This is a genomic window from Dyadobacter sp. HNCC25DJ186 (genome assembly GCF_056895235.1).
In genome coordinates, this window is the sequence record NZ_JBXHAS010000003.1 from 749,729 (window position 1) to 865,071 (window position 115,343).

Sequence of the window (115,343 nt, forward strand, 5' to 3'; positions counted from 1 at the left end):
TTCTTTAACAGCAACAGAACTTCAACTTTATAATTTATTAGCCATGAAAAATTCATTCAAAACCATTCTCAGCGTATTTGTATTAGCTTCCGTTATTTCTTTCTCAACATTTGCCAACGATAAAGAAATCAAAAAAGTTACCGGGTTTAACTCGGGAATTTATGCTTCCAAGGACGGCAAGATCAAAGTGAATATTGATAAGTATAACAGGGCAAGCACCTCAATACTTTTTCAGGATGCGAAGGGAAAAGTGATCTACAAAGAAGTTGCAGGAAGAGGCGACAAAAAATTGAGACGTGAAATTGATACCAATGATCTGGCCGCGGGAAAATATACTTTGGAAATATCCAGCCAGGGAGAAAAACAAACAAGAGAATTCCAGTTGGAAGAAAAAGTAACAGAACGTTCAGTTAAAATTGATTAACGAACAGGAGAAAATAAAGGCCGGCATGAAGTTCATGCCGGCCTTTATTTTTATATAACTACGTTCACTATACGTTTAGGAACAACGATGACTTTTTTAGGAGGATTTCCTTCAAGCCATTTGATTACGACCTCGTTCGCCAGCACTTCTTTTTCAATTTCTGCCGGTGCGGTATCCAATGCGAAAGGAAGCGTTACGCGAACTTTCCCGTTGATCTGGATCGGATATTCAAAAATGGCGTCCACAACATACTGCTGCTCCCACTTTGGGAATGGTGCTTTCGAAACAGTTCCTTTTTCATTGCCCAGGGCATCCCACAATTCTTCACTCAAATGCGGGGCATAAGGAGAAATCAAAACAACAAGCTCCTGTAACACTGAACGTTTGTTGCATTTCAAACTTCCGAGTTCGTTCACACACATCATAAATGCGCTTACGCCGGTATTGAATGAAAAGTTTTCAATATCTTCTTCAATCTTTTTGATCGTCTTATGCAAAACGCGTAATTCCTCGGGTTTCGCAGCTTCGTCTTTTACCAGCCATTGTCCCTGGTCGTTATAAAACAAACGCCAGAATTTACGGATAAAACGATACGTTCCGTCAATACCATTGGTGTTCCACGGTTTTGCCTGCTCCAAAGGTCCCAGGAACATTTCATACAAACGCAAAGTATCAGCACCATATTTGGTTACGATATCATCCGGGTTCACTACGTTAAATTTGGATTTCGACATTTTCTCTACTTCCACGCCGCAATGATATTTCCCATCTTCGAGAATAAACTCAGCATTTTCGCCTGCGATATCACGACGCGTTGCTCTGAATTTTTCAATATCCAGAATATCGTTTTCTACAATATTAACGTCCACGTGCAAAGCAGAAACCTCGTATTGAGATTTTAGCCCTTCGCTGACAAATACAGGTTTGCTGTAATCTTCACTTTTTACACGATAAACAAAACTGCTTCGCCCCTGGATCATTCCCTGGTTAATCAGTTTTTTGAAAGGCTCTTCCTCCTGCACAAAACCTCTGTCTTTCAAAAATTTATTCCAGAAACGACTATACAAAAGATGGCCGGTTGCATGTTCAGTCCCGCCGATATACAAATCAACATTCCGCCAGTAATCGATCGCTTCTTTTGATGCAAACTCCGTTTCGTTTTTGGCATCCATATAACGATACCAGTACCAGCTGCTTCCAGCCCAACCCGGCATCGTGCTCAATTCATATCCATTTCCACTGCCGTGCCCCCAGCCTTCTGCTCGTCCCAATGGCGGTTCGCCGTGTTCTGTTGGCAAATATTTATCAATCGCCGGCAAATTTAACGGCAATTCTTCCTCTTTCAATAAATATGGCAAAGGCTGTCCCGTGCTATCATTTTTGTAATAAACCGGCACCGGCTCACCCCAATAACGCTGGCGACTGAAAACGGCATCGCGCAAACGATAATTGATTTTCCCCTTACCAACACCTTTTTCTTCCAGCCACTGAATTAATACTTTATTTGCCTCATGAAATGTCAACCCGTTGATCATTCCCGAGTTGATATATTTACCCTCTTTGGTATTATCCGCCTGGACATCCACTTCTTTCTGCGAATCCAGGATCGGAATGATCGGCAGATCAAAATGTTTTGCAAAGTTCCAGTCGCGCTGATCACCTGACGGAACGGCCATAACCGCACCCGTTCCATATCCTGCCAAAACATAGTCGGCAATGTAAACCGGTATTTTTTCGTCGTTAAAAGGATTGATTGCGTAAGCGCCCGTAAAGGCTCCTGAAACCGTTTTCACATCACTTGTCCGGTCACGTTCAGAGCGTTTTTTGGTCAGATCGATATAAGCGTCAATCTCCGCCCTTTGTTCTGGTGTCGTGATCACGTCAACAAGCTCGTGTTCCGGTGCGATCACCATAAACGATACGCCGTAAATTGTATCAACACGCGTTGTGAATACCGTAATGGTTTCCGAACCGGCCTCTCCTGTTCTGGAAGTTGCCACAGGAAATTTCACCAGAGCACCCACCGAGCGGCCGATCCAGTTACGCTGCTGCTCTTTCAAAGATTCGGTCCAGTCTACATGATCCAGACCGTCCAAAAGACGTTGGGAATAGGCAGTAATCCGCATCATCCACTGACGCATTAATTTCTGGATCACCGGAAATCCGCCGCGTTCAGAAACGCCGTCTTTCACCTCGTCGTTAGACAAAACCGACCCCAGGCCAGGGCACCAGTTTACGGTCGCATCAGCAACATACGTGATGCGGTATTTTAATGTGATCTTATATTTATCTTCCTCAGCATATGATTTCCACTCCTCAGCCGTAAATGAAGGTGTATCCTCGTCACAGGCAGCTTTTACAAACTGGTTACCATTTTCCTCAAATTTGGCGATCAGCGTTTCAATTCTTTCGGCCTTATCTGTTTCGTTATTATACCAGCTCTCAAAAAGCTCCGTAAAAATCCACTGTGTCCATTTATAATAGGAAGGATCGGAGGTACGAACTTCGCGGCTCCAGTCATAACTGAAACCGAGATTTTTTAATTGTTCAATATATCGGGTAATATTTTGCTCCGTCGTAATGGCCGGGTGCTGGCCGGTCTGAATCGCATACTGCTCCGCAGGAAGACCAAAACTGTCAAATCCCATCGGATGCAGAACGTTGAAACCTTTCAGGCGTTTGTACCTTGAGTAAATATCAGAAGCAATATATCCAAGTGGATGGCCTACGTGCAAGCCGGCACCGGAAGGATACGGAAACATATCCAAAACATAATATTTTGGAAGATCAGACTTGTTCTCAACCTGAAAAGTCTCATTTTGCTCCCAAAAATTCTGCCATTTTTTCTCTATATCCCGGGGACTATATTCACTCATTCTTTCTCAACAATTTAGTCTAAAATTAACTTTGGTCTTTTACAGACCGCAAAAATAGCGTTTTTTGATCGTAATAAGCCTTCTTTTCACACTAAATCGTGTCAATAAATGGTTGAAGAAGTTGTTTAGATTTTTATGATTATTAACGGATTACGCTACGGAAGTATTTAGCAGCGTTAATCCCGCCAGTTACTTCTCTTTGTAATCGACGTATAACTTCCGACTGTGACTTAAATACACAAATTTTAAAAAAATTTAAAAACCATCGGAGGTTGTGGAAACAAATGCTCACAATTTCAGTATTTAAAGTTGTTATGGCAACGGCATATATTTTATACATTCTCTGCGACGATCAATTTAATCGACGACAAAAACCATAAGTAATTCAAAAAATCATTAAAATTAAAAGGGAATATGAAAAAGTTATTATTAATAGCTCTTTGTGCGGTAGGAATAAACTTCTCAGCATCAGCACAATATGATCCAGCAGTTCGGTTTGGTGTTAAGGCAGGTGCAAATTTATCAAATATTGCAGGAAACGATTTGTCCCTGGGATCAGGAGGAAATGCTTTCGATTTCAAAGACAATTCCGATCGTACGTTAGGATTTGTGGGTGGTGTATTTTTCCGTTTTGGACGTAATTTCTACGTTCAGCCAGAATTTTTACTTTCTCAAAAAGGCGCTAAATTCAACTTTGATAACTCAATAAACGATGACAAGGTGGACGTAAGATTCTCTAACCTTGACGTTCCTGTGCTTTTCGGTGTGCGTATTGCTAAGTTTTTCAGAATTAACGTGGGGCCTATGGCATCCTATCGTTTGTCGAGCAACGGTAAATTAGGTGATTCATTTGATGAAGCTACAAATACAGATTCGAGAGCGGAATTTAATAACCGTCTTGCATTTGGATACCAGGCTGGTGTAGGTGTTGACTTTGGACGTTTAAGTCTTGATGTTCGTTATGAAGGTAATTTCAACGATATCGTGAAAGTTAACTACGATAATGCAACAACTGCTGCACAATTTGGCAAAAAAAGTAATTTGTTCCAGGCAACTTTGGGTTTCTCAATTTTCTAAGATACCCATTACCTGAAATAAAAGTAAAGGAGAATCATTCGCAGAATGGTTCTCCTTTACTTTTAGGGGTATAAGATTTTTCAACAAACCCGATCAGGAATAATTGGGAAGTTAGGGATTTGAAGTATATAGACTAATTTTGCAAATCGTTTCAATTGATACAAAGATATTCAGGATCTGTTTCTGAAATTTTCAGTTTTAAGCTATCCAAAATATCTAACATTTTACCTTCTTTATTGTGGCTTTAAATACTGACAACGTACGACTGGTTTTTGGACTAAAATTAAAACAGCTCCGACTCGATAAAGGTCTGTCGCTGAGCGAACTTTCCCAAAAATCGGGCTTGTCAATTTCCTATATCAATGAAATTGAAAAAGGGAAAAAGTATCCGAAGTCTGATAAAATAATTGCACTTGCTGGGGCAATGGAAGTGGATTATGATACGCTGGTGTCGCTAAAACTCAGCAAAAGGCTGGAACCAATTTCTGAACTTTTAAGCTCAAATATCCTTACAGAACTTCCGTTAGAGCTTTTTGGTATTGATCCTGCCAGTTTGCTGGAACTGCTTTCCGACGCTCCTACCAAAATCAGCGCTTTCGTTGGGACGCTGATCGAGATTGCGAGAAATTACAATATGTCTGTTGAAAAATTTTATTTCTCGGCATTGCGTACCTATCAGGAAATGCACGACAATTGTTTTGAGGATATTGAAGAAGAAGCTGAACGTTTCATGCTGGAAAGAGAGATTCCCGCAGAAAAACTTTTGGATGAGAATTATCTCGCAGATGTGCTCCGGTCGGAATATAATTACAAGATTGAAAATATCAACGAAAAGGCAAATCCTGAATTCGCGAGTGTGCGTTCGCTGACCATTACCCGGCCGCAAGGCAACAGACTCCTGATCAATACGCACCTTTCCTCTGTCCAGCGTGCGTTTATTTATGGAAGGGAAATCGGTTATGTTTATTTGAAACTAAAAAACAGGTTACATACCACGGCCCTTGTGGAAGCGGAATCGTTTGAACAATTGTTGAACAACTTTAAGGCATCCTATTTTGCCAGTGCGATTATTATCAAACGTAGTATACTAGTCCCCAGATTAAGAGAATTCTTCGAACTAAAAACCTGGCAGCCTGAAAAACTGGTGGCTATGGTGGCGGAATTTAACACTACGCCTGAGTCTTTTTGTTATCGTATGAGCAACGTTTTACCAACACATTTTGGCATCAAACAGATTTTCTTTTCGCGTTTCAATAATTTCGCCGGGCAGAATTTATTTGAGATGACGAAGGAAATGCACATTTCAAGAAAGCACAATCCGCATACGGTCAAAGATGAACATTATTGCAGGCGATGGATTGCACTGACCGTACTGAACGATCTTGCCGAATCGGTTAAAAATAAAACGTATACCAACACCATTTGTGCGGCGCAGAAATCCAGATACATCGATACGCAGGACAACTATCTGATCGTCAGTTTTGCCCAGCCGACGGCCACAACACCGAATCTAAACGTGAGTGTTTCCATGGGTGTTTATCTGGATGAACACACCAGCAAAACGATAAAATTTCTGGATGATCCTGAAATACCTTCACGTGATGTGAATGAAACTTGCGAACGATGTTCACTTTTCGATTGTAAGGAGCGGATTGCGGCACCAGTCATTTTACAGAAAAAACACAAAAACGAAGAACTTAGAAAAGCACTCAGGAGGTTGATTAATTAAATCGAATGCATGAGGGTAAAGATCCGGATGATTGTCTCGGTACTATGAGCCTAGAAACAATTATTTTGAGAAGCGGAAAACCATATTAGAATATTCTTAAAAAACAGAATTAGTATCTTTGGGTTTACCAACCGTTCTATCTTTGTTAAATTTTTTGCAGACGTCACTATGCCCGGCACTTACGAATTTGAGGATTTTCTATTAAAACTGTCTACACCGTTTTATATATCCTTGATTTGCCTTGAAATATTTATAACCTATCGGTCGCACAAGGTCTCTTATACTGTTAAAGATACTTTCACAAATGCGGCCCTGATGTTGCTTAATGGCAGCGTTGATTTGCTCTTTCGTGCTGCGTATATAGGAGTTTTGATCTGGTTTTATAATTACAAAATTATTGAGCCGATTGAAAATCCATACATTTACTGGGGAGTACTTTTCCTGCTTGAAGACCTGGCATTTTACGCACTTCATTATGTCGATCACCATAGCCGTTTATTCTGGGCAGTCCATGTGACACATCACTCTTCAGAACATTTTAATCTTACCACAGGATTCCGTTCGTCTGTTTTTCAGCCATTATATCGTTTTTTATATTTTATTCCTTTGGTATTGATCGGCTTTAATCCGGCCGACATCGTGATTATGTACTCGCTGACGCAGATCTATGGTATTATCGTTCACACAGAATACGTCGGAAAACTTGGCTGGCTTGAATATGTTTTCGTTACACCCTCGCACCACCGAGTACACCACGCCAGCAACATTGAATATCTGGACAAAAATATGGGTATGTGCCTGATTATCTGGGACAGAATATTTGGTACTTTTCAGGAAGAGTTACCTGCTGTTCCTGCCCGTTATGGACTAACAAAACAAACTGAAACGAATAGTCTAACAGAGACGGTTTTTCATGAATGGAAAGAAATAAAAAAGGATTTTGAGCAGCCTATCGATATTAAAACCAAACTTAAATACTTGATAAAAGCTCCTGGCTGGTCGCCTGACGGATTAAGGCAGACGAGCAAGGAGCTTCAAAAAGAGATTTTAAACAAAAAAGTTTAACTTATTTGAACGCCGGATTTCCCGTTATTTCTGCTCCTAAAATCAGTAAATGAATATCGTGCGTTCCCTCGTATGTCATCACCGATTCGAGGTTCATCATGTGGCGCATAATTGGGAATGAATCAGTGATACCCATCGCACCAAGTATCTGGCGGGATTCTCTGGCCACCTGCAAAGCCATTTCCACATTGTTCCTTTTTGCCATGGAAATCTGACTTGTCGTAGCGCGGGCGTCGTTCATCAACGTTCCCAAACGCCAGGATAATAGTTGTGCTTTTGTAATTTCGGTGAGCATTTCTGCCAGTTTTTTCTGAACCAACTGAAAGGAGCTGATCGGTTTATTAAACTGGAATCTTTCTCCTGAATATTTAAGTGCCGTTTCATAACAATCCAGAGCAACGCCAATGGCACCCCAGGCCACACCAAAACGTGCATGATCCAGACATTGCAAAGCTGCTTTAAGACCAACTGCATCCGGTAAAATATTTTCTTTTGGGATGAGTACTTTATCAAAAATCAATTCTCCGGTAGCACTCGCACGAAGTGACCATTTTCCGTGAATTGTTGCCGTTGTAAAACCCGGCATTCCTCTTTCTACAATAACACCCTGCACACGGCCATCTTCATTCCGCGCCCAGACAACTGCGATATCAGCAAAGGGGGCGTTTGAAATCCACATTTTCGAACCATTCAGCAAATAACCTCCCTGAGTTTTTGATATGGTTGTTTTTAAACCTCCCGGATCTGAGCCATGATCCGGCTCCGTCAGACCGAAGCAGCCCAGAATCTCTCCTGTACCAAGTCCCGGCAAGTATTTTTGCTTCTGCTCCTCAGACCCAAACTGATAAATTGGCCACATGACCAGTGAACTCTGGACAGAAACCGTTGAACGCATGGATGAGTCGCCGCGCTCAATTTCCTGGCACATCAATCCATAACTGACATAATCCAGTCCTCCGCCGCCATAATCCCTAGGAATCGTGGGACCAAAAACGCCAAGCTCACCAAATTTTCGCACGAATTGCAGCGGAAATTCTGCCCTTTGCGCATATCCTTCAATGACTGGTTTTATTTCAATATCACAAAATTCCTTTACGACCTGGGTGATCAAGCGCTGCTCTGGCGTCAGCAACTCTTCTACTTTAAAAAAATCAGTGGTTAGCATGGCGTGGTTCGTTTGATGAGGATTTCAAAAGTTACAACTTTAAAACACAAAAAACCTTACCATCAGGTCCAAAAATCAATATTGTTGTAATTTAAATATTCAAAATTTGATTAAAATACTGTAAAATCATGTCAGTTGTTTTTATTCTGGTTTGTTATATTTACCGCAATTATAATTAGAAGTATGCCCTGAATTTAAAGCTGAGTCAGTCACCCAATCCCTGGATTTTTGAATTCAAATGACTTTACGCCATAACAATCATGAGACCTGTTATTCCACAAGAACACCTTGACAAACTGAGAAATACCGAAAATCAAAAGTCCGGGATATCCAAGAACCAAAAATGGTCTTTTGTATTTTTCATGTTAAATTCAAGTGCATTATATCAGATTGGTATTATGTATGTTGAGTATTATATAAACAACTTACGCCTTCCTTTAAGTTACCATTTCTTAGTCGGGATTGCAACCACGATTTTGGCACTGATTATTGAATATTTTGTAAAAGACAAATCGCATAAATTTAAAAAGGTGTTGACAGTACTTATCATGTTGTCGATGGTGATTTGCGCTTTATTGATTCCAAGGCCTCTATTGGATTACATAAACTAGTGGACTTATTCCCTCGCAGAAATCGCCAGCATATACCAGGCCGCGTGTGGAAGCCATTGTTCGGCCCAGCGCCAGTCATTGTCTTTACCTGTTTTTGCGTAAGACAGATTAAAATCAATATCATCTTCGTTTTCCAGTCCGGAAGTAATTCCATTAGCGATTCCGCCTGGCGCATTTGTATATTCGAAAGTCCCGAAGAATCCATAAGCAGGATTGTTATGACCCGAACCGTGCAGCATACTCGCGTCATAGGGATTTAGACCTAAAATCCAGTTAAGCTGATTCAGCGCAAATTTTTCCAGATTTTCTTTGAATACCTTCTCATCAGCGAAAAGCGGCGCAACCAGCCTGGCCGCGGCAGCCATCGACGCAATCCGGGCATTTTCTCCCTGCCACCAGGGCGATGCGTCACTTCCATGAGGAAAGAAAAAAGTCGTCTTCCTGTGTCCCAGCGTATCCTGCACAAACTGCCTGCTATATCCAAACGGATTATTGACTTCACTGGTAATTTTAAGCTCGTGAGCCAGCGATCTTTTAATTATTTCTCTGATTTTTTTCTGTTCCTGTTCAGAAGCGAATGGGAAATAATAAGTCAGACTTGTGATAGGAAAACCCGCATCGGAAGGATGAAAAAACGGGCGATCTTTATCATCGGCCCGCCAATAGTCGGTTTGGTTATCTCCGGAAATTAATCTGGTCAAAAGCTGATTCGCTCGTTTGGCCGCGGCTTTCGCATATATTTCTTTCCCTGTTGCCTTCAATAATTCGGTTGCGGCACTCAAAGCACAATAGTCGTCCACGATATTTTCTTTGCCATCGTTGGTCATTTGCACATTATTTTTTTCAAGAAAATCGAACGCCCGTTCCGCAGCAATCAAATATTCTTTATTAGAAAACTCACCCGAAGTATCATATGCTGACGCCATCGCCAGTGCGGCAATGCTCACGCCGCCACCCGACCGATAGCTAACCTGATAACTTTTCCAATCATTGGATTTATCACTGTCGTTAAACGATTGGTCCTTATTTTGTTTGATCCGGTAACTCTGGTCTTCCGCTCTGATCACCCGGTCTTTTGCCAGTTTTCCTGGTCCGGGTGCCGAAACGGATCGATAAAACGAGCCATTTTCAACTTGCATCCGTACTAAATAATCCGCTCCATACATGGCTTCATCCAGTAACCTTCGATTATACTGACGAAAATCAGTACCTGTTTTTTTGGTTAACAAAGCATAGGTTTTGAATAAACTCCATGCCGTTAATGAAATCTGCTGCGGATTGAAATAGGATGAAAAAGTAAGATGTGACAAATGTTTGCCATAATCTCCTGAAGCGTCATACCAACCGCCATGGGCATCGATCGTATCTTTTGTTTGACCAGAAAGAACCAAGTGATGATCAGCCGCGTCCAGCAATCCGGAACTTCGCTGGCCTTTGAAGTAGTAAATTACATTTGAAAGCGTTGATTGTTCGAGCACATTTTTCCCGATCACAAACGGATAAGACGCGGCTAATTTATCAGCGCTCTGAGCCTGAATAATATAGGAACCGTTTCCATTGAAGGCGCTGAAATCAATTGTCCAGAAAAGCCAGTTTCTCCATTTTCCAACCTGCCCGCTGAAAACCGGCTTTCCTGAAAAAACAACTTTTCCGGTCTCTGATTCAACTAATTTAAAAGATGGAATATCTATCTTTTTTTCACTTATAATAATGGCTTGTTTAGCCTGAGTACTTTCGTAACCTACATGATTAGTCAGCACTTTAATACTTTGTGCTTTAAGCAAAACAGGAAAAAAAACGAGTATCCAGAGGATTCGATTCACAAGAGGCGTATGTTAAGGTTTAGGATTTTTGTTCCGCAATATTGGGACAAAATTTTACGTTCCAAAAAATCCTTATTTAAAATTCACTCTTCACTGGTAGTAAGCAACTTAAATTTCAATTAACCAGGGATTTTTTTGTAAATTCAAACATTTTATTCACCTTTAATATACTTATCTGCTACTCACGTAAACCTGACAAAATCATGAAAAAAAGTTATTACTATACTACGCTTCTTTTCGTTACGGTTTGCTTTTTATCATGTAACAACGATAAAGATTCTCCTTCCCCTTACACCAACGTTGAGAACCCGTTAAAGGCTGGCGAAATTTCAATTCCTGTCAAGGCAGACCCTTCTTTTGCCTGGGCGCCGGCGGCAGGTTCCGTGAATTTGGGCGATTTGAAAAGTGCCAATGGGCTTGAACCTTTTATGATCGCGATCGGCGACGGCAATGCTGCCGGCTACCGCGACGGAGGGTTATATCGTCAGGGGCAACTTACCTCCTACCCTAATCTCGTTGCCAGACAAATGGGATTAACAAATTTTAACCAGGCGCTATTTGAAACAGAGAATGGAAACGGGACGGGTTATCTGGTCAGAGAAAAATCTTCTGCCATGCCATTTTTCCAGGAAGTAATAAATAATACCGCACGGACAGAGAAAGGTTCTGTTTATATGAAAACTTACAATGGAAAACCAGTAAACAATTTTGCTATCCCTGGAAGCGGAAACAATATATTTTATCTCAATCCCAAACAGGAACTGGACCATTATGTTGATTTTTATAAGAACAATCCGATGCCAGCCAACCTTTCAAATATCAATTATTTATGGGATCATAAGCGTCTGAATGCTTCATTGGTCGGCAGGTTTGTGGGCGAGGAATATGAATCCCTGGGTGAATATACTAAAACAATAAAACCTGATCTTGCTTTGGTAGAAAGCGGTCTTGATGTTTTGATTTCTATGAATATCAATGGAGGAAATGGGTCTCCCTATGGCGGAAGTGAATTCACTTGGGAACAAACTATCCGAAATTATTTAAAGGAAAAAGGGTCAAGGTATGTCTACGCAACCGTTCCGGATGTAGTTGAATTTCCCTACTTTCACTGGTTTTCGTATGAGTCGTTGATGAAGAAAAATGGAAAAGTCATTGGTGTCCAAGCCGACTATACCGATCATCCCATGGCCGTTAACGCTGAATCAATTTTTTTGCCAACGGCAACTGTAGTTAACTTTTACGATGGGTCAAACAAAAACTCGAATCTGACAGATATTGATGTTATAAGGAAAGCGGAAATAGCCCGACCGAATCTTTATAATGATCTTTTGGTAAGATGGTCGAAGGAATATAATTACGGCGTTGTTGATTTTTATGCTGTTTACAAAAAAATAATGGCTGGAAATTACATTTCTGAGGACGGTTTCAAAATTGATCCTTCGTATCCAAATGGTAACTTTTTCTCAGCTGACGGCATTTACCCAACTGCTATTGGACAGGCTGTGCTGGCCAATGAAGTAATCAAAGTTTTAAATTCAACTTATCGGGCACAAATTCCATTGATTAATATTGGCAAGTATGCCAGCGAAATGGAAAAGGTGAAGTAAATTCATCAGAACATCGCAAGCAAAAATTTCTTAACTTTGCATTATTAAAGGATAAATCCCTTTCAGATCAATGCAGCAGACATTCCAACTTACACTTTCACCAGAGATCGCTCTGGACGATGACGCCTTTCGTCAGTTTATCAATAAAAAACTTCGTTTACGGCCTGATGACAAACCATTTATCCGAAAAACCCGGCAGTCCATCGATGCGCGGAGCAGACAGGTGAAGGTCAATGTGCAGGCAGAAGTTTATATAAATGAATTACCGCCTTCACTCATCCAGACGCCTTTACATTACCCGGACGTAACCAGCCGACCGAAAGCGCTTATCGTTGGATGCGGACCTGCGGGTATGTTCGCAGCCTTACGTTTAATCGAATTAGGAATAAAACCGATCCTCTTCGAACGTGGTAAAGATGTGCGGGCGAGACGCCGTGATTTGGCAGCCATTAATAAGGAGCACATCGTTAATCCAGAATCTAATTATTGTTTCGGAGAAGGCGGTGCAGGAACCTATTCCGACGGAAAACTCTATACCCGCTCAAACAAGCGGGGAGATATACGCCGGGTACTCGAAATATTTGTTGGCCATGGTGCCAATGAGCAAATTCTTATTGATACCCATCCGCATATCGGTACCAATAAATTGCCGATGGTTGTCGCCGAAATGCGTAAAAGTATTCTGGAAGCAGGTGGAGAAATTCATTTCGATACCAAGGTTACAGACCTTATATTGGAGGGAAATATCCTGAAAGGCGTTATTACAGATGATAATACGGAACACACCGGGATTGGTGTAATTCTTGCAACAGGCCATTCCGCCAGAGATATTTATGAATTACTGGATAACCGGAAAATTCTTATTGAAAGTAAATCTTTCGCCATGGGTGTGCGGATCGAACATCCGCAAAATGTAATTGACAAAATTCAATATCATTGCGAAACTGATCGTGGGCCGTATCTGCCTGCTGCTTCATACAGTCTCGTTACCCAAACCCGATATCAGGGCGTTCAGCGCGGCGTTTTTTCTTTTTGTATGTGTCCGGGTGGCTTTATTGTCCCGGCAGCAACAGCTTCGGGCGAGGTTGTGGTGAACGGAATGTCTCCCTCCCGTCGTGATTCCCCGTTTGCAAATTCCGGGATCGTAGTTTCGGTTGAAGATATTGACCTTGCACCTTACCGTGCGTTTGGCGCCCTGGCTGGATTACAGTTTCAAAAGGAAATTGAACAAGCTGCCTGTAACTTAGCAGGTGCTACGCAAACTGCGCCTGCACAGCTGGCTACGGATTTTGTCAACAGAAAAATGTCGGGCCAGCTTCGTGAAACTTCTTACCAGCCTGGATTAACACCTGTCGATCTTTATGAAGTACTTCCGCCAAACATGGCCTTCCCGCTGCGTGATGCCTTAACTGATTTTGGAAGAAAAATGAAAGGATATTTATCCGGAGATGCGCAACTGATCGGTGTCGAAAGCCGTACTTCCTCACCGGTAAGAATCCCGAGAGAACGCGAAACTTGCGAACATCCTGTTGTAAAAGGACTTTTTCCGTGCGGAGAAGGCGCAGGTTATGCCGGTGGAATTATGTCTGCAGCCATGGACGGACAGCGTTGCGCAGAGCAGCTCGTTGGCCTGTATGCTTAGGTTTAAATTTATCATTTGGCTTACAGAAAAATAATTAGTAACATTGTTAAACGCACAAAATCAGCCGGAGAATCAATAAGTAACCGTTATTCAATTAACCGGTTTACTTCGTGGAACCTAATAAATTCCCGTGAAACTCTAAGCTGATTTGTTATGTTACCTGAATACTGACACTCAATAAAATTAATTTTAATCGCCTCTATGGCCCAGGGATCTTTCTCGCTTTTTACGAATGAATTGCTTAAAAAATTAGAAGATCCACTTCCCGGTGAATCCGCTCACCAGTTCATGCAGTCCAGTTCCAAGCTTCGGCTTACGGTCAAGCCGAATGAACGGACACGTAAAAGTGCTGTGCTTATTCTTTTTTATCCCTACAAAGGGGAGATTTATTTCCCATTGATACTGCGTCCGGCTTACGATGGCGTGCATTCCGGGCAGGTCGCTTTTCCTGGCGGACGTTATGAAAGAACAGATGAAAACCTGATAAGAACTGCATTACGCGAAGCTCAGGAAGAAATAGGACTGCGGCTGAACGATGTTAAAGTCCTGGGTATTTTGACGGAGTTGTTTATTCCACCCAGCAACTTTTATGTTTTACCGGTAGTAGCCGCTATGCCCTATCGCCCTGATTTTTTTCCGGATCCGAGAGAAGTTGAAGATATATTTGAGATCAAATTAAATCACATTTCGGATGTTTCAATCATAGGATCCAGCGAGATCCAGGTTCGGGGCGTCAATATCACCGCACCACATTATGAGGTGAACGGATATAAAATCTGGGGAGCCACGGCCATGATGATCAGTGAATTGCTCACTGTGTTAAAGGCGGTGGATTCTGATGCCTGAAACTGGGGAATAATGTCTTTTTTTCGTATATTAGCGAGTATTTTAGTCCTGGCCTCCCGGCAATCTTCGTGCATTTTAATCCTTCAAAAATCGATTATCCATGTACGGAAAACCGATAAGCAGACGATTTTATAAAAATTTTACAGCATTTAAACCCTTAGTTTCCGCCTCAATTTATGGACGAAAACGGAGCTACGCCTAACGTAGAAGATAGCGAATTACACAGTCAATTACCCGTATCGGGCCTTTACGAAAGTTGGTTTCTTGATTATGCCTCTTATGTAATTTTGGAACGTGCCGTGCCAGCCATTGAAGACGGCTTAAAACCTGTTCAGCGCCGGATTTTGCACGCACTGAATGAAATGGACGATGGTCGTTTCAATAAAGTTGCAAACGTAATCGGATCAACGATGCAGTATCACCCACACGGGGATGCTTCAATTAATGATGCGATTGTTAACCTTGGCCAAAAAGAACTGCTTTTTGATACACAGGGAAACTGGGGAGACTTGCGTACGGGCGACCGTGCTGCTGCTGCCCGGTATATCGAGGTACGCCTTTCAAGATTTTCAAAAGAAATCGTTTTCAACAACGATACCACCGAATGGCAACTATCCTATGATGGACGGAAGCGTGAGCCGGTTACTTTGCCGGTCAAATTTCCGCTTTTGTTATCGTTGGGTGTTGAAGGTATTGCCGTTGGCCTTTCCACGAAAATATTACCGCACAATTTCTGCGAACTGATCGAGGCTTCGATCAATATTTTACAGGGAAAAGAAGTAATCATCTATCCTGATTTTTTAACCGGCGGACAGGTTGATGTATCCAACTACGGCGACGGTCACCGTAGCGGAAAAGTACGCGTACGAGCCAGGATTGAGGAAGAAGATAAGAAAATGCTGGTGATCCGGGATATTCCATTCGGGACTACAACGTCTTCGTTAATCGATTCCATTATCAAAGCGAATGATGGGGGTAAAATAAAAATTAAAAAAGTAGTTGATAATACGGCTGCCGATGTAGAAATCCAGGTGCATCTTGCTCCCGGCGTTTCTCCTGATATTACTATTGACGCACTTTACGCATTTACGGAATGTGAGGTTTCCATTTCTCCGAATGCCTGCGTTATTATTGACAACAAGCCTCATTTTGTTGGTGTAACCGACATTCTCAGATACAATACCCAGCAGACGGTTCATTTGCTGAAACGCGAGCTTGAAATCAGAAGACTTGCACTTCTGGAAAAAATCCTGTACGGTTCTCTTGAAAAAATATTTATAGAAAACAGGATTTATCGTGATATAGAAGAATGTGAAACTTTTGAAGCGGTCATCAGAACGATTGACAAAGGTCTTGAACCCTATAAACCGCAGTTTTACAGAGAGATCACAGACGATGATATTACAGAATTAACTGAGATCAGAATCAAACGTATATCCAAATATGATGGGTATAAAGCGGACGAACTGATGCGTAAGTGGCAGGATGAATTGACCGAAACGGATGATAACCTGGCCAATATCACGCGTTTTGCTGTTGATTATTTCCGTGATCTTTTGAAGAAGTACGGAAAAGGGAGAGAAAGAAGGACGAAGATCATGGCCTTCAATCAAATCTCTGCGAACATTGTTGCTGCCAACAACCAGAAACTTTATGTTAACCGCGCCGAAGGTTTCATCGGGTATGGGTTAAAAAAAGACGAGTACGTCATGGACTGCTCGGATATCGATGATATTATCGTTTTCAGAGGTGATGGGAAATGTCTGGTAACGAAAGTGCAGGACAAAGTTTTTGTAGGAAAAGATATTATTCACTGCGCTGTCTTTGTCAAAAATGACGAGCGAAAAGTGTATAACGTTGTTTATCTGGAAGGGAAAACGGGGGTTTCCTATATCAAAAGATTCCAGGTTACTGCCGTTACCCGCGACAGGGAATACGATCTGACGCAGGGTACGCCAAAATCTAAAATCACTTATTTCACTTCAAATGAAAATGGAGAAGCGGAAATCATTACGGTAAGTCTGACCGCTCAAAGTAAGGCCAAAGTAAAACAGTTTGACTTCAATTTTGCCGATCTGCTCATTAAGAACAGAAGTGCCATGGGCAATATTCTTACCAAATATACGGTTCGAAAAATTGTAATGAAGCAGGCTGGCCGCTCAACGCTTGGTGGTGTGGATATGTGGTTTGATCCAATTATCGGACGCTTGAACCGTGACGAACGTGGTGAATATCTAGGCAATTTCGGATCTGCAGATAATATTCTGGTCATTTATAAAGACGGCTCTTACGAGCTTACCAACTTTGACCTTACGAATCATTATGTCTCAAATGAGGTCTTACTTGTAAAGAAGTTTGATAGCAAGCTGCCAATTACCGCCCTATATTACGACGGTGGCCAGAAACAGCATTTTATCAAACGTTTCACAATAGAAACTTCTTCGCTGGATAAGAAATTTGTTTTTATCAGCGACGCAAAAAATAGTAAATTGATATTGGCTTCAACGGACAAACGGCCACGTTTTGAAATTGTTCATGCCAAAAATGAAAAAAGAGATCAGTTGCACGAAGAATTTGTTGTAGAAGAATTGATCGATATCCGTGGCTGGAAAGCTATGGGTTATAAATTGTCGATTGACAAATTCAAAGAGATTCGTTGGTTGGAACCATTGGCTGATCCGGAGCCGATCGAGGAACCTAAATCTGAGGAAATAGAAGATGCAGCCGAAGAGATCGAAGATCAGAAAGAAGGTGAAGATCAGGATACTGCAACGGAACGCGAAGAACCTGAAATTCAGGATATAACTGAACCAGAGCAGATTCGAACTGAGGAGGAAAACCCGGAGGTTAATGAAACTGAAAGCAAAAAAGAGGTAAAATCCAAAAAAGCTCCTAAAAAGGATAAAGACCCTGATTCGGAAAAGTCACAGCTTGGTTTATTTGAATAGAAGGTATCCGTACTTTCTATTCAAACCTATTTTTCGATGTAAGCAACAAAATATATCGGTTTGCGCGTATTGAAAAGCAGAAACTAATTGTTATGCTTGTAATGACCCTCAATATATCTAACAACTTAGAGGTTAACTTTAAGGAGGCACGTGAAAAAATTGATCAAAATAGGTATTGCCCTTCTCTTTGCCAGCCTGGTGTTTATCCTGCTGTGCAATTTCTGGGTGGTTTACTGTACCAAACAGTATAACTATTTTTCAATTCAAAATCTTCCGTCAAATGATGTTGCGCTGGTTTTAGGAACAAGCAGAAAAACGGAAAGAGGTAAAGAAAATCTTTTTTTTAAATATCGGATGGAGGCAACAGCCCGGCTTTTTAAAGAAGGAAAAATTAAGTACATTATACTCAGCGGAAATAATGATTCTGAGTATTACAACGAGCCGCTGGATATGCAACGTGCTTTATTAAATCTGGGAATACCTGAGAATGTGATGACGCTGGATTATGCCGGGTTCCGGACATTTGATTCAGTGGTTAGATGTAAGGAAGTCTTCAACCAGGACAACTTCACTGTTATTTCACAAAACTTTCATAATGCGCGAGCGCTATATATTGCACGCAATGAAGGTATTAATGCGATCTCATTTGCGGCACAGGATGTGCCTGATGGTTATTCTATCAGGACTTTGATACGGGAGTATCTGGCAAGGCCAAAAGCAGTTTTAGATGTACATGTTTTGAGACCAAATGCAGATCTTACGTCTAATGTGGAGATAAAAAAGAAAAAAGATACTGAATTAGCAAAATAGATTTTACTCACGGAGCCTGGGAATCTTAATATGAAGATAATTAAACTATTATTTGTTTTTCTGGCGGTAGCTGTCCCAACCTTCGCACAAACGACTTATACGATCAAAGGACGAATTACAGATGCTACGACCGGAGATCCCGTTCCCTTTGCAAACGTCGCCATTAAAGCTTCCATATCCGGAGGAACTACTAATTTTGATGGTTTTTACTCGATTATTTATACCCCTCCTGCGGATTCCCTGCTTATTACTTATGTGGGTTATGGAACAAAAAGTAAAGCCATAACACCAAATTTACAAGAACAAACAATTGACGTCCAGCTAACTCCGGGAGCATTACAATTGAGGGAAGTCCGAATTTTTGCCGGGGAAAATCCTGCCTGGCGGATCATGCGCAAGATTGTGGAAAATAGAAAGGCAAATAATTCAGAAAATCTGGAAGCTTATGAATACGAAAGTTACAACAAGATCCAGATTGATATCGACAACCTTTCCGAGAAATTCAGGAACCGGCGAACCGTTAAAAAAATGACGCACATCGTTGATAAATACGACGAAGTCAAAGGCGAAGACGGAGAGACAATCATTCCTATCTTCATATCCGAGTCTGTTTCAAATGTTTATTTCCGAAAAGATCCGAAAAAGAAAAAGGAGATTATTAATAAAACAAAAGTTTCAGGCGTTGGTCTGACGGATGGAAGTTTTGTATCGCAAATCGTTGGCTCCTCTTTTCAACAATACAATTTTTACAACAACTGGCTGAATGTCCTGGAAAAGGACTTTATCTCTCCTATTTCTGACAGTTGGAAATTATATTATGATTATTATCTGGCAGATAGTATTAAAAATGGGGAGACTTATGACTATAAGATCGATTTCGAACCACGACAGGAGCAGGATCTTGCGTTCAGCGGATCTTTCTGGATTGACGGTGACAATTATGCGCTTACCCAGATGGACGCGAATGTTGGGAAACGCGCCAACCTGAACTTTATCGAAAAAATTAAAATCCAGACTTCTTATGACCTTTTTGAAGATGATAAAACCTGGGTCCCGACTAAGACCCGTGTGTTGATCGATGTTGATGAACCGACAAAACAGACGGCTGGTTTGCTGCTTAAATTTTATTCTTCTAATACCCATTATAAAATTAATACTCCCCGTGGGCCTAAATTTTTCGATACAGCCATTGAGTTGAAAGAAGATTATATGGTTCATGATTCTGCATTCTGGCAAAAAAGCCGACCAGAATCTTTGACCAAATCTGAGATTTTAAGTTTTCAGCTTGTCGATTCGCTCAAAGTGTTACCTGCTGTCAAAACCTACACAGAAATATTAAACATATTTGTGAATGGTTACAAAAGGATCGATAAATGGAATATTGACATTGGCCCCTATCTGTTTTTGTATGCCAATAATAATGTGGAAGGGCATCGGTTACGGCTTGGATTTAAGACAGATCCCGGGTTTAGCAGGAAGGTAATCCTGAGTGGTTACGGGGCTTACGGTTTTAGCGATCACGCTTTTAAGTATGGTGCGGGTGTTGACTATATTTTCTCCCGAAAACCGTGGACCATGGCGGGCATTTCTTATTCCAAAGATCTGGAACGGCTGGGAGTTTCGGCTGAGAACATTGGGACAAACACGATTTTTGGCGCGTTTTCAAGATTTGGACAATTCAGAAGACCTTATTGGCAGGAAGATATTTCGGCTTATGCAAAAAGGGAAATTGTAAAAGGGTTCACGACCAGCGTTCAGCTTCGTCACCGGAATTTCCGTCCTCTTTTTGATTTTGCCTATCGAAGCAAACCGGAAATGGGTTTCGAATCTCCCCTCCGGAGTACTTATGAAATCACAGAACTGAACGTTGAAACCCGACTTGCAGGAAATGAAACTTTTCTTCAAAATGACAATGAACGAATCAGTATGGGAACAGGCAATTCGCCGGCGTTTACTTTCAGATATACACTTGGCATGAAAAACTTTCTACTGGGTGATTTTCACTATAATAAATTTGCTGCGAATGTTAAACAAACTTTCCGGGCAGGTGTTTTCGGGCGGACTTATTATAACCTGACACTTGGTTATATTCCGTCAACAATTCCTTATACACTACTTTACAATCCGTTAGGTAACGAATCGTTATTTTATGTTGACAACGCTTTTAATTTGATGAAATACTTTGAATTTATTGCAGACCGGTACGTGACGCTCCGTGTTGAACATAATGACGAAGGATTTATTCTAAACAGAATCCCGGCAGTTCGTAAACTGAAATGGAGATTACTCGCGACCGGGAAATTATTTTACGGGCAGGTTAGTGCGAAAAATATGGAGCTCGCGTCAACGGTTGACGCTGAGGGAAATCCAATCCAGACTTTTAATAAATTGGGAAACACACCTTACCTGGAATTAGGTTATGGCGTTGATAATATTTTTAAGTTTGGTCGTGTGGATGCAATCCACCGCCTTACCTACAAGGACAACCCAAATGTTACGCCCTTTGCCGTGAAGATTTCCTTCTGGTTCAGCTTGTAGGTCCCAAAATATTATATCGACATCACATCTTTTTCAGCATAAGTGAGATAAACCTGATCTCCAATTTCGACGTCTTTTCTGTTGCGATAAAAGACAAGTAAACCTGTTTCATTCACACACCGAATTTCCCAATGGTTTCCATGAAAACGAATCGCTTCAACTTCACCTGTCCATTTGCTTTTTTCCTGATATTTTGTTCGTTTTATTTTTTCAGGGCGAATAAAAGATTTTTGTGTATCAGATCCGGAATGAAGCCAGTTGATATCGCCAGTTAATTCTGCCACATAACTGCTTACCGGCTTGTTGTAAACTTCCTGAGGCGTTCCGATCTGAATAATTTCTCCATTTCTCAATACCGCTATCCGGTCCGACCAGGCAAGTGCATCTTCGGATTCATGCGTGACAAATATGCAGGCCATTTGCTGTTCAGAGCGTAATTTTTCAATTGCCTCGGCCAAAATACGGCGGTTCCTATTGTCAAGATGTGCAAAAGGCTCATCCAGTAATAATACATCCGGCTGCTCCGCGAGCGACCTGGCAATGGCTGTCCGCTGTTTTTCTCCTCCTGACAAAAGTTTAGCTTTTTGATTGCGGATGGATGATAATCCCGTGATCGTTAGCAGTTCTTCCACCTTGTTTTTACGATAAGCTGGTTCGTAGAAACGCAAAGCATAGGATATATTTTCTTCAACCGTCTGATTTGGAAAAAGCTCAAACTCCTGATGAATTAATTTAATGGCGTTATGTCCGGGAATAAGTTCACCACGAACGGCAGGCACAAGCGATTCCCGGAAATAAACATCTCCCTTATCCGAATCCACAAAACGCCCTAAAATGCGCAGTAAAGTACTTTTTCCAGACCCGCTTTCTCCTAATATCCCAAGCCACTCACCGGGATTTAATTCGAGGGAAATTTCTTGTAAAACTGTTTTATTATCAAAATTTTTCGAAACGGATTCGGCACGAAGGACGGTCATTGGGTTTAATTGAAATGGGGAATATTGAAATTTTGCTTTCGGCTTTCGGCGGTCGGTCTTAAAAAAAACAATTAATACAATTATCCAAACGCTGACTGCCGAAAGTCAATGAGAAGCTAATCTATCCAGGTTACTTTTTCTTCAATTGGCGTACGACGTGCAGGCGTGTCTCCCAGATTATGATAACCCATATAAAAAAATCCAATGCAGTTTTGATTTTCTTTCAAATCCAGGAACTGACGCAGTGATTCGGTGACAGACGGGCTGCTCCAATACGCTCCGATATTGTTGGCTGTAGCTGTCAGCCACATGTTTTGTACTGCACAGGCAACGGATGCAACTTCCTCCCATTCAGGAATTTTCTCAGGATGCAGCTCTACGATAATCGCGATAACGGCTGCGGATTTCAACGCTTTTGATCTCGTCCCTTCATACTTTGCTGGCGAAAACGTTTCCGATGTGGTATTTGCCCGGTAAGCTTCTGCCATATAATCAGCCAGTTTTACACGCCCGTCACCAGTAAAAACTGTAAAACGCCATGGTTCTGTCAGCTTATGCGTTGGCGCGAAATTGGCATTTTCAAGAATGGAATTAATTACGTCGCGAGGAATTTCCTTTTCGATATAACTAGGTGGAAAGATACTCCGACGCGTGCGGATCACTTCGTTTATAGATTTTATTGTACTGCTCATGAAATAGTTAATTTAATTTTCCGCTCAAAAAGTCAGAAAGCAGACTAAATATCTGATTGACCGTTAAAATAGTAAATATTGTGTCCAGACACGAAAATACTGTAAATTGTGTGCTATAACGTTAATAAACTTCTTAACCTTACAAAATATCGCAACATTTATATGCTGGTTACAACTACTCCAAACATCGAAGGCAAAAAAATTATCAAATACATTGGATTGGTCAATGGCGAAGCCATTATCGGCGCCAATGTGGTTAAAGACTTTCTGGGAAGTATAAGGGACGTGGTTGGCGGACGCTCTGGATCATATGAACAAGCACTTCGGGAAGCCAAAAGTATTGCGCTGCGGGAGATGATGGAACAGGCGCAGCGCCTGGGGGCACATGCAATTATCGGTGTGGATCTGGATTTTGAGACCATTGGCGGAAACGGATCAATGCTGATGGTTAGCGCCAATGGTACTGCGGTTTGTCTGGAATAATCAGAAAACCTTGCTGGCTATTTGTGCAACGTTATCCGATTTTCCCATCGTATAAAAGTGTAAAACAGGAGCTCCGTAGGCAATCAATTCTTTACATTGCTGAATGCTCCATTCAACGCCAAGCTGACGAACTTCCTTATCGCTGGCACATTTCTCGGCTTCCTTAACAAGATCCTGAGGAAATTCCAGATGGAAAATTTCAGGTAAAATCGTCAACTGTCTTTTAGTTGCCAGTGGCTTTAAACCTGGAATGATCGGAACTGTAATACCTTCTGCACGGCATCTGTCGACAAACCTGAAATATTTCTGATTATCAAAAAACATTTGCGTAACAATGTAATTGGCTCCTAATGCAATTTTATTTTTCAAATGTTCAAAATCAGTGTCCAGACTTTCCGCGTCAAGATGTTTTTCAGGATATCCTGCAATGCCGATACAGAAATTGGTATGTGCAGCTTCCGTTTCGGCATGCATCAAAATACCGTTGTTCATATTGACAACTTGTGTAACCAGCTCTGAGGCATAACTGTGTCCGCCAAGTTTTGCTTTAAACACGCCTGCCGATTTTTCAGGATCGCCGCGTAAAACAAGTACATTGTCTATACCTAAATAATGAAGATCAAATAAAACGTCTTCCGTTTCATCTTTGGTAAAACCACCGCAGATAACATGTGGAACTGCATCGACCTTGAACCGCTCCATCAATCTTGCGCAAATACCAACCGTACCCGGACGTTTTCGAATGGGGATTCTTTCGATAAGTCCGCTTTGTCCTTTAACATCTATCAGCTCCTCACGATGGTAAGTAACATCGACAAATGGTGGCTTGAACTCCATCAGGGGCTCAATTCCGTTTAATAATTCGTTGATATTTTGTCCCTTAACGGGCGGGATGATTTCGATTGAGAATAGTGTTTTGCCCTGAGCCTGTCTAATAAAGTCGGTAACTTTGGTCATGTATAGTATTTCTTTATTTACATAAAAGTTTACAAAAGAACACCAATTATACAACCAAAGCAATCTATAAGGCACAAAAAAATGGCCTACCGCATTACAGTAGGCCATTCCACGTAAACCCTCCTCTATCAGTGTTCGTCAAAACTACAGTGTTATATTGACAGGCGTCAATTACATGCAGTAGTTTGCTTGACTGACTTCTAACTATTAAATATTCGTGCCAAAACCTCAGTCTTAGAACTATTAAGAATAATATTTCTGCAAATAAGCTTAATTTGATTCATTTGGGTCGTTTTGTCGCATTGATCTTACTTGACTGCCCCAGAAACTAAAAAGCTGTATCTCTAAGACACCTTGCAAAGGATATCCATTTTGGTGAATTATTCTACATATTGAATATTAATATCCTAAAATTCCCCAACAGACGAAAAACGAGTCATTTCGATGTGGTCGATTCCATCTTCATCATATACTTCACTGCTTTGCTCAAATCCAAATGACTCATAAAAAGCTTTCAAATAAAGCTGGGCGCCTATCCTGATTGCGGATAAACCGTATAAGTCTTCAAGAATTTGAATTGACTTACGCATCAACGCATTCCCGTAAGATTTTCCACGTCCGGCGCGAGAGACAACAACTCTTCCTATGGATGGATAGTCATAAGACAATCCCGGGGGAACAATCCGGGTATAGGCGATCAACAGTCCGTTATCCATTCCCAGCAAATGGTGGCAATTTTGATCCTTATTATCCTGATCCAGAAAAATACACTTTTGCTCTACTACAAATACTTCATTTCTTAGACGCAGCAATTCATATAGTTCATAATTGGTCAGGTCTTCAAAGCTTTTAATGCTCCATTGCAATTTTAGATTCATTTTTTGATAAAAAGAGATTGAAAGGTTCTTATTTTTGTCCGAGTTTATAAGTCTTTTGTAAATTTACCAATTATTTAAATCTGTCATTGACTATCCAAAATGAGTCAGTTGTGAATTTCGACCTCATAAATCTCAGGACGGACAACTTTATACGAATATTAATTTAATAAAACCTTAGTAAGAATACGCATGGGAAGAGCCTATGAATATAGAAAAGCGCGGATGTTTAAGCGTTGGGATAAAATGGCAAAAACATTTACCCGGATTGGAAAAGATATAGTTCTTGCAGTTAAAAGTGGAACGGCTGATCCTGCCACCAACGCACGTCTCAGAGTATTGCTTCAAAATGCGAGAGCTGCGAACATGCCTAAAGAAACGGTGGAACGTGCCATTAAACGCGCGACTTCAAAAGATCAGGAAGATTACAAAGAAATGGTCTATGAAGGTTACGGACCACATGGCGTCGCTATTCTTGTTGAGAGTACCACAGACAATCCCGTTCGTACAGTAGCAAACGTCCGCAGTTACTTTAATAAACTTGGCGGGAGTTTAGGAACAATGGGTATGCTGGATTTCATTTTTGACCGAAAATGTATTTTCAAAATTAAAAATGATGGTACCCGTGATATGGAAGAACTGGAATTTGAACTGATCGATGTTGGCGGAGAAGAAGTTTTCCTTGACGAAGAAACAAACCAGATTAATATTTACGGCGAATTCACTTCATTCGGAGCTTTGCAGCATTACCTGGAAGAAAACGGCTTTGAAATCGTTGAGGCTGATTTTGAACGTATTCCGAGTGATACAAAAAAATTAACAGAGGAAGAGATCGCCGAAGTGGAAAAATTAATTGAGAAAATCGAAGACGACGACGACGTTCAGCGTGTTTACCACAATATGGGTTAAAGAGCTATCGGCAGTCGGCTATTGGCAGTCAGTTTCAGACAGGAATTAATTTTTGTCAAATACTGACAGCCGATAGCTGACCGCCCTCAGCTGCTTAATAAATTGCAGTGATCTTATGCGGTTTGTTCAAAAACTGAAATGTGCCTCCCACTTTTTTCCCAAGAAACGATAAACCAACGGGAGAAGATGACGATACTGCTAATACGGTTTGATTATTAAACTTTACAGCACCCAGACTAACAGAAATAAAAAACCATCCGGCAGTCGTTTCCATAAGTGCACCCACGGCTCCACGAGACAATTTTTCGGCCTCGCTGATTCGCTCCAATATTACTCTTTCCTGCCTGACCTGTTCATACTGTCTTGCATGCATGTTACGATCAAGCTGCCCCATGGAACGTGCCGTTTCATATTTATCACCAGCAGAACTTTTACTTTGATCATTTGCTGAATCCTGAGCTGCTTCCATAGCTTCCCACGCAACTTGCATCCGCTCGTTGAGAAGACTTTTCATATACTCGACCAATTCCTGTTTGTTCATTTATTCTTAATCTTAATTTCTCCCTTTTGCATAATTAAACAAAATAGTGAGAACATCAGGATTTATTTAGGTAAGCTTTAAAACAGAAGCCGTGTTACTAAACCAATAAATTGATCCGGCAACACGACTTGCAAGATTTTTCTGAGATTATAACTTCACCATCTTTTTACGGATCGTGCGACCATTCTGCGTTTTTGCCTGCAGAATATAATTGCCTTTCATCAATCCGGAAACATCAATTTGCTTTGGCGATTTTTCAGATAGAACAACTTGTCCTGTTCCATCAAAAATGATAACCTCAGTAACGGATGAACCTTCCGCAGCTACTTCAACGGTGCTTCCAGTTGGGTTAGGATAAATATAGTCCGAGTTCTTCTGCTCGGCTTTCATGATGGCAATAATTCTTGAAAATGCCGTTGTACCGTCAAAATCAACTTGTTTTAAGCGGTAATATACGATGTCATCAAAAGGCTTTTCATCTGTATAACTATACTCGACCAAGCTTTTTGTTGTTCCTTCTCCGGCCCTTATCCCAATGGTTTCGAAGTCGACAGCATCCTGACTTCGCTCGATCTCAAAGTGGTCATTGTTCGTTTCAGAAGTCGTTGACCATTCCAATAAGTTTTTCCCGCCTTCAATTGATTTCCCCTGAAACTTCACGAGCGTCACAGGCAACGGCGTCGGCAGATCAGGCGTTTTAGCAAGCAAAGGCTTACTATTTGAAAGAAAATTATTCGCTAAAATAGCATTGGACCACTCGTCTGCAGCAGCTCCCTGGCCGACCGTATTAAAATGCACTTTGTCGTCATTTCTTCCCCAGTTTCCAACATTGTTCAAATTAGCACCCTGCCATACTTCCGCTGTGCTTAGAATGACTGATCTCTGTGCATTTTCGAGATAATCAATCCTACCGTCCGCCCAACCCGAAATCGCAACCATCCAGGGCAAATCGTTATAGCCAGATTCTGAGCGGGTCTTTTTGATCACATTGATAGTATTGTTACGAAAACTCGTTTCTGCGTTCGTTACAAACCTGTCGTTTACGCCATGTCCGGACAAAACTGCACGCAGACCGGTCTGAGGTACATATTTTTGTAAACCCGTTCTAATATTAACATAAGGCATTCTAATACTATAATTAACGAAGGAATGCGTGAACGGTATATCGTAAGCTGCCATGTAAGTTTGCTCCATATTAGTTCCGCCAAAAGCCGCACTGTAAAAAAGCACAGGAACGTTCAAGCTTCTTACCAGATTATCTCCTACCCTGCCCCAAAACCATGAGATATCTTTTAATCCAGGCGCCATACCACAGTTCCCGCATAACTGAGTAAATTTCAGAGGTGGCAAAAGGTCCGGATTACCGGTATTGAAATACTGGTCATATTGTCCGGGATCATTTTGCATTGGATCAATTGAACTTACCATATCGCTGGAAGCTCCGAGACTTGGACTTGACCCACCAGCGGCATTAGAATGACCAACAATAAAAAACACTTCACCAACGCCTACCTTTTCAACAACAACAGTACTTCCTACCTGAGAACCTCCATTCATCGCACGAACTTCCAAATCATAACGTCCGCCTTTCCCCGTTAAACTTCCGCGAAAAGATCCTCCATTGGGATTGTTACTGATCGTGGTCCAGCCAACTGCTGTTCCGCCTTCTCCCGGCCGGGTTTTCAATTGCGCCTCGATACGTGTAACTGCCGGCGTGAAAGTACCTGTTATGTTCACTTTCGCCTCGTTATTAACATTGTCTCGCTGCAACACGATACGGGATACCGGGAAGACAACTTTTAATGGTTGGGCAAAAACAGATGATGCGAAAAGCATCAGAAAGAATGCCTGCGTGTAAAATTTAAATTTCATAATTAGTGGTTATTAAGATGGAAATCCATCGTCAGTTACAATTTTTGTTGTGAGGTTGGGCACAAGGTTATCCTCATGGATAAAAATCATCCATTTAAAGAAATTGACGTGAAGTGCCCGATAGGATTAAGTATCGTCAGGAACTAAAAACAGGGAATATATCATCAAACCCATTCGGCGATAGTCGAATTAAAACTTATGTCATTCCCGTCTGGAAATGAACCCAAAAAATTTCATTGATGATAATTAAGAGGAGGTATGCAAGTAAACGTGATGTAATCCATTTACAGAACCAAAACTAACACTAGAATTTATTCTAAACAAATTACCAGAGAACTATTTAATTCTATTATTCCAAATATCAAAATTATTCTACAATTAAATATGATTAATTTAAAAAAAAGGTGATTTTATCTTTAGTAAATAACTAAGTGGTATCTGCACAGAACAATGGATCAAAGTTTTCTCACAATTCCAATTTGCGGTTGGGCGCTTCCTTGTTATCTTTGCAAAACTTTCTTATCCTGACGCAATGACAAAACTTTCGGTTCGGCACTTACTTGGAATTAAAAACCTGAACGAGAATGACATTCATACCATTTTAGATACTGCTACCCAATTTAAGGAAGTAATTAACCGGCCCATCAAGAAAGTCCCGTCGCTTCGCGACATCACTATAGCGAATGTTTTTTTCGAAAATTCCACCCGTACAAGGCTTTCTTTCGAACTGGCAGAGAAAAGACTTTCGGCTGATGTAGTCAACTTTTCCGCTTCCGGCAGTTCTGTAAAAAAGGGTGAAACGTTGCTGGACACAGTAAATAATATCCTGGCGATGAAAGTGGATATGATCGTCATGCGGCATAGCAGCCCGGGTGCTCCACATTATCTTTCAAGCAGAATCCCCGCCAATGTGATTAACGCGGGTGATGGAACGCACGAACATCCGACGCAAGCTTTGTTGGATGCTTTTTCAATGAAGGAAAAACTGGGAGATCTGGCGGGTAAAAAAATAGCAATCATTGGTGACATTCTTCATTCACGTGTAGCATTATCAAATATATTTTGCCTTCAAAAACTCGGTGCTGAGGTAATGGTTTGCGGCCCTTCAACACTGATCCCGAAATACCTTGCCGACCTGGGTGTAAAAATCGGGCATGATGTGAGAGAAGCACTGCAATGGTGTGATGTTGCCAACGTCCTTCGAATTCAGCTTGAAAGGCAGCAAATAAAGTACTTCCCTTCTCTTAGAGAATATTCGCTATATTTTGGTATAACAAAAGCAATGCTCGACGAACTGGATAAGGAAATTATACTCATGCATCCCGGACCTATAAATCGTGGCGTAGAGCTTTCTTCCGACGCTGCGGATTCGTCACATTCTATTATTTTAAATCAGGTAGAAAATGGCGTGGCTGTGAGGATGGCAGCACTTTATTTGTTGGCGCAGCAATAAGTCACCTGATCAAAATGGACAATGCGTCAGCAGACCGGTAGAATTTTGGAGGATATTGATACGTTTGGGGTCGGATGAAGATTTAGAGATATTGTTGTGTTGATAAGGTTATGTGTTGCTCATCATTTTTTCGATATAAAATAATCATAATCTTGATTACGGTGCTCTGCACCTTTCGAGACTCTGCCCTAAATCTGTGTGCTACATATATTTGGGTGCTCTGCACCTGCCCTTAAAGCCACAACCGAAAATTTTAGGGCAAATATTGGATTATGCTGTACCTGATGTGAAGAACGTAACCGGATATCTTTTGCTAGAAATATCACCATGCTCTACACTGCGTATGCAAATTGAACCGGATTTTTATTACAAATATTACGGCACCCTGCACGTCCGATCCAAGGTGCAGAGCACCGCGATACTTGTAGAAAAATGAAAGACCAATCCTGGATAAGGTGCAGCGCACCGTAATTAGTTTAAGCTTATTGTAACGAAACGAATTTAGATGTGGCCGACAGAATTCACTTCGGGGATGCCTTATGTTATCCTGATCATTTCTAAAAGCATTTCTTTTTAATTCTCAGTGGTTATCAAAATCCTTTAACTGGTATTCAAAAAAACATGTCGACAAAATTCTATTTTTAGCAAAAAAATTTCATGAAATAATATAATTAATAAAAGTAAATAATACCTTTGTAATAGTATGCATGCATACTATTACACATCATCAACAAATTATTCTGATCTCCTAAGGATATATTTATATCATCTTTAACAAAATCAGGAAAACGTTCAACTATCTTAAAATCACACTCATGTCATATAAAGAAGGAATGCTCCGTGATGGTTCTCTTGATAATAAAACGATAATCGTCACCGGTGGCGGTACTGGTCTGGGAAAATCGATGGCGACCTATTTCCTTAAATTGGGAGCCAACGTCGTTATTTGCAGCCGTCGTTTGGAAGTTATAGAAACTACTGCCAAAGAGTTGGAAGAGTCAACCGGCGGTAAAATTCTGGCCGTTGCTTGTGACGTTCGCAAGACTGACGAAATTGAAAACGTCATCGCCAGATCCATCGAACATTTCGGACAAGTTGATGTATTGGTAAATAATTCAGCAGGAAATTTTATCAGCCCGACCGAACGTCTGTCATACAAGGCAGTAGACACGGTTGTCGATATTGTTTTGCGCGGAACCTATTACTTCACGCTGGCGCTGGGCAAATACTGGATTGATAACAACATAAAAGGAACAGTCTTAAATATATCAACAACGTATGCCTGGACGGGTTCGGGTTGGGTCGTGCCTTCCGCGATGGCGAAAGCAGGCGTTTTGGCCATGACAAAATCATTGGCTTTTGAGTGGGCCGACCATGGAATCAGATTGAATGCCATTGCTCCCGGACCGTTTCCTACAAAGGGTGCCTGGGATCGTCTTTTTCCGGAGGAATTGTCGAAAAAATTTTCTTTTGAAAAAAGAATTCCTTTACAAAGAGTTGGTGATCATCAGGAACTTGCCAATCTTGCAGCATATCTTGTTTCCGATTTTTCCTCCTATATTACTGGTGAGGTAATCACACTTGACGGAGGAGAAGTTTTGTCGGGCGGACAATTCAATTTTCTCAAAGAAGTCAGTGATGAACAGTGGGACGCCATTGAAAATCAAATAAAAAGTGCCAATAACACACCCAAGAAATCAGAATAATAATTTTCTTCCATTTTTATTGGGTAAATTTGGTGCTTCGTTCGTTATTTGACAAATGAAGATATCTGGTATATGAAAACAACTTTTAGAATTTACCTTTCTCTGCTGTCAGCACTGTTCGTTGTGGGATGTTCGTCCTCAAATAAAACAATGAAAAAAATCCCTGAGGCGGAAGTTCGTATGTCGAACCCGGAAACAATTTCAGCGCCTGAGGAATTGTCGCTTGTGGCTATCCAAAGTAAATATTTAATCAAGGACACGACACAAACACGTGTTTTCTTATACGTGGATGCCCTGAAAGGCAAGAGTTCTATCTCGGTCAGTGATTTCATACGGCTATATAATCTGAATTATGTTATCTATTCCGATTATGGAACGAGAGAACGTTTAGGATACGGTAATATAAAACTCGATTCCACGAGCGTGACAAAACTGGGCGATAAAATTGTAATCGGTTTTGATATTAAAAGTCCGAATAAAGAAACGGGCGTTTTGTTAAGTGAAATCAGTCAGACAGGAACTCTGAAGAAAGTTTTGAATGACCTCACCATTCGGTTTAAAAAACAATCGGCCAGTGAATTGTATGGTATTTATACGGATGCAAGTGCTGAACCTTTGCAAAAACACTATATTAACACAAACACACCTTTTACGGTTAAGCGATTAACAAAAGAACCAGGAACACTTCACGTATTTTATTACGGACATAGCTTTGAACCGGCCAGTTCTCCAATGAACACGGCTCCGAAAAGCGGAATTTCTAAATCATTGACGATTGATAGTACTTTCACTATTAATACAAATGAAAAAATTCAATTTGCAAAAGAGGGTCTATACAATATTTTCGCAGATACTACGCAGTCGGAAGGATTGGGATTGTTAGTCGTAAATGAAAGATTCCCAAAGCTGACAAAACCGGAATTGCTGCTTGAACCGCTTGTTTATATGAGCACGAACACGGAAATTAACGAAATCAAAAAAACAGAAGAGTTTAAAAAATCCCTCGATAAATACTGGCTGACGCTGATGAATGGAAATGCTCCCCTGGCTCAGCAGTCCATCCGGTCATTTTACAATCGTGTTGAAGAAGCAAATCAATTATTTACCAGTTACAAAGAAGGCTGGAAAACAGATAAAGGAATGATCTTTATTGTCCTTGGCCCACCGGATAAAGTGCAGAGAAGCAAAGACCGGGAAGTATGGACTTATGATCAACGTGCTAATGCACAGAATGTTAATTTTACTTTTAATCGCAGAACAAATCAATTCGTAGATGACCATTATGAGCTCGTTCGCTATGCCGAATATCAGCCCATTTGGTACCCTATTGTAGAAGCATGGAGAAACGGAACTATACGCTAAGAAAGCCCGCCCCTCGTCCGTCACAAGCCGACATGGTTTTTGGTACACAATCTGTACTGGAAACATTACGTTCAGGCAAAGAGATCGAACGTTTATTTATTCAAAGAGAATTAGGTCTTAATGAAATTGAAAAGACCGCTAAGGAGCTTGGAATTCCTTATCAGCGTGTTCCGGTAGAAAAACTGAACAGAGTTACCAGAAAAAATCATCAGGGTGTAATCGCCTTTGTATCTCCGATCCAGTATATGCCTTTGCACAATGTGCTGACGCAGGTATACGAAGAAGGAAAAACGCCGTTATTATTATTGCTTGACCGCGTAACCGATGTTCGTAACTTTGGCGCCATCGCCCGTACGGCAGAATGCGCAGGTGTTCAGGCATTGATCGTACCAACAAAAGGTGGTGCGCAGATTAATGCAGATGCCATGAAAACATCTTCAGGAGCATTGAACTTCCTTCCGGTGTGCCGGGAGCCAAATTTGTATGAAACATTATTGTATCTGCGCAACAGCGGATTACAAATCATAGCAAGTACCGAAAAAACAGATAAATCACTTTACGATATTGATTTTTCTATTCCTACGGTGATCATCATGGGTTCAGAAGAGGATGGGATTTCAAAAGAGTTTCTTCTTCTGGCAGATAGCGGAGCGAAAATCCCGTTGAATGGACAAGTGGAGTCGTTAAATGTTTCAGTGGCGAGCTCGGTTATCTTATATGAAGCTGTAAGACAACGTGTTGTAGCAAAAGTTTCATGATCCCGATTATAGAATTTTGGATTAAAAAGCAGATGAGTCAACTTTTTAGAAGTTGACTCATTTGCTTTTTTAATGACTTTCCGGCTCAATGCAAGCCGAAATTATTTTAAAATATTTCTTTATCCTGACGGAAGTTCTTCATAATCCAGCCACCTCCTACTACGTCATCACCTTCGTAAAAAACAGCAGCTTGTCCAGGCGCGATTCCATTGACGCCATCGTGGAAATGGACTTTGATTTTTCCTGGTTCATCAGGAATTAACAATGCTGGTGTTCCGTCGTGTTTGTAGCGAACCTTTGTTACAGTCTCCAACGGTTCGGTAATGCCATCATATTTTTGCCAGTTCAATTTACTTACATACATTCCATCACGGAACAGGTCAGGTAAATCGCCCAAGACAACTTCATTCGTATCTTTTCTAACTTCAGTTACAAAAACAGGCCTGCCCAGTGCAATACCTAAACCTTTGCGTTGGCCAACAGTATAAAATGGATATCCCTCATGTTTTCCAACCACTGTTCCGTCTTCATAGACAAAGTTACCTCCCGCCACTTCCGCTTCCAAACCCGGGATTCGGCGTTTTAAAAATCCACGATAATCATTATCAGGGACGAAACAAATCTCATAACTTTCTGCTTTATTAACCAGGTCAATAAAATTACGCTCACGCGCCATTTCACGAATTTCTGATTTATGCAGATAACCCAATGGTAATTTGGTCCGGCTCAGACTTTCCTGAGACACGCCCCAAAGTACATAACTCTGGTCTTTCCAGCTATCTATTCCTTTCGAAACATAATGACGGCCATCGTTAAACTGCATATTTGCATAGTGCCCAGTAGCAATAAACTCACAATCCAGGCGGTCGGCACGTTTTAAAAGCGCATCCCATTTTATGTGCGTATTACATAAAACGCAAGGATTTGGCGTGCGTCCCTCAAGATATTCTCCGGTAAAATGGTCGATCACATAATCGCCGAATTCCTCCCGGATATCCAATATATAATGGGGAAAACCTAATTCGACGGCAATACTTCTTGCGTCGTTAATGGAGTCAAGAGAACAGCAGCCTGTTTCCTTTTTTGAGCCGCCGCTACTGGCATAATCCCAGGTTTTCATGGTCATGCCTATGACTTCGTATCCTTGCTCGTGTAACATAACAGCTGCAAGCGAGCTGTCGATACCGCCACTCATGGCGACTAAAATTCGTCCGTGTTTACTCATTGCGGGAATCTGCGAAGGTTGAACGCCTTCCGATTTTGATTAGTTTGAAAAATTCAAACAGAGAAAATTATCTGATTGGTTCCGCAAAGGTAGTGATTTTAATGGTTAAGGATTAATTGTTAAGGGTTAATGCGTTTGAATTGGAGTGGATCTAAACTAAGACTCACGCATTGTTCCCCTATGTAATCATGAAAACTACAAATGTATTTTGAGACACAGACGTCAAATTTTCCAGCATTAACAATTAACCCTTAACAATTAACCATTATAACCGTACTTGCCGGATTACATTTTTAACATTCAGCTCGATAATATCCGTCATTGTCAGACATTTATAATAATCTGAGTTGTTGTGGTATTGAGCAAGTCCGGCGCGTAATTCGAGTATTTTATCGGATGTAGAAATATTGTCTTTCTTGGAAACATCACGTAAGGCAGCGAGCCGGTGGCGCTCACTTCTTACCTGATGAACGATAGAAGATTGTTCTTCCTGCTGATATTGGAGAACGGTTTTGTCTGTCAAATGTTCCATTGCCAGTTTTACATAAGGAAGATTTTCCTTGAAATATTGAGGCATATAAACTTTCAGATTCCCTTCATAAAATTGCTGGTCAAAATCTATCGCTCGTAAACGGAACTGGAAATCGTCAAAATCCGGTGTGATTTGCATAACAAAATTATATGCCCGCATATCACCCAAAAGTGTGATCATACACCTTTCATTAAATTTAACAAACTCTTTCGCAATACGTTTTGGATTGTAATCGGTATGATCTAAACGTGTTTTAGAAAAAACGTCGCCTGGAATTCCAGCAATGTGTTCTTCAATTAAAGAATTGCCGTCAACCAGATAATTGACTTGATTTGGCGAAAAAATTTCTTCTAACTCCAAACCGTAGATCCGGGATGCATCCGCTCTTTTTACATAAAAATAATCGTAAATATCATTCAGTCGGTTGACGATCTTGATACGAAAAGGATTTGAGTTTCCGAATGTACAGTATTCGATTTTATCGATATACTTATGCTCAACGATTCTAAGGTTTCCGGAAGCTTTTAACATCGCATAAGCCCTTTTCAAGCCATTATGTAATCTTTCGATATCATGTGGTGGATAGAGCGGACTTTGCCAAAGTGTATCTTTACCATTTTTATCAATCACAGGAAAAGACTCATAAAAATTCAAGAGGTCGTTATAACCAACCGGAAGCCGGGCTTCGCGTTGATATGATCGCAAATATTTCCGCAACTCAACACTCACCGGATAAATCGGTTTTTTCCTAGAAATCTTTACATCGCTCTTTTCCATACATGCAATTTAGAAAATATCGACTGCTTTTTAGAATAAAGCTTAAACAAGAAAAGCTTCCGCAGCGGAAGCTTTTCTTGTTTACTTATGTCAATAACTATCAATTCATGATCATCCCATGCGGGTCAATCACAAATTTCTTTGCCGCGCCTTTATCAAAATCACGATAACCTCTTGGCGCGTCCTGTAAACTGATCACTTCCACATTGACAGCTTTTGCAATTTTTATTTTATCAAACAAGATAGCATTCATAAGCTGTCTGTGATATTTCATAACAGGGCATTGGCCTGTATAAAACGAGTGCGATTTTGCCCAGCCCAAACCGATACGTATACTAAGACTTCCTTCCTGCGCTGCCTTATCTTTTGCGCCTGGATCGCCCGTCACGTACAAACCCGGAATACCGATCGCACCGCCAGCTCTTGTAATAGCCATTGCAGTATTCAATACAGTGGCGGGTAATTCTTCGGCAGCATGAGATCCATGGCCTTTGGCTTCAAAACCCACGCAATCGACAAAACAATCCACTTCCGGTACGCCGACGATTGCCTCAATCGCTTGTTCCAGTGGCGTATCTTTCGAGAGATCAATAATCTCACATCCAAAACTTTTCGCCTGATCCAGTCTTTCCTGAATCATATCACCTACAATAACAACTGCAGCGCCGAGCAGATGACATGAAGCTGCACAAGCCAGTCCAACAGGCCCTGCACCGGCGACATAAACAATAGATCCGGGACCAACGCCGGCAGTCACAGCACCGTGAAATCCGGTTGGGAAAATATCCGATAGCAGCGTCAAATCTTTTATATAAGCCATTCCCTGATCTTTATCCGGGAATTTCAATAAATTAAAATCTGCGTAAGGCACCATCACATATTCGGCTTGTCCGCCGACCCATCCACCCATATCTACATATCCATAGGCAGCACCGGGGCGGGACGGATTAACGTTGAGGCAAATACCCGTTTGTCCCACTTTACAGTTTCGACATCTTCCGCAAGCGATATTAAAAGGTACTGAAACCAGATCCCCAACTTTTATAAATTCGACATCGCGACCTGCTTCAAGTACTATACCTGTGATTTCGTGACCCAGTACCAAGCCTGCCGGAGCAGTCGTTCGGCCCCGGACCATGTGTTGATCGCTGCCACAAATATTGGTTGAAACAATTTTAAGAATTACCCCATGTTCACATTTCCTGTCGCCTATAGCAAGTTTCGGATATTCAATTTCCTGAACTTCGACTTCGCCTGGTTTCACGTAAGCCACTCCATGATTTTGACACATAAGAATCGGTTTAAGGGTTTAAGAATTTATTTTATTTTACCGCATCCGCTCCGCTTTGGGCAACAGTGTGATCATTTTCAACCGTGCTGCCTGAAACACCGATAGCACCGATAATTTTCCCGCTACCATCTTTTATACAAACTCCACCCGGAAATGTAATTAACCCGCCATTGGAATGTTCAATATTATACAATGGACTTCCCGGCTGCGATAACTTCCCGATCTCACCGGAATCCATATTAAAAAATCTTGCTGTTTTTGCTTTCTTCTGTGCTATATCAATGGATCCAATCCAGGCATCATCCATATGCGCGAAGGCAATCAGATTAGCTCCTGCATCTACCACAGCGATATTCATTAACGTATCAATCTCCTTCGCTTTTGTTTTCGCAGCCTGGATGGCCATTTCTGCCTGTTCGAGTGTAATGTTCATAATCTTCGTTATTTATAAAGTTATCTAATAATTATTAAATCCCGCAAATCCCCGACGTATTATTATTTGATTATTTTTTTATAAAATATAATTAAACAATAATTACTTTAAAAAGTCATGCCCGTGGCATATCGTTAGTATGGCTTAATCTGTTAACTATATAATAATCTGCAAATGAGGTAACTTTTCAATTTGCAGCACTTTCACTCCTGTAAATAATTGAATGAAACATGAAGAAGGAACTGTATGGACTTGTTGTATGCGGCGGCAAAAGCACACGCATGGGAACAGACAAAAGCCTGATCAACTACCATGGTAAACCCCAGCGTTATTATGTTTATGAAATGTTGGAATGGGTCTGCGACAAAGTTTTTATCTCTTGTAATCGCGCGCAGGCGACGAAAATAATTGCTCCCTATCAAATCATGGCAGATCTGCCCAATCTGGAAAATGTCGGACCGATGGCTGCATTGCTCACTGCTTTTTCGACATATCCGGATAAAGACTTTTTAGTTGTCGGTTGTGATTATCCATTTATTACCACCAGGGATTTAAAGGAATTTGAGAAAGTGTTAGATCGCGAGCAAATTGCATCTGCATTTTATAATGAAGAAAACGATATTTACGAACCATTGCTGGCCTATTATTCAGAAAGATCCGGAAATGAAATTCAGCGTATGTATACCGGCAATCAGTATTCCTTGCAGCATTTTTTAAAAGAACACGGTGCCGAAAAGTATAATCCTGTCAGACCAAAACGCATGATCAGTATTGATACACCGGAGGATTTTCAGGCTGCGAAAGAGAAAATAGCTTTAAAAATTAATTTATAATGGAATTCATTTCATGCAAAAAAGTGCAGTAAGAGATATTAGAATAAAGAAAGTCAGTAAGGAAAGTTACGCCGAAGAAAATGACCTGATCGCAGTTGAAGAGCCTTTGGAAATTCAGGTCGAATATCAATCTGATGGGCAATTGGTCCGGAAAAGTATCTCAGTTACGATGAGAACGCCAGGTAACGACGACGAACTGGCGACAGGTTTTCTATTTACAGAAGGTATTCTTCATAACCTTAACCAGATCAGCCAAGTTAGTACTGATATATGGGACGAAAATAGAGTTCTGATCACGTTTGCTGAAAAAGAATCTCCGCGTCTTCAAACTGCTGAGCGAAATTTTTATACAACATCCAGTTGTGGAGTTTGTGGAAAATCCAGCATTGACGCTATTAAAACGGTATCTTCATTTATAGATCAATCCGATGATCTTTCTGTGTCAGCCGATTTATTTTATAACTTACAAAATGCTTTAAAAAAGCAGCAGGAGGTCTTTCAGAATACAGGTGGCCTTCATGCTTCTGGCTTATTCGATCTTGAAGGCAACCTGATGATGCTAAGAGAAGATGTAGGCCGGCACAACGCACTGGACAAAATCATCGGCGCTTCTTTTTTGCAAGACAAGTTACCTTTGAACCAGAACATTTTGCTGTTAAGCGGGAGAGCAAGCTTTGAGCTGATCCAGAAAGCGAGTATGGCGGGAATTAAAATTGTGGCAGCAATCGGTGCGCCATCGAGTTTGGCCTTACAATTGGCCGAGGAATTTGGTATGACCCTGATCGGTTTTTTGGGTAAGGACAGATTTAATATTTATTCGGGAAGCAACCGGATCAGAATTTAATAAACTATGAAAATACGCGTTCAGGGAAATTCCATTCGTATCAGGCTTTCAAAATCTGAGGTGAGCCAATTGGTAAACGAAGGTATTGTTGAAGAAAAAACATCGTTTCTCAATTCCTCTTTTGGATATTGTCTGAAAAGTGTTGCCGGCATCAAGGAATTGTCGGCATCCTACGAAGATAATCAAATCTTCATGTTCGTTCCTGAATCGTTACTGGAGAACTGGCCAACCAATAACATCGTCGGTTTTGAAGCAAATATGCCGGTCAGTGAGACTGATTCCTTATACCTTTTGCTGGAAAAAGATTTCAAATGTCTGGACAATACTTCGGAAGACCAGTCGGATAATTTCGAAAATCCGAATAAAAACTGTTAGTTATGAGCAAAGAGAATTCATCAACGCCGGGAGCGGAAAATCCGGAAAAATTTACCGGATTAAAAAGAGGAGAAATTAAAACCATAGCAGCAGGAATTCCGGCGGTCGTTTCCAGCATGGAGAAAGTTGTTGCCGAAGCAGGTTTTGCAAGAGGTATGAAAGCGCTATGGAGCCTGAACAAAAAAGGAGGATTCGATTGTCCGAGCTGCGCCTGGCCGGATCCTGACGATGAGCGCTCCGGCGTAGCAGAATATTGCGAAAATGGTGCCAGGGCTGTGGCAGAGGAAGCAACAGCGAAAAAGTTAACACCAGCTTTTTTCTCGCAAAACGCTGTCCAGGACCTGGCTAAACTTTCAGATTATGAGATTGGTAGTAAAGGACGGGTCGCTCAGCCGATGTATCTGCCGAAAGGAGCCACGCACTATCAGCCTATTTCCTGGGATCATGCTTTTGAAAAAATAGCATCTTCGCTGAAAAATCTATCCTCTCCTGACGAAGCGATTTTTTACACCTCCGGCCGAACCAGTAACGAAGCTGCCTTTTTATATCAACTTCTGGTACGACAATACGGAACAAATAATCTCCCCGATTGCAGCAATATGTGCCACGAAAGCAGTGGCGTTGCATTAGGTGAATCATTGGGAATTGGTAAAGGTTCTGTAAAACTTGCTGATTTCTACGAAGCCGAAGTAATTATCATTTTAGGGCAAAATCCTGGCACGAATCATCCAAGAATGCTTACCGCACTGCAAAAAGCGAAAAAGAATGGTGCGAAAATAATTTCAGCAAATCCATTACCAGAAACCGGATTAATGGGTTTCAGTAATCCGCAAACCGTTAAAGGAGTTCTTGATATTGATACTGATCTGACTGATCTTTTTTTGCATATCAAGCTCAACGGCGATATGGCTTTGTTGAAAGCAATCCAGATCTTACTGATTCAGGAAGATGAGAAAAATCCGGGATCGGTGCTCGATTTAGATTTTATTGAAAAAAATACGCTCGGTGTTGCTGAATTTAAACAGCATTTAAAACAACAGAACCTGGATGAACTGATCAAAATTTCAGGCATTCCATTGGAACAGATTCAGAAAACGGTTGAGATTTTAAAACATAAAAACAAGATTATTGTCTGCTGGGCAATGGGGCTGACCCAACATAAAAATTCAGTTGATACGATCAAGGAAGTTGTAAACCTGCTGTTGTTAAAGGGCAGTATTGGAAAACCCGGTGCCGGCACTTGCCCGGTCAGAGGGCATAGTAACGTCCAGGGCGACAGAACTATGGGGATTTTCGAAAAACCGCCTGTTGCTTTACTTGAAAAAATAGAAGAGAATTTTAAATTTACTCCGCCCAAAGAACATGGACTGGACGTGGTGAATAGTATCAAAGCCATGCACGCCGGCAAAGCAAAAGTTTTTTTCGCCATGGGAGGTAATTTCCTGTCTGCTACGCCTGATACTAATTTTACGGCCGACGCTTTGAGGCAATGCAGGTTAACCGTGCATGTTTCAACAAAATTAAACCGCAGCCATTTGGTTCATGGTGAGGAAGCGATCATACTTCCATGTTTGGGAAGAAGTGATAAGGATCTGGTTAATGGCGAAAATCAGTTTGTTTCCTGCGAAAATTCAATGGGTGTTATCCAGTCTTCGAAAGGCGTTTTAGAGCCAATTTCTGATGATTTATTAAGTGAACCGCTGATTGTATGTAAATTGGCAAAAGCACTTTTCGGTGATAATAGTGTTGTTGATTGGAACAAATTCACTGAACATTACGATGTCATTCGTGATGCAATTGAAAAGACGATACCCGGTTTCGAAGATTATAATACCAGGGTAAGGATACCCGGCGGTTTTTATCTGCCTAACTGTAATCGCGAAGGCACCTTTAACACACAATCTAAAAAAGCGCATTTTAACGTCGCAGAAGTTACAACATTACCAATGGAAAGTGACGAGTTGATGATGATGACGATTCGCAGCCATGACCAGTTTAATACAACCGTATATGGTTTGAACGACCGGTATCGGGGAATATACAATGAAAGACGGGTGATATTAATGAATGAAAAAGACATAAACGATCGCGGGCTGCAAGATGGCGATGTTGTCGATCTGGTCAATAATCATGACGGAACTGAACGTGTTGCCAATAACTTCATTGTTGTAAAATATCCAATCCCGGAAGGATGCACCGCGACTTATTTTCCGGAAACGAATGTTCTGGTTCCTGTCACCAGTGTTGCCGACAAGAGTAATACGCCTACGTCTAAGCAGGTTATTCTAAAAGTCAAAAAGCATGTGGAGGAAATGTCAGTGAGTAATGGCTAAAACTGGAAGAGTGGTCAGGTCTATGCTACCCAAGGCTAAAGTCTTGGGTTAATGCGATCCGGTGCTGACACTAAAATTTCAACGTTGTGAAATAACTCCAGGGTTTCAACCCACGGAAATATCGCGCCCAACTAACCCAAGGTTTCAACCTTGGGTTGTTTGACAGCCAGGAACCTGCCGGGCTTTAGCCATTGCAAGACCCACTACAACTTTTTCGCAAAATTTCTTAATATCTACCTAACACCTCCCGACTTTATATAGTGTATTTTCGCGACCTTGTAGTAAATTAAAATTTAATAAAATGAAAAAAAACATTCTGGCATTTGCCATTTCCTTGTTTTGCCTGATCTCTATTGAAGGTATGTCTCAAAATAAATCAAAAGTTATCGCCCACAGAGGCGCCTGGAAAAATACTGGTGCTACGGAGAATTCAATCGCAGCATTGGAGCACGCCATTAAGCTGGGTTGTTATGGAAGTGAGTTTGACGTACACATGTCTGCTGATTCGGTGCTTTTCGTGAATCACGATCATACCATCAAAGGAACAGATATTGAGAAATCGACTTCTCAGGAATTATCTCAGATTAAACTGGCAAATGGAGAAACCTTACCTACGCTTGAAGCTTATCTGAAAGTAGGTAAAAACCAAAAAAATACTCGTCTGATTCTCGAAATCAAAACCTCTCGTATCAGCAAAGAACGCTCACTGTCTCTTGCAACAAAATGTGTTGAAATGGTAAAGTACCTGAAAGTTGAAAAAATTACTGATTATATCGCATTTGATTTTGACGTTTGTTTAAAGGTAAAAGAACTTGCGCCAAAGGCACACGTGGAATATCTGAACGGAGATAAAACGCCTGCCGAAATTCTTGCAGCGGGTTTATCAGGTATCGATTATCATTACGCTGTCTACAAAAAGAATGAGACTTACATTGATGATATGCACAAGGAAAAACTGACCACCAATGTTTGGACTGTTAATGATAAAGCCACCATGCAGTGGTTCATTGATAAAAAAGTTGATTTTATCACGACCAATGAACCTGAACAATTGTTTGAGCTCTTAAAGTAATTATTATCAGTCTTATATTGATTTGCATAGGTATATTAAACACTTCTAATGAAGGGGGAAATATTTGCAAATGTGAGAATCCGGAAGACAACAAAACACAAAGAGACCTGTGAGATATTAATGACGAATTTCTAGCAGGCCTCTTTGTATAGTAACTCTATAGGTTCATCCCACCCGATGCTTCGATACGCTGAGCTGTTATCCAGCCAGCTTCTTTACTGCACAAAAATGTTACGATTCCACCAATATCTTCTGGCAAACCAACGCGGCCCAAGGCTGTGATAGAATTTATATATCCTTCCATTCCTTCATGAGAAGCGAATGCTTTCTTTGTAAAATCCGTATGGATAATGCCCGGCGCAAGCACATTTGCTGTGATTCCACGACCACCAAGTTCTTTGGCCAGATATTTTGTAAAAACTTCTATGGCACCTTTCATGGAAGCGTACGCCGCATATCCAGGTGTTGAAAAACGGGCAAGGCCAGTGGAAAGATTTACAATTCTTCCACCGTCTGCAAGAAGTGGAAGCGCTTTTTGTGTCAGGAAATAGACGCCTTTGAAGTGGGTGTTGAACAACTCGTCAAAATCTTCTTCCGTGGTGTCTTTGAATGCGGAATTCCTGTCGATTCCTGCATTATTTACAAGAAAATCGAATGTATCGCGATTCCATTTTTCTTTTAATAAGGAAGAAATTGTTTCAAAGAACTGACCGAAACTCTTTGTGTCTGCAACATCCAGCTGTATCGCTACTGCTTTCTGACCTAATCTTTCAATTTCTGAAACGACTTCATTTGCTTCGCTTTCATTGCTGCGGTATACAACAATCACGTCATTCCCTTTTTGCGCCAGGCTGAGTGCCATATTTCTACCCAGACCTCGGCTTCCTCCTGTTACTAATGCTATTTTATGCGTCGATTCCATTTGTTTTTATTTTTTGTTTGATAGAACAAAGGTATCATCAGCAGTCATCAGCTCTTTGCGGAATTCAAATCAGGAATTGCAAATTTCAAATCAAGGCTCTGAACGATTTTGGAGTAAAGCTTGTATGCTTTTTGAAAAGGTTATTAAAATGCGCAGCTTCCTCAAATCCGAGACAGTAAGCAATTTCCGAGATATTCCAGTCTGTATGTTTAAGAAGTATTTTGGCTTCCTGCACAATCCTTTCCAGGATAAGTGCCGTTGTAGTTTTGCCCGTCATTTCTTTCAGAACTTTATTGAGATAATTCACATGGATCGATAGCTGATCCGCATAATTTTTCGCTGAGCGTAATCTCAATTTCTGGTGCGGTGGTTCCAAAGGAAATTGCCTTTCCAGCAATTCCATAAATAGAGAAGAAACGCGTCGGGTCGCGTTTGTCTCGACGTGAAGCCCCGAAACAGGCTGTAATTTTTGACCGGTATGGACCAGCTCTAAGATGTAATTTCGAATCAGATCATACTTAAAAGCATAGTCAGACGCCAATTCATTCATCATTTTGCCAAATATTATTTTTACTTCTTCGATCTTTTCGGGACTGAGAAAAAAGATAGGATTGCCTCCGGGCTGGAAAACGGGGAAATCTGAAATGGGCGAACCAGCATAATTTAGCCTGAAAAAATCTTCCGAGAAAATGCAGAAGATCCCGGCCTGTTTGTCTGTCAGCGGATGATAATTGTAGGGAATTTGAGGCGTAGCAAACAATAATGCATTATCTTCAATTTCAATGATCTTATCAGCATATTCCGCAGTGCTTTTACCGATAATCAAACTGATCTTATAGTATGATCTCCGGTTGTAGGGCATTTTACCCTTGGAAGTTTCGATTAACTCCTCGGTTCTGAAAACATTAAAATGCCCAATTTCTTTCTGTATTCTCTCAGGAATCAGTAAAGAAGCATCTCTATAAAAATCCTGAACGGTGATGATTTCTGCCATAACATAAAGTTACAAAATTCAATTTTCAGGACGGCGAAGGATTGCATTTATTTCCTAACTTTATCTAAAAAAACTGGATGTTTTTGGAAAAATAAGTCAGATTTTCCAGCAGTATTTTCTTCAATAAAAAATCCTTTTGAAAAAGAGTCTAACTTCAATCCGGCTTGGGTTGCGTAACCAATGCCAAGATGATCCGCCTCGTTTTCTTCCTTGTTGTCATACTTCAGGGTAATGAAATCTGACAAATATTTCGAAATTAATCCTGGTGGAAACTCGCTGACTAAAACAGTATCCATGTCAAATATTCCTTTAAAAACGCTGCTTTTAAACAACTTCTCAGAAGCATGTCGTCCAATAACATGTCCGATCTGGTGACTTAAAATTGCGGCGATCTCGTCATTTGTTTTAAGTTTTTTATACAAACCCAATGTTAAAAATATTTGTCCGCCGGGAAGTGCGAAAGCATCTATGGTATGAGAATCAGCCAAAACGTGAAAATCAAACTGGTATGGAGATCTGGCGATATCAGAAGATGAAACCAGTTTCCTGCCTATTGTTTTGACTTTTTTATCCGCATCGCCGTGCTGATATATCCCACCAAATTGGATCGCCAGCTGCGGTGCCGACTCAATCCCTAACGTCACTTCCTGATCTGGTGTTAGGGTAATGTGCTGCTTTTCGCCGGTGACCGGATTGATCTGCGCTTTTCCTGACAAGAGAAAAAACGTCACCACTGCAATAATCGATACTGCAATGACAATCAAGATTTTGTGGCTGCGTTTGAAAGGCATTTTAAAGTAGCTTTTTATAAAAATTATTGTCAGCTCTAAGATCACTTATGTGCGGCAATTCATTTTGATCATAAAAGTAAAAAGTCCTGCGTGATCAAACACAGGACTTTTCAAAAGTTCAAATATAAAGAGCTAGCCGATTTTAGCAATCTGCAATTGTCCATTCGTTTCCTGCCAGGCGCGGATCACCTGTGTCAGCTGTTTGTATTCGATCAGAAATCCATCGTGACCATATAACGAATCAATTTCCTGAAAAACTGCGTCAGGGATATGTCTTGCCAGAAACTGCTGTTCGGTTAGCGGAAACAATAAGTCAGACTTTATGCCCAGGACCAGCGTTTTCGCTTTTACCAAACCAAGCGCATGCACAATTCCTCCCCGGTTTCTTCCGACATTATGAGAATCCATAATTTTGGAAAGAATCCAGTAAGAATAGGCGTTAAATCTTTTCACAAATTTATCACCCTGATATTGCTGATAAGATGATGCACGGAAATCATCGATCTGGTCAGGATTGTCGCGGGCCTGGGTGAAATTGTAGGTATCGTAATTTCGGTAAGAAAGCAGAGCCATCGAACGTGCCGCACGCATCCCCATTTTACCCGAATCTTCGGTATTATCATGCCAGGTCTGATCTGCCTCGATTGCCATCCGCTGTGATTCATTGAAAGCTACGCCCCATGGAGAATGCAACGCATTGGATGCGATCAGAATAAGTTCCTCGAACAGATCCGGTACTTCAACAGCCCATTCCAGAGCTTGCTGTCCGCCCAAAGATCCGCCGATGCACATCTTTATCTTATTGATATTCAGTTCCTGACGAAGAATTTCCAATGTTCCGACAACGTCTTTTACAGTAATTGTTGGAAAGTCTCGAAAATAAGGTTTTTGTGTTATTGGATTAATGGAAAGCGGTCCTGTTGAACCATACGCCGACCCAAGGACATTCACACAGATAATAAAATCCTTTTCTGAATTGAAATATTTACCTTCTCCAACCAAGCCATCCCACCATTCAGCGGCATTGGAGTTTCCGGTTAATGCATGACATATCCAGACAATATTATCATCTTCCGGATTTCGGGTACCGTAGGTGGTGTACGATAATTCAAAACCAGGCAGTTCACGTCCCAACTCTAATGGATAAGCGTAGGGATATCTAAAAATCTTTTGTTCCGCTTGCATACGTGCCAGAGCACAAAGTTTAAATTCTACAACTATTTAAAAGTTGTGAAGTGAATTTCAACCATTCACTTCATAACAAATTCACTACTTCACAGCCTCGAAAGCCTGCTGAAGATCTGCTTTTATATCATCGATATGTTCAATTCCAACGGACAACCGGAGTAATCCCGGAGCAACACCTGCACTTACCTGCGCCGTCTCGGAAAGCTGCGAGTGGGTAGTACTTGCCGGATGAATGATCAAAGTTTTCGAGTCGCCAACGTTAGCCAGATGGCTCGTCAGTTTCACGGAGTTCACAAAACGATCTGCTGCTTCTTTTCCTGCTTTTAGTTTAAAAGACAGAACAGAACCGGCACCTCTTGTCAAATATTTGTCAGCAAGCGCCTTGTATTTGTTGCTTGCCAGACCAGGATAATTTACATATTCCACATCATCGTGTGCTTCCAGCCAGCTCGCGACGGCCAGTGCGTTTTCGCTCTGACGCTCGACACGCAAAGTCAATGTTTCCAATCCCTGTAATAACAGGAATGAGTTGAACGGACTTTGAGACGGACCCCAGTCACGCAAACCTTCAACACGTGCGCGGATGATAAACTGAATATTCCCAAACGGACCATTTTTACCAAAAACATCATTAAAAACTAATCCGTGATAACTTCCCGATGGTTCTGTAAACTGAGGATATTTTCCATTTCCCCAGTCAAAAGTTCCGGCATCGACGATAACGCCGCCCATAGTCGTACCATGTCCGCCGATCCATTTTGTAGCCGATTCCACAACAATATGAGCGCCCCATTTGATAGGCTGGCAAATTGCTCCGCCCGCACCAAAAGTATTGTCCACAATAATTGGCAGGTCATATTTTGCCGCCAGTGCAGAAAAAGCTTCAAAATCCGGAATGCTGTAACTTGGGTTACCAATCGTTTCCAGATAAATCGCTTTTGTTTTGTCGTCAATCAATTTTTCAAAACTTGAAACATCATCGCCGTCAGCAAAACGCGCCTCAACACCGATGCCTTTGAACGAATTTTTAAATTGGTTGTAACTTCCTCCATACAAAAACGAAGTCGTTACGAAATTGTCACCGACTGTTGTAATATTATTGATGGCAAGAAATTGTGCTGCATGACCGGATGCAACACCCAAAGCTCCCACGCCACCTTCCAGCGCTGCAAGTCTTTTTTCAAAAACATCGGTCGTCGGATTCATGATCCGGGTATAGATATTACCAAATTCCTTCAGCGCAAAAAGATTCGCCCCATGCTCAGAGCTATCGAAAGTATACGAAGTCGTTTGATAAATAGGAACAGCACGTGAATGTGTTACCGGATCAGGCTCCTGACCTGCATGAAGTTGTAATGTTTCGAACTGATAAGCTGTGTTTGACATAACTGTTTGTAAGGATTATTTGTGCGGCAAATATTTCGTAATGGCAAAATTCAGTAGAAACCGACATCGTTCTGATGGTAAAACGGCATACGGAAATCGTGTTGAAAAGCATTTGCTGATCAAAACCAGATATGAGGATAAAGCCCTCCGGCTAGCGGAATTTTCTTGTAATAAGTTCATGCGCGTTTGATTTTATATCTCCTAAAACAGCTTAGGTGGGAATTAGCACCTTTCTCCGACGCAGGAGTAGGTTGCCAGAGGTTCGTAGAGCCCATTCTCTCGCCTCTTCTTTATAAATCAACCGCTGAAAAGTGAAAGCGAATTGACTTGATGTTGCAATAATAAGCCCGGAAGCGCGGAAAAACAAATATCCCGCAGAAAATTTGATGTAAACGAAAATTCAAAATTTCGTTATGCCCAAGTTTTAAGTGTTTCAAAAACTTTAACTTCCGACGTTCGTCGCTTTATTATATCTTTGTCCAAAGTATCTGTTTATGGCCATACATTATCGTTTCGACAAAGAAAAATCTTCCAGAAAACCTGGGATTACTCCGCTGAAAGAAGCGATTGATCAAATGCTTGACCGTTACAAGCTCAGAAGCAGGTTTGACCAGTCTTATGTTGTGGCACATTGGGATAAAATCATGGGATCGGCCATCGCTTCCAGAACAAAGAATATTTACATTAAAGACCGGATCCTCTTTCTTCAGATCGAATCTGCGCCTTTACGAAACGAACTTGTTCGTGCAAAATCCAAGATCATCGAACTGATTAACCGGGAAATGAAATCGGACCTTGTCGAAGATGTTGTGTTCATCTAATATCAAACCAGCAAATCTGCTAACAGCCCATCGTCACTGCCTAATTATTTTATGTCCACCATCCAAATTCCGCCGTTTTTACAACCAGGTGATAAAATAGGGATTGTTGCACCCGCCAGTTGTATCCGCTATGAAGATTTACTGCCGGGAATCAGTCTTCTCGAAGATCAATGGAAATTAAAAGTTGTTGAAGGAAAAACTTTAAAATCTTCCTTCAATCAGTTTTCCGCCAGTGACGCAGACCGGCTCGAAGACTTGCAAATGATGCTTGACGATCCATCCATCAAAGCAGTTATTGCAGCACGTGGCGGATATGGTTGTTCTCGGATTATTGATAAAATTGATTTTGCCAATTTCCTGAAGTCTCCAAAATGGATTGTCGGTTTTAGTGATCTCACCGTCGTACTTTCTCAGTTATATCAGTTGGGTTATGCCGGAATTCATGCGCCTATGGTAAAATCCATGACATTGGAAGGTGCCGAAAAAGCCGCGGAATCTTTGCGGCAAATATTATTCGGCGAACTTCCGGGATATTCTGTCACACCTCATGCCTTTAATACAACGGGCAGTGCTGTGGCCGAAATGGTTGGTGGCAATCTTTGTTTGCTTGCGCACATGATCGGCTCGGAAATAGAAATTGATACCGAAGGAAAGATTCTGTTTATTGAAGATGTAAACGAATATCTCTACAATCTTGACCGTTTGATGATCCAGATGAAAAGGGCTGGGAAGTTAAGTCATCTGGCAGGTTTGATCGTTGGACAATTTACTGACATGCGCGACAATTCAAATCCTTCGTTCGGAAAAACTGCCTACGAGATTATCAAGGAGCATATTGCAGAATTCGAATATCCGGTTTCCTTCGATTTTCCTGTTGGCCATATAGCCGATAACCGGGCGATTGGAGTCGGACTGAATGCTTATCTGGATGTGAATAAAGATGGCGTGGAGCTGCACTTTTTATCTTCCGCGCCTACGATTATATAAAACAGAAACTAATAAAATGGACACTTTCCAAAATAAAGTAGTTTGGATAACCGGAGCATCATCAGGAATCGGAGAAGCGATTGCCATGGCATTTGCCAAAGAAGGAGCAAAACTGGTTTTGACAGCAAGAAGAAAAGAAGAACTGGAACGTGTTAAAGTTAGGACAGGTTTGCCAGATTCATCGGTTATGATTCTTCCTCTGGATGTAACAGAATTTGAGAGAGCAAATGAAGCTGCGGGACAAATTATTGCAAAATTTCAGCGTATTGATATCATGGTTCACAACGCGGGTGTGAGTCAGCGCTCTTATATCAAGGATACTGATCTGGAAGTTTATAAAAAGCTGATGGATGTCAATTTTTACAGTACCGTTGCTTTAACAAAGGCCGTTCTTCCGCATATGATCAAACAGCAGAGCGGCCATTTTATTATTATCAGCAGCGTAGCGGGCAAAATAGGAACCATTATGCGCTCTGGTTATAACGCGTCAAAACACGCTTTGCATGGTTTCTACGACTCTCTGCGTGCGGAAAGCTATAATGACAACATAAAGGTAACGACTGTTTGTCCCGGTTATATCAAGACAAATGTTTCCGTAAACGCGTTGGATGAGACAGGCGGGAAATTCGGAAAAATGGACAGCAATCAGGAAAACGGTATCGCCCCGGAAGAATGCGCCAGACAGATTCTGAATGCTGTGAAAAAAGATAAGAAGGAAATTTATATTGGTGGTTTTAAAGAAGTTGCAGCGATTTATTTGAAGCGTTTTTTGCCGGATTTGTTGTTTGATCAGGTGAGGAAGAATGTGCCGGAATGAGTTTTAATGGTTAATGATTAAGGGTTAATGGTTAAGGATGTGGCACGTTCCGTACTTGTTTGCGTCTTCGCGAAAATTAGCAAATAATATTTTTAAAATATTATAGCCCGTCAATTAACCATTATTCTTGCTTTTTTTGATGATTGATGTTAGCAGTTTAATTATTTCGACTGAGTCAGCGTTGATGCTTTCGAATTGCTCCTTTGTCAGATATTCAGTTTCGAGCAATAATTTTAACCAATAAATTGTCTCGTTGATTTCTTTTTGCGCAATTCCCATTTTGTGGCGAAAATCGGGTTTGGTCTCAGCATGTTCAGCCTCCCTAACCATTGCACCAACGCTTGTCCCGCTTCTTAATAATTGCTTTGATAAAACATACTCCTTTTTATGAAAGGACAGGTACTGATAAAGTCTGACAATTCGAACAGCAAGGGCAAAGCTCTTTTCTTTTACAATGTTTTCTCTCATTTTAGTGTGTGCAAGGTGTAGTGTACTCGTGAAATAGAAGTGACCAACAATTTCTCCTATTCCACTAACCTAGGTGCATTATGGCTTCCAAATTAACAAAATCATTAACAATTAACCCTTAACAATTAACCATTAAAATCACTTCTTCTCCATATAATCAACCGCCAACCTACTCAGCGAACGAACGCCCAATACCATTCCACTGTCATCAATAAAAAAATCAGGGGTATGGTGAGCGGCGGCAGTTAGTGGATCTTTCCCTTTTGGCATTCCACCGAGGAAGAAGAAAAAACCTGGTACTTTTTGCTGGTAGTATGAAAAATCCTCGGCACCGGTTACGGCTGGTATTAATTTTACATTTTCTTTTCCCGCCACATTTTGCAGTGTTCCGATCATTTTTTCGGTTAAAGGGACATCATTAAAAGTTACCGGATAAAGTGTGTTGATATCAACATCCGCTTTTGCTCCGGCACTTTCGGCAATATTCGTAGCAATTTCGGTTACACGCTTATGCACTTGTGCATGCATATCCTCGTCGAAGGTGCGGATCGTCCCGATCATCTTCACTTGTTCCGGAATAATATTCTGACGGATTCCGCCATTGATTGCGCCAATCGTTACCACAGCAGGTGCTTTTGTAATGTCAAGATTCCGGCTGACGATGGTTTGTAACCCCATCACAATTTGTGAAGAAGTTACAATTGGGTCAACGCCTGACCATGGATACGCACCATGCGTTTGTTTTCCTTTTACATCAATAGTAAAAAAGTCGACCGCGGCCATGGTAGCTCCCGGTTTGTAAGATATTTTCCCAACTTCTGTTTGCGAATTAATATGCAAACCAAAAATCGCATCTACTTTCGGGTTTTCCAATACGCCTTCTTCCACCATCAATTTAGCCCCGCCTTCTTCACCTTCCGGCGCTCCTTCTTCTGCCGGCTGAAAAATAAACTTCACAGTTCCTTTCAAATCACCCTTTATCGAAGACAAAACTTCTGCAACACCCATCAAAATTGCGATATGCGTATCGTGGCCGCAGGCGTGCATAACGCCCACTTTTTGTCCGTTATAGTCCGTTGTTACCGTTGACTTGAATGACAGATCTCCACGTTCCGTAACCGGCAAACCATCCATATCTGCACGAAGCGCGACGACAGGGCCGGGTTTCCCACCTTTTAATAAACCAACCACACCCGTTTTGGCAACGCCTGTTTGTACCTCAATACCCAGACTTTTCAAATGATTCGCAATTTTTTCAGCCGTTTTGAACTCCCGGTTACCAAGCTCAGGGTTCTGATGAAAATCCCGTCTCCATTCGACAATTTTAGTTTCAAGTGACTGCGCTTTTTGATCTATTTTGGCAGAAAGAGCGGATTGCGCAAAAACGAAAGCAGGAGAAAATCCAAGCGATAGTATCAGGAAAAGTCGTTTTTTCATAAAGTGATTGGCGTAAGGTTTTAAAAGACTTTACCAAAATAGTGAAATAAACCACTGGTTGGCTATTAGTTTTCAAGTCTTCGTATAATTTACCACAACAAAAAAAGAGGCAGCATCTTGCGATGTGCCCCCTTTTAGAATTATTCAAATATTTAATAAGCCTTTGACATTGTCAACAACAATCAATGCTCATCTTCACGGAAACCTGTACGGCGATAACCGCTTAATGTATAAGGCCCGTCCAATTCGATCGCTGTGCCTGTTAATTTCCAAACCACTGTTGTATCCGCTACGCCATCGACTGTCGTGATTTTGTATTCACTCGCCTGGTATGTATCAGCGACATATTTTCCAGTGATCTGCAAAAACATACTATCTGTTTTTGCTTTCGAAGGTGCGATAAATGCGTCTTTCAATACTTTACCATTTGCAATTGTAATGGTTTGCGGCACACCAGAAACTACTTTTTTTACAGTACCTATCGCGACAACCGGATAATCGTCCGGGGCATCAGCACGTGCATAATCGATGTTTGGACCGTCTGTCGAAGTAAAAGTAAGAGCATTTGGATCAACTGTTAACTTTGTTTGCGTACCGAAAAAACTATGATCTACAAACCAAAGTTCAGAGGCAACATTCGCAGCAGTATTGGACGTTGTTACCAGACCGTAAGGAACGACGATCTCATTTGCCTCGTCTCTTAACTGCAAAAACCACTCACCAGCTATTTTTTGCGTTGCCGTTCCTCCGATACTTGGCTCGTTCCCTGCGTCACAGGAAACCAGACCTAGCGCAACAAAGAAAATTCCTGCATATATTATTTTTTTCATGATCTGTCTTAGTTACTGTTTAATAAATGTACGAACGGCAGTACCGTAACCTGGGTTGATGACCACCCAGCTATACTGAGTGCCTTCAACGATAGTTCCATTCGTTGCCGAGAAGGAATTACCGGGCGTTAATTGAAAAGGAACGCCCAATTTTCCTTTGGCATAGTGATAAAAATAAACCCCCAGGCCTGAATTGGTCGTAGCGACACCACCAATATTATCAGTATAATAAAGATTACCGGAAATTTTCGACACATTTGAAATACCATTCTCTCCGGCATTTCTTCTGTATGCCCCGGAAATGTCAGTGCCTGCAACAGCCGGATCGATAACGCCGACATAGCGGTATTCTGTTGACGCAAAGCCGTCCTTATTTACAGCATCATACTGAATTACATATACACCTGCTTTCGTTTCGTCGACAGTTCCTGTAATTTTCGTAGTGATTACCTCACCGTTTTCCTTCGACTCCACGCCGGGATCCGTATATTTTGTACCAACCGGCACTTCGGCCCACTGATCGCCTTTCAGGGTGATGATAGGGAAAAATGTAATATCTGAAATCCCTTCGGTAACCTTCTCTGGTTCGCAAGCGAATAACAAGCCGGAAAGGACTGTTATGGCTATATATTTTATACCTTTTATCATGATCGTTTTTAGAATTAAAATGGTTACTTCATCCACCAGATTTTGTCAGTAACTTTTGCCGGTGCCGGCGTGTTTCCCGGATTCACATCACGTGAGGCAGCCGTATAAAGTATTCTTTTCGGGAATACTTTTCCTGTAACACCATTGATCGCATAAGTCCATTGTCCTGGTACATAACCTTCGTCTGTTGTAGCAACTGGCGAAATCTCAGGATATCCTGTACGCGCCTGATCCCAGAACGATTCATAACCTTGTTTGTACATCGCAACCCACTTCTGAATCATAATTGCTTTCAATTTTGCCTCGGTTGTACCGGTTGTCGGGAAAGCATAAACGCCGCCGGCAGCGATTTTAGAAGCATCAAAAGTTACGTTGAACTTTGCATAAGCATCAGCAACTCCTTTATCATAAAAAGCTTTTGCCTGTGCATCGTTACCTGAACGCAAATGCGCTTCGGCAAGCATGAAATCAACTTCATCAAGACTGAAAAAGAAGAAAGGATCTGTGGCAGACAACTTCGTAACACTTGGGACATTAGGACCGACAACGGTAGTACTTACATCATAATTTCCCTGCGCAAGTCCAAATTGTCCGGAGCTTCCGGGAGTAAAATAAGCATTCAATCGAGCCTGATCATTGTTTGCTTCCAGATACGACTGCAAAGTTTTACTTAAACGAAGATTCGTCCCGGTGTTCAGCTGACGTACATTACTTTCATAAAGCGGGTTACTACGGCTTGGTTCATCTACAAATGATGTTACCGAAGCAGCCGTTGTCAGAAATTCTGTATTGGCAGCTAACATCGCTTTAATTGCAGCCAGAGCAGCAGCTGAATTCGGACTGCTTGTCTGGCGCAGGTACATTTTTAATTTTAGCGTGTTGGCAAAACGTTTCCACTGAGCAATCTGCTCCGCTCCGCTCAATTTACCAAAAACCAGATCTGAAGAAACCTGCGTTGAAGTTCCGTTATTAAAATCAAGTACCAGAGCAGCATCCAGTCTTTTAATAAGTTCTGCATAAACCGCAGGACCATCATCATATTTTGGTGTTTTGGTCACTTCGATCTGTAACGCTTCACTCAAAGGAATTTTATCAAACCAGTCGGCCAGCATTTGGTAGCCATACGTTTGTCCTGCCACAGCCTGAAGAACCATATTATTGTTCCCCGCTGCTGCTGCTTTAAGTTTTACATCTTCAAAGTCATTCAAACCGCCGGCATACATTTCCGTCCAGGCATTGTTATAATCCGCTGGCTGCAAATCATAGGAATCGATCGTTTTGTACTGCGTACTTACGTTTGCCTGCGTCCAGTGCTGGGACCACATACCGCCAATAATCGCAAAACTTCCACCCGTAACCGCCATGACCGATGCCTGAGCAACTGGCAATACATATTGAGGGGCAACATTGGTTGGGTTATTCGGGTCCTCATTCACATCCAGCCAGTTCTCGCAGGAACCGAGCGAAAGCGCACCGAGAAGTAATAAACTGTTTTTTAATATACTTTTCATTTTGGATCTAATTAGAATGATAAGTTTAACTGAACACCGTAGCTGGCTGTTGACGGACCGGCAGCAAATTCACCATAAAGGTTTTTAAGGTCTGTTCCGAATGTATTTGCCTCAGGATCCACGTAATGGTTTTTCTTAGGCGTCCACATCACCAGGTTACGACCGAATATCCCAAGAGAAGCCACGCGGATTGGCATTTTTGCCAGGAAGCTTTTAGGTACAGTATAGTTCAGCGCTACATTTCTCAGTTTGAAGAAAGTTTTAGGCAATACATGGTTGTATTGGTAAGCATTGTTTACACCATAATAAGTTGCCATGTCAGATCTTGAAATCGGCGTAGTGTTTTCTACTAGACTTCCGTCAGACGCTTGTACCACAGATCCGGGAATTATGAATGGCTCTCTGTCATTGTACTGTGATTCATAAGCGTTACCATTGAAGTAATTCAAACGCGCAGTGTAAGAATAGAACACACCACCTTTCCGATAATCCGCATTTGCGCTTAATCTGAATCCTTTGTATGTAACATAGGTACCGATACCCATTGTAAAGTCAGGATTGATCGATCCTCTGTAATGTTCATTCGGATCAACAAGAGGCAAGCCTGTTTCAGGATTTACAATGGTTGCCCCCGTTGCTTCGTCACGCAAAACATCAGGAGAATAAATGGCACCAAGCGGTTTCCCTACAACAGCTCTCAATTTCACATCGTAACTATTATTCAACAAAATGTTCGTACTGTCTGAAAGACCCAGTGCTTCTACCTTGTTGTTAATTTTATTGTAGTTGAATGTTACCCCCCACTCTACCTTATCCGTACGAACAGGAACAAGTGTTAACATCGCCTCAATACCTTTATTTCTAACCTGACCTAAGTTGACAGTCTGGTTTTGGTAACCCGTTGCTGGTTCAAGGTTTAAGTTAATAATCTGGTTTTTTGTAACCTTATCATAATAACTCGCCTCAATGCCAACACGTCTTCCGAAGAAACCAAGTTCTACGCCAGCTTCGTATTCATTAGATATTTCCGGCTTCAAGTCAAGGTTACCCGGATTGTTTGCTACTTCGTATGCATTGATACCACCGAATGGAAAATCGATTGTTCCAAAGCCACCTGTACCCACACTACCGGAGGCATAAACCGGAAGAATCTGATAAGGATCCGCATCGTTACCAGCAGAAGCCGCCGCAAAACGAACTTTAACAAATGGAATTTGAGCTGGCATTTTGAATACGTCCGATAGTACTGCACTGATACTTGCGCTTGGATAGAAGTATGAATTCTTTCCTTTTGGCAATGTACTCGTCCAGTCATTTCTTGCGCCAACTGTCAGGTATAACCAATTGTCAAAACCGAACGTTGCCGTTCCATAAAGGCCAACCAATCTGCGTGTGCTTTCTGTTGTGAACGTTGTTGGTGTAACAGAACTGTTTTTCAGGTTATAAAAACCTGGCAAATCAAGATTTGTCACACTGGCGTATTGTGTAAATGCCGTACGCTGGTTAATGTTGTGACCGATAAATGCCTGAACATCGATACGACTTCCAAGGTTACTGTTAAAATTCAAAAGCAGATCGCTGTTGAACTGACGGTTTCCTCTGGCAAGCTGGGAAACGCTACCAAATACGTCATTGGCACTGCTGTTTGGAGAACCCGGCGTAATTTTACCAACATTACCCCAGTCTTTTTGGAACGCATCAGAATAGTCACCACCCACTCTCCAAAGTATATTCAGGTTTTTAAGAATGTCATATTTGAATTCCAGGTTACCAAAAATACGGTCCTCGGCGTAATCATTACCCTGGTTGTACAATGTCCAGTATGGATTTTGCGCATAAGGAGTAAAATAATTATCAAGATTATAAAACTTATTGAAAGGATTGCCCGGATCGTTATAACCTTTTGAATCCACAATCGAATGATCTCTCGGGATCTGGATTATTTCCTGCCAAAGTACTTTCCCCGCACCAGCATCATTTCCCTGACCTGTTGCCACGGCCTTCTGGTCTTTATGAACATAGTTCATGTTCGCATTGGCAGAGAATTTTTTAAGTTTCAGACCACCATTCACACCAACCGTATGTCTTTGGTATGAGTCAGCATTGGTTGGGATCACACCGTCTGCATCTGCATAAGAATACGAGATACGATAATTTGCAGCATCCGTACCACCGGCAACGGCTAAACTGCTGTTCCATTCGTACCCACGATCCAGAAAGTCTTTCAAGTTATCCTTTTGAACAGAAAATGGTTTTAGCAATTGTGAATTGTCAACAACATTCCCCCAAAGGCGGGTCTGACCATCCATTTTCGGACCCCATGAACCATTTTCAATCGGGTCAAACAAACCGCTCCATCCTTGTCCGTATGTATTTTGCAAATGCGGAACACGCAAAACCTGGGACTGGGCAAATGAACTGGAAAAGTCAACCGTAGTCTGACCTGATTTTCCTTTTTTCGTTGTAATCAGGATTGCCCCGTTTGCTGCACGGCTACCATACAACGCAGAGGCAGAAATACCTTTCAACACTGTGATACTTTCAATTTCATTCGGGTTGATATCATTCATCTGGTTCCCAAAGTCCATTGACCTGTTGAAGTCATCGTTGCCGTTTGCTGCATTGGATGAAGAAGTATTTCCGCGGTTATTCATCGGAACACCATCCACAACATACAAAGGCTGGTTATTACCCGTCACCGAGTTAAACCCACGAATGTTTAAAACCGTTGAAGCACCCGGTGCACCTGATGCCGTGGATACAGACAGTCCAGGAACGCGGGCATTCAATGCATCCAGCGCACTGGTGTTTCTACCTTCCGTTATCGAAAGATTCGAAACCGTTGCCGTACTGTAACCGATAGATTTTCTTTCTCTCGAAATACCAAGTGCAGTCACAACCACTTCTCCAAGCTGCTGGGAATCGGAAATGAGCTTCACGTCAATATTGGTCTGTGAACCCAGAACAATATTTTGGCTAACATAACCTACAAACGAATAAACAAGCGTCGCTCCCTGAGCAGCCTCGATTGAATATTTCCCATCCAGGCTGGTGGTAACGCCTCTGGTTGTTCCCTTGATGGAAATATTAACACCAGGTAATGTTGAACCGTCATCCGCCGTAACGGTACCGGTCACTTCACGATTCTGGGCATACACCTGCATACTCAAAAGCAGCAAGCTTCCCAGAAATGATAGTAAAAACTTTCTCATAAAATGATTTAAAGTTTAATTTAATTAGACAACTAGAATCAAAATTATAAAAAAAATACAAATTTTTTTTATTCTAAAAATAATATATCCAAAAGCAGAAGAAAATTTGGCTAAAACGGCATTTTTGAAGTATTAATCTACCGCCAATAGACCAAATTCACAGGAAATTAATACCATAAACGTAGATTATATAAGTTTAATCATTTATCTCAATTGAAAGAGAAAATGGCAACGTTTGCCCAAGATCACTGTACAGATTTTAACAAATTGGATAATTTATTAGATCACGTACAATGTAAACCGTGCCGGTAATCATATTAAATTACGGTTAAGAAACAGGTGAAAAAAATTAAAAAATAAAAAAGACTGACTATTCTGTTCGACTATAAATAATTTGGGATTGCAAATGATTTTTATAATAATCTTTACTGATATGAAACATACTACCAAACTTTATTTCGATAAATGCACAAAATACCTTGTAATGGTTAAAACAATAATTACTTTTGCAACATTAAATTTTCTTAATACAACCTAACTTAATTTTAACGTATGATTAAGACTCTATTATCCTTACTGGGATGCTTGATGCTATTGACTGGCCAGGTTTATGCCCAGGAGCGTTCCGTGACAGGCCGCGTAACAGCTGATGACGGATCCATCTTGCCGGGTGTTAACATTGCAGTAAAGGGCACAACCCGTGGTACTACCACAAACAGCCAGGGAGACTACACGATCTCGGCAGACGGAGGCGCAACACTGGTTTACAGTTTTATCGGTTTCCAAACTCAGGAAGTTGTATTAGGAAGCCAATCAACAGTGAATGTCTCTCTTAAAAATGACGTAAGCCAGTTACAGGAAGTTGTTGTAACTGCCTTGGGCCAGGAAAGAAAAAGAAACGAGCTGGTATATGCTGCGCAGCAGGTAAGTGCAGAACAGATCACACAGACTCGTAGTACCAACCTTATGAACGCGTTGTCAGGTAAAGTTGCCGGTTTGGCAATTACTGCTACCAACAACATGGGTGGTTCAACAAGTACAGTAATCAGAGGTTACAAATCTATCACTGGAAACAACCAGGCGCTGTATGTAATTGACGGTGTTCCGGTAAGTAATGCAAACAACAATACAGCTGATCAGGCCAGAGGAGGTACAGGAGCAGATTATGGTAATGCGGCTTCTGACATCAACCCTGATAACGTGGCATCTGTAAACGTACTGAAAGGTGCGGCGGCAACTGCCCTTTATGGTTCTCGTGCTGCAAATGGTGTTATTTTGATCACAACTAAAAAGGGTAAGAAAAACAGCTTTGACGTTACAGTTAACTCAGGCGTTACCTGGGGTAAAATTGACAAAAGCACTTATGTTCGATATCAGAAAGAGTATGGCGCAGGATACGGTGGTGCCGAGGATTTCTACCAAGGCGACCTCGGATCTGGTGTAGGTCCAATTGCTGCTTTTGACGCGGATGCTTCTTTCGGTCCTAAATTCGATCCTACCCTAATGGTTTACCAGTGGGATACTTTTGACCCGGCTTCACCTAATTTCCAAAAAATGCGTCCATGGGTAGCTGCTGCCAATGGTCCTGATAAATTCTACGAAACGGGTGTAACTTCTAATCAGAGTATTAATATTACTGGTGGCGGTGACAATTCCACTTTCAAAATAGGTTACACAAGAAATGACGAAAAGGGTGTTTTACCTAACAGTAAACTGGATAAAAACCTTTTCAACTTTTCAGGATCTTTTGATCTAAACAAAAAGCTAACAATTTCAGGAGATGTTAACTTCTCTCAAGTTAAAGGTCTGGGTCGTTATGGAACTGGTTACAGCGGAAAAAACCCTAACCAGCAGTTCAGACAATGGTTCCAGACTAACGTGGATATCCTTGAGCAGAAAGAAGCCTATTTCAGAGATGAGAAAAACGTGACTTGGAACTGGGCAAACCATACAGGCACCATTGACACTAATTACCCTATCTACTCTGACAATCCATATTGGACAAGATATAAGAACGTCTCAACTGATACAAGAGATAACTTCTTCGGTTATGCAAGCGCTGTCTACAAGATTGCTCCTTGGGTTGACTTTACAGGACGTTTTGCATACAACGGTACTAGTGATTTCCAAGAAGAAAGAGTTGCAACTGGTAGTCAAGCTGTTACACAGTATGCAAGGTTTAACAGATTGTTCAATGAGACAAACCTCGACCTGTTTCTGAATTTCCATACAAACATAACAAAGAATATTACTTTCGTTGGATTACTAGGTAGTAATATGCGTAGATCTAAGGAAACATCTATCCGCGCAACCACAAACGGCGGATTGGTTGTTCCGAATTTGTATTCTTTGAGCAATTCCGTTAATCCGATAGAGGCACCAACCGAATTCCTGCGCAGAATCGGAGTGGATGGTCTTTTTGCTCAGGCGTCGTTTGGTTACAAGGACCTCATCAACCTTGAATTAAGTGGAAGACAGGACAAATCAACGACTTTACCAAAAGAGAATAATACCTATTTTTATCCATCTGTTGGGGCAAACTTTGTATTTTCAGAATTACCTGCTCTTAAAGCAAACTGGTTAACAAGAGGTAAATTTAGCGCCAACTATGCAGAAGTTGGAAACGATGCGCCATGGGGAAGTGTTGGAAATGTATATGACAAGCCAACAGGTCTTGGTTCAATTCCATATTTCTCTCTTCCAAATACTAAGAACAATGCAAATTTAAAATCCGAAAGAACGAGAAACCTTGAATTTGGTCTTGAAACTGCGTTCCTTGATGATCGTTTAGGTGCTGACATTACCTGGTACCGCAGTAGCACGATTGATCAGATCCTACCTGTTTCAACCAGTCTTTCAACCGGGTATTCATTCCAGTATGTGAATGCTGGTGAAGTTGAAAATAAAGGTCTTGAAATCTCCGCTTTTGTTGAGCCAATCAGAACACAGGATTTTTCATGGAAAGTAAACGTAAACTTTGCCCGTAACCGTAACAAAGTATTAAGCTTATATGGTGATGTTCAAAACTACGCGATTGCTACATTGCAAGGTGGTGTTTCTCTAAATGCAGGCTTCAAGAAAGATCCTGAAACAGGAAAAGTTACTGGTCTACCCTTTGGTGTTATCCGTGGTACTAATTTCGTTTACCACGAAAACGGTCAGAAAATCGTGAAAGCGAATGGTATGTATCAGGCAACTCCTGGTTCTGCTGAGGTTATCGGTGATCCAAACCCAGACTGGATTGGTGGTTTTGCCAACACACTTAGATACAAAAGCCTTGCGCTTAACTTCCTGATTGACGTACGTCATGGCGGAGACTTCTGGTCACTTGATCAGTGGTATGGTGAAGGAACTGGTATGTATCCTGTTACAGCTGGTTTGAATGACCTTGGAAATCCAAAAAGAGATCCTGTTACAAATGATGCTACTAGTGGTGGTGTATTATTCCCAGGTGTTCAGGCTGACGGAACACCAAACACTGTAAGAGCTGGAAACGTTGATGGCGGTGGTTCTACTGCTTATGGATATCCGGCTAACCCTCCTCGTGCCATGTATATTTATGACGCGAGTTACGTTAAATTGAGAGAATTGGCTTTGACATTTGGTCTGCCTCAGTCGGTAGTTTCAAGACTTAAAGCTTTTAAATCAGTTGACGTATCGCTTATTGGTAGAAACTTGTGGATCATCCACAAAAATTCAGAGTTTTCTGACCCTGAGGAAAGTTTAGGTTCTAGTATCGGCGCTGGTGCTGGTGGATATCAGACAGGTTCTTATCCTGCTGTGAAGAGTTACGGGTTCAATGTTAAATTGCGTTTCTAGAAATTCGAAATATGAAAAAGTTAATTATTCTATTTTTACCCATTTTGCTTCTGACGGCCTGCGTTGACAGCCTTGAAGAATACAATATTGACGAGAAAAGAGCATCTGCGGTTCCGGCCGTAACGTTGTTCACTAACTCGTTGAAAGGTTTGGCCGACGTAATCACAACGCCAAGTGTGAACACAAACAACTTCCGTTTGTACGTTCAGCAATGGTCTACAACTACCTATCTGGATGAGCCTCGTTACAATCTGACTGCAAGAACGATTCCGCAATCTATGTGGACATTCATTTACAGAGACGCGCTAGCGGATCTGGAAGAGTCAAAAAGAATCGTAAACGAAAATACGGATCTTGCTGCTGCTGTAAAAAGCAACCAATTGGCTCAGATCGAGATCATGGAAATTTACGCATGGTCAATCCTTGTTAATACTTTCGGAGATGTTCCATATTCGGAAGCACTTGATGCTTCAAACCCGCTTCCTAAATATGACGACGCAAAAACGATCTATGATGATCTTTTAGCACGTCTTGACGCAGCGCTTCCTACAATTTCAACAGCTGCGGCTGGATTTACGGCTGGCGATTTGCTTTACAAAGGAAACATGGCGGCATGGGTTAAGTTTGGTAACTCCCTGAAATTGAAAATGGCAATGACAATTGCGGACAGCGATGCCGCCAAAGCTAAAACTTTGGTTGCAGCAGCAGCTCCTAACGTTTTCACATCGAACGCAGACAAGGCAGCGTTTCCGTATATTGCATCCCCACCTAACTACAATCCGATCGCACAAAACTTGAATATTCTGTATTCAACGCGTCAGGATTATGTTGGAGCTTCTACTTTTATTACGCCGATGAATCAATTGAACGATCCAAGAAGATCTTCTTTCTTCACGACTGTTAATGGAAACTACGTAGGTGGCAATTATGGTTTCTTGAATACTTATGCTAACTTTTCAAAAGTAGGAACGAAAATTATCGAACCAACATTGGAAGGTCTGTTTATGGATTATTCAGAAGTTGAATTCTTTTTGGCAGAGGCTGTTGAAAGACAGTTTATCACAACAGGAACTGCTGCCGAACACTATGAAAAAGCGATCACGGCATCAATTACTTATTGGGGTGGAACAGCCGCAGAAGCAGCTGCCTATATTGCTCAGCCAGGAGTTGCTTATGCAACTGCCCCTGGGGATTACAAAACAAAAATCGGAACGCAGAAATGGTTCGCACTTTATAACCGTGGTTACGAAGCATGGGTTGAGTGGAGAAGATTGGACGCACCGAAATTGTCTCCTCCAACAGGTGGAAACGCCCCTGCCGGACTTGCAATTCCGGTGAGAATTATTTACCCAATCAACGAGCAAACATTAAACCCGGAAAGCCGTGAGGCAGCAGCTACCGCAATCGGTGGTGACCTTGCTTCTACTAAACTTTGGTGGGATAAATTCTAATAACAGTAAGATTTCTTGCTGAATTCTGAAATCGGGCAAACAAATGTTTGCCCGATTTTTTTTTCTAAATTAACAGTATTTCGGCTATGGTTTCGTTTAAAAATTTTACTTTGATTACCTCTTACCAAAATTGTATTTTAACTCTGATCCCGAGCAAACCGATTGGTAATGCAACAACAGGATTTTGTCTCAGTATCTTATTTTTAAATTTTCTGGATGGTATCCTGGCAAAGGTTGACGTCACGAGGTTGGAACAACAAGTGATGATATCGTTATCGTAGTCTGTCCGATTATTTCTGATCCAGAAGCAGCAATTCCATAAACCTATTGCTGTTTGGTCCATTTCATTCTCTGAAATCTCTGCAATTGAGACTTTGGAAACACAGCAAGATTAATTACTTGATTTTCATTCCAGGCAGAAGCGGAACAGCATCAACTAATTCAAGAGATTTGACCATATCTTTTGTGCCATCCTTGTATTTCAGAAATTGTCTGGTTTGGACATGCGACTTATACGCAGCCGAATCTTCATAAATTTCCAATATCATTATGTGATTTGGCTTAGCTCTTTCAGAGACCGCATATAATGTCAGCACCCCTGGTTCAAGCCGGACCGACGCTTCGATCTCCTCTTTAAGCAATCTATTGTAAGATTCCAATTGATCCGGATCAACGATGATTTTGGCGATTCTTACCATCTGGTTTTTAGTTTGACTGAATGCTTGTTTGGTAGACAATATCATCAAAATACCACTCGCTACAAGCACTATCTGCCGAAAGCATTTACTTGAATTTTTCACTTTCATTATTTTTTTATTGATCTTGGTCGTATAATATCTTCTGGTATTAATACACCAATATACAAATATTTCCAGGTCACCTACGGGAAATTTGCTCTTTAAAATTGCTGTCTTCTTCTTTAAAACACCGTAAAATTTCTATTACGCCAAGGATACCGCTAGACTGGAAAACAATTCTCATTGATCAACAAAAGAAGAATTGATGATAAAAGCTGATTTTTCTTAACTTTGGATTACAATATGACCTTATTAAACGCATGGAATTTTTAAAAAGTCAGCGCCTCAACAATCTCAAATACGAAATTCGTGGGGCTACTTACCAAAAAGCGTTAGAATTAGAAAGCCTTGGCTTCAAAATTCATAACCTTAACATTGGTAATCCTGCACCGTTTGGCTTCGATTCGCCGGATGAAATTGTTCACGATATCATCATGAATATCCGCAATGCGCAGGGTTATGCTGACTCCCGGGGTTTATTTTCAGCGCGTAAGGCCGTCATGCACTACACCCAAACGATAGGTATACAGGATGTTGAGATTAATGACATTTTCATCGGAAACGGTGTCAGCGAGCTGATCCTTTTATCGATGCAGGCGTTGCTTAACCCTGGTGATGAAATCCTTGTGCCATCTCCGGATTATCCGCTTTGGACCGCAGCAATCGCTTTGAGCGGTGGCAAGCCTGTTCATTATGTATGTGATGAAGAATCAGACTGGAATCCTGATCTGGAAGATATGGAAAGCAAAATAACATCCCGTACCAAGGGAATTGTTTTGATCAATCCGAATAATCCGACCGGCGCCGTTTATGAAAAAGATGTATTGAAAAGCATCGCGAAGATGGCAGAAGAACATGGTTTGATCATTTTCGCAGATGAGATTTATGACAAAATATTATACGATGGAGCCGTGCATCATCCGATGGGAACATTGGTTTCTGAAACACTTTGCGTTTCTTATGGCGGACTATCTAAAAACTACCGTTCGGCAGGTTTCAGAGGCGGATGGATGATTCTGAGCGGGGCAAAACAAAAGGCGAAGTCGTATGTTGAAGGTTTATTGCTTTTGGCGAGTATGCGTCTTTGTGCCAATGTTCCGACACAATATGCAATCCAGACTGCACTGGGCGGATACCAAAGTATAAACGAGCTGGTCGCGCCGACAGGCAGGCTGCACAAACAGATGAATCTCGTTTATAACCGTCTGACTTCGATTCCTGGAATAACTTGCGTGAAACCGAAAGGTTCGTTATATGTTTTTCCAAAAATCGATATGAAGAAATTCGGGTTAAAAGATGATGAATCCTTTGTTTACGATTTGTTAAGTGAGCAAAAAGTATTGGTAGTAGCCGGAACCGGATTTAACTACATCACCGACGACCATTTCCGGATTGTGTTCCTGCCGACGATTGATGAATTAAATCAGGCGATGGATAAAATCGAATATTTCCTCGAAACGCGAAAAGTACTTTCGACGCGTACTGTGGAAGATGTTATTGCCTGATTGTCAGCTCCTGGCAATTAGGTTTTAGCTATTAGCTTTTTGAGGCTAATAGCTAATTTTTTGCCCGATGTTTTTAATTTCAATTAGTCCAAAAATAATTTTTATTTCAATTTAGCCAACAGCTTTCCTCAACCACTCCTTCTATGGAACAACCTTTATTAGCAGAACAAAAACGGCAGCGGCTTTTTCTATTGCTTTGCGGCATCTTTCTTACCAATGCACTGATCGCTGAAATTGTCGGGATGAAAATATTTTCAGTTGAAGCATTGCTGGGCTTACCACCGGCACAACTGCCTATCGGTGGTTCAAAACTGGATTTTAACATGACCGCCGGCGTACTCAACTGGCCGGTTGTATTTATCACGTCCGATATTATCAATGAATATTTTGGAAAGAAAGGTGTTAAAAGAATTTCTTACCTGACAGCTGGATTTATCGTTTATACTTTCATCACCATTTATTTTTCTACACAATTACCACCTGCAAAATTCTGGCTGGATGTTAACAATACGGACAGTCACGGAAATCCATTTAATATCAACGACGCTTTTTACCGGATTTTTAATCAGGGGCTTGGAATCATGATCGGCTCGATTGTGGCTTTTCTTTTAGGACAGATTCTGGATGTATCTGTTTTTGCCTGGCTACGCAGAAGAACAGGAGGAAAATATATCTGGCTCAGAGCGACCGGTTCAACCATGTTTTCCCAGCTTGTCGACAGCTTCGTCGTTTTGACTATCGCCTTTTACGTTTTTGGAAACTGGGATATGAAGCAGATATTTTCTGTCGGCAGTATCAATTACCTATACAAAGGTTCCATTGCGATTTTGCTTACACCAGTATTATATGTCGCGCATTATTTCATTGACCGTTATTTAGGGAAAGAATATGCCGGGCAGCTGGCGCATCACGCGGCTCATGATGGGGAGGTTTTGTAGGGTTTTACTAATTAATATTTGCTGGTTTTTTACCCGTCCGACGGTAAAAAAAACCGTCGGACGGGGCACCCCGGTCGGATGGCTTTTTCTGCCATCCGACCGGTAAAAAGCCACCGTTTAATCCAAGGTTCAATTATCAGTAAGTATGGGATGAATTGACGCTCTAACGATGAAGATTATTACCTGGAATTGCAATATGGCTTTCAGAAAGAAAGCGAGCTACATTTTGACTCAAAAGCCAGACATTTTAGTAGTCCCAGAATGTGAGCATCCAGACAAATTACTTTTTTCGGAGCCCCTACCGAAACCAACCGATATTTTATGGTTTGGAAAAAATCTGAATAAAGGTCTTACGATATTTTCCTACAATGGCTACCGGCTTAAATTATTGGATGATCATAACGACGCATTAAAAATGATCATCCCAATCGCAGTGTCAAAAGGAGAAACCAATTTCAACCTGTTTGCAATATGGGCAAACAACCCCGCTGATAGAGACGGAGCATATATCGAGCAAGTCTGGAAAGCAGTTCATTATTATGACGCCTTACTTCTAAAAAACAATACTATTTTAATAGGCGATTTTAACAGCAACAAAATATGGGATAGAAAAGGCCGAGTAACAAATCATGAGAACTTGGTTGAAATCCTAAAAAAAAAGGAATATTCAGTACCTATCATTTTTATCATGGGCAATTGCAAGGAACAGAAGTGCACCCCACACTTTTTATGTATCGCAACAGAAATAAGCCTTACCATATCGATTATTGCTTCGTTTCAGAAGATTTGATTAACAGACTGGAATCGGTAGTTATTGGCGAGTATGATTCATGGAAGATGTTAAGCGATCACATGCCGGTAATTGTCACATTTAATGATCATTACTAATTCGAATCAACGTTCTAGTTTAAATGTTTACAGACTTTCAATAAAGCATTTTCCTTACCCGGTGGGATGGCTTTTTCCGCCATCCCACCGGTAAAAAAGATATAAAAAAAACCGTCGGATGGGGCGACCCGGTCGGATGGCTTTTTCTGCCATCCCACCGGTAAAAAACAACAACTAAAAACCCGTCGATCTCATTGTCATCAAATAACTGAAAAAATATTATTTCGTCTTCCTTTCCATAAATCTTCCAATTTCTGGCATGATGTTCGATATCGCAAGTAAATCACAGTCGTTGACCGCTAAACTCGCTGGCCACACTTTACGAAAGGTCTCTTTTTTTCCAAAGACGCGATCTAACAGGGATAACTGTCTGGTCGTGTTAGGCAGTAATTGTATTAATTGGTCAGAAAACTGCTTAATCTGCATAACAAAAATTTCTTTCACAGGTAGGTATGGAACAGTAGCTGCAACAATAATGAGTTCCCCAAGAATCATCACAGTGCATTGACAATTACTTACACGGTCAAACACTGATAACCCGGGAGTTTTGAGATCTGCTGGTTCTAACGGTATTAATTTCGCATGTCGATACAGTTGAGTTTCCTCTCCAGAATATTCTCCAATCCATATCAGCCAATTTTCACTTGGCTTTCCCTCCACCCTAATTTTTGTTCTTTCATCTTTGTGAATCGCTCGATCGGGAAGGTGAGTATACTCACCCATAATTGTCGTAATAACAATCCAATTCACCAGTGAATCTATTTTCTCCAACGGCATCTCTCTCGCTTCTCCAAGAATTAACTGGCCTAATAGGGTCTTTAAATTTTGCTCAATACTATTTATCCACTCACTATTACATTTCGAACATACATTGCGAATTGTTCGAACTCCCATATCTCCTTTATCAACCTCGTGTGGAATTTGCTTATGTAACTCCTTCGCGTTTTTGAAACCGTCAGTTCCGACATAGTGTAGACTACCCTTTTTAGTTCTTGGTATATACTTTTGTAGCATATTTGAAAACACATGTTGCTTTGTTACACCTAAAACTCCGCAAAAAATGCATTTACCAGGAGGCTTCTGTTCTTTTTTACTTTTTGTCTTTCCCAATGAGTTTCCAGTTTTAGCAGCTAATTGAATGTACTTACTCTTTTTCTTTACCCGTCCGACGGTGAAAAAACCGTCGGACGGGGCGACCCGGTCGGATGGCTTTTTCCGCCATCCGACCGGTAAAAAACATTCCGGAAACACAAAGGAAACCTATTTCAAAACAAAGAAATCATCACCCCACCACCCGCCTCATATTATCCAGCATCACCGCCGTAGCAATTCCAACATTCAAGGACTCTGCCTCTCCTACCCGCGGAATTGTGATCCGGTGTGTAATCAATGATTCCACTTCAGCGCCAATGCCATTTGATTCGTTGCCCATCACAACATAACCACCATCGGCTGAAAAGGCGTGTTCATAAATGGAAGATCCATCCAGAAATGCGCCAAGAAGATTTCTGCCTTTTGCTTGCTGAGCCAAATATTCAGGCAGATTGGTATAGAATAAATTTACGCGTGTGAATGAGCCTTTACTTGCTGCGATCACTTTTGGATTATATACATCCGTCGTGTCTGGCGAGCAGATTATTTTTTTGATACCATACCAGTCGGCAATACGGATAATGGTCCCTAAATTTCCGGGATCACGAATATCGTCCAAAATCAATGCGTACTCACGCATATCTGCGCTCAAAAAAACGTTATCTTTCGTCTTTGCCACGGCCAGACAAGAATCATTTGTTTGAAACAATCCCAGACCTTCGAGTTCCTTGGCTGTGACAGTTTCGATCAGCGTTTTATGGTCAGACAAAATACTTGAGTATTTTTGCTGAAATTCCGGAGTGGCTAAAACAAATTCCGTTACAAACTCTGATTCCAGCAATTCAAGAACACTTTTGGCACCTTCAACAATAAACGCCTCATGAAGTTGTCTGTACTTCTTGATTTTCAGAGCATTAATATATTTTATACGATTTTTAGACAGCATTGAATATTAGGTGTAGGGTTATATATTTCGGATATTTCTTCCTTTTTTTTCTGGGAGTGACAGGTTGCGCCCGCAAGAGCAGCACCGACTCGGGCAATTATTTTCTGGGTAATTCCACTTTCAAAGGCAACAAAGTGGTCAGCGATGACGACCTTGACGCCCTGATTCCTCAAAGACCGAACAGCCGTTTTCTCAGTTTGCCGATATTTCCAAAAGTTGGTATCTATCAGTTCGGCCAGCTTTTCTACAAAAAGGATGAAAAGCAACGAAAGGTTATCGAGGTGACGCAAAATTATCAGAAAGAATCGCGTTTACACGAAAATAATGTCAGACAATTAGAAAAGATTCAGCGACGATATGCAAAAAAGCTTGCACGTGCGCAAAAACGTGTCGATGAAGGAAACTTCTGGATGCGCGTTTTGGGAGAAGCGCCGGTATATTATGACCAGAATGAGGTGGTAAAAAATGCTGAAAAGATGCAGAAATATCTTTACAACAACGGCTTTTTTCAGAATTCGGTCAACTTTAAATCCGATACTACTTTCAAACGCATCAGAGTAAAATACCTGATTGATGAAAAACGCCCGGCTGTTCTGGACGAAATCAATTACCAGGTAAAAAACAAGCTGATCGACAGTTTATTAAAATCATCAACGAAAGAAGCAACGCTGATCAGTAAAAAAAGATATGACGGCGACGCTTTTGAAGAGGAAAGGATAAGAATTGAAACGCTGCTCCGTGATCAGGGATATTTCGGTTTTTCGCGTCAGAATGTGTCTTTTTTGATCAACGATACCATAACGAATCCAAAAACAGACAGTTTGTTTAAAAGTATTGATGTAAACGTCCGTGTTAATCTGCCCGGCAAAGAAGTCAACCCCGTTCCTTATTCAATACAATCCGTAAAATTTGAAGTACTTCCACCTGCTGGTTTACCCGATTCACTTTTCAAAAAAGACACCATATACTCTCAGGGCATTCAATATATCTTCGCAGATAAAAAGTTTGCGCCAAGGATTCTGGATACAAAAATAAGGGTTCGTCCGGGTGAACTTTACAGTCAGAAAAACGAAAGAGATACCCAGCGGCAACTATCACTGACAGATCAGTTCCGGTTTGTGAATTATAATTTTGACTCAACCGGGCATAAGATCAAAGTGCATTATCAGGCAATTCCGCTTGAAAAATACCAGGTTTCAGCTGATGTCGGATTGAACGTAATTCAGCTGCAGGGTGCGCCAGGACCGTTTGCAAATTTATCATACAAGATCAGAAATGTCTTTAACGGTTTAGAAAACTTCGAAGCCAATCTTCGCGGAGGTATCGAACTTGTACCGGGTTTTGTGGAGAATAACGGGATTTATCGCAGCCAGGAAATTGGTTTGAACACCTCCCTCACCTTCCCGCGTCTGTTAATTCCATTCCGTCGTTTCCAAAATAAATCGGCATTGTATAATCCCCGCACGCAAATCGGTTTGGGTTATAATTATGTAGAACGCCCAGAGTATACCCGTACCAATGTCAAGGTGGCGATGAGTTATTCGTGGCAGCCGACTGTTAAAACATTGTGGACGTTATCCTTCATTGATCTGAATATTCTGAACACAACTAAAACACAGGACGCTTTTCGGGCTTTGCTGGATCAACTGCTTCTTCAAGGCAATAATCTTAAATACAGTTTTAACAGATCATTTGTTTCAGATGTCAATTTAACATTCGTTCATAACACGAACTCGATCATCGGTCCTCAGAAAAATGCACATTACTTTCGGGCGTCTCTGGAATCTGGAGGCACAACCCTGAATATTCTACCTGCACAGGAAAAATGGATCAATAATGTATTCGGAAGAGACGGAGATACGCTACAATTCTATAAATATTTAAGGGGAAATATTGACTTCCGTCGCTACTGGACAACCGGACGCCGTTCGTCGTTTATCGCGCGGATCAACACCGGAGCGATTTACAGTTACGGAGATAATAAAGTGCCTCCGTATGAAAAATACTTTTTCGCCGGTGGTTCAAATAGTTTAAGAGCGTGGTTGCCCCGACGTCTGGGACCAGGCTCTGCGGCGCCACGTGTTACTGATACCAATTTGTCTATTGAAGCTCCGGGAGAGTTTTTGCTTGAAGGAAATCTGGAATGGCGCGGACATTTGGCCAAATTTTTCGGCGATATCAATTATGCATTGTTTATCGACATGGGGAATGTATGGAGCTTTAATGCTCAAAACAATGCGCAGAAACTCAAAGCAAATTCCTTCCCAAAAGAAATCGCTGTTGGAACTGGCTTCGGTATCCGCTATGACCTTTCATTTTTTATTCTGCGTTTTGACTTTGGAACCAAGGTATACGATCCTAACCTCCAGGAATTCGTTCTCGACAGACTTCAATTCAGCAAACTTTTTAACAGGAGACAGGAAAATTTCCTGAACATCAATCTTGGCGTAGGTTATCCGTTTTAAGTCGGCGTCTTGTCATTATTTTAATAGGAAAGACTTCCTTTTTGCGTTTCAAATATTTTGGGTTTTGCTTTCTTTAACTATTCTTAACAGGCAACTTCACTGCCAGTTTGTCAGTTTTTCACGTTTTATTCGTAGCTTTGCGGTTCGTTCCCGGAACAAAAGCTCATCATATTCGATTGTTAGGAGCATACCGGAACAAAGAAATACAAACCGTTCAATTTCACGGATAAATGGAGAATAGAATCGCGGAGACACTTAAAATATTAACCGAAACGGATAAAGAGGCGTGTGAAACTGTGCATGTTTCGGAAAATGAACCTATAACAAATAAAAAACGCTTATTTATAGAAAGTTACGGTTGCCAGATGAATTTCGCAGACAGTGAAATTGTGGCTTCGGTGATGCGTGAGGCAGGTTTTGCTACAACATCCGACGCTGAAAACGCTGATCTGGTTTTTCTGAATACCTGTGCAATTCGTGATAACGCAGAGCAACGTGTCCGAACACGACTGAAACAATTAAACGTTTACAAGAAAAAAAGACCGGGAATGCTCATCGGTGTTTTGGGCTGCATGGCAGAACGTTTAAAAGCCAAACTTCTCGAAGAAGAAAAAATGGTGGATATCGTGACGGGCCCGGATGCCTACCGTGACCTTCCAAGGCTGGTTGAAGAAGCTGAAACGGGACAAAAAGGCGTAAACGTTTTTCTTTCAAGAGAGGAAACTTATGCTGATATCGCGCCTGTCCGCCTGAATTCCAATGGCATCACAGCTTTGATCTCGATCATGCGTGGTTGTGACAATATGTGCAGTTTTTGCGTGGTACCTTATACAAGGGGGCGTGAGCGCAGCCGCGATCCGCAATCGATCATCAAGGAAGCACAGGATCTTTTTAACGATGGTTATAAGGAAGTTACGCTTCTGGGACAAAATGTGGACAGCTATAAATATGCCGATCCAAATGACAAAAACGAAATTTTTTCTTTTGCAAAATTACTGGAAAAAGTAGCGCTGATCAGTCCTGAACTGCGCGTTCGTTTTAGTACTTCACACCCGAAAGATATTACGGACGAAGTGCTTTACACGATCAAAAAATACGATAACATTTGCAAGTATATTCATTTGCCGGCGCAAAGCGGAAATAGCCGCGTGCTGGAAATTATGAACCGTACGTACACCCGCGAATGGTACCTTGAAAGGATCGACAGCATCCGAAGAATTCTGGGAGATCAGTGTGGAATTTCTCACGACATGATCGCCGGATTTTGTACCGAAACCGAAGAAGAACACCAGGATTCACTTTCGTTGCTGGAATATGTAAGATTTGACTTCGGTTATATGTTCTCCTATTCTGAGCGCCCGGGAACGCCGGCTGCAAAGAAATTTAAAGACGACATTCCAGCTGATGTAAAACAAAGACGTCTGGCAGAAATCATTGAGGTTCAGCAGAGAATTTCAACTGAACGCAATAAAAAGCTGATCGGTACCATCCAGAGAGTTTTGGTTGAAGGCACCTCGAAACGCTCGGATCAGGATTTTTCAGGGAGAAGTGATCAGAATAAAGTGGTGATTTTCCCGAGAGAGCATTTCAAAAAAGGTGATTATGTTAATGTGTTGATTACAGATACTACCTCAGCTACGCTGCGTGGAAAAGCCGTAATCGAGGAAGAAATCATACAGTTAGCTTAATTAGAAAGTCCGTTGCATTAACCAACAAAAGGCTAATTGCCAAAAGCTAACAGCCAATCGCTATTAATGAATCCAACAGAGATACAAGCAATAAAAAATCGGTTCGGGATCATCGGAACATCTCCGGCACTCAATCACGCTATTAACGTAGCGGTACAGGTGGCGGCGACGGATCTGACGGTTTTGATAACGGGAGAAAGTGGCAGTGGAAAAGAATCTTTTTCTAAAATTATCCATAGTATCAGTTCCAGAAAACATGGGCCTTTTATAGCCATCAACTGTGGCGCGATACCTGAGGGCACCATTGATTCTGAACTTTTCGGTCACGAAAAAGGGGCTTTTACAGGTGCGCTGGATTCCAGAAAGGGTTATTTTGAAACTACCAATGGCGGAACAATTTTCCTGGATGAGGTTGGGGAAATGCCATTAGGTACGCAGGCACGCTTACTCCGCGTTCTTGAGAACGGGGAATATATCAAGGTTGGTTCTTCGAAAGTTTTGAAGACTAATGTACGTGTTGTTGCAGCAACCAATGTAAACTTGCTGGATGCTGTGAACAATGGCCGATTCCGTGAAGATTTATATTACCGACTGAATACAGTTCCGATTTATGTCCCACCGCTGCGTGAACGCGGTGAAGATGTGCTGTTACTTTTTAGAAAATTTACGAATGATTTTTCTGAAAGATATCGCACAAAAGCAGTTCGCCTGGATGTGGATGCGCGCGAGTTATTGATGCGGTATGAATTTCCGGGAAATATTCGTCAGCTTAAAAATATTGCAGAGCAGATCACCATTCTCGAAACGGATAAGGATTTGCCGATCAACGGAGCAACTTTAAATAATTATCTGAACCCTGTCCAGCCCTCGAGCAGAAAAGCACTTGTACCGCTCCGCCAGGGCGAGGACTCTGCAACTTCATTTTCCGAAAGAGAGCTTCTTTACAAAGTTTTGTTTGACATGCGCCGCGATATGACGGAGCTTAAAAAACTTGTCCGTAACGTTCTGGAAAATGAAAAATATGGTGGTGACATTTTAAAAGATCATCAGGAATTGTTCAGTTCGATCAATAACCCTGAGCCTGTTGTGAATACCCCGACCGTCGAACCAACCAGATTATTGACACCGCCACAATCCAGAACTGTTGATTTGGACAGGTATTCTGACGAGCGTGGTGAAATTGAGGATGTTTTGCATGTAACGGCAGAAGAAGAATCGCTTTCCCTGGAAGATAAAGAGAAGGAAATGATCATCAAGGCACTTCGGAAAAATAATAATAAACGAAAGTATGCCGCCAGTGCATTGGGAATTTCGGAGCGAACGTTATATCGCAAGATCAAACAATATGATATTGAAGAATAAAAATAGTAAGACAAACGAAACGTCTGCGATGCGCTTTAACATTAAAAATATTTCAAAAAATACCCGCATCCCCTCTCCCGTCGCGAAGAGATTCCTGATGGTATTTTTTTTGCTTAACTCCTCATTTTTATTTTCCGGCTGTGGGGTTTATTCTTTCACAGGAACAAGCTTATCGCCTGATATAAAAACTTTTACCATAGTCAATTTTACTATGGGAACAGCTGGCGGGCCGTCAGACCTTCCCCAGAGACTGACAGAACAGCTGAAAGAATATTTCCAGAAAAACACCAGCCTTACCTTGCAGCAAAACGGCGGCGATCTGCTTCTGGAAGGTACCATTACCGGCTATGATGTGCTGGCGGCTGCACCGACGGCCAATGACCAGGCAGGCCTGAACCGTTTGAATGTAACTGTTCAGGTACGTTTTACAAATGCACAGGACGAAACAAAAAACTTTGACCAGTCATTCACGTATTTCGCTGATTTCCCTCAGGAACAGACGTTAAATCAAAATGAATCACGTTTGTTGCCAACTATACAGGAGAATTTAGTACAGCAGATCTTTAATAAATCGGCGGCCGATTGGTAAGACAATTCATTTGTCTTGCATTCAATAATTATTTCAAAAATTAAAACTGAGCGATTTAATGACAATCGTTGACAAGGAAACGTTTAGTCGTTTGGTAAAAGACCCGAATGATCTTGATATTACGGTAATCCCAAAACTTGAAGCCACGATCAAGGCTTTTCCGTATTGTCAGATCTCATACTCACTATTGGCAAAAGCTGCGCAATTAACTGACACCGACCAGCTGAACGACAGTACGCCGAAAGCAGCTGCCTATGCACTTAGCCGTATAGCTCTTCAGCAACTCGTGGAAGGAAAATATAAAGCTTATGAAACTTCCGTTGCTACGGAAATTGATGTTCTTGAAGAGGAGCCGGTCAACCAAACTGAAGAAATTACTGAGATCATTGAAGTCAAAGAAGTAAAACTGACTCAGGCTTCTCAAATTTCTGAATTGCAGAAAAAACAGCAGCAGATCATTCAGGGTTTTATAAAAAATAATCCAAGAATGGGGCCAATCAGGCAGGATCTTAATGCTGAACCGGTAGCGCTTGATCTGACCGGCAGGGTGGCGCAATCCAATTCATCTGATGCTTTTGGGGGAGGAATTGAAACAGAAGCATTTGCTAAAATCCTTCTCCGCCAGGGGAAAAGAGACAAGGCAATTGACATCTATCAAAAATTGATTTTGAAAAAACCAGAAAAAAAGGATTACTTTGCGAAAAAATTAAGTGAATTAATTCACAATCAGTCTTAATTTCGCTTACTTATTTAATTGCGTATTCATTCATTCTATATTATATACAAGGCATGTATTTGGGTTTGATTATTCTGGTTGCGATCATCGCAGTATTATTGATTCTGGTAGTATTGGTGCAAAATTCAAAAGGAGGAGGGCTTTCCAGCGAATTTAGCGGAGCAGGTACTGCACAAATGTTCGGTGTTAAGAAAACCACAGATTTGTTGGAACAAATCACCTGGGGACTGGCAGCCGGTATTATCCTGATCTCATTGGCATCTTACGTTGTTGCCAGCGGTGGTGCATCAGACGCTGGAAGCATTAATAGCGTTAACATTGAAAAAGCACAAAACACAGTGATCCCTGGCGCGAAATTGCCAGCAGCTCCTGCACCTGGCGCAACAGCTCCGGGAGCCGCCGCTCCTGTTGAAACAGCTCCTGCGGATACTACAAAATAGTTAAAACTTTTAAGAAGGTTACTTTTAAGAAGGTTTTAGATATAGCCGGTAAAAAACGGATTGATCTGTTTTTATCGGCTATATTTTTATAATCCGGTTTGTGAAAAGTATTATCGTTGAAATCTTCATATAGTTACAAGCCGATTGCTGACAGCCGACCGCCATCAAGCCACATTCATTTGTTTCACCATCAGTCTCTGCACAACGGGCAGCAGTGTTTCCTGCAAAGGATAATCATATCTGGATTCTACGACATAAGTGGCAGGATTTGGCCACGCCTGAAATTTTCTGGTCAGGTCAATTTTTATCTGCTCGACCGGAGTTCCGATCGAAGTCCGTACTGAATCTATAAGGACCGTCTTTATATACCTTTCACGCATTTCGTTGTATAGCGCAAGTTGATATCTGAAAATCGTGACCATTCTGTCATAACGGTTCAGGAAAAACAGATATCCTTCCTCAGTCCTCAATGGAACAATGCCCACGGGTGAAATTTTTATATTTTCCCCAACCTCGGAAAACCGGTCTACACCCTCTTCCATGGTTTTAGAAAATCTCGGGATTGCAAAATCGAGAATATAATTCAACTCAGAAAGATAGAAATCGTCATGCAGCGTATCTTCATAAACCAGCCTCGCGGAAGTCATATCAACTCCTTTTAATGTTTTCGGAAAAGAATTACGGATCGCATTTTTGTTGGCCTGCAATTTCTGGCAGGTTTCCAGATGCCGTTTTACTTCCTGAAGATATGGATAAAGACGATTGGAAGTAAACTCGCCGTTGATATGCTGCAAATAATCCAGCACAACATATTTTTTATATTCAAAATCAAAAATACCTTCTGTCAACCAATCATTATGAAGCTTCGCCATCTTATGCAGTTGTTTTGATCCTGCTAAAAATTTAGTGAATTCCATTGATAACTCAAACGATTGTAATAACCTGACACATAATTTACTTCAAAAATCATATTGCAGCTCGTTTACATACAAAAATGTCATAACATCCTGAAAAAATGTCAGACGAAATTGGCTGGCATAGATTGTGCTTTATGGTTGCAAGTCATATCAATACTGACAACATAAAAATAAACGTTTAATATCTATGTCAACTTTAGCAGAAATACAAGTGAACGTACAACCTCTGGCTGATCGTGTTCTTGTAGAACCAGCCCCAGCCGAAGAAAAAACAGCATTTGGTATCATTATTCCTGATACTGCAAAAGAAAAACCACAACGCGGTACAGTAGTAGCAGTTGGACCAGGCAAAAAAGATGAGCCTATGACTGTTAAAGTAGGAGACACCGTATTATACGGAAAATATTCAGGTACTGAATTGGCATACGAAGGCAAAGATTGCCTTATCATGCGTGAATCAGATATCTACGCTATCATTGGCTAGTCATCTGACAACCTCGGTAATTAAAATCTTAAAAAATTAAAATCAAAAATTGAAATGGCTAAGAAAATATTTTTTGACATTGAAGCCCGCGATAAAATAAAAAAGGGTGTTGACACATTGGCTGACGCCGTTAAGGTAACATTAGGACCTCGTGGTCGTAACGTAGTTATCGATAAAAAATTCGGTTCACCTAGCATTACAAAAGATGGTGTAACTGTTGCGAAAGAAATCGATTTGAAAGATCCTTTCGAAAACATGGGCGCTCAATTGGTTAAAGAAGTAGCTTCTAAAACTGCTGATTCAGCAGGTGATGGTACTACAACTGCAACGGTTCTAGCTCAGGCTATTTACTCTATCGGAGTGAAAAACGTAGCAGCCGGTGCTAATCCAATGGATTTGAAACGTGGTATCGAGAAAGCAGTGTCAGCTGTTGTTAAAAATCTTGAAACACAGAAAAAAGATATTTCCACTTCAAAAGAAATCGCTCAGGTTGCTACTATTTCAGCTAACCATGACGAAGAAATCGGTAATATGATTGCCGAAGCGATGGAAAAAGTAGGTAAAGAAGGTGTTATCACAGTTGAAGAAGCGCGTGGTACTGAAACAGAAGTTAAAACTGTTGAAGGTATGCAGTTCGACCGTGGATACCTTTCTCCATATTTCGTAACAAACACTGAGAAAATGGAAGCTGATCTTGAGCGTCCATTTATCCTGATTTCTGAGAAGAAAGTTTCTTCGATGAAAGAACTTCTTCCAGTTTTGGAAGCAGTTGCTCAAACGGGTCGTCCTTTGCTTATTTTGGCGGAAGATGTTGACGGAGAAGCGTTGGCTACTTTGGTAGTGAACAAAATTCGTGGCGCCTTGAAAGTTGCTGCTGTTAAAGCTCCTGGTTTTGGTGACCGTCGTAAAGCTATGCTTGAAGACATCGCGATCATCACTGGCGGTACTGTAATTTCAGAAGAACGCGGTTTCAAATTGGAAAACGTTACTTTGGATTACCTAGGTACTTGCGAAAAAGCAATTATCGATAAAGACAACACAACTTTGGTTAATGGTTCTGGAAACTCGGAAGATATCCTTGGACGTGTTAACCAGATCAAAGCACAGATCGAAAACACAACATCTGATTACGATCGTGAAAAACTTCAGGAACGTCTTGCTAAATTGTCAGGTGGTGTTGCCATCTTGTACATTGGTGCAGTGACAGAAGTTGAAATGAAAGAGAAAAAAGACCGTGTTGACGATGCATTGCACGCAACTCGTGCTGCTGTTGAAGAAGGTATCGTAGCAGGTGGTGGTGTTGCTTATATCCGTGCAACTGCTGCTCTTGACGGACTTGTTGGAAACAACGACGACGAAAATACAGGTATCAACATTATCCGTATCGCGCTTGAAGCTCCATTGAGAACAATCGTTTCTAACTCTGGTCAGGAACCATCTGTTGTAGTAGCGAAAGTGAAAGAAGGAACTGGTGCTTATGGTTACAATGCGAAAGACAATGTTTATACAGACTTGTTAGAAGCTGGTATCATCGATCCTAAGAAAGTTTCACGTCTTGCTTTGGAAAACGCAGCGTCGATCGCAGGTTTGTTGTTAACAACAGAATGCGTAATTGCTGACGATCCGGAAGAAAGTGCTGCACCAATGGGTGGCGGACATGGCGGCGGAATGGGTGGAATGATGTAATCATCCCCAAGTCATATAGATTAAGGCAAAAAATAGCCGTCCGGAAAATCCGGACGGCTATTTGCTTTACTCAACGTTATGAAAATCTCCAACCCTTAGGAAATTTACTTTTAGACTAAGGTTTTTAAAACAGGTCACATATCTTCTGAAAATAAATCGTAATATTTTTTCATTGCTAAAAATTTTCCAAAAAAATAACCGTCCGGAAGATCCAGGCGGCTATTTACTTTACTCAACGTTATGAAAAACTTCCCACTTATGACGATGTCCTCATGAGGAAGTCACATGTAAAACAAAAAAAATTGACAAATTGTTTGTTTTAATTTTTATCTTAAAATAACATTCTGCCATCCTGCATAACCAATCGCCTGTCTGCCATCGTGGCCAGATCTTCATTATGTGTTACAATGACGAAAGTGTGTCCCAGCTCGTCTCGCAATTTGAAAAATAACTGATGCAGGTCCAGCGCGTTTTGAGAGTCCAGATTTCCGCTGGGCTCATCTGCTAAAATTATTGCTGGTTTATTCAATAATGCTCTTGCCACGGCCACACGCTGCTGCTCTCCACCGGAAAGCTGTGACGGCAAATGATCCATTCTGTCAGAAAGACCCAACAATCCCAGAAGCTCCTCCCCTCTTCTTTTTATTTCTTTTTCACTAAGCCCGGCGTTGATATAACCAGGCATACAGGCATTTTCCAAAGCGGTGAATTCTGCCAGTAAATTATGGAACTGGAAAATAAACCCGATCTCTTCGTTGCGGAATTTCGCCAAATCTTTGTCACTTAAACCCGAAACTTTGGTATCAGCGATAAAAACTTCTCCCTCATCCGGCCTGTCCAACGTCCCCAATATATGCAGAAGCGTACTTTTCCCAGCACCCGAAGCACCCACAATAGCAACAACCTCGCCACTATTCACCTCGATATCTATTCCTTTCAAAACTTGCAGGGCACCATACGTACGCTTTATTCCTCTGGCTTGAAGTAAATTCATATTATGAAAAGATAATTAGGTAAAAAGCTACCCCCGTTTTGATTAATTCCTTAATTTGCCGTGAAAATACCAATTTACTTTTATACTCATGAATATTCACGAATATCAAGGCAAAAGTGTCCTTAAAAAATACGGCGTACGTATTCAGGAAGGACTTGTTGCCGACACCCCCGACAAGGCGGTGGAAGTCGCCCGTGAGATTAGCCAGCAGACAGGTACCAAATGGTATGTGGTTAAATCACAAATTCACGCGGGTGGGCGTGGTAAAGGCAGAATTGTAGGCAGCGAACAACGTGGTGTTGCTTTGGCAAAATCTGTTGAGGATGTGCGTACAATAGCAAATAACATTCTGGGAAAAGTACTTGTTACGCACCAAACCGGTCCGGAAGGAAAGCGTGTAAACAAGGTTCTTATTGCAGAGGATGTTTACTACCCAGGTCCTAGTGAGCCAAAAGAGTACTATCTGTCTATATTGCTTGACAGAGGCAGAAACTGTAATGTCATTATGGCAAGTACAGAAGGTGGTATGGATATCGAGGAGGTTGCTGAGCACACTCCCGAAAAAATCATGAAAGAGTGGATTGATCCAAAAGTTGGATTACAACCTTTCCAGGCCCGTAAAGTTGCATTTGCACTCGGTTTGGAAGGCGACGCTTTCAAAGAAATGGTTAAATTCATCACCTCTCTTTACAAAGCTTACATTGAGAGTGATTCAGCGATGTTTGAAATCAACCCGGTTTTAAAAACATCTGATAATAAAATTCTTGCAGTTGATGCAAAAGTTGATTTGGATGATAACGCATTGTACCGTCATCCTGAACTTGCTGAAATGCGTGATACCAACGAAGAAGATCCTTTAGAAGTAGAAGCAGGCGCTAACAACCTGAACTATGTGAAACTGGATGGAAACGTAGGCTGTATGGTAAACGGTGCAGGACTGGCTATGGCTACAATGGACCTTATCAAGCTTTCAGGCGGCGAGCCGGCTAACTTCCTTGATGTTGGGGGTGGAGCGAACGCACGTACCGTAGAGGCAGGTTTCCGTATCATTCTGAAAGATCCGAATGTTAAGGCTATCCTGATCAATATCTTTGGTGGTATCGTTCGGTGCGACCGTGTTGCAGCAGGTGTTGTTGAGGCTTACAAAGCGATCGGCGAAATTCCTGTTCCAATCATCGTTCGTCTGCAAGGAACAAATGCTGAAGAAGGAGCGCGTATTATCAACGAATCAGGTTTGAAAGTTCAGTCAGCGATTGAATTTAAAGAAGCTGCAGCGAAAGTTTCTGAAACGCTTGCGCAATTGGGCGTTTAATTTTTCGGAAAATATATGGAAGAGGACGATCACTTGGTCGTTCTCTTTTTTGTTAAACGTATAAATCTGTCGGCCACTTTTTTACTTTTAGTAATGGGGCAAACAAGCTTTGATCAAAAAAAAATTATTGACCACTGGATTGAAAGTTCCGATGAAGACTTTCTTACTATGATGGCGATGTTTGAAAGTAAACGATACAGCTGGAGCTTATTTGTGGGTCATATTATGATCGAGAAATTATTAAAAGCTTACTTTGTTAAAGTTAATAATGAATTTCCACCATTGATCCATAACTTGCTTAGGCTATCTGAGAAGTGCAACATTGAACTTAGCGAAAATCAAAAATTATTCTTAATTTCAGTTACAGCTTTCAATATTAACGGCCGGTATGACGATTATAAAATGAGTTTTCAGAAGACTTGTACGCCTGAGTTTACAAATGACTGGATTCAACAATTGAAAGAACACAGACAATGGATAAAAAACTTATTAATACCATAGAGAAATATATCTCTTCTGTTTCTGAAAGTCAGCCAGGATTTTTGAAAGCATTTTTATTTGGATCATATGCCAAAAACAATTTTGAGGCTGAAAGCGATATTGACATAGCGTTGGTGATCGATAATTTAAGCGACATAGAAAAATTTAATGTCCAGGTCAAATTAATGTTACTTGCCTCTAAAATCGATACCCGTATTGAACCTCATCCGATATCATTACAGGATTTGATGTCCGAGAACAACCCTTTTGGAAGTGAAATCCGTAAAACAGGAATTGAATTTCAGTTAAGTTGATCGACGTTTTTAAGCCAATATAAAATACAACAACACCGTCATTAAAAAACTCACCATTCCCTGCAAACCCGTCAGAATGGTATGCGTCCGATAAGTATCCTTTGCTGAAATACCGGTAAATTGTGATACGACCCAAAACCATGCATCATTCGTATGGGATACGATCATGGCACCGCTGCCTGCCGCCATAACCAATAACGTAATCTGTATCGGTGTTAGAAAACCCAGCGTCGTGAGCAAGGGCGCTATGATACTCGTGGTCAAAACCATCGAAGAAGTGGTTGATCCTTGTGCAGTTTTAAAAAATGCGGCGATCAGAAAAGTTATCATTAATAAAAAAACACCTGACATTTCATTTCTGGTAAGCCATTCGCTAACCATATCTTTCAAAGAAGTTTCTTTCAGCACAGCACCGAAAGCGCCACCAGCTCCCACCAGTACCAGTGTAGTACCACAATGTTCTATTCCGCTTTTGAAACATGAAATCATCTTCTCAGCCGATCTTTCAGGGAAAAGTGAGTAGCTGAAAAATATTGCAAGCAAAAAAGAAACGAGGGGGCTGCCGAAGAAACTTGTCCAGCGCATCAAATTTTCCGGAAAATGTAAAATCCTGGCAAAGGATGCGAGTGTGATCAGTAAGATTGGAAGAAGAATAGGCATGAACGCTTTCCACGCAGGAGGTAAATTTTTCTCCAAACCGGTCTTGGGTTTCGCTGCAAAATCTTCCATGATCGGGACATTTTTTGCATACTTGCCGGCAAACCAGGTAGAGAGAAATAAACTGGGAATTGAAACAATCAAGCCGATCAGAATTACCAGTCCTACCGAATCAGCAATTCCAAGATTTCCAGCAGCCGAAAGCGGACCGGGCGTTGGCGGCACAAGTGTATGCGTCGCAAATAACCCGCCTGAAAGTGAAAGTGCTACAACAGCCAATGGTTTTCCCGTTCTGGCTGCAACAATCTGATTTAGTTTATGTAAAATGATATACCCCGAATCACAAAATACCGGAATACCTACAATTGCTCCGATCACAGACATAGCGAATGCCGGGCGTTTTTCTCCAAACAATTTTAATATAACATCCGCCACTTTTATGGCCGCCCCGGACTGATCGAGAATTGCACCGATGACACAACCCAGTATCACCATCAGCCCGATTTTGGACATTAATTCGCCAAAACCCTTACCAATTGTTTCTGCGAGTTTATCAATGGGTAATCCTGCAAAAACACCAACGCCCAAAGCTGCCAGAAGCAGACCAGTCAGCGGGTGCATTTTCAGAACTGTTGAGCTTAGCACAATGAAAAGAATAGCAACAAAAACAATGAGGATGATCATATAGACGCAAAAAGGCAGTTTATATTATAATAATTTTAAAACCGCCTCATCTCCTGTCACAGCATTCGCCGGTCTGGGATGTTCGGCATCGAATACTGCAAGATCTCTTTGATCCAACACTTTCGAAGGACCTTCGTCAATATTTCCCTGCGTATCCGAAATTGCCTTGATATCCAGATTCAGATGTTTTGCCATAAAAATATACATCGCTTTCCGCTTATTCGGACCGTAATCGTGTTTTTCATCAGGCAAATGAACATTCTCGACAAGATTCTTTTCCCCGTAGAGCGCATATATTTTCTGCATAAAAGGGAATTCAACATTTGGGGTATTTTTCGTCCAGTCGTCTCCATCAGAAGTTAACAACATCGGCCTCGGCGCAGTCAGTGCAGCGATCTCCACATTATTAGTCTGGTATTCGCCTTTTTTGTGGATAGGCATACCGCTCTCGCAGACACAGCCACCGAAAAAATGTGCAGATATCATGACCGTTGGCGCAGTCACTTTAACACGCTGATCTAGCGCCGCCAGCAGAAATGTCTGAGTTCCCCCACCCGACTCGCCGGTAACTGCAATACGTTGAGGATCAACGCCTGGAATAGATAAAAGAAAATCTATCCCACGCATGGCATTTATTGTTTGAAGCTTCAAAGCCTTCGAAAACTTATGCTGCGTTTGTTTGGAATCGCCTTGTCCGGCCATGTCGAGCACGAAAACGACAGCACCCATTCTTGCCAATGTTGCGCAGCGTTTCTGCGTTTGTTCACGGAACCGGCCATGTGGGTTTTCCCCATGTCCGTGCGGACATAATATACCGGCGTAGGATTTTTGTTCTTTAACAGGACGGTATAGATTCCCCGTCACATAAATTCCCGGCATACTCTCGAAGGCAACATTCTCGACCGTGTATCCGTCCATTACCCGTTTGCTATGGACAATTGGCGTTGATTTAGGTCTTGGAGGAATGTTTCCCAGCTCCATTCCCTCACGTATCTGCGCCCGGATTTTCTGTGCTCTGGCTTCCCACTCTGCTTTGGTGGCGGGTATATGGCTATCCAGAAATGCCTTACCCTGCGCTTCTGTAAAATATGGGCCCTGACAAAGTTCTGACTTTTGGGCAAATGCATTTAACCCAAATGCCATGGCAGAAGCCAGTAAAATCGTTCTAAATATTTTCATTTTCAGGTATCGTCAGATTACAAACTATCCTGAAAAGACGTTACTTCAATTTGACTACTGATAAGTAGCCAGGTTATTCGTCATTTATTTAATACAATTTAGCCAAATCGAATGATCAGGAAAACTGTTTAAATCATGGAACTGCAATTCTGACAAAACCTTTTAAAATTGAGGCGTTTAACTCTTTCACCTCTCCTTTATACTCTCCATCAACCTGAAAATAAACCTCCCTGTCAAGGCACTCTATCTTTGCATTTTCAACAGAAAGCACTTCCATTACATCATGATCGAAAGATGTATTTCCGGTAAGAAACTTCGCAGTTTCAATAAAATCTATTTTTTTAGCAATCACGATTTCAAAAAGTCCGTCCGACATATCGCCAAATGGATTGATGCTGATTCCAGTACCATATTTTTTCGCATTTGCTATAATGACGACCAACGCTTCCGTTTCTACGGTTGCACTTTCAGTAGTTATACGCACACGAAAATTTTCATGTTCATTCAGGGTTTTAAACATTTCCAGAGCATATCCAAGCTTCCCACGCATATCACCACTCTCATAATTTTTTACCAAAAGTGCGTTCAGGCCAATATCGCTAAGGTGCAAACTGATATCATCGTTAATCCGCACCGCATCGATAGGGCTGGAATTTTCCCCAAATGCAACTTCAATCGCTTCGTCAAGTTCGGACGGAAGTCCAAAATCGGCTGATAAACCGTTGGCTGACCCTGCCGGTATGATTCCAAAAACAATGTCGGTACCTGTTACCGCCTCAGCAACCATGGATATCGTACCATCTCCGCCTGCGACCAGGATTCGGTCAGGGCACAGCTTTTTTACAAGATTTCTTATTTCACCAAGATCATTGACACCTGTTGTGGAGAATATACTCAGAACATAATCATCCTCTTCCGCTTTGGCGGCCACTTTTAATAAAATTTCCTCTTTATCCTTGTCACCGGATATAGGATTAACAACTAACAAAACCTTTCGTTCTGAAAACATATTGTCTAAATTAGGCACTTCAAGTGCATAAGGGTAAAGGTAAGATATGAAACGATGCGACTTAAAATTATACCGGGGCTACGCAAATAAAAACGAATTGATTGTTTTTGGCCACGCAGTGGAAAAATACCCGGAAGGTGATCACAAATATACCAGAAAAGGTTTCAGGTATGCCCGGACTATCCTCCAACTCTTTTCAATAAAAACCATACCAAATTTAAAGGTTATTTTGAGAGTTGGTTCAGTTGTGGCGGAAACACAAACGCTGGAAGATGGCTATTTTCGCTTTCAAATTCCATTTACTGAACCTATGGAAGGAGGATGGCATTCTTATGAAGTAAGCGTTGATGATCAGATAGGCAAACATAAATATCTGGCTACCAAACAAGAAGAGTTTTTTAAGCCTTATGAAAGTTCTTATGGGATTATCTCAGATATCGATGATACCTTTTTGATCTCGCATAGCCGGCGATCGTTCAAGAAGCTTTTTGTATTGCTGGCGAAAAATGTCCAGGCCAGAAAACCCTTTGACGACGTCGTAAAACACTACCAACTATTGTCACTGGCGAGCAGAACAAATCCGATCCATCCGGCGAATATATTCTTCTATGTATCCAGTAGTGAGTGGAATTTGTATGATATGATCATCCGTTTTGCTGAATTGAACGGCCTGCCAAAAGCAGTTCTCAAACTAAAAAAAATAAAATCCGGGCTGGACGATTTTATCATGACCGGTTCCGGCTCCCATGATCACAAGTTTCAAAAAATTCTGAACATTGTTGAATTTTATCCGGAATTACAATTCATACTACTCGGCGACGATTCACAGCAAGATCCCGTGATCTATGAAGAAATCTGTCAAATGTTTGCAGGAAATATAAGAGCTGTCTACATTCGCCAAACCCGGAAAAGGAGTAAATCTGACACAACGATACTTTTAAAGAAAATTCAGGACATGGGAATTGACACTTGTTACTTTTCACACAGCAACAAAGCCATCATTCATTCACTTGAAACGGGTATCGTATTTAAACAACCAATAGAAAATAATTTAACCTAAGTAAATGGACATTTCCTACATTCTGAACGAGCTTGGAGAAGATCGCAGTCAATATTTTAATGCGGTTTCTCCTCCGATCGTGCAGACTAGTAATTTCGTATTCGACAGTTTTGAAGAGTTACGCAATGCTTTTGCCAATGAAGAATCTACATTTGTATATTCAAGAGGTAAAAATCCTACAATCGATATTTTAAGTAAAAAGCTGGCAGCATTGGACGGAGCCGAAGATGCGCTGGTTTTTAATAGTGGTGCTTCAGCCATTTATTGCTCCGTGATGGCCAACGTTAAATCAGGTGATCATATCATTTCGATCAAAAAACCGTATAGCTGGGCAACGCGGCTTTTTGATAATGTGCTTACTCGTTTTGGGATAGAAACAACATATGTGGATGGGACAAATATTGAAAATTTTAAAGATGCCGTCCGCCCCGAAACACGCATTATTTATCTGGAAACACCAAACACATTAACTTATGAAATTCAGGATCTGGAAGCTGTTTCCAAGCTCGCAAAAAGCCTGAATATTATAACGATTGTTGATAATAGTTACTGCACACCGATTTATCAAAAACCGCACGATTTCGGTATTGATCTGAGTTTACAATCAGGAACCAAATATCTCGGCGGCCATAGTGATGTGCTCGCCGGTGTGTTGACAGGTTCCAGGAAAATGTTGAAAAAAATATTTAATGAACAACTGCTAAATACCGGCTCAGGAATTTCGCCTTTTAATGCATGGCTGATTTTACGTGGATTGCGTACGCTGCCGATGCGTTTGGAGCATATCTCAAAATCGACAGTAAAGGTTATTGAATATCTCAAAAAACATCCGAAAATTGAAAGAGTGCTTTTTCCTTTTGATGAAAATTTCCCACAGATAGAACTGGCGCACAAGCAAATGAAAGGTGCGTGTGGACTTTTCACCATCGTAATCAACGCAACCTCACATCATCAGATAGAGCGTTTTACCTATTCTCTAAAACATTTTTTGGTGGCTGTTTCCTGGGGTGGCCATGAGTCATTGATTCTGCCACAGGCCGGCGGAATTGCACCCGAAGAATTTGATCCAACCATAGAGCTGCATCGCATGGCGCGTATTTATATCGGTTTTGAAGATCCTGATTATCTGATCAAAGACTTGGAGCAGGCACTGGAAGTACTGTAATTAGCACTGCGGCCGTTCTAAAAACGTTTTGTTCCTAACTTTCGTATTTTAAAGAAAACGTCCCGAACATTATATGAAAACTATACTCATTGTCGAAGATGACAGGCGTATCGCGCAAAATATTTACCGTGGACTACATACCGAAAACTTCGAAGCAGAAATCGCTTATGATGGGATCACAGGTAAAAATCTTGCACTAAGTAAGAAGTTCGACCTGGTTTTGCTTGATGTAAATCTTCCCGGCTTGAAAGGATATGATGTTTGTCAGCAGATCCGTGTTTATAAACCGTCGCTGCCCATCATTATGCTCACAGCTTATGGTGAGATTGAAGATAAGGTGGAAGGTTTGAATAAAGGAGCAAATGATTATATCGTCAAACCATTTGATTTCAGAGAGTTGATGGCGCGCATCCATGCTGCCTTACGCGTTTCTGAATTAAACAATCCAGAGGTTGAGAACCAAACTTTACGCATTGCAGACCTGGAACTAAACGTTGGAACCAAGGAAGTTATCCGTGCAGGAAAGTCAATTGAATTAACCGCGAAAGAATTCGCCTTACTGGAATATTTTCTGCTGCACCGAGGCCGCGTCGTTTCGAAAATGGATCTTGCCGAGCATGTCTGGCATCTGAACTTCGACCCGGGCACAAATGTCGTTGAAGTGTATATCAATTATCTGCGCAAGAAAATTGATAAAGATTTTTCTACCAAACTCATACATACGCGACCAGGTCTGGGTTATATCATGAAAGAAGAATAATCCTGCCATTCCGGGATTATACAAAATCACACTACCTCAAAAATAACATTTCTGTGAAAATAAAAGACAGGATTGCACTGCAATTTACGTTGATGGTAGCTGTTATCTTACTGCTCTTTTCCATCGCCATTTACAGTGTTTCGGCAAGATATCGTCAGGAAGAATTTTATGATCGGCTTAAAAGTAAGGCAAAAACAACTTGCCGGCTGCTGGTCAAAGTGAAGGGGATTGACAAAGATCTCCTCAGGACTATTGACATGAACACGCTGACGGAAATGCTGGATGAAAAAGTTCTTATTTTTAATAAAAATGACGAACTGGTCTACTCCAGCGTGGATGATAAACTGATTACCTATCACAAGGAATTATTGGCTCAGGTAAGGAAAAATAGAGAAATTGAATTTTTGCAGGACCAAAGCGAAACGATCGGTTTGCTTTATGAAGAGGGAGAAGAGCCGCTGGTCGTGCTTGCATCTGCTTATGATAAATTCGGACGCAATAAATTAGAAAATTTACTGCAGACATTGGCTTGGGGGCTCATCGGCGGAATTGGATTAACTGTGGCTTTAGGGATTTATTTTGCCAGTAATTCCTTAAAACCTATCAGTGCAATTAATAGTCAGGTTTCAAAAATCACAGCTAATAATCTTGCTCAAAAACTGGATGAAGGAAATCGGAAAGATGAAATCGCCCAGCTCGCGATTAATTTCAACACGGTTTTGAATCGCTTGAACAAAGCTTTTGAGCAGCAAAAAAGTTTTGTTTCCCACGCTTCACATGAATTACGAACGCCCCTTGCAGCGCTGAAATCAGAGATTCAACTTGGACAGCGTTTTGCAAAAAATGATCCTGATCTGGAGGAGGTGTTTGCCAATCTTTTCTCAGATACCGAGCGTCTGATCAGCATTACCAACAATCTGCTCTTCCTTGCCCGTTCCATTGAGAATATGGGTAATATGAAATTTACACCAGTGCGGGTGGAAGATCTGGCCTTTATGGCCAAAGAAGAAATATTATCTTCTTTCCCGAATTATGCAGTTTTCATTGATTACATCAACATACCTGATAATGAGAACGATACAATCATTGAAGGCAACGAAGAATTACTAAAAAGAGTATTGCTCAATCTGATCGACAATGCCTGCAAATATTCTACGAACAAAACTGCCAGAGTTCTTTTCGAAACAAACGAAACAGACTGTATCATTAAAATAACAGACGAAGGAATTGGGATAAATAAAGAAGATATCCCCTATCTTTTTGATCCATTTTACCGTTCGTCACACGCCAGCGAAGTTCCAGGTTTTGGTATTGGTTTGTCAATTTGCCAACGCATTGTTGAACTTCATCACGGTAGCATCGCTGTGCAAAGTGAGCCCGGAAAAGGGAGTGAATTTAAGGTTACCTTAAAGCATGTTTAGCATTCTAATTTTTTTCTAAGGTTATTCTAAGCCTCTTGTAATACCAGGTTCCGTATATCGCACCTTTCTAACCATGCGTTTATGCGAATCTACATCACCGGACTGCTATTACTATTATCATTAAGTTTACAAGCTCAGGACACACTGCGACTTACCATCCGACAAGCGGATAGTATTTTTTTACAACATAATCTTCAGCTTCTTGCCGAGAAATATCAGATTGATATCGCCAAATCGCAGGAAATTCAGGATAAGCTCTGGAATAACCCAACATTGACTGCTGAGGTAAGCGCTTACAACCCATCTCGTGGGTTTATGGATGTTGGCCGTCAGGGGCAAAAAGCGTTCACTATTCAACAATTGATTACCAGGGCCGGAAAAAGAAATAAACGTGTGGCTCTGGATGTGGAATCAACCCGGAAAAGTGAATATCAATTTTATGATCTGATCCGCACGTTGAAGTTTGAACTGCGCGAAATTTTCTTCGAATCGTACTTTCTGAGCCAGACAATCGCTTTGTACGATACGCAGATCGCAACTTTAAACACAACCGTTACTGCTTTTGACAAAGAATATGATCGCAAAAATATTTCTTTGAAAGAAGTAGTAAGACTTAAAGCATTGCTGTTTCAGCTTACCAACGACCGGGCCGATATTCTGTTTGAACTGGCCGAAAATCAGCGCGATCTGAAAACGCTTTTGAATGCTGAAAATCCAGTTAAGTCTGTGGTCGATAGCTCAGACATCAGTCGCTACCAGCTTAAAAATTACAATCTCGTTTCGTTAAAGGATCGTGCGCTGCAAAGTCGCCCAGATCTGAAAGTGGTCGAATCGGAAACAAAACAATCAGAATTAAATTATACCCTGCAAAAGGCATTAGCTGCGCCGGATATTCAGATTGGCGGAGTATATGATCAGGCGAGTAACTATGTCAATAATTATTTTGGTTTGAATGTTACCGTTGATCTTCCATTTTTTAATAGAAACCAGGGAAATATCAGAGCTGCCAAAAGTAATATCAGTTATTTCAAAACGGTACAAACGGCGAAGCAAAGCAGTATCAATAATGAAGTTGACGCTGCTTTACAAAAGGTTTTCATTGCTGAAAAGGCCTACAAAAGTGTAGAAAATCATTTTACAGATCAATTTACATTGCTAAGCAAGGGCTTCTACGACAACTTTCAGAAACGCAATATCACGCTGCTGGAATTTATAGACTTTATAGAAACATACAATGAAAGTACCAGAGAGTTCAACCGGTTACAAGCCGACCGGATCAAGGTATATGAAGAACTCAATTTCGTAGTTGGCGAGGAGCTGTTTAATTAATAAATGACTGAAATTCTTATAAATATCCGGATGAAAGCTGAAAGTAAGCAACAAAATCGATCACCTTACAAGACGAAACCAGGCCTGAAAACAATTTTGGTCTATACATGTTCACTTGCTTTGATGAGCCTTTGTTTGCCATCCTGCCACAAAGCAGAGGAAAAACAGGAAGAATCAAAGGCATTTATGTTATCTGATACCATGATGAACCGCATCAGACTTGATACCGTAAAAACGGAGATCGTCAGAAATGAATTGACACTGGTAGGGAAAGTAGTGCCTGACGAAAATCAGATCATCAAAATTTTTCCTCTTGTAGGGGGAAATGTGGAAGATGTCAATGCAGAGCTGGGCGACAATGTGAAAAAAGGTCAGAAACTGGCGACAATCCGTTCCGGGGAAGTAGCAGATTTTGATCGCCAGATGATCCAGGCCCAATCTGACCTGCTGATTGCTCAGAAAAATCTATCCTCTACGGAGGACCTTTATGAAAGTAAGTTGGTACCTGAAAGAGACGCGATCACCGCCAGGCAGATGGTGGATAAAGCGCAGGCCGAAGTAAGCCGGATGAAGGAAATATTTTCGATTTATGGTTTAAGTAAATCCACCAACTATACGGTTAAGTCTCCAATCGATGGTTTCATTATTTCAAAAAATGTAAACAGGGGGATGCAGCTTCGTTCTGATAACTCCGAAGCGTTGTTTACCGTCGGACAAATCGCGGATGTCTGGGTTTTGGCTAATGTTAACGAAAGCGATATTCCAAGAATCAAAATAGGAATGACCGCAGATGTGCATACGATCAGTTTTCCTGATGAAACTTTCAAAGGAAAAATTGACAAGATATATAACGTTTTAGACCCGGAAACCAAAGCGATGCAAGTCCGGATACAGCTGAATAATGTTGGTTTTAAATTAAAACCGGAAATGCATGCGACTGTGACCCTGAATTTTGAAGAAAATAATCAAATGCAGGCTATTCCTTCCCAGTCAATCATCTTTGACCGCAGTAAAAACTGGGTGATGATTTTCCATAGCCGCAGCAATATTGAAGCACGTCCTGTGGAAGTATACCGGACATTAACCAACCGCGCTTATATAAGCAAAGGACTAAAAGATGGCGAGCAGGTGATTTCAAAAAATCAATTGCTAATCTATAATGCAATTAATGATTGAATGGGTGAATGACGGAATGAGTGAATGTTGACTCATTCTGTCATCGCAACGGCGACCAAGTCAATACTCAATCATCTAAAATTCCATCATTCAAAATTTATTTTAATGAATAAATTCATTCGGGGAATCGTAGGTTTCTCTCTCAAAAACAGATTTTTCATCTTCTTTCTGACGGGCCTGATGATCGTGGCCGGAGTGGTCAGTTACAAGAGCACTCCTTTGGAAGCATTTCCGGATATCACCAATACACAAATCATTATCGTCTCACAATGGCATGGCCGTAGTGCAGAAGAAATTGAGCGGTTTGTGACCCAGCCTATTGAAATTGCAATGAACTCCGTGCAGCGGAAGGCAAACGTAAGGAGTGTTACGATGTTTGGACTTTCAGTTATCAAAATTATTTTCGATGACGATGTAGAAGATTTTTTTGCCCGTCAGCAAGTTAATAATCAGTTAAGAGCTGTTTCATTGCCGGATGGTGTAGATCCGGAAGTTCAGCCGCCGTACGGGCCTACCGGGGAAATTTTCAGATATTCACTAGAAAGCAAAGACCGGGACAGCAGGGAATTACTGACACTTCAAAATTGGGTTATCGACCGCCAGCTTCGCAGTGTTCCCGGAGTTGCCGATGTTGTTGCTTTTGGTGGACGGGAAAAAATCTACGAAGTTCAGGTAAACCCAACCAAACTGGTAAAATACAACATCACTCCACTTGAAGTCTACGAAGCCGTCACCAAAAGTAACGTAAACGTGGGCGGAGACGTCATCGAAAAAAATAGTCAGGCGTACGTGGTAAGGGGAATTGGTCTGCTCGAATCAACACAGGACATAGAAAACATCATTGTTCAATATGTGAAGGATTATCCCGTACTGGTAAAAGATGTTGCCGAGGTAAAAGAGTCGGATCTTCCACGTGTAGGCCAGGTAGGTCTGGGGAAAAATGATGATGTCGTTGAAGGTATCGTCGTACAGCGAAAAGGTGAAAATCCAAGTGAAGTACTGGCTAGAATTAAAGACAAGATTGATGAACTGAATACAAAAATTCTCCCACCAGATGTTAAAATGGTCACATTTTATGACCGAGATAATCTGATTGAGTTTTGCGCAGATACTGTGAAACACAACCTGGTTGAAGGTATCGTTTTTGTGACCGTTATCGTATTCCTTTTCATGGCTGACTGGCGTACAACGGTTATCGTTTCCATTATTATTCCCCTCGCCCTGCTTTTTGCATTTACCTGCCTGAAATTGAAAGGAATGTCGGCGAACCTACTATCGATGGGGGCGATTGACTTCGGGATAATCATTGACGGGGCCGTGGTCATGGTCGAAGGAATATTCGTAGCCCTGGACCACCTTGCCCATAAAAACGGAATGGACCGCTATAACAAACTCTCCAAACTTGGATTAATAAAAAAGACGGGCGGTGAAATGGGGAAAGCGATTTTCTTCTCAAAATTAATCATCATTACTGCCCTGCTCCCGATTTTCAGTTTCCAGAAAGTGGAAGGGAAAATGTTCAGCCCGTTGGCATTTACACTTGGATTTGCGCTGCTCGGTGCCTTGTTCTATACTTTGACACTTGTACCGGTTTTATGTTCCTTCTTACTAAACAAAAACGTCCGGGAGAAAAATAATCCGATCGTCAATTTCTTTGATAAGATCGTCATGGGTGGTTTTAACTGGTGTTTTGGTCATAAGAAAATCAGTTTTATATTTGCTTCCTTATTTCTGGGTATTTCTCTTTTCTCTTCCACCTGGCTCGGAACAGAGTTTTTGCCACAGCTCAACGAAGGCGCGCTCTGGGTCACAGCCGAGTTACCCATGAGTATGTCACTTCCTGAAAGTGTGAAAATGGCTGGCGACATCAGGAAAGACCTGGCTACTTTTCCAGAGGTTAAACAGGTACTTTCGCAAGTAGGCCGTTCCAACGACGGTACGGATCCCAATGGCTTCTACTTTTGCCAGTTCCAGGTAGATTTGGTTCCAAAAAAAGAATGGAAACGTAAGATCAGTAATGAGCAACTGACGGATGAGATGAACAAGCTTCTAAGCGTTTATCCCGGTGTTTTATACAATTATTCTCAACCTATTGTGGACAACGTTGCGGAAGCGGTGGCTGGATATAAGGCCAGTAATGGTATCAAAATCTTTGGCCCAAACCTCGAAGAACTGGAGAAATATGCAAACCTATCTATGGATGCCATACGCGATGTCAACGGCATTAAAGATCTGGGACTTATCCGCAATATTGGCCAGCCAGAAATCAGTGTGATCCTGCATGACCACAAAATGGCGCAGTATGGAGTCAGCACCGCTGATGTTCAGGCGGTTATTGAAATGGCCATTGGCGGAAAAACTGCCTCCATCCTTTATGAAGGTGAACGCAAGTTCGACATCCGTCTTCGTTATCAACAGCAGTATCGCCGAGACGAACAGGACATTCAGCAATTGATGGTACCGACGATGGCTGGTGGAAAAATTCCATTAAAGGAAATTTCGAGTATCAAGAAAGTCACTGGTCCTGCATTCGTTTACCGTGACAATAATAAACGTTTCATTGGGGTGAAATTTTCTGTACGTGGCCGCGACCTCGGAGGCACGATTGCCGAAGCACAACAACGTGTTAAAGAAAAATTCCCTGATCTTCCAAAGGGTTATTCAATTGAATGGGTTGGAGAATTTGAAAACCAGGTTCGCGCCACTGACCGCCTCGGACAAGTTGTCCCCATCAGTCTCGTTGGTATTTTCATTCTGCTATTTATCATGTTCAGCAATGCTAAAGACGCCGGCCTCGTTTTGGTTAACGTCCCGTTTGCCCTGATCGGTGGTATTTTGGCACTACATGCGACACACATGAATTTTGGAATTTCCGCCGGCGTAGGCTTCATAGCACTCTTCGGCTTATGTGTCCAGAATGGCGTAATTCTGATTTCTGTCTTCAATAAAAATCTTGCAGAACACATGCCTCTTGACGATGCCATCCGGGAGGGTGTCAAATCAAGGATCAGACCGGTCGTGATGACCGCACTCATGGCTGCTATTGGCCTGCTTCCGGCCGCAACTTCAACTGGTATTGGCTCTGAGACACAAAAACCACTAGCCATTGTCGTAATCGGCGGATTGATCACAGCGACAATTCTTACCTTGCTGATCTTTCCGATCATCTACGGTTTCTTTAACAGGAAGAAAAGGGTTGCCGCATAAAATTACCTGAAAATTCAACTTGTCCCCGCGTCAGAACTTGATGCGGGGATTTTTTTGTTTGTTTGTTCCTAGTCAAAACCGGTCATCTCGCAGACAAATAGTGCCTCCCTGTCGATACCATCTCAACGCGATTAAACACGGATAAAAATCTACTGTCTTACTATCATGAAAGCACAGAAAGTGCCGGATTTTAACATTTAAAAACAGAAACCATGAAAAAGATAATGTTCTCAATAATCGTATTATTAGGTCTTTCAGCAGCACAGGAATCCAATGCTCAGATCAGTTTAAGTATCAACATCGGAAGTCAGCCAGCATGGGGGCCAACCGGTTACAATCATGTTGATTTTTATTACCTACCGGATATTAATGCTTATTATGATGTGACAAGATCTCAATATGTTTATCAAAACGGGCCTCAGTGGGTCTACACCTCATCTTTACCGTCTCGTTACCGTCATTACGATATTTACAATTCATATAAAGTCGTTGTAAACGAATCAAGACCTTTCCTTCATAACAACGTCCATGTTTCTCAATATGCGCGATACAAAGGAAACCATAACCAGCAGATCATTCGTTACAGCCGTGACGAGCGTTATTACCAAAGTGCAGGACATCCGAAATATCAGGTTAAAAAAGATGACCGTAACCGCGGATACGTAAAAAATAATGACAGAAACGATCGTGTCGATAGAAATGATCGTGGAAGAAACTATGACAAAGGTTATCGTAGAAACTAAATAACAATAAACCCCGGACTTCACTCGCGCTGGTCCGGGGTTTATTGTTATTAATTGAATCAGTCTTTAGATAAGAATTTATTTCCCGGAAAAACTGACCGTAAACGTAGTCCCCACTCCTTCTTCAGATTGCACGTCGATTCTTCCGTGATGTGTATGAAGAATATTTAAAGTTGTAGCCAAACCAAGTCCCATTCCATGTTTCTTACCGGTAAAATAAGGTTCGAATATTTTATCCATGTTCTCTTCACTGATCCCGGAGCCATTGTCCGCAAAAATCACTTGCAAAGAATCAGCCTGTAAACGCGTAGTAATTCTAAGCACACCGGTATCTTCATCCATCGCTTCGATAGCATTCGTGATCAAATTCAGAAATGCCATGTGAAGGGAAACTGAATCCAAGGGAATAGCAAAATCTTCTTCCGCGAAAACCTTAACGATTTGAATTCTTTTCAGCTGAACACGGTCATAAGCAGTTGCAATAGCTTCATCCAAAACCTGATGAATTGATTGATCAACAAGATTTACATCCGTAGAACTCGACGGCTGTAATAATTGGGTGATCAAATCATTGATCCTTGTACAGTTCCGTTTTATAATTTGGGTATAAAATTTCTGATCTTCATCTACCAGCTCCATTTCCAACTGTTCAGCCGACAGGTTTACGTTGGTGAGCGGGTTCCGAACTTCATGCGCCAGCATTCGTACGAGGCGGCTTGTAACTGCCAGTTTTTCAGAGAACAAACGTTCCCGCTCCGACTGCTTTCTTGCCGTAATATCGTGTAACCGCCCCTGGACATAGGGATTATCCTCATCCATTTCCATGGATGCAGAGAAAACGCAATATTTTTTCTCTCCGTCATTGGTTACCAGACGCACTTCAAAATCCTGAATTGATCTTTCCTGGATTCCTTCCCAAACACTTCCGAAAAGTGGATCGTCCACCATTTCAAGAATATTTTTACTTTTCAGTTCTTTGGGTAAGTAACCTGTCAAAGTGCATGCTGATGTATTAAAATCTGTGATGACACCTTCAAGGTCGCTGATGAACAGAAAGTCATTTGATTCCTCAAAAACACGCCTGTATCTCCGCTCACTGTGGCGCAGGGCTTTCAAAACAGATGTACGTTCCAACGCATAACGGATGGTACGTTCTAGTTTCTCCGAATCAAGCTCGTTTTTGATAAGATAATCTGCTGCGCCGAGCCTCAATGCCTCGACTGCTACTTTGGTATCACCTTTCCCTGTCAAAAGAATAATGGGCTCTTCACATTCCAGCGTGCAGGCTTCCTCGATCAGGTCAATACCGTTGCGTTCACCAAGCAAATAATCAAAGAAATACAGATCAAACTTCTTATTCTGAATATTATGAATAGCCTCCTTATACGTAGAGCACCAGGTAATATCGAATTTCCAATTAATCAGATCACTAAAATATTCTCTGGTTAGAAAATAGTCATCTTCATCATCATCAACCAGAAGTACGCTAATAACTTTGCTATTCATTATAATCCGAAATTGATATTTATTCTTTTAACTGGTTTAATATATTAAAAACGGTAAACGTCTTTTATTGTTTAAAAATGGCTTACCGGAAGAATGATCTCAAAGGTCGCTCCCTGATCAGGAACCCCATAGGCATCGATAATTCCGTGATGTCCTTCCACGACCTTCTTGCAAACCGCCAACCCGATCCCAGCTCCTTCATATTCAGAACGTCCGCGTAACCTTTGGAAAATAGTAAAAATCCGGGATGCGTTTTCATCTGAAAACCCAATCCCATTATCTTTAACTATAATTTTGATATAACTTATCTCTTCTGATAATTTTCGCTTCAAAATTTCCGCAAAAGGCACCTCTGCTATTGTTATGGAAATTACCGGATCCGTATCAGCTTTGGCAAACTTTAAAGAATTTGAGATCAGGTTTAAAAAAAGCTGAGACATCTGCGTTGGATTTGCCTCTATAACAGGCAGATCATCGACCTCAATAGTCGCGTTCCTGGTTTGAATAGTCACTTCTAGATCACTTAATGTAGCTTTTAGTATCTCATTAAGATCTGTTGGTTCGAAGATTTTTGACGAACTGGTTACTTTGGAAAATTCAAGCAGATTATTGATCATATTCTGCATTCTACGGGAAGAACTAAGAATCCTGTCCAGGTACAAATGATTTTCATCATCCAGACTATCCTTTGACCTGGTATCAAGTCGCTCGCCAAACGACACGATTTTGCGAAGAGGTTCCTGCAGATCATGAGAGGCGACATAGGCAAATTGTTCCAGATCTGCATTGGATGTGTTAAGGTCACTTACTTTCTGTTCCAGCTCACGCTGCATGTCACGAAGCATCGAAACGTTGAAAGCAGTACCAATAGAAATTGGATTTCCTGTATTTTCGTCAATCGTGTTATGGCCTTTGGCATACAAATGCTTTTCCCGACCGTCTTCGGAGATAATCCTGAATTCCAGAACATACGTATCTGTATAAGCAAGAACATTCGTCAATTTCTCCTTGATCATTTCAACATCATCCGGATGAATATTCTTCCTTAAAATATTGATATCTGATTTTGACAACAACAAATCATCAGACTTGTAACCCATCAGGCGATATATGCCCTCTGTCAACTCGAATTGAGAAGTTTTAATGTCCCAAATCCAGCTGCCAAATTCCATAGTTTCTTCCGCTTCCTCAGATAGCTTCTGAAAACGAGAAGCCTTAATCTCGTTCTGTTTTTCAACAGAAATATCGGTCAGCGTATATAAAAAATTATCACCATGCGAAGACCTTGTAATCCTGCACCAGATGCCAGATTTTTCAAATTTGAAATTAAAGCTACCGGAAACATCTATTTTGTTAAGACCTGAATGGTCGCCAAAAATTGATTTGTCAGTGAGCCCGGTTAGTTCAGTTATTCCTGTCAGCTTTTGAGCAGTTGGATTTATATAAATGCAGCTTAATTCTCCGGAATTTGTATCACTTTTTTCAGCAACTATACTACAAACAATAAACCCCGTCGTCGATGCATTTATAATCTCCTCAAATGAAAAAAGGGATAATTGATTTTCCAATTTCTTAAATATCAAATTGTTTCATTTTGTTATACAAAGTTTTACGGTCGATGTTTAATAAACGCGCAGCTTTACTTTTATTAAAATTTACGTCACGTAATACCTGCATAATCATATCATATTCTGCCTCATTCGCGACAGTTTTCAAACTTGGCTTGGAATCCTCGGTTTCCACAGCTTCCTGTGTGACTGGCGATGTTACAACGGGTGCTGAAATTTCTTCATCAAGATCTTTCAGTTTGCTGTAATTAACGATTTCAAATGGCAGTGACTTTTCTTCAATAAACTCACCGTCAGAAAGCAAGGTGGCGCGTTTGATCACATTTTTCAATTCGCGCAAGTTTCCCGGCCATGAATAATTTACAAAATCCTTCATTACCTCATCGGAAAACCCTTTAACGCTTTTGCCTAATTCCGCATTGGTTGTATCCAAAAATGTCGTTGCGAACAGCAAAAGGTCATCTTTTCGGTTTCTCAAAGCCGGCACCTCAATTGTGAATTCATTGAAACGGTAATAAAGATCTTCTCTGAATTTACCATTTCTGGCCGCATCCAAAAGTCTTTCGTTACTCGCTACGATAATCCTTACATCCAGATCAATTTCTTTGGAAGCACCGATTCTGCGCATTTTACGTTCCTGCACAACACGTAACAAAGCCACCTGGATTTCATAAGACAAGTTGGAAACTTCGTCCAAAAACAAAGTCCCACCATTTGCCATTTCAAAATGCCCGATTTTTGTTTGAAGCGCACCGGTAAAGGATCCTTTTTCATGACCAAAAAGTTCGCTTCCGGCAAGTTCTTTCGATATTGCACCGCAGTCCATTGCCACAAACGGCATATCTTTTCTGCGTGAACGGTTATGAATTTCATGCGCGATCGCCTCTTTCCCGGATCCACTTTCACCATAAATAATTACGCTGAAATTAGTTGGCGCCACAAGGTCAACCTGACGAAACAAGTTATCAGCAATCTCACTTTGCCCCATCACATAACCCGCTTTCATTTTGTGGGTCGTTTTGCGGCCAGGTTTTACAGCCGTGACGGCATCGGTGTTTCCTGCAACATATTCATTATCTCCTGATTTTTCAGACTCTGCATCTGCCAAAGCTTTTTTGACAGTCACCAGGATTTCGTCCGGGAAAAGAGGTTTTGTAATATAATCGTAGGCTCCAAGTTTCATCACATTCACAGCCACTTTGATATCAGAGTATCCGGTAATGATCAGAACGGGAACATGAGGACGTTTTGATTTAATGGCATTCAACAACTCAGTTCCTGTGATATCTCCCAGGCGAAAGTCGGTCATTACCAGGTCAGGCTCAAAAGATTCAATTAACAACAGCCCGTCTTTTCCGGTTTGAGCTGTTTCAACTATAAAGTCATTCTTAGATAAAAATCTTTTTAAAAGGAAGCAAATATCCGCTTCGTCATCAACCACTACTATTTTTTTCATGTGGAATAAAGTGCTTTCTTAATTAAATGGTAACCCGAAGTCGGGCGGTTGGTATATTTAATTGCTCTCTGTATTTGGCAACTGTACGACGCGCTACTGAATACCCTTTTTCTGAAAGCAAATCAGTAATCTGCTGGTCATTAAAGGGATGTCTTTTATCTTCTGCCGCCGTAATTTCCCGAATAGCCTCCTGAATTTCACGGTTAGATACTTCCGTTCCATCTTCATTGGTAACTCCTTCGGTAAAGAGGTCTTTTAATAAAACAATACCAAAAGGTGTCTGAACGTATTTATTTGTCGTAACCCGCGATACCGTAGAGATATCCATATCGATAATCTCCGCCACATCTTTCAGGATCATGGGTCTTAATTTTTTGATATCTCCCGTCTGGAAATAATCGTATTGAAGTTTAACAATAGCTCTCAATGTGCTCAACATGGTATTTTCACGTTGTTTGATTGCATCAATAAACCACTTGGCGGAGTTCATTTTGTTTTTCAAAAACTGATTAGTCGCCTTATCAATTTTCTGTTCTGCCATTTGAGTAAAAAGCTTATTGAGGCGCAAGGCAGGGCTGTTTCCCCAGGTAAGCTGTACTTCAATTTCACTGTCTTCAATATAACGAAGCATAAAATCCGGCTTGATGCTTTCATTTACCAGGCTGTCATTACGAAGTCCTGATGCAGGTTTTGGATTAAGTGTGGTAATCAGCTGAATGGCCTTTTTCAAACATTCTTCATCGATTCCCAAAACGCGCATTATTTTGTCGTAATTACGCGAACCTAACTCATCAAACGTATCAGAAACAATCTTGTAAGCCCAGCCCCAGCATTCGTCCTGGTTTTCTATACGTTGCAGCTGAATTAACAAACATTCTCTCAGATCTTTTGCAGCAATTCCGGGAGGGTCAAGCTGCTGAATCACCCGGAGCATTAATTCAACCTCCTCAGTATCGATGAACATGCTGTTGGCAAAAGAAATGTCATCAGCAATCACTTCGCTTTCTCGTCTCAAAAATCCATCTTCATCAAGAGAATCCAGAATAAAATCGGCCACGAGCTGCTGTCTTTCATCCAGTCTCAAAAAATGAACTTGCTGTTTTAAATCATCTCTGAAAGAAATAGACTCGACCATAGGCCGCGTATACAATTCATTATCAGCAGATTGATTATTGGCATATGTCTTGTAATCAGGAATATCGTCGTCTCTGAACTCGTCCCAATCCTGATAGTCCTGTACTGACGGATAATCATCATCTCCGGAACTCGCCGAGTCATCTGTATCCTGAAATTCTTCCACAGGATCTTCTGATGCAGTTTCCTCCTTGCCCTCTTCAAGTATAGGATTTTCCTCTAATTCTTCTTTAATTCTTTGTTCAAGCTCCATGGTTGTCAAATGCAATAGGTTAAGCATCTGAATCTGGAGGGGAGAATATTTAAGGGTCTGTCGTTGCGTCTGCGTTTGTCTTTGCATAGAGCAATTATTCTAATATTAAAAGTTCTCTTTAATGATATCGTTTGAAACTGAAACCTGCATAGTTCGGCCGAACCGAAAACTCACATCAAAAGGGTCCCTTTTGTTGACTTACTGCGTACATCTTTTAAATTTACTATACTTTATCCTAACTTACTTAACCTTAGTTAGCAAAATGCAAATATTGCGTACATATTTCTACAATCTGAGTATATTAATACGAAATGTAGATTTTTCGCACAAATCCTGAAATATGAAACTATCTACTTCCGGTCTTCTAAACCGAAAGCTTACCGAGCAACAACTATCACGTCTTACACGGTTTCTGTTTGGCATTTCCCTGATACTAATTATTGCACTTTCATATAGTTACAATGAAATTAATCAGGAACTGGTCACCTATTCAGAAAAAGTAAATAGGACACAGCAGGTAATAAGTGGCCTCAACAGGCTTTCATCGGCTGTGTATGAAACAACTCACAACGCAAATTCTTACGTATATCTACACGATACCATCTATGTAAACAAAACGCTTGCCGCTGTTAGTGCGGTTCCGAAAATTGCCGGAAAAATTGATTCTCTGATTACCGAAAATGGTGCGCAGCAAAAACGGATGAATTTCCTTCACGAGCATATAGAAAAATTTCGCGATTACACGGAACGGATCGCGCAGCCAGCCACACTGATCAATCCGGCTGCAGTCAATGCGCTCTATAAAAAGAGAAATCAAGAAACTGATTCGATGATAAAGCTGATTTCAGAAATGAACAATCTCGAAAATCAGCTTATGTATACGCGCGTCCAAAGCCGGGACAATTACATGCTGCAAGTATATCGCTACAACTGGATTATCATGCTTGTCGCCATAATTCTGCTTTCTTCTGCATTTATCCTCCTTGACCGCGAATTACAACGAAATCGGTTTTACCGCATTGATCTTGAAAACAAAATTGAAAACCTGAACCGATCCAATAGCGAATTGGAACAATTTGCCTATGTCGCATCTCACGACTTACAGGAACCTCTGCGAAAAATCCGTTCATTTTCTGACAGGCTCGTAAACAAACACCGGTCGGAGCTAAAAGATGAGGCTTTCCAAATGTTGGTAAAAATTGATAGTGCAGCGCAGAGAATGCAAAATCTAATTTACGACTTGCTATCATTTTCCAGAATAGTCAGAACCGGTACTGATTCCAAATGGATCAATCTGAACACAATACTGGCAGAAGCCAAATCCAATCTATCTGAGATGATCATGGAGAATAAAGCTGCTATCCACAGTGAAACATTGCCTTCCATTGAAGGTTTTGGCTCCCAAATGGTTCAGCTTTTTCAAAACCTTCTTTCCAATTCTGTAAAGTATCATCAGGAAAATATGAGACCTATTATTCGCATTACGCATCGTTTGGTCGATGGCCAGATTATTCCCGGTGCAAAACCGTCGCATCAGGATATTCAATTTCATCAGATTAAATTTGCTGATAATGGAATAGGATTTAAAAAGGAGTTTGCCGATAAAATCTTTATTATCTTCAAAAGGCTGCATGCATCTACTGAATTTGCAGGAACGGGCATCGGACTGGCGATTTGCAGAAGAGTGGTGTCAAACCATAACGGCTATATTTTCGCTGAGAGCACAGAAGGTGAAGGGTCAAATTTTTACATATATTTGCCGACAGAATCCATGCTGACTTCTACACCCCAGAAAAAAACGTTATGAATAAATTGACTTCCGAAACCCAAAATCTGTCAAAATTTCTCTTATGAACAATGGATCAATCTTGATGGCAGACGATGATGCCGATGATCGTTTCCTTGTTCAAGCTGCATTTGAAGATAATAATCTGATCAATACAATTGCGTTTTTTGAAGATGGCGAGCAATTACTGGACTATTATATCAATGAAAATCTGGATGCTCCTCACTTAATTTTTCTCGATCTCAATATGCCTAAAAGAGATGGACGGGAAGTATTGAAAATAATAAGAAAAAATGACAAATGGGACCATGTCCCTATTATCATGTTTAGCACTTCTAATGCCCCGGACGATATATTGACTTCATATCAACTAGGTGCAAATTGTTATCTGGTAAAACCTTCCAGTTACGAAGAGCTGAAAGATCTCATATTTAATGTACATAAATTTTGGTTGCGGAGCCGGTAATGTGATCCTTAATTAAAGGACCACATTTTCTTTTGTAATACGTATGTCAACATCGGTTTCATCCGTTGCTTTTTTAACCCATCGCAATCCTTTCAGCAAAACCTCTCTGCCTTCTTCTACGCCATATTTAAGGATAACTTTTTCAACAATGATTGGCGCCAAAAAGTTAAACGGAGCAGGAAGTCGCTTTAATACAGTTTTAGCAAGTATTGCACCCATACCAAGCTCAACACCTTTACCGGCAACTCCGCCCGGAGCCGTAGTCGAAAGTAAGTCCTTCGTAAAAGATGCGGCTGAAAAGAATGACTTCTCGGCTTTTTCGATGGCTGTATTTTTCATAAGATCTGATCGATTTTAAAAACCCCGGGTAACCGATAAACGATTACCCGGATTAAATTTCTTAGTTATATCTGTTTACTTCATCAGCAGCATCATCCGCAAGATCTTCTGCTTTTTCTGTAAGATCGCTCTTATATTTTTGCCCTTTGTCTTTAAGTTCTTCGGCTGAACTTACAACTTTTGCTTTGCTTTTTTCAAGAGCGTCAATTAGCTCACTCGCCAGGCTATTGGTTCTTTTCTTGATTTTCTTTCTTGTTTGCGTTCCTTCTTCAGGAGCGAATAACATTCCTATAACTGCACCTGCCGCCGCAGCGGTCACAATTCCCCAAAAAACTTTACCGTTTATCATGACAATGGATTTAAAAATGATGATAATCTAAATTTTAATAAATAAAAATATTAAAAACTTGTTCCTGATTTTTCTTGCAAAATTTTAATATTTTCAACTAATTGAAATTCAATAAGTTATAATAAGTAATATAACTATTCAAAGATTAAATTAACCGACACACCTAAAAACTCAAACATACTACTACACATTTCTGGAAGCGGTTTCTACAATGTGGGTAAGCTTTCAGCTCAGTGCATCGTTTATTGCTGAAATGTAGCACACTGGCTTTTATTGATGGCAAGATTATTGTTAAATAATAAATTATAAATGTGTTATTCAGAGTTCTAAAACGCACATTTGTTTCAATTTTCCATAACTAAACACTTGCATTTTATAGTTAATTAAATCTCTTTAGAATTCTGGCCATGAAAATTGTAATTATTGAAGATGAAAAAGATTTGGGGATATTGATGCGCAATTTTCTGGTAAAACAACTTAACGTAAAGACACCTGATATCGTTAAAATAGCTACAACACTTACTGAAGGAAAAGCCCTTATTAATCAATTAAATCCTCAATGGGTCTTTATTGACAACAACTTGCCAGATGGAAAAGGAATTAATGAAATTGAGCAGATCAAGCTATCAGGAAGTGAGAATGATCGAAAAGTAGTAATGATGAGTGCGATGACAAATCTTCGCGAAGAAGCATTAAAAAAAGGAGCAGACTTTTTTCTTGATAAGCCGATTAGTTTTGTAGAGGTCAGAAGTTTATTCGGTTCTGACGAAGGCTAATTTTATATCCATTTCCCCAAGATTCTCTTTCAATTTCCCATAATGAGCACAAAAATCACACTCATGTGGAGGTTTATGTACAAAAATCTGAGATTATCCTTTGCGTAGTTTTTAACTCAATACGGGACATTTGGTTCCGCTTTTTCCCTTCCTGCCGGGCATCTTGACTTTTTGAGATTTATATACCGGCTCTTTCTTTTTCGGAGCATCCTTCTTTTTTGAATATGGAATTAGCTTAAAATCATATTCAGGAATAAAATAGTCTTCTTTATATTCCGCAACTGGTAAAGGCATATAGTGCCGCCCCTGAAATGCCAGCGTGTCATATTCGTAGTCGTACAAATAAAGCGTCACAAACCCGTCCCGACTATATTTGATAGCAATATCAGAGTATGGACCATCATCTCCTGCTGATGCAACAAGTTTCATCATTTCCTGTTGTTTTCCCTTCAATAAAATAGCTAGATTATACTGAAAAACTCTGTGCAGCGAGTCAATCTGGATTGCAACTCCGAGATAGTACTGAGCGTCTTTCATTCGTTGCTGACCAGCATACATTACAGCTGTGTTATTCAGCGCGCTCTTGTCCTGATAACTTTGATAGCTCAACGACGCATCCTCATACTTTTGCCAGTAACGGTATACATTTCCCTGATTGACATTGTAAAACTTTCTGGAAGGGGCTACTTGCATAGCTGTCTGAAAATCCTTGAAGGCTCCATCGTATCGATTGTTTGCGTCTTCGATCTGGCGCCTTTGTTCGTGACGGTTTCCCAGATAAGCCTGAACGATGCCGTGGTTATTATGTAAGTAAGGAAGATCCGGGTTTTCTTTGACCAAGCTGTCAAAAAGTGCCATTGATTTGTCGAGCTGATCATTTTCCAATAATACAACCCCCCAACCATTCTGCGCTTTGATATTTTCACGATTCAGGGAAATGGCTTTTTTGAACACATTATACCCCTTTTTAAACATATCAAAATGTAAAAGCAGGTTACCGTAATTGCTCCACATCCGATCGTAATTTTGTTCATAGTTCAGTGCCTTTGCAAGAAATTGCCCTGCCTCAGAAAATCTTTTCTGATCAATCATAATGCTGCTCATGCCCGCCAGAGCTTCATAACGCGTTCCGTCCAGCCGGATAGCAGCAGCAAAATCTTCCTGAGCTCCTTTTGAATTTTTCAAATAATACCGGGCAAAACCACGGGTAACAAATAGATCCGCATAAAACTTGTTATCAGGATCCATTAGCGATTCTGCTTTTTTAAAATCCTGTAGGCAAAGTTCGAATTTTTTCATCCCGTACTGGGATACTGCCCTTCCCAGAAAAGCAGGCAGGTAGGAAGTATCTTTTTTTATGGCGCGGTCAAAAGAATTATAAGCCAGCTGATACTCGTGATTTGACAGGTGTGTATTGCCGATGCCCGAAAGCAGCGATGGCGTTTCCCGTTTAACAGTCGCAGCGATGCGGTAATATTTCTGCGCTTCACGGACCTGGTTTAAACCATAATAGGAATGAGCAATTCCAAGGTAAGCGTCTCCACGAAAAGTTTTGTCTTCACTTTCCAAATATTTCTGAAAAATAGAAAGTGCGTTAGAGAACTGATTTATTGAAAGCAAAGCATTGGCATAGCGGATCTGAGCTTTGGGATGGTTTCGAGCCACTTTTTCAAAATCTTTTACTGCTTTTTTCTGGTTCCCAGTCCGCATATAAAGATCGCCACGCTGCAATCTGTAAGCCATTAATTCATCTTTCTGACGAATAGCCGACGTAAATTCATCCACAGCTTCGGGATAAAAACCACTCAGCTTTTGCATCAGCCCGATGTTGAAATTAAACTTACCAGCAGAATTTTTTTGTTGATTTCCCTGCGCAAATGACAACCCGTCAGAGAACTTTTTTTGCTTGCCGTACGATACCAGTGAGTTCAAAACACCAAAGGAATTTGCGGGAGTATCTGTAAAATCTGTTCTGGCTGCGTCATACTTCCGGTTAAGCAAATTAAATAATCCACGGTTGTATTTTGCCTGGACTTCCTTACCGGACAGATCCAGTGCTTCCATGATGTGAAGAGATTTGTGATAACTTCCGGAAAGTGCAAGAATTATTGCTTCATTATTAAGCCTTTGAACCGAATCGATCGGCATATACGACAGCTTATGATATTTCAGAAACTCTGTTTGAAGTTCGCGAAGTTGTCTCTGATATTCAGGGGATTTCAGTAAAGCGGGATCATTTTCTTCAAAGGAGCGATTGAAGGTTGTGAGCAGATCTTTCAGGTTTCGCTGACAAACACTAAAATCCTGCGATGATGCGGGATGGTTAAAAAGTACCATAAACACCATCGAAAATACTACCCTCCAACCTGATCTGACGACTTTTCTTATCATGATTTATAAGACACCGAGGTCACTAACCTACTATAAATCAAGAACATTACCAATTAATAATTACCCACCGTTCAATAATAACGTTTTAGTTTAATTTTTTCTTATAATATAAAAAATTATAACCGAAGCAGTTTTATGTTCCGATACCAAACTGTACTGCCCCAGTCTTGCAGCCCAATTTTTCCGGCGTAGTTCCCTTTTGCGATCGGCGCTTCTTTTAAACCGCTTTTTGCTACCCTGTCTTTCCAATCTTTCCCTGCGAGGTCATGTTCCTGGACGATAAAACCATTTTGGATCACCGTAAGTTTATTTTTACGGACAATAAAATGAATTTGATTCCACTCCCCTTCCGGATTTCCTTCGCGAAGACGGGCATTGGCTATACCAAAAAAGTCGCTGGCGCGGTGCGTATTTTCTTTTGCACCTTCATAAATCTTGTCATCGATTACCTGCAATTCAAGGCCGGTATCATGCATATTTTTATATTTCGGCGATTCTGTCACGAAGAAGAAAATGCCGCTGTTGGCATACTTACTCACCTTCCACTCTGCTTTAAACTCAAAATCACCGGTAACTGCCTCGTCAATAACAATGTCACCACCATTTTTTGCCTTGTTGCCAGATCGCTCCGGAACATTTAGCTTGATCGCTCCACCTTCAACGATCCAGGCTGACCCCACGCTGGTGCCGCCGTATGCATGCCATCCTTTAAAATTTTTCCCGTCGAATAACAACTTCCAGCCATCCTTCTTTTCCTTTGCCGTTAAAGTATTAAGGATTTGAGCGTTGGACTTTGTCATAATGAAACAAAGAAGCAGGGAAAGTAAAGAAATTCTAAGCATATAGAGGATGTTATTTTTATTGATCCGAAACAAAAAAAGTATCCCGGATCAAAAAAATACTGCTTGACTTAAAAATTATTATTTGGTTACGATTTCATGTGCAGGTACAAACAATCGTTCTTCATTAACGAAAATTGTAAGTTCCTGATCAGAAGTATTTTCTACGGATACACCTTCCTGCGTCACCGATATTTTCAGCCACGATCCCCGGAATCCCAGTCGGAAAGAATAAGAGCTCCATTCTTCGGGAATGTATGGATTCAAGTGTAAAAAACCATCTTTCACGCGCTGGCCTGCGAAACCTTTCACGACACTCATCCAGGTGCCAGCCATCGACGTGATGTGCAACCCATCTTCTGTATCGTTGTTATAATCATCCAGATCAAGCCGTGCAGTTCTTACATACATTTCATAAGCTTTTTCTTTCAACCCTGTTTTTGCTGCCAAAATCGCATGAACACATGGCGAAAGTGAAGATTCATGAACCGTCATAGGCTCATAGAATTCGAAGTTTCTTTTGATATCATCAACAGTAAAATCATCTTCGAAAAGATATAAACCCTGCAAAACATCAGCCTGCTTGATAAAACACGAACGTAAAATTCTGTCCCACGACCAGTTTTGGTTGATAGGCCGCTGATCTGTTATATCATTTACGCTCAATAGTTCTTTGTCCAGAAACCCCTGTTGCTGTAAATAAACCCGACGCGCGGGATCGTAAGGGAAGTGCATAAATTCGACGATATGTTTCCAGTCGGCTATTTCGCCGTTCAGGTCAAAATTCGTCTGGAAAATAATTTCATTTAAACGCTGGGTGTCCTTCTCCCACATTTTATTGATTATTTCGAGCGTATACCGAAGCGTCCAGCAGGCAATATAATTCGTGTACCAGTTGTTATTAACGTTATTTTCATACTCATTCGGACCGGTCACACCCAACATTACATATTGATTTTTTTCACCAGACCAGGTGATGCGTTGTTTCCAGAATCGCGAAATACCGATAAGTACTTCGAGCCCATACTGCGATAAATAATTTTCGTCACCTGTGTAACGTGTATAATCGTAGATCGCGAAAGCAATCGCTCCGTTACGATGAATTTCTTCAAAAGTTATTTCCCACTCATTATGGCATTCTTCACCGTTTATGGTCACCATCGGATATAACGCTGCTCCATTGTTAAAGCCTAGTTTTTCAGCATTTTCAATGGCCTTCTGCAAATGTTTGTGACGATAAACCAAAAGATTTCTGGCCACTTTTTCTTCGGCGGTGGATAAATAAAAAGGAATGCAATAAGCTTCTGTGTCCCAGTAAGTGCTTCCTCCGTATTTTTCGCCCGTAAATCCTTTCGGACCGATATTCAGGCGCTCATCTTCGCCGGTATAAGTTTGTCCGAGATGAAAAATATTAAACCGGATTCCTTGCTGGGCGGCGATGTCACCTTCAATGGTGATGTCATTTTTCTCCCATTTCTCCGCCCAGGCCTGGACATGTTCTGCATATAACTGCGCAAAGCCCTTTTTACAAATCCTGGAAACATAGGTCTTAGCCTCGCTCAATAAATTTTCTCTTTCGTAATTTGTCGAGCTAAGATTGACAGCATATTTGTAAACCGTCAGTTCACTTCCTTCTTTTACTTCGATATGGACAATGCCTGAAACATACTTTTCCCGACGCGCCGGCAAGGACTGATAATCCGTTTTCAGTCCATTCATCTTAATGTCGAACGCCATTCCGGTAGCTACCTGAAATCTTTCTACGCTGTATGGATTTTCTTTGGTTTCAAGAACTAAATATCCTTCGGAAAAACTTGTTTCCTTATGTATTTCATTCCAGAAAGTTTCGTCATAATTCGAATCCCGGTTGCTGATATTTCCATCAAGAAATGGTGTTATCGTAAAAACATCGGTAAAATCAAGCGGCGTCAGAGAAAACTGGATCGCGCCGGATTCGTCGTCGACCATGTTACAAAAACGCTTCGAATAAATTTTCAGCCGCCGTCCGCTCGGTAGTTTCACAACAGCATTTCTTTCAAGAACGCCTTCCTTCATGTTCAGTTCCCGCCGGAATTCCTCAACCAGGCACGTATTCAAATCCAGAACCTCCTCGCCAACTTTTACATCAATACCTATCCAGTTACAAGCATTCAGTACTTTTGCAAAATAATCGGGGTAGCCATTTTTCCACCAGCCAACCCGCGTTTTATCCGGAAAATAAACTCCGGCTACATAATTCCCAAGCAGCGTTTTTCCTGAAAAACCTTCTTCGAAATTACCTCTTTGTCCCATCCGGCCATTTCCCAGACTCATGAGACTTTCCGTAATTTCGTTGTGCGCAGCATGGAAACCTTCTTCCACGATACTCCATTCATCGTGCGTTATGTAGTTTTTCATTTTATATGGGCTATCAACTTTGCCGTCTGGCGTAGTTACTTTTTATCAGATTTAAGATAATTACTTCAACTTTTGAAAAAGGTCACTGACAGATATGCCATCAAAGCCTTTGATGACGAGATCAGCTTCCGTCAATACAGATGCTTCACCAATGCCTACGCCAATCATTCCTGCTGCTTTTGCAGATTGAATACCGGCGACAGCATCTTCAAAAACGATACAAAACTCCGGCGAAACAGCCAGATCTTCGGCTCCCATAAGAAAAACCTGTGGATCAGGTTTCCCTTTTGTTACCCGGTTTCCGTCCACAAGCGTATCAAAATAGGGAAGCATATCCAGATTTGTCAGAATGGTTTTGGCATTTTTACTGGCCGATCCCAGGCCTATTTTTATTTGATCTCTCCTCAATTCATCCAGAAAACCCCGCACGCCAGGCAAGGCGTCACCAGGTGTAATTTGCTTACAGAGTTCCAGATAACGAACATTTTTTTCTGCCGCCAGTTTTAATTTTTCCTCTTCACCCAATTCCACACCACCGATTTTCAGGATAATGTCCAGCGATTCCATCCGGCTGATTCCTTTCAATAATTCGTTTTGTTCCAATGTCAATTCGAATCCAAGTTGATTGGCAAGTTGCCGCCACGCAAGGTAATGGTATTTGGCAGTATCTACGATCACTCCATCCAGATCAAAAAGGCAAGCTTGAACAGTCGGCATATCATTTATAAATTTAATATCTTGCAAAATAGTAAAAAGAGCGTTTTCACTCATGTAGTCAAACGATATTTAAAAAAAGTAATTCTATAATAATTAATATATCGAAACTTTATGACCGGCAAGTTGTTTAAACACCATTGCCGGTTTCATTAACATGTTATAAATAATCACTCCATTTGTAATATGTGTCTAAAATAACACAGAAACGAATTATGCCTGTCAACCGCGATAAATTTGTCGTCTATCAGATTTTCACGAGATTATTTGGTAATCAGAATACAACCAATAAAATATACGGAACTATTGAAGAAAATGGCTCCGGAAAATTTAACGACATTACCGACGTAGCACTGGATTCCATAAAAAATCTGGGGATAACACATGTATGGTATACTGGTATTATTGAACATGCGACCTTAACGGACTATAGCACTTTTGGGATTTTACAGGATCATCCGCTTATTGTGAAAGGTATGGCCGGGTCGCCTTATGCTGTGAAAGATTATTATGACGTTGATCCAGACCTGGCCGTTGAAGTGCCAAACCGGATGCAGGAATTCGAAGCGCTGATTTCCAGAACGCACCAAAATGGTCTGAAAG

94 protein-coding genes and 1 riboswitch (1 of these 95 cut by a window edge) are annotated in these 115,343 nt (G+C 41.1%); of the genes, 52 read left to right on the forward strand and 42 right to left on the reverse strand.

Annotation, left to right across the window (positions count from 1 at the left end; genetic code table 11):
- Positions 1 to 43: 43 nt before the first annotated feature.
- On the forward strand, positions 44 to 424 hold the full coding sequence (locus AC1XUO_RS13030; RefSeq protein ID WP_483330254.1) for a hypothetical protein: 381 nt from the start codon (positions 44 to 46) through the stop codon (positions 422 to 424).
- Between the two features lie 50 nt (positions 425 to 474).
- Here the strand turns inward: AC1XUO_RS13030 and leuS are convergent, their stop codons facing one another.
- Positions 475 to 3,300: a leucine--tRNA ligase gene (leuS, locus tag AC1XUO_RS13035; RefSeq protein WP_483330255.1), complete on the reverse strand. Its 2,826-nt coding sequence runs from the start codon at positions 3,298 to 3,300 to the stop codon at positions 475 to 477.
- A 414-nt stretch (positions 3,301 to 3,714) separates the two neighbouring features.
- Between leuS and AC1XUO_RS13040 the strand changes: the two genes are divergently transcribed.
- From AC1XUO_RS13040 to AC1XUO_RS13050, 3 genes are all read left to right on the forward strand, one after another.
- Positions 3,715 to 4,377 (forward strand): porin family protein, encoded by a 663-nt coding sequence (locus tag AC1XUO_RS13040; protein ID WP_483330256.1) that lies wholly within the window; start codon positions 3,715 to 3,717, stop codon positions 4,375 to 4,377.
- A gap of 238 nt (positions 4,378 to 4,615) precedes the next feature.
- Complete coding sequence (locus AC1XUO_RS13045; protein WP_483330257.1) at positions 4,616 to 6,106, forward strand: helix-turn-helix domain-containing protein; 1,491 nt, start codon at positions 4,616 to 4,618, stop codon at positions 6,104 to 6,106.
- Positions 6,107 to 6,274: 168 nt separating this feature from the next.
- A complete protein-coding gene (locus tag AC1XUO_RS13050) occupies positions 6,275 to 7,171 on the forward strand; it encodes a sterol desaturase family protein (protein ID WP_483330258.1) in 897 nt (298 codons plus the stop codon).
- A 1-nt stretch (position 7,172) separates the two neighbouring features.
- Here the strand turns inward: AC1XUO_RS13050 and AC1XUO_RS13055 are convergent, their stop codons facing one another.
- Together AC1XUO_RS13055 and AC1XUO_RS13060 are read right to left on the reverse strand one after the other, a co-directional pair.
- Complete coding sequence (locus tag AC1XUO_RS13055) at positions 7,173 to 8,336, reverse strand: acyl-CoA dehydrogenase family protein (protein WP_483330259.1); 1,164 nt, start codon at positions 8,334 to 8,336, stop codon at positions 7,173 to 7,175.
- Between the two features lie 616 nt (positions 8,337 to 8,952).
- The gene (locus AC1XUO_RS13060; RefSeq protein ID WP_483330260.1) at positions 8,953 to 10,770 is read right to left on the reverse strand and encodes a glycoside hydrolase family 9 protein; all 1,818 of its coding nucleotides are present in this window, start codon (positions 10,768 to 10,770) and stop codon (positions 8,953 to 8,955) included.
- Between the two features lie 203 nt (positions 10,771 to 10,973).
- Between AC1XUO_RS13060 and AC1XUO_RS13065 the strand changes: the two genes are divergently transcribed.
- The 6 genes from AC1XUO_RS13065 (at position 10,974) to AC1XUO_RS13090 (ending at position 21,161) form a co-directional block, all read left to right on the forward strand.
- On the forward strand, positions 10,974 to 12,377 hold the full coding sequence (locus AC1XUO_RS13065) for a hypothetical protein (protein ID WP_483330261.1): 1,404 nt from the start codon (positions 10,974 to 10,976) through the stop codon (positions 12,375 to 12,377).
- A gap of 70 nt (positions 12,378 to 12,447) precedes the next feature.
- Complete coding sequence (locus AC1XUO_RS13070) at positions 12,448 to 14,019, forward strand: NAD(P)/FAD-dependent oxidoreductase (protein ID WP_483330262.1); 1,572 nt, start codon at positions 12,448 to 12,450, stop codon at positions 14,017 to 14,019.
- A gap of 201 nt (positions 14,020 to 14,220) precedes the next feature.
- Entirely contained in the window at positions 14,221 to 14,865 is a 645-nt protein-coding gene (locus AC1XUO_RS13075) for an NUDIX hydrolase (protein ID WP_483330263.1), read from the forward strand.
- 176 nt (positions 14,866 to 15,041) lie between these two features.
- Positions 15,042 to 17,813 carry a DNA gyrase/topoisomerase IV subunit A gene (locus AC1XUO_RS13080; protein WP_483330264.1) on the forward strand — a complete coding sequence of 924 codons (2,772 nt, stop codon included), beginning with the start codon at positions 15,042 to 15,044 and terminating at the stop codon, positions 17,811 to 17,813.
- 195 nt (positions 17,814 to 18,008) lie between these two features.
- On the forward strand, positions 18,009 to 18,623 hold the full coding sequence (locus AC1XUO_RS13085; protein WP_483330404.1) for a SanA/YdcF family protein: 615 nt from the start codon (positions 18,009 to 18,011) through the stop codon (positions 18,621 to 18,623).
- Between the two features lie 30 nt (positions 18,624 to 18,653).
- Positions 18,654 to 21,161, forward strand: a complete 2,508-nt coding sequence (locus AC1XUO_RS13090; RefSeq protein ID WP_483330265.1) for a DUF5686 and carboxypeptidase-like regulatory domain-containing protein — start codon at positions 18,654 to 18,656, stop codon at positions 21,159 to 21,161.
- 11 nt (positions 21,162 to 21,172) lie between these two features.
- Here AC1XUO_RS13090 and AC1XUO_RS13095 read toward each other — a convergent pair whose 3' ends face one another.
- Together AC1XUO_RS13095 and AC1XUO_RS13100 are read right to left on the reverse strand one after the other, a co-directional pair.
- Positions 21,173 to 22,138, reverse strand: coding sequence for an ABC transporter ATP-binding protein (locus AC1XUO_RS13095; protein WP_483330266.1), 966 nt, complete (start codon positions 22,136 to 22,138; stop codon positions 21,173 to 21,175).
- 116 nt (positions 22,139 to 22,254) lie between these two features.
- Positions 22,255 to 22,830, reverse strand: a complete 576-nt coding sequence (locus AC1XUO_RS13100) for a nitroreductase family protein (protein ID WP_483330267.1) — start codon at positions 22,828 to 22,830, stop codon at positions 22,255 to 22,257.
- A 162-nt stretch (positions 22,831 to 22,992) separates the two neighbouring features.
- On the opposite strand from AC1XUO_RS13100, the gene AC1XUO_RS13105 reads away from it, so the two are divergent.
- Positions 22,993 to 23,313, forward strand: a complete 321-nt coding sequence (locus AC1XUO_RS13105; protein WP_235151030.1) for a heavy metal-binding domain-containing protein — start codon at positions 22,993 to 22,995, stop codon at positions 23,311 to 23,313.
- On the opposite strand, the gene AC1XUO_RS13110 is transcribed toward AC1XUO_RS13105, so the two are convergent.
- Both AC1XUO_RS13110 and AC1XUO_RS13115 read right to left on the reverse strand, forming a co-directional pair.
- Positions 23,314 to 24,270 carry a methylenetetrahydrofolate reductase gene (locus AC1XUO_RS13110; protein ID WP_483330268.1) on the reverse strand — a complete coding sequence of 319 codons (957 nt, stop codon included), beginning with the start codon at positions 24,268 to 24,270 and terminating at the stop codon, positions 23,314 to 23,316.
- A 407-nt stretch (positions 24,271 to 24,677) separates the two neighbouring features.
- Complete coding sequence (locus AC1XUO_RS13115; protein WP_483330269.1) at positions 24,678 to 25,148, reverse strand: GNAT family N-acetyltransferase; 471 nt, start codon at positions 25,146 to 25,148, stop codon at positions 24,678 to 24,680.
- A gap of 189 nt (positions 25,149 to 25,337) precedes the next feature.
- Here AC1XUO_RS13115 and AC1XUO_RS13120 point away from each other — a divergent pair, with 189 nt between their 5' ends.
- A complete protein-coding gene (locus tag AC1XUO_RS13120; protein WP_483330270.1) occupies positions 25,338 to 26,054 on the forward strand; it encodes a YebC/PmpR family DNA-binding transcriptional regulator in 717 nt (238 codons plus the stop codon).
- Positions 26,055 to 26,148: 94 nt separating this feature from the next.
- Here the strand turns inward: AC1XUO_RS13120 and AC1XUO_RS13125 are convergent, their stop codons facing one another.
- Positions 26,149 to 26,595, reverse strand: coding sequence for a transcription elongation factor (locus AC1XUO_RS13125; RefSeq protein ID WP_483330271.1), 447 nt, complete (start codon positions 26,593 to 26,595; stop codon positions 26,149 to 26,151).
- A gap of 147 nt (positions 26,596 to 26,742) precedes the next feature.
- The gene (locus AC1XUO_RS13130; RefSeq protein ID WP_483330272.1) at positions 26,743 to 28,467 is read right to left on the reverse strand and encodes a T9SS type A sorting domain-containing protein; all 1,725 of its coding nucleotides are present in this window, start codon (positions 28,465 to 28,467) and stop codon (positions 26,743 to 26,745) included.
- Positions 28,468 to 28,999: 532 nt separating this feature from the next.
- Here AC1XUO_RS13130 and AC1XUO_RS13135 point away from each other — a divergent pair.
- The 4 genes from AC1XUO_RS13135 (at position 29,000) to rlmB (ending at position 33,746) form a co-directional block, all read left to right on the forward strand.
- Positions 29,000 to 29,920: an aspartate carbamoyltransferase catalytic subunit gene (locus AC1XUO_RS13135; RefSeq protein ID WP_483330273.1), complete on the forward strand. Its 921-nt coding sequence runs from the start codon at positions 29,000 to 29,002 to the stop codon at positions 29,918 to 29,920.
- Positions 29,921 to 30,735: 815 nt separating this feature from the next.
- Positions 30,736 to 31,626, forward strand: a complete 891-nt coding sequence (locus tag AC1XUO_RS13140) for an SDR family oxidoreductase (RefSeq protein WP_483330274.1) — start codon at positions 30,736 to 30,738, stop codon at positions 31,624 to 31,626.
- A 150-nt stretch (positions 31,627 to 31,776) separates the two neighbouring features.
- Positions 31,777 to 32,988 (forward strand): GWxTD domain-containing protein, encoded by a 1,212-nt coding sequence (locus AC1XUO_RS13145; RefSeq protein WP_483330275.1) that lies wholly within the window; start codon positions 31,777 to 31,779, stop codon positions 32,986 to 32,988.
- A complete protein-coding gene (gene rlmB / locus AC1XUO_RS13150) occupies positions 32,964 to 33,746 on the forward strand; it encodes a 23S rRNA (guanosine(2251)-2'-O)-methyltransferase RlmB (RefSeq protein ID WP_235151021.1) in 783 nt (260 codons plus the stop codon). Before AC1XUO_RS13145 ends, rlmB begins: the two co-directional genes overlap by 25 nt.
- A 106-nt stretch (positions 33,747 to 33,852) precedes the next feature.
- On the opposite strand, the gene mnmA is transcribed toward rlmB, so the two are convergent.
- From mnmA to AC1XUO_RS13170, 4 genes are all read right to left on the reverse strand, one after another.
- Positions 33,853 to 34,971, reverse strand: coding sequence for a tRNA 2-thiouridine(34) synthase MnmA (gene mnmA / locus AC1XUO_RS13155; RefSeq protein ID WP_483330276.1), 1,119 nt, complete (start codon positions 34,969 to 34,971; stop codon positions 33,853 to 33,855).
- Between the two features lie 265 nt (positions 34,972 to 35,236).
- Positions 35,237 to 36,280 (reverse strand): hypothetical protein, encoded by a 1,044-nt coding sequence (locus AC1XUO_RS13160; RefSeq protein WP_483330277.1) that lies wholly within the window; start codon positions 36,278 to 36,280, stop codon positions 35,237 to 35,239.
- A 100-nt stretch (positions 36,281 to 36,380) separates the two neighbouring features.
- Positions 36,381 to 37,571: a formaldehyde dehydrogenase, glutathione-independent gene (gene fdhA / locus AC1XUO_RS13165; RefSeq protein ID WP_483330278.1), complete on the reverse strand. Its 1,191-nt coding sequence runs from the start codon at positions 37,569 to 37,571 to the stop codon at positions 36,381 to 36,383.
- A gap of 31 nt (positions 37,572 to 37,602) precedes the next feature.
- A complete protein-coding gene (locus AC1XUO_RS13170) occupies positions 37,603 to 38,004 on the reverse strand; it encodes a GlcG/HbpS family heme-binding protein (protein ID WP_483330279.1) in 402 nt (133 codons plus the stop codon).
- A 230-nt stretch (positions 38,005 to 38,234) separates the two neighbouring features.
- Here AC1XUO_RS13170 and mobA point away from each other — a divergent pair, with 230 nt between their 5' ends.
- From mobA to AC1XUO_RS13195, 5 genes are all read left to right on the forward strand, one after another.
- Positions 38,235 to 38,837, forward strand: a complete 603-nt coding sequence (gene mobA / locus AC1XUO_RS13175; RefSeq protein WP_483330280.1) for a molybdenum cofactor guanylyltransferase — start codon at positions 38,235 to 38,237, stop codon at positions 38,835 to 38,837.
- Positions 38,838 to 38,850: 13 nt separating this feature from the next.
- Positions 38,851 to 39,681: a formate dehydrogenase accessory sulfurtransferase FdhD gene (fdhD, locus tag AC1XUO_RS13180; RefSeq protein ID WP_483330281.1), complete on the forward strand. Its 831-nt coding sequence runs from the start codon at positions 38,851 to 38,853 to the stop codon at positions 39,679 to 39,681.
- Positions 39,682 to 39,687: 6 nt separating this feature from the next.
- Positions 39,688 to 40,056 carry a DUF7009 family protein gene (locus tag AC1XUO_RS13185; protein ID WP_483330282.1) on the forward strand — a complete coding sequence of 123 codons (369 nt, stop codon included), beginning with the start codon at positions 39,688 to 39,690 and terminating at the stop codon, positions 40,054 to 40,056.
- Between the two features lie 2 nt (positions 40,057 to 40,058).
- Positions 40,059 to 42,389 (forward strand): FdhF/YdeP family oxidoreductase, encoded by a 2,331-nt coding sequence (locus AC1XUO_RS13190; RefSeq protein ID WP_483330283.1) that lies wholly within the window; start codon positions 40,059 to 40,061, stop codon positions 42,387 to 42,389.
- A gap of 301 nt (positions 42,390 to 42,690) precedes the next feature.
- Positions 42,691 to 43,461, forward strand: coding sequence for a glycerophosphodiester phosphodiesterase (locus AC1XUO_RS13195; protein WP_483330284.1), 771 nt, complete (start codon positions 42,691 to 42,693; stop codon positions 43,459 to 43,461).
- 157 nt (positions 43,462 to 43,618) lie between these two features.
- Here AC1XUO_RS13195 and AC1XUO_RS13200 read toward each other — a convergent pair whose 3' ends face one another.
- The 5 genes from AC1XUO_RS13200 to AC1XUO_RS13220 all read right to left on the reverse strand — a co-directional run bounded on the left by AC1XUO_RS13200 (position 43,619) and on the right by AC1XUO_RS13220 (position 48,742).
- The gene (locus tag AC1XUO_RS13200; RefSeq protein ID WP_483330285.1) at positions 43,619 to 44,383 is read right to left on the reverse strand and encodes an SDR family NAD(P)-dependent oxidoreductase; all 765 of its coding nucleotides are present in this window, start codon (positions 44,381 to 44,383) and stop codon (positions 43,619 to 43,621) included.
- An 85-nt stretch (positions 44,384 to 44,468) separates the two neighbouring features.
- On the reverse strand, positions 44,469 to 45,377 hold the full coding sequence (locus AC1XUO_RS13205) for a helix-turn-helix domain-containing protein (RefSeq protein WP_483330286.1): 909 nt from the start codon (positions 45,375 to 45,377) through the stop codon (positions 44,469 to 44,471).
- A gap of 47 nt (positions 45,378 to 45,424) precedes the next feature.
- The gene (locus AC1XUO_RS13210; protein ID WP_483330287.1) at positions 45,425 to 46,168 is read right to left on the reverse strand and encodes a M48 family metalloprotease; all 744 of its coding nucleotides are present in this window, start codon (positions 46,166 to 46,168) and stop codon (positions 45,425 to 45,427) included.
- Between the two features lie 132 nt (positions 46,169 to 46,300).
- The gene (locus tag AC1XUO_RS13215) at positions 46,301 to 47,353 is read right to left on the reverse strand and encodes a homoserine O-acetyltransferase family protein (protein WP_483330288.1); all 1,053 of its coding nucleotides are present in this window, start codon (positions 47,351 to 47,353) and stop codon (positions 46,301 to 46,303) included.
- 84 nt (positions 47,354 to 47,437) lie between these two features.
- Positions 47,438 to 48,742 carry an O-acetylhomoserine aminocarboxypropyltransferase/cysteine synthase family protein gene (locus tag AC1XUO_RS13220; protein ID WP_483330289.1) on the reverse strand — a complete coding sequence of 435 codons (1,305 nt, stop codon included), beginning with the start codon at positions 48,740 to 48,742 and terminating at the stop codon, positions 47,438 to 47,440.
- 189 nt (positions 48,743 to 48,931) lie between these two features.
- Positions 48,932 to 49,041, reverse strand: a riboswitch (SAM riboswitch).
- 201 nt (positions 49,042 to 49,242) lie between these two features.
- Here AC1XUO_RS13220 and AC1XUO_RS13225 point away from each other — a divergent pair.
- From AC1XUO_RS13225 to AC1XUO_RS13235, 3 genes are read left to right on the forward strand one after another with little or no spacing between them, the layout of a single operon-like run.
- Positions 49,243 to 49,563 carry a DciA family protein gene (locus AC1XUO_RS13225; protein ID WP_090334766.1) on the forward strand — a complete coding sequence of 107 codons (321 nt, stop codon included), beginning with the start codon at positions 49,243 to 49,245 and terminating at the stop codon, positions 49,561 to 49,563.
- 51 nt (positions 49,564 to 49,614) lie between these two features.
- A complete protein-coding gene (locus tag AC1XUO_RS13230) occupies positions 49,615 to 50,550 on the forward strand; it encodes a S66 peptidase family protein (RefSeq protein WP_483330290.1) in 936 nt (311 codons plus the stop codon).
- 16 nt (positions 50,551 to 50,566) lie between these two features.
- Positions 50,567 to 51,367 (forward strand): SDR family oxidoreductase, encoded by an 801-nt coding sequence (locus AC1XUO_RS13235; RefSeq protein ID WP_483330291.1) that lies wholly within the window; start codon positions 50,567 to 50,569, stop codon positions 51,365 to 51,367.
- Positions 51,368 to 51,481: 114 nt separating this feature from the next.
- On the opposite strand, the gene AC1XUO_RS13240 is transcribed toward AC1XUO_RS13235, so the two are convergent.
- The 6 genes from AC1XUO_RS13240 to AC1XUO_RS13265 all read right to left on the reverse strand — a co-directional run bounded on the left by AC1XUO_RS13240 (position 51,482) and on the right by AC1XUO_RS13265 (position 59,473).
- On the reverse strand, positions 51,482 to 51,835 hold the full coding sequence (locus AC1XUO_RS13240) for a four helix bundle protein (protein WP_483330292.1): 354 nt from the start codon (positions 51,833 to 51,835) through the stop codon (positions 51,482 to 51,484).
- Positions 51,836 to 51,973: 138 nt separating this feature from the next.
- A complete protein-coding gene (locus AC1XUO_RS13245) occupies positions 51,974 to 53,272 on the reverse strand; it encodes an amidohydrolase (RefSeq protein WP_483330293.1) in 1,299 nt (432 codons plus the stop codon).
- Between the two features lie 182 nt (positions 53,273 to 53,454).
- Positions 53,455 to 54,102 carry a lipid-binding protein gene (locus AC1XUO_RS13250; protein WP_483330294.1) on the reverse strand — a complete coding sequence of 216 codons (648 nt, stop codon included), beginning with the start codon at positions 54,100 to 54,102 and terminating at the stop codon, positions 53,455 to 53,457.
- A gap of 12 nt (positions 54,103 to 54,114) precedes the next feature.
- Entirely contained in the window at positions 54,115 to 54,750 is a 636-nt protein-coding gene (locus AC1XUO_RS13255; protein ID WP_483330295.1) for an immunoglobulin-like domain-containing protein, read from the reverse strand.
- 23 nt (positions 54,751 to 54,773) lie between these two features.
- On the reverse strand, positions 54,774 to 56,261 hold the full coding sequence (locus AC1XUO_RS13260; protein ID WP_483330296.1) for a SusD/RagB family nutrient-binding outer membrane lipoprotein: 1,488 nt from the start codon (positions 56,259 to 56,261) through the stop codon (positions 54,774 to 54,776).
- Positions 56,262 to 56,272: 11 nt separating this feature from the next.
- Positions 56,273 to 59,473: a SusC/RagA family TonB-linked outer membrane protein gene (locus AC1XUO_RS13265; RefSeq protein WP_483330297.1), complete on the reverse strand. Its 3,201-nt coding sequence runs from the start codon at positions 59,471 to 59,473 to the stop codon at positions 56,273 to 56,275.
- 552 nt (positions 59,474 to 60,025) lie between these two features.
- Here AC1XUO_RS13265 and AC1XUO_RS13270 point away from each other — a divergent pair.
- Positions 60,026 to 63,292, forward strand: a complete 3,267-nt coding sequence (locus tag AC1XUO_RS13270; RefSeq protein WP_483330298.1) for a SusC/RagA family TonB-linked outer membrane protein — start codon at positions 60,026 to 60,028, stop codon at positions 63,290 to 63,292.
- 11 nt (positions 63,293 to 63,303) lie between these two features.
- Positions 63,304 to 64,743 (forward strand): SusD/RagB family nutrient-binding outer membrane lipoprotein, encoded by a 1,440-nt coding sequence (locus AC1XUO_RS13275; RefSeq protein ID WP_483330299.1) that lies wholly within the window; start codon positions 63,304 to 63,306, stop codon positions 64,741 to 64,743.
- A 395-nt stretch (positions 64,744 to 65,138) separates the two neighbouring features.
- Here the strand turns inward: AC1XUO_RS13275 and AC1XUO_RS13280 are convergent, their stop codons facing one another.
- Positions 65,139 to 65,441 (reverse strand): putative quinol monooxygenase, encoded by a 303-nt coding sequence (locus tag AC1XUO_RS13280; RefSeq protein ID WP_483330300.1) that lies wholly within the window; start codon positions 65,439 to 65,441, stop codon positions 65,139 to 65,141.
- A gap of 359 nt (positions 65,442 to 65,800) precedes the next feature.
- Here AC1XUO_RS13280 and AC1XUO_RS13285 point away from each other — a divergent pair, with 359 nt between their 5' ends.
- The 3 genes from AC1XUO_RS13285 to AC1XUO_RS13295 all read left to right on the forward strand — a co-directional run bounded on the left by AC1XUO_RS13285 (position 65,801) and on the right by AC1XUO_RS13295 (position 68,773).
- A complete protein-coding gene (locus AC1XUO_RS13285) occupies positions 65,801 to 67,045 on the forward strand; it encodes a pyridoxal phosphate-dependent aminotransferase (RefSeq protein ID WP_483330301.1) in 1,245 nt (414 codons plus the stop codon).
- Between the two features lie 143 nt (positions 67,046 to 67,188).
- Positions 67,189 to 67,983 carry a queuosine precursor transporter gene (locus AC1XUO_RS13290; RefSeq protein WP_483330302.1) on the forward strand — a complete coding sequence of 265 codons (795 nt, stop codon included), beginning with the start codon at positions 67,189 to 67,191 and terminating at the stop codon, positions 67,981 to 67,983.
- 169 nt (positions 67,984 to 68,152) lie between these two features.
- The gene (locus AC1XUO_RS13295; RefSeq protein ID WP_483330303.1) at positions 68,153 to 68,773 is read left to right on the forward strand and encodes an endonuclease/exonuclease/phosphatase family protein; all 621 of its coding nucleotides are present in this window, start codon (positions 68,153 to 68,155) and stop codon (positions 68,771 to 68,773) included.
- 317 nt (positions 68,774 to 69,090) lie between these two features.
- Here the strand turns inward: AC1XUO_RS13295 and AC1XUO_RS13300 are convergent, their stop codons facing one another.
- Together AC1XUO_RS13300 and AC1XUO_RS13305 are read right to left on the reverse strand one after the other, a co-directional pair.
- A complete protein-coding gene (locus tag AC1XUO_RS13300) occupies positions 69,091 to 69,981 on the reverse strand; it encodes a hypothetical protein (protein WP_483330304.1) in 891 nt (296 codons plus the stop codon).
- A gap of 172 nt (positions 69,982 to 70,153) precedes the next feature.
- Positions 70,154 to 70,909, reverse strand: coding sequence for a TrmH family RNA methyltransferase (locus tag AC1XUO_RS13305; protein ID WP_483330305.1), 756 nt, complete (start codon positions 70,907 to 70,909; stop codon positions 70,154 to 70,156).
- Between AC1XUO_RS13305 and tamL the strand changes: the two genes are divergently transcribed.
- From tamL to secG, 6 genes are all read left to right on the forward strand, one after another.
- On the forward strand, positions 70,909 to 73,374 hold the full coding sequence (gene tamL / locus AC1XUO_RS13310; RefSeq protein ID WP_483330306.1) for a translocation and assembly module lipoprotein TamL: 2,466 nt from the start codon (positions 70,909 to 70,911) through the stop codon (positions 73,372 to 73,374). The two genes, AC1XUO_RS13305 and tamL, sit on opposite strands and share 1 nt — an antisense overlap.
- A gap of 230 nt (positions 73,375 to 73,604) precedes the next feature.
- Positions 73,605 to 75,062 carry a tRNA (N6-isopentenyl adenosine(37)-C2)-methylthiotransferase MiaB gene (gene miaB, locus AC1XUO_RS13315; RefSeq protein ID WP_483330307.1) on the forward strand — a complete coding sequence of 486 codons (1,458 nt, stop codon included), beginning with the start codon at positions 73,605 to 73,607 and terminating at the stop codon, positions 75,060 to 75,062.
- Between the two features lie 66 nt (positions 75,063 to 75,128).
- Positions 75,129 to 76,424 (forward strand): sigma-54 interaction domain-containing protein, encoded by a 1,296-nt coding sequence (locus AC1XUO_RS13320; protein ID WP_483330308.1) that lies wholly within the window; start codon positions 75,129 to 75,131, stop codon positions 76,422 to 76,424.
- Entirely contained in the window at positions 76,408 to 77,013 is a 606-nt protein-coding gene (locus tag AC1XUO_RS13325; RefSeq protein WP_483330309.1) for an LptE family protein, read from the forward strand. The genes AC1XUO_RS13320 and AC1XUO_RS13325 overlap by 17 nt, the downstream gene beginning before the upstream one ends.
- A gap of 58 nt (positions 77,014 to 77,071) precedes the next feature.
- A complete protein-coding gene (locus AC1XUO_RS13330; RefSeq protein ID WP_483330310.1) occupies positions 77,072 to 77,749 on the forward strand; it encodes a hypothetical protein in 678 nt (225 codons plus the stop codon).
- A gap of 53 nt (positions 77,750 to 77,802) precedes the next feature.
- Positions 77,803 to 78,189 carry a preprotein translocase subunit SecG gene (gene secG / locus AC1XUO_RS13335; protein WP_483330311.1) on the forward strand — a complete coding sequence of 129 codons (387 nt, stop codon included), beginning with the start codon at positions 77,803 to 77,805 and terminating at the stop codon, positions 78,187 to 78,189.
- 164 nt (positions 78,190 to 78,353) lie between these two features.
- On the opposite strand, the gene AC1XUO_RS13340 is transcribed toward secG, so the two are convergent.
- Positions 78,354 to 79,061 (reverse strand): hypothetical protein, encoded by a 708-nt coding sequence (locus AC1XUO_RS13340; protein ID WP_483330312.1) that lies wholly within the window; start codon positions 79,059 to 79,061, stop codon positions 78,354 to 78,356.
- 232 nt (positions 79,062 to 79,293) lie between these two features.
- On the opposite strand from AC1XUO_RS13340, the gene AC1XUO_RS13345 reads away from it, so the two are divergent.
- A complete protein-coding gene (locus AC1XUO_RS13345; RefSeq protein WP_137338835.1) occupies positions 79,294 to 79,590 on the forward strand; it encodes a co-chaperone GroES in 297 nt (98 codons plus the stop codon).
- Positions 79,591 to 79,644: 54 nt separating this feature from the next.
- Complete coding sequence (groL, locus tag AC1XUO_RS13350; protein WP_483330313.1) at positions 79,645 to 81,276, forward strand: chaperonin GroEL; 1,632 nt, start codon at positions 79,645 to 79,647, stop codon at positions 81,274 to 81,276.
- A gap of 331 nt (positions 81,277 to 81,607) precedes the next feature.
- Here the strand turns inward: groL and AC1XUO_RS13355 are convergent, their stop codons facing one another.
- Positions 81,608 to 82,270: an ABC transporter ATP-binding protein gene (locus AC1XUO_RS13355; RefSeq protein ID WP_483330314.1), complete on the reverse strand. Its 663-nt coding sequence runs from the start codon at positions 82,268 to 82,270 to the stop codon at positions 81,608 to 81,610.
- An 88-nt stretch (positions 82,271 to 82,358) separates the two neighbouring features.
- Between AC1XUO_RS13355 and sucC the strand changes: the two genes are divergently transcribed.
- Genes sucC through AC1XUO_RS13370 form a run of 3 tightly spaced genes read left to right on the forward strand, consistent with a single transcriptional unit; the run spans position 82,359 to position 84,376 of the window.
- Positions 82,359 to 83,582: an ADP-forming succinate--CoA ligase subunit beta gene (gene sucC, locus AC1XUO_RS13360; protein ID WP_235150981.1), complete on the forward strand. Its 1,224-nt coding sequence runs from the start codon at positions 82,359 to 82,361 to the stop codon at positions 83,580 to 83,582.
- Positions 83,583 to 83,597: 15 nt separating this feature from the next.
- A complete protein-coding gene (locus AC1XUO_RS13365; protein WP_483330315.1) occupies positions 83,598 to 84,083 on the forward strand; it encodes a HEPN domain-containing protein in 486 nt (161 codons plus the stop codon).
- Positions 84,056 to 84,376: a nucleotidyltransferase domain-containing protein gene (locus AC1XUO_RS13370; protein WP_483330316.1), complete on the forward strand. Its 321-nt coding sequence runs from the start codon at positions 84,056 to 84,058 to the stop codon at positions 84,374 to 84,376. Before AC1XUO_RS13365 ends, AC1XUO_RS13370 begins: the two co-directional genes overlap by 28 nt.
- A gap of 9 nt (positions 84,377 to 84,385) precedes the next feature.
- Here AC1XUO_RS13370 and AC1XUO_RS13375 read toward each other — a convergent pair whose 3' ends face one another.
- The 3 genes from AC1XUO_RS13375 to AC1XUO_RS13385 all read right to left on the reverse strand — a co-directional run bounded on the left by AC1XUO_RS13375 (position 84,386) and on the right by AC1XUO_RS13385 (position 87,905).
- On the reverse strand, positions 84,386 to 85,717 hold the full coding sequence (locus tag AC1XUO_RS13375) for a GntP family permease (protein WP_483330317.1): 1,332 nt from the start codon (positions 85,715 to 85,717) through the stop codon (positions 84,386 to 84,388).
- Between the two features lie 24 nt (positions 85,718 to 85,741).
- On the reverse strand, positions 85,742 to 86,896 hold the full coding sequence (locus AC1XUO_RS13380) for an alpha/beta hydrolase family protein (protein ID WP_483330318.1): 1,155 nt from the start codon (positions 86,894 to 86,896) through the stop codon (positions 85,742 to 85,744).
- Positions 86,897 to 87,029: 133 nt separating this feature from the next.
- On the reverse strand, positions 87,030 to 87,905 hold the full coding sequence (locus AC1XUO_RS13385) for a diacylglycerol/lipid kinase family protein (protein ID WP_483330319.1): 876 nt from the start codon (positions 87,903 to 87,905) through the stop codon (positions 87,030 to 87,032).
- Positions 87,906 to 87,951: 46 nt separating this feature from the next.
- Between AC1XUO_RS13385 and AC1XUO_RS13390 the strand changes: the two genes are divergently transcribed.
- The 8 genes from AC1XUO_RS13390 to AC1XUO_RS13425 all read left to right on the forward strand — a co-directional run bounded on the left by AC1XUO_RS13390 (position 87,952) and on the right by AC1XUO_RS13425 (position 98,766).
- A complete protein-coding gene (locus tag AC1XUO_RS13390) occupies positions 87,952 to 88,965 on the forward strand; it encodes an App1 family protein (protein WP_483330320.1) in 1,014 nt (337 codons plus the stop codon).
- Positions 88,966 to 88,969: 4 nt separating this feature from the next.
- On the forward strand, positions 88,970 to 90,130 hold the full coding sequence (locus AC1XUO_RS13395) for a trans-sulfuration enzyme family protein (protein WP_483330321.1): 1,161 nt from the start codon (positions 88,970 to 88,972) through the stop codon (positions 90,128 to 90,130).
- Positions 90,131 to 90,203: 73 nt separating this feature from the next.
- Positions 90,204 to 90,890, forward strand: coding sequence for a response regulator transcription factor (locus AC1XUO_RS13400; protein ID WP_483330322.1), 687 nt, complete (start codon positions 90,204 to 90,206; stop codon positions 90,888 to 90,890).
- Positions 90,891 to 90,943: 53 nt separating this feature from the next.
- Entirely contained in the window at positions 90,944 to 92,311 is a 1,368-nt protein-coding gene (locus tag AC1XUO_RS13405; RefSeq protein WP_483330323.1) for a sensor histidine kinase, read from the forward strand.
- An 81-nt stretch (positions 92,312 to 92,392) separates the two neighbouring features.
- Positions 92,393 to 93,640, forward strand: a complete 1,248-nt coding sequence (locus AC1XUO_RS13410; RefSeq protein WP_483330324.1) for a TolC family protein — start codon at positions 92,393 to 92,395, stop codon at positions 93,638 to 93,640.
- A gap of 123 nt (positions 93,641 to 93,763) precedes the next feature.
- Positions 93,764 to 94,816, forward strand: a complete 1,053-nt coding sequence (locus tag AC1XUO_RS13415; protein ID WP_483330405.1) for an efflux RND transporter periplasmic adaptor subunit — start codon at positions 93,764 to 93,766, stop codon at positions 94,814 to 94,816.
- A gap of 105 nt (positions 94,817 to 94,921) precedes the next feature.
- Positions 94,922 to 98,023: an efflux RND transporter permease subunit gene (locus AC1XUO_RS13420; protein ID WP_483330325.1), complete on the forward strand. Its 3,102-nt coding sequence runs from the start codon at positions 94,922 to 94,924 to the stop codon at positions 98,021 to 98,023.
- Between the two features lie 212 nt (positions 98,024 to 98,235).
- Positions 98,236 to 98,766 (forward strand): hypothetical protein, encoded by a 531-nt coding sequence (locus tag AC1XUO_RS13425; protein WP_483330326.1) that lies wholly within the window; start codon positions 98,236 to 98,238, stop codon positions 98,764 to 98,766.
- A 78-nt stretch (positions 98,767 to 98,844) separates the two neighbouring features.
- On the opposite strand, the gene AC1XUO_RS13430 is transcribed toward AC1XUO_RS13425, so the two are convergent.
- The 4 genes from AC1XUO_RS13430 to rpoN form a co-directional block, all read right to left on the reverse strand.
- On the reverse strand, positions 98,845 to 100,272 hold the full coding sequence (locus AC1XUO_RS13430; protein ID WP_483330327.1) for a two-component system sensor histidine kinase NtrB: 1,428 nt from the start codon (positions 100,270 to 100,272) through the stop codon (positions 98,845 to 98,847).
- A 71-nt stretch (positions 100,273 to 100,343) separates the two neighbouring features.
- Positions 100,344 to 101,840, reverse strand: coding sequence for a sensor histidine kinase (locus tag AC1XUO_RS13435; protein ID WP_483330328.1), 1,497 nt, complete (start codon positions 101,838 to 101,840; stop codon positions 100,344 to 100,346).
- Between the two features lie 4 nt (positions 101,841 to 101,844).
- The gene (locus AC1XUO_RS13440) at positions 101,845 to 103,296 is read right to left on the reverse strand and encodes a sigma-54-dependent transcriptional regulator (RefSeq protein WP_483330329.1); all 1,452 of its coding nucleotides are present in this window, start codon (positions 103,294 to 103,296) and stop codon (positions 101,845 to 101,847) included.
- Positions 103,297 to 103,318: 22 nt separating this feature from the next.
- Positions 103,319 to 104,770 carry an RNA polymerase factor sigma-54 gene (gene rpoN, locus AC1XUO_RS13445; RefSeq protein ID WP_483330330.1) on the reverse strand — a complete coding sequence of 484 codons (1,452 nt, stop codon included), beginning with the start codon at positions 104,768 to 104,770 and terminating at the stop codon, positions 103,319 to 103,321.
- A 253-nt stretch (positions 104,771 to 105,023) separates the two neighbouring features.
- Between rpoN and AC1XUO_RS13450 the strand changes: the two genes are divergently transcribed.
- Together AC1XUO_RS13450 and AC1XUO_RS13455 are read left to right on the forward strand one after the other, a co-directional pair.
- Positions 105,024 to 106,490: a sensor histidine kinase gene (locus AC1XUO_RS13450; RefSeq protein WP_483330331.1), complete on the forward strand. Its 1,467-nt coding sequence runs from the start codon at positions 105,024 to 105,026 to the stop codon at positions 106,488 to 106,490.
- 43 nt (positions 106,491 to 106,533) lie between these two features.
- A complete protein-coding gene (locus AC1XUO_RS13455) occupies positions 106,534 to 106,935 on the forward strand; it encodes a response regulator (RefSeq protein ID WP_483330332.1) in 402 nt (133 codons plus the stop codon).
- 12 nt (positions 106,936 to 106,947) lie between these two features.
- Here AC1XUO_RS13455 and AC1XUO_RS13460 read toward each other — a convergent pair whose 3' ends face one another.
- Positions 106,948 to 107,274, reverse strand: a complete 327-nt coding sequence (locus AC1XUO_RS13460) for a hypothetical protein (protein ID WP_483330333.1) — start codon at positions 107,272 to 107,274, stop codon at positions 106,948 to 106,950.
- 61 nt (positions 107,275 to 107,335) lie between these two features.
- A complete protein-coding gene (locus AC1XUO_RS13465; RefSeq protein WP_483330334.1) occupies positions 107,336 to 107,623 on the reverse strand; it encodes a YtxH domain-containing protein in 288 nt (95 codons plus the stop codon).
- Between the two features lie 407 nt (positions 107,624 to 108,030).
- On the opposite strand from AC1XUO_RS13465, the gene AC1XUO_RS13470 reads away from it, so the two are divergent.
- Entirely contained in the window at positions 108,031 to 108,399 is a 369-nt protein-coding gene (locus AC1XUO_RS13470) for a response regulator (RefSeq protein WP_483330335.1), read from the forward strand.
- A 111-nt stretch (positions 108,400 to 108,510) separates the two neighbouring features.
- Here AC1XUO_RS13470 and AC1XUO_RS13475 read toward each other — a convergent pair whose 3' ends face one another.
- From AC1XUO_RS13475 to pgmB, 4 genes are all read right to left on the reverse strand, one after another.
- Positions 108,511 to 110,790: a tetratricopeptide repeat protein gene (locus tag AC1XUO_RS13475; protein ID WP_483330336.1), complete on the reverse strand. Its 2,280-nt coding sequence runs from the start codon at positions 110,788 to 110,790 to the stop codon at positions 108,511 to 108,513.
- Positions 110,791 to 110,906: 116 nt separating this feature from the next.
- On the reverse strand, positions 110,907 to 111,590 hold the full coding sequence (locus AC1XUO_RS13480; protein WP_483330337.1) for a 3-keto-disaccharide hydrolase: 684 nt from the start codon (positions 111,588 to 111,590) through the stop codon (positions 110,907 to 110,909).
- A 120-nt stretch (positions 111,591 to 111,710) separates the two neighbouring features.
- The gene (locus tag AC1XUO_RS13485) at positions 111,711 to 114,026 is read right to left on the reverse strand and encodes a glycoside hydrolase family 65 protein (protein ID WP_483330338.1); all 2,316 of its coding nucleotides are present in this window, start codon (positions 114,024 to 114,026) and stop codon (positions 111,711 to 111,713) included.
- Positions 114,027 to 114,086: 60 nt separating this feature from the next.
- The gene (gene pgmB / locus AC1XUO_RS13490; protein WP_483330406.1) at positions 114,087 to 114,743 is read right to left on the reverse strand and encodes a beta-phosphoglucomutase; all 657 of its coding nucleotides are present in this window, start codon (positions 114,741 to 114,743) and stop codon (positions 114,087 to 114,089) included.
- A 212-nt stretch (positions 114,744 to 114,955) separates the two neighbouring features.
- Between pgmB and AC1XUO_RS13495 the strand changes: the two genes are divergently transcribed.
- On the forward strand, positions 114,956 to 115,343 hold the 5' portion of the coding sequence (locus tag AC1XUO_RS13495; RefSeq protein WP_483330407.1) for an alpha-amylase family protein. 1,349 nt of this gene lie beyond the right edge of the window; only the first 388 of its 1,737 coding nucleotides appear in the window; the start codon lies at positions 114,956 to 114,958; the stop codon falls past the right edge of the window.

Excerpts from the sequence above, each read along its gene's own strand:
- AC1XUO_RS13465 (WP_483330334.1), bottom strand. The coding sequence starts at position 107,623 with ATGATAAACGGTAAAGTTTTTTGGGGAATTGTGACCGCTGCGGCGGCA.
- AC1XUO_RS13110 (WP_483330268.1), bottom strand. The coding sequence starts at position 24,270 with ATGACCAAAGTTACCGACTTTATTAGACAGGCTCAGGGCAAAACACTA.
- AC1XUO_RS13245 (WP_483330293.1), bottom strand. The coding sequence starts at position 53,272 with ATGAAAAAACGACTTTTCCTGATACTATCGCTTGGATTTTCTCCTGCT.
- AC1XUO_RS13410 (WP_483330324.1), top strand. The coding sequence starts at position 92,393 with ATGCGAATCTACATCACCGGACTGCTATTACTATTATCATTAAGTTTA.
- AC1XUO_RS13265 (WP_483330297.1), bottom strand. The coding sequence starts at position 59,473 with ATGAGAAAGTTTTTACTATCATTTCTGGGAAGCTTGCTGCTTTTGAGT.
- AC1XUO_RS13260 (WP_483330296.1), bottom strand. The coding sequence starts at position 56,261 with ATGAAAAGTATATTAAAAAACAGTTTATTACTTCTCGGTGCGCTTTCG.
- AC1XUO_RS13090 (WP_483330265.1), top strand. The coding sequence starts at position 18,654 with ATGAAGATAATTAAACTATTATTTGTTTTTCTGGCGGTAGCTGTCCCA.
- rpoN (WP_483330330.1), bottom strand. The coding sequence starts at position 104,770 with ATGCAAAGACAAACGCAGACGCAACGACAGACCCTTAAATATTCTCCC.
- AC1XUO_RS13285 (WP_483330301.1), top strand. The coding sequence starts at position 65,801 with ATGGAATTTTTAAAAAGTCAGCGCCTCAACAATCTCAAATACGAAATT.
- AC1XUO_RS13210 (WP_483330287.1), bottom strand. The coding sequence starts at position 46,168 with ATGCCTTTCAAACGCAGCCACAAAATCTTGATTGTCATTGCAGTATCG.
- miaB (WP_483330307.1), top strand. The coding sequence starts at position 73,605 with ATGGAGAATAGAATCGCGGAGACACTTAAAATATTAACCGAAACGGAT.
- AC1XUO_RS13235 (WP_483330291.1), top strand. The coding sequence starts at position 50,567 with ATGGACACTTTCCAAAATAAAGTAGTTTGGATAACCGGAGCATCATCA.
- AC1XUO_RS13120 (WP_483330270.1), top strand. The coding sequence starts at position 25,338 with ATGGGAAGAGCCTATGAATATAGAAAAGCGCGGATGTTTAAGCGTTGG.
- AC1XUO_RS13400 (WP_483330322.1), top strand. The coding sequence starts at position 90,204 with ATGAAAACTATACTCATTGTCGAAGATGACAGGCGTATCGCGCAAAAT.
- AC1XUO_RS13195 (WP_483330284.1), top strand. The coding sequence starts at position 42,691 with ATGAAAAAAAACATTCTGGCATTTGCCATTTCCTTGTTTTGCCTGATC.
- AC1XUO_RS13220 (WP_483330289.1), bottom strand. The coding sequence starts at position 48,742 with ATGTCAAACACAGCTTATCAGTTCGAAACATTACAACTTCATGCAGGT.
- AC1XUO_RS13190 (WP_483330283.1), top strand. The coding sequence starts at position 40,059 with ATGAGCAAAGAGAATTCATCAACGCCGGGAGCGGAAAATCCGGAAAAA.
- AC1XUO_RS13395 (WP_483330321.1), top strand. The coding sequence starts at position 88,970 with ATGGACATTTCCTACATTCTGAACGAGCTTGGAGAAGATCGCAGTCAA.
- AC1XUO_RS13250 (WP_483330294.1), bottom strand. The coding sequence starts at position 54,102 with ATGAAAAAAATAATATATGCAGGAATTTTCTTTGTTGCGCTAGGTCTG.
- AC1XUO_RS13130 (WP_483330272.1), bottom strand. The coding sequence starts at position 28,467 with ATGAAATTTAAATTTTACACGCAGGCATTCTTTCTGATGCTTTTCGCA.
- AC1XUO_RS13125 (WP_483330271.1), bottom strand. The coding sequence starts at position 26,595 with ATGAACAAACAGGAATTGGTCGAGTATATGAAAAGTCTTCTCAACGAG.
- AC1XUO_RS13185 (WP_483330282.1), top strand. The coding sequence starts at position 39,688 with ATGAAAATACGCGTTCAGGGAAATTCCATTCGTATCAGGCTTTCAAAA.
- fdhD (WP_483330281.1), top strand. The coding sequence starts at position 38,851 with ATGCAAAAAAGTGCAGTAAGAGATATTAGAATAAAGAAAGTCAGTAAG.
- AC1XUO_RS13115 (WP_483330269.1), bottom strand. The coding sequence starts at position 25,148 with ATGAATCTAAAATTGCAATGGAGCATTAAAAGCTTTGAAGACCTGACC.
- AC1XUO_RS13305 (WP_483330305.1), bottom strand. The coding sequence starts at position 70,909 with ATGCTGTCTAAAAATCGTATAAAATATATTAATGCTCTGAAAATCAAG.
- AC1XUO_RS13430 (WP_483330327.1), bottom strand. The coding sequence starts at position 100,272 with ATGAATAGCAAAGTTATTAGCGTACTTCTGGTTGATGATGATGAAGAT.
- groL (WP_483330313.1), top strand. The coding sequence starts at position 79,645 with ATGGCTAAGAAAATATTTTTTGACATTGAAGCCCGCGATAAAATAAAA.
- fdhA (WP_483330278.1), bottom strand. The coding sequence starts at position 37,571 with ATGTGTCAAAATCATGGAGTGGCTTACGTGAAACCAGGCGAAGTCGAA.
- secG (WP_483330311.1), top strand. The coding sequence starts at position 77,803 with ATGTATTTGGGTTTGATTATTCTGGTTGCGATCATCGCAGTATTATTG.
- AC1XUO_RS13330 (WP_483330310.1), top strand. The coding sequence starts at position 77,072 with ATGACAATCGTTGACAAGGAAACGTTTAGTCGTTTGGTAAAAGACCCG.
- AC1XUO_RS13475 (WP_483330336.1), bottom strand. The coding sequence starts at position 110,790 with ATGATAAGAAAAGTCGTCAGATCAGGTTGGAGGGTAGTATTTTCGATG.
- AC1XUO_RS13100 (WP_483330267.1), bottom strand. The coding sequence starts at position 22,830 with ATGAGCAGTACAATAAAATCTATAAACGAAGTGATCCGCACGCGTCGG.
- AC1XUO_RS13295 (WP_483330303.1), top strand. The coding sequence starts at position 68,153 with ATGAAGATTATTACCTGGAATTGCAATATGGCTTTCAGAAAGAAAGCG.
- AC1XUO_RS13160 (WP_483330277.1), bottom strand. The coding sequence starts at position 36,280 with ATGGAAAAGAGCGATGTAAAGATTTCTAGGAAAAAACCGATTTATCCG.
- AC1XUO_RS13425 (WP_483330326.1), top strand. The coding sequence starts at position 98,236 with ATGAAAAAGATAATGTTCTCAATAATCGTATTATTAGGTCTTTCAGCA.
- AC1XUO_RS13040 (WP_483330256.1), top strand. The coding sequence starts at position 3,715 with ATGAAAAAGTTATTATTAATAGCTCTTTGTGCGGTAGGAATAAACTTC.
- mobA (WP_483330280.1), top strand. The coding sequence starts at position 38,235 with ATGAAGAAGGAACTGTATGGACTTGTTGTATGCGGCGGCAAAAGCACA.
- AC1XUO_RS13095 (WP_483330266.1), bottom strand. The coding sequence starts at position 22,138 with ATGACCGTCCTTCGTGCCGAATCCGTTTCGAAAAATTTTGATAATAAA.
- AC1XUO_RS13385 (WP_483330319.1), bottom strand. The coding sequence starts at position 87,905 with ATGTTTTCAGAACGAAAGGTTTTGTTAGTTGTTAATCCTATATCCGGT.
- AC1XUO_RS13420 (WP_483330325.1), top strand. The coding sequence starts at position 94,922 with ATGAATAAATTCATTCGGGGAATCGTAGGTTTCTCTCTCAAAAACAGA.
- AC1XUO_RS13200 (WP_483330285.1), bottom strand. The coding sequence starts at position 44,383 with ATGGAATCGACGCATAAAATAGCATTAGTAACAGGAGGAAGCCGAGGT.
- AC1XUO_RS13140 (WP_483330274.1), top strand. The coding sequence starts at position 30,736 with ATGTCATATAAAGAAGGAATGCTCCGTGATGGTTCTCTTGATAATAAA.
- AC1XUO_RS13320 (WP_483330308.1), top strand. The coding sequence starts at position 75,129 with ATGAATCCAACAGAGATACAAGCAATAAAAAATCGGTTCGGGATCATC.
- AC1XUO_RS13275 (WP_483330299.1), top strand. The coding sequence starts at position 63,304 with ATGAAAAAGTTAATTATTCTATTTTTACCCATTTTGCTTCTGACGGCC.
- AC1XUO_RS13075 (WP_483330263.1), top strand. The coding sequence starts at position 14,221 with ATGGCCCAGGGATCTTTCTCGCTTTTTACGAATGAATTGCTTAAAAAA.
- AC1XUO_RS13070 (WP_483330262.1), top strand. The coding sequence starts at position 12,448 with ATGCAGCAGACATTCCAACTTACACTTTCACCAGAGATCGCTCTGGAC.
- AC1XUO_RS13145 (WP_483330275.1), top strand. The coding sequence starts at position 31,777 with ATGAAAAAAATCCCTGAGGCGGAAGTTCGTATGTCGAACCCGGAAACA.
- AC1XUO_RS13280 (WP_483330300.1), bottom strand. The coding sequence starts at position 65,441 with ATGGTAAGAATCGCCAAAATCATCGTTGATCCGGATCAATTGGAATCT.
- AC1XUO_RS13325 (WP_483330309.1), top strand. The coding sequence starts at position 76,408 with ATGATATTGAAGAATAAAAATAGTAAGACAAACGAAACGTCTGCGATG.
- AC1XUO_RS13255 (WP_483330295.1), bottom strand. The coding sequence starts at position 54,750 with ATGATAAAAGGTATAAAATATATAGCCATAACAGTCCTTTCCGGCTTG.
- AC1XUO_RS13375 (WP_483330317.1), bottom strand. The coding sequence starts at position 85,717 with ATGATCATCCTCATTGTTTTTGTTGCTATTCTTTTCATTGTGCTAAGC.
- AC1XUO_RS13230 (WP_483330290.1), top strand. The coding sequence starts at position 49,615 with ATGTCCACCATCCAAATTCCGCCGTTTTTACAACCAGGTGATAAAATA.
- pgmB (WP_483330406.1), bottom strand. The coding sequence starts at position 114,743 with ATGCCGACTGTTCAAGCTTGCCTTTTTGATCTGGATGGAGTGATCGTA.
- sucC (WP_235150981.1), top strand. The coding sequence starts at position 82,359 with ATGAATATTCACGAATATCAAGGCAAAAGTGTCCTTAAAAAATACGGC.
- AC1XUO_RS13460 (WP_483330333.1), bottom strand. The coding sequence starts at position 107,274 with ATGAAAAATACAGCCATCGAAAAAGCCGAGAAGTCATTCTTTTCAGCC.
- AC1XUO_RS13365 (WP_483330315.1), top strand. The coding sequence starts at position 83,598 with ATGGAAGAGGACGATCACTTGGTCGTTCTCTTTTTTGTTAAACGTATA.
- AC1XUO_RS13065 (WP_483330261.1), top strand. The coding sequence starts at position 10,974 with ATGAAAAAAAGTTATTACTATACTACGCTTCTTTTCGTTACGGTTTGC.
- AC1XUO_RS13345 (WP_137338835.1), top strand. The coding sequence starts at position 79,294 with ATGTCAACTTTAGCAGAAATACAAGTGAACGTACAACCTCTGGCTGAT.
- AC1XUO_RS13455 (WP_483330332.1), top strand. The coding sequence starts at position 106,534 with ATGAACAATGGATCAATCTTGATGGCAGACGATGATGCCGATGATCGT.
- AC1XUO_RS13390 (WP_483330320.1), top strand. The coding sequence starts at position 87,952 with ATGAAACGATGCGACTTAAAATTATACCGGGGCTACGCAAATAAAAAC.
- AC1XUO_RS13050 (WP_483330258.1), top strand. The coding sequence starts at position 6,275 with ATGCCCGGCACTTACGAATTTGAGGATTTTCTATTAAAACTGTCTACA.
- AC1XUO_RS13135 (WP_483330273.1), top strand. The coding sequence starts at position 29,000 with ATGACAAAACTTTCGGTTCGGCACTTACTTGGAATTAAAAACCTGAAC.
- AC1XUO_RS13270 (WP_483330298.1), top strand. The coding sequence starts at position 60,026 with ATGATTAAGACTCTATTATCCTTACTGGGATGCTTGATGCTATTGACT.
- AC1XUO_RS13030 (WP_483330254.1), top strand. The coding sequence starts at position 44 with ATGAAAAATTCATTCAAAACCATTCTCAGCGTATTTGTATTAGCTTCC.
- AC1XUO_RS13240 (WP_483330292.1), bottom strand. The coding sequence starts at position 51,835 with ATGAGAGAAAACATTGTAAAAGAAAAGAGCTTTGCCCTTGCTGTTCGA.
- AC1XUO_RS13105 (WP_235151030.1), top strand. The coding sequence starts at position 22,993 with ATGCTGGTTACAACTACTCCAAACATCGAAGGCAAAAAAATTATCAAA.
- rlmB (WP_235151021.1), top strand. The coding sequence starts at position 32,964 with ATGGAGAAACGGAACTATACGCTAAGAAAGCCCGCCCCTCGTCCGTCA.
- AC1XUO_RS13370 (WP_483330316.1), top strand. The coding sequence starts at position 84,056 with ATGGATAAAAAACTTATTAATACCATAGAGAAATATATCTCTTCTGTT.
- AC1XUO_RS13480 (WP_483330337.1), bottom strand. The coding sequence starts at position 111,590 with ATGACAAAGTCCAACGCTCAAATCCTTAATACTTTAACGGCAAAGGAA.
- AC1XUO_RS13290 (WP_483330302.1), top strand. The coding sequence starts at position 67,189 with ATGGAACAACCTTTATTAGCAGAACAAAAACGGCAGCGGCTTTTTCTA.
- AC1XUO_RS13415 (WP_483330405.1), top strand. The coding sequence starts at position 93,764 with ATGAGCCTTTGTTTGCCATCCTGCCACAAAGCAGAGGAAAAACAGGAA.
- AC1XUO_RS13215 (WP_483330288.1), bottom strand. The coding sequence starts at position 47,353 with ATGCAAGCGGAACAAAAGATTTTTAGATATCCCTACGCTTATCCATTA.
- AC1XUO_RS13055 (WP_483330259.1), bottom strand. The coding sequence starts at position 8,336 with ATGCTAACCACTGATTTTTTTAAAGTAGAAGAGTTGCTGACGCCAGAG.
- mnmA (WP_483330276.1), bottom strand. The coding sequence starts at position 34,971 with ATGAGTAAACACGGACGAATTTTAGTCGCCATGAGTGGCGGTATCGAC.
- leuS (WP_483330255.1), bottom strand. The coding sequence starts at position 3,300 with ATGAGTGAATATAGTCCCCGGGATATAGAGAAAAAATGGCAGAATTTT.
- AC1XUO_RS13440 (WP_483330329.1), bottom strand. The coding sequence starts at position 103,296 with ATGAAAAAAATAGTAGTGGTTGATGACGAAGCGGATATTTGCTTCCTT.
- AC1XUO_RS13380 (WP_483330318.1), bottom strand. The coding sequence starts at position 86,896 with ATGAAAATATTTAGAACGATTTTACTGGCTTCTGCCATGGCATTTGGG.
- AC1XUO_RS13080 (WP_483330264.1), top strand. The coding sequence starts at position 15,042 with ATGGACGAAAACGGAGCTACGCCTAACGTAGAAGATAGCGAATTACAC.
- AC1XUO_RS13340 (WP_483330312.1), bottom strand. The coding sequence starts at position 79,061 with ATGGCGAAGCTTCATAATGATTGGTTGACAGAAGGTATTTTTGATTTT.
- AC1XUO_RS13450 (WP_483330331.1), top strand. The coding sequence starts at position 105,024 with ATGAAACTATCTACTTCCGGTCTTCTAAACCGAAAGCTTACCGAGCAA.
- AC1XUO_RS13170 (WP_483330279.1), bottom strand. The coding sequence starts at position 38,004 with ATGAACATTACACTCGAACAGGCAGAAATGGCCATCCAGGCTGCGAAA.
- AC1XUO_RS13355 (WP_483330314.1), bottom strand. The coding sequence starts at position 82,270 with ATGAATTTACTTCAAGCCAGAGGAATAAAGCGTACGTATGGTGCCCTG.
- AC1XUO_RS13205 (WP_483330286.1), bottom strand. The coding sequence starts at position 45,377 with ATGGCAGAAATCATCACCGTTCAGGATTTTTATAGAGATGCTTCTTTA.
- AC1XUO_RS13485 (WP_483330338.1), bottom strand. The coding sequence starts at position 114,026 with ATGAAAAACTACATAACGCACGATGAATGGAGTATCGTGGAAGAAGGT.
- AC1XUO_RS13470 (WP_483330335.1), top strand. The coding sequence starts at position 108,031 with ATGAAAATTGTAATTATTGAAGATGAAAAAGATTTGGGGATATTGATG.